At 46.6% G+C, this 115,343-nt stretch carries 110 protein-coding genes and 2 pseudogenes (2 of these 112 running past the window's edge); 27 read left to right on the top strand and 85 right to left on the bottom strand.

Features of this window, described 5'->3' with window-relative positions; genetic code table 11:
* Positions 1–190, top strand: partial view of a Maf family protein gene (locus tag QWZ05_RS17575; RefSeq protein ID WP_290299744.1) — the final stretch only. 398 nt of this gene lie to the left of the window's left edge; only the last 190 of its 588 coding nucleotides appear in the window; its start codon lies off the left edge, out of view; the stop codon is at positions 188–190.
* Here QWZ05_RS17575 and rluC read toward each other — a convergent pair.
* Positions 187–1,134 carry a 23S rRNA pseudouridine(955/2504/2580) synthase RluC gene (rluC, locus tag QWZ05_RS17570; protein ID WP_290299742.1) on the bottom strand — a complete coding sequence of 316 codons (948 nt, stop codon included), beginning with the start codon at positions 1,132–1,134 and terminating at the stop codon, positions 187–189. The two genes, QWZ05_RS17575 and rluC, sit on opposite strands and share 4 nt — an antisense overlap.
* A 727-nt stretch (positions 1,135–1,861) precedes the next feature.
* Here rluC and rne point away from each other — a divergent pair.
* The 3 genes from rne (at position 1,862) to QWZ05_RS17555 (ending at position 8,277) form a co-directional block, all read left to right on the top strand.
* Positions 1,862–4,870: a ribonuclease E gene (rne, locus tag QWZ05_RS17565; RefSeq protein WP_290299740.1), complete on the top strand. Its 3,009-nt coding sequence runs from the start codon at positions 1,862–1,864 to the stop codon at positions 4,868–4,870.
* Between the two features lie 252 nt (positions 4,871–5,122).
* Positions 5,123–6,682 carry a SulP family inorganic anion transporter gene (locus QWZ05_RS17560; RefSeq protein WP_290299738.1) on the top strand — a complete coding sequence of 520 codons (1,560 nt, stop codon included), beginning with the start codon at positions 5,123–5,125 and terminating at the stop codon, positions 6,680–6,682.
* A 302-nt stretch (positions 6,683–6,984) separates the two neighbouring features.
* Positions 6,985–8,277: an outer membrane protein transport protein gene (locus QWZ05_RS17555; RefSeq protein WP_290299735.1), complete on the top strand. Its 1,293-nt coding sequence runs from the start codon at positions 6,985–6,987 to the stop codon at positions 8,275–8,277.
* Between the two features lie 87 nt (positions 8,278–8,364).
* On the opposite strand, the gene QWZ05_RS17550 is transcribed toward QWZ05_RS17555, so the two are convergent.
* From QWZ05_RS17550 to sixA, 23 genes are all read right to left on the bottom strand, one after another.
* Positions 8,365–9,111, bottom strand: a complete 747-nt coding sequence (locus tag QWZ05_RS17550; protein WP_290299733.1) for an MlaA family lipoprotein — start codon at positions 9,109–9,111, stop codon at positions 8,365–8,367.
* 90 nt (positions 9,112–9,201) lie between these two features.
* Positions 9,202–10,419: a c-type cytochrome biogenesis protein CcmI gene (gene ccmI, locus QWZ05_RS17545; RefSeq protein WP_264877052.1), complete on the bottom strand. Its 1,218-nt coding sequence runs from the start codon at positions 10,417–10,419 to the stop codon at positions 9,202–9,204.
* Positions 10,416–10,895, bottom strand: a complete 480-nt coding sequence (locus QWZ05_RS17540; protein ID WP_390216861.1) for a cytochrome c-type biogenesis protein — start codon at positions 10,893–10,895, stop codon at positions 10,416–10,418. Before QWZ05_RS17540 ends, ccmI begins: the two co-directional genes overlap by 4 nt.
* Before the next feature lie 2 nt (positions 10,896–10,897).
* Complete coding sequence (locus QWZ05_RS17535) at positions 10,898–11,449, bottom strand: DsbE family thiol:disulfide interchange protein (protein WP_264877050.1); 552 nt, start codon at positions 11,447–11,449, stop codon at positions 10,898–10,900.
* A gap of 2 nt (positions 11,450–11,451) precedes the next feature.
* On the bottom strand, positions 11,452–13,410 hold the full coding sequence (locus QWZ05_RS17530; protein ID WP_264877049.1) for a heme lyase CcmF/NrfE family subunit: 1,959 nt from the start codon (positions 13,408–13,410) through the stop codon (positions 11,452–11,454).
* Positions 13,410–13,889 (bottom strand): cytochrome c maturation protein CcmE, encoded by a 480-nt coding sequence (gene ccmE / locus QWZ05_RS17525; RefSeq protein WP_264877048.1) that lies wholly within the window; start codon positions 13,887–13,889, stop codon positions 13,410–13,412. The genes QWZ05_RS17530 and ccmE overlap by 1 nt, the downstream gene beginning before the upstream one ends.
* Before the next feature lie 16 nt (positions 13,890–13,905).
* Positions 13,906–14,112, bottom strand: coding sequence for a heme exporter protein CcmD (gene ccmD / locus QWZ05_RS17520; RefSeq protein ID WP_290299727.1), 207 nt, complete (start codon positions 14,110–14,112; stop codon positions 13,906–13,908).
* A gap of 9 nt (positions 14,113–14,121) precedes the next feature.
* Entirely contained in the window at positions 14,122–14,859 is a 738-nt protein-coding gene (locus QWZ05_RS17515) for a heme ABC transporter permease (protein ID WP_264877046.1), read from the bottom strand.
* 102 nt (positions 14,860–14,961) lie between these two features.
* Positions 14,962–15,630, bottom strand: a complete 669-nt coding sequence (gene ccmB / locus QWZ05_RS17510; protein WP_264877045.1) for a heme exporter protein CcmB — start codon at positions 15,628–15,630, stop codon at positions 14,962–14,964.
* Positions 15,627–16,253, bottom strand: coding sequence for a cytochrome c biogenesis heme-transporting ATPase CcmA (ccmA, locus tag QWZ05_RS17505; protein WP_290299723.1), 627 nt, complete (start codon positions 16,251–16,253; stop codon positions 15,627–15,629). The genes ccmB and ccmA overlap by 4 nt, the downstream gene beginning before the upstream one ends.
* A 180-nt stretch (positions 16,254–16,433) precedes the next feature.
* Complete coding sequence (locus tag QWZ05_RS17500; protein WP_290299722.1) at positions 16,434–16,925, bottom strand: DUF2802 domain-containing protein; 492 nt, start codon at positions 16,923–16,925, stop codon at positions 16,434–16,436.
* 2 nt (positions 16,926–16,927) lie between these two features.
* Entirely contained in the window at positions 16,928–17,422 is a 495-nt protein-coding gene (locus QWZ05_RS17495; protein WP_289960867.1) for a chemotaxis protein CheW, read from the bottom strand.
* Between the two features lie 34 nt (positions 17,423–17,456).
* Complete coding sequence (locus QWZ05_RS17490; RefSeq protein WP_290299721.1) at positions 17,457–18,518, bottom strand: chemotaxis protein CheW; 1,062 nt, start codon at positions 18,516–18,518, stop codon at positions 17,457–17,459.
* Positions 18,511–19,287, bottom strand: a complete 777-nt coding sequence (locus tag QWZ05_RS17485) for a ParA family protein (protein WP_264877040.1) — start codon at positions 19,285–19,287, stop codon at positions 18,511–18,513. Before QWZ05_RS17485 ends, QWZ05_RS17490 begins: the two co-directional genes overlap by 8 nt.
* 7 nt (positions 19,288–19,294) lie before the next feature.
* Complete coding sequence (locus QWZ05_RS17480) at positions 19,295–20,410, bottom strand: protein-glutamate methylesterase/protein-glutamine glutaminase (RefSeq protein WP_290299720.1); 1,116 nt, start codon at positions 20,408–20,410, stop codon at positions 19,295–19,297.
* Positions 20,411–20,431: 21 nt separating this feature from the next.
* The gene (locus QWZ05_RS17475) at positions 20,432–22,627 is read right to left on the bottom strand and encodes a chemotaxis protein CheA (RefSeq protein WP_290299718.1); all 2,196 of its coding nucleotides are present in this window, start codon (positions 22,625–22,627) and stop codon (positions 20,432–20,434) included.
* 9 nt (positions 22,628–22,636) lie between these two features.
* On the bottom strand, positions 22,637–23,353 hold the full coding sequence (locus tag QWZ05_RS17470) for a protein phosphatase CheZ (protein ID WP_290299716.1): 717 nt from the start codon (positions 23,351–23,353) through the stop codon (positions 22,637–22,639).
* 62 nt (positions 23,354–23,415) lie between these two features.
* Positions 23,416–23,784 carry a chemotaxis response regulator CheY gene (gene cheY / locus QWZ05_RS17465; protein ID WP_264877634.1) on the bottom strand — a complete coding sequence of 123 codons (369 nt, stop codon included), beginning with the start codon at positions 23,782–23,784 and terminating at the stop codon, positions 23,416–23,418.
* Between the two features lie 42 nt (positions 23,785–23,826).
* Positions 23,827–24,561, bottom strand: coding sequence for an RNA polymerase sigma factor FliA (locus tag QWZ05_RS17460; protein WP_264877036.1), 735 nt, complete (start codon positions 24,559–24,561; stop codon positions 23,827–23,829).
* Entirely contained in the window at positions 24,554–25,441 is an 888-nt protein-coding gene (locus tag QWZ05_RS17455; protein WP_264877035.1) for a MinD/ParA family protein, read from the bottom strand. The genes QWZ05_RS17460 and QWZ05_RS17455 overlap by 8 nt, the downstream gene beginning before the upstream one ends.
* A gap of 12 nt (positions 25,442–25,453) precedes the next feature.
* Positions 25,454–26,959 carry a flagellar biosynthesis GTPase FlhF gene (flhF, locus tag QWZ05_RS17450; RefSeq protein WP_264877034.1) on the bottom strand — a complete coding sequence of 502 codons (1,506 nt, stop codon included), beginning with the start codon at positions 26,957–26,959 and terminating at the stop codon, positions 25,454–25,456.
* 105 nt (positions 26,960–27,064) lie between these two features.
* On the bottom strand, positions 27,065–29,158 hold the full coding sequence (gene flhA, locus QWZ05_RS17445) for a flagellar biosynthesis protein FlhA (RefSeq protein ID WP_290299711.1): 2,094 nt from the start codon (positions 29,156–29,158) through the stop codon (positions 27,065–27,067).
* Positions 29,159–29,323: 165 nt separating this feature from the next.
* Complete coding sequence (gene sixA, locus QWZ05_RS17440) at positions 29,324–29,782, bottom strand: phosphohistidine phosphatase SixA (RefSeq protein WP_264877032.1); 459 nt, start codon at positions 29,780–29,782, stop codon at positions 29,324–29,326.
* Positions 29,783–30,282: 500 nt separating this feature from the next.
* Between sixA and QWZ05_RS17435 the strand changes: the two genes are divergently transcribed.
* Positions 30,283–33,060 carry an insulinase family protein gene (locus QWZ05_RS17435; protein WP_290299708.1) on the top strand — a complete coding sequence of 926 codons (2,778 nt, stop codon included), beginning with the start codon at positions 30,283–30,285 and terminating at the stop codon, positions 33,058–33,060.
* A gap of 18 nt (positions 33,061–33,078) precedes the next feature.
* Here the strand turns inward: QWZ05_RS17435 and QWZ05_RS17430 are convergent, their stop codons facing one another.
* Complete coding sequence (locus QWZ05_RS17430) at positions 33,079–33,675, bottom strand: VOC family protein (protein ID WP_390216862.1); 597 nt, start codon at positions 33,673–33,675, stop codon at positions 33,079–33,081.
* A gap of 177 nt (positions 33,676–33,852) precedes the next feature.
* On the opposite strand from QWZ05_RS17430, the gene argS reads away from it, so the two are divergent.
* Both argS and QWZ05_RS17420 read left to right on the top strand, forming a co-directional pair.
* A complete protein-coding gene (gene argS / locus QWZ05_RS17425) occupies positions 33,853–35,586 on the top strand; it encodes an arginine--tRNA ligase (RefSeq protein WP_264877029.1) in 1,734 nt (577 codons plus the stop codon).
* A 105-nt stretch (positions 35,587–35,691) separates the two neighbouring features.
* On the top strand, positions 35,692–36,120 hold the full coding sequence (locus QWZ05_RS17420) for an HIT family protein (protein ID WP_264877028.1): 429 nt from the start codon (positions 35,692–35,694) through the stop codon (positions 36,118–36,120).
* A 103-nt stretch (positions 36,121–36,223) separates the two neighbouring features.
* On the opposite strand, the gene QWZ05_RS17415 is transcribed toward QWZ05_RS17420, so the two are convergent.
* From QWZ05_RS17415 to znuA, 5 genes are all read right to left on the bottom strand, one after another.
* The gene (locus QWZ05_RS17415) at positions 36,224–36,454 is read right to left on the bottom strand and encodes a FeoC-like transcriptional regulator (protein ID WP_264877027.1); all 231 of its coding nucleotides are present in this window, start codon (positions 36,452–36,454) and stop codon (positions 36,224–36,226) included.
* Entirely contained in the window at positions 36,451–38,721 is a 2,271-nt protein-coding gene (gene feoB, locus QWZ05_RS17410) for a Fe(2+) transporter permease subunit FeoB (RefSeq protein WP_290299702.1), read from the bottom strand. The genes QWZ05_RS17415 and feoB overlap by 4 nt, the downstream gene beginning before the upstream one ends.
* The gene (locus tag QWZ05_RS17405; protein WP_264877025.1) at positions 38,718–38,942 is read right to left on the bottom strand and encodes a FeoA family protein; all 225 of its coding nucleotides are present in this window, start codon (positions 38,940–38,942) and stop codon (positions 38,718–38,720) included. The genes feoB and QWZ05_RS17405 overlap by 4 nt, the downstream gene beginning before the upstream one ends.
* A 611-nt stretch (positions 38,943–39,553) precedes the next feature.
* Positions 39,554–42,949: a helix-turn-helix domain-containing protein gene (locus QWZ05_RS17400; protein ID WP_290299699.1), complete on the bottom strand. Its 3,396-nt coding sequence runs from the start codon at positions 42,947–42,949 to the stop codon at positions 39,554–39,556.
* A gap of 210 nt (positions 42,950–43,159) precedes the next feature.
* Positions 43,160–44,041, bottom strand: coding sequence for a zinc ABC transporter substrate-binding protein ZnuA (znuA, locus tag QWZ05_RS17395; RefSeq protein WP_373875565.1), 882 nt, complete (start codon positions 44,039–44,041; stop codon positions 43,160–43,162).
* Positions 44,042–44,138: 97 nt separating this feature from the next.
* On the opposite strand from znuA, the gene znuC reads away from it, so the two are divergent.
* The gene (gene znuC / locus QWZ05_RS17390; protein WP_290299697.1) at positions 44,139–44,921 is read left to right on the top strand and encodes a zinc ABC transporter ATP-binding protein ZnuC; all 783 of its coding nucleotides are present in this window, start codon (positions 44,139–44,141) and stop codon (positions 44,919–44,921) included.
* Entirely contained in the window at positions 44,914–45,699 is a 786-nt protein-coding gene (gene znuB, locus QWZ05_RS17385; RefSeq protein ID WP_290299695.1) for a zinc ABC transporter permease subunit ZnuB, read from the top strand. The genes znuC and znuB overlap by 8 nt, the downstream gene beginning before the upstream one ends.
* A gap of 94 nt (positions 45,700–45,793) precedes the next feature.
* On the opposite strand, the gene purF is transcribed toward znuB, so the two are convergent.
* The 11 genes and pseudogenes from purF to fabB form a co-directional block, all read right to left on the bottom strand.
* A complete protein-coding gene (purF, locus tag QWZ05_RS17380; protein WP_264877020.1) occupies positions 45,794–47,308 on the bottom strand; it encodes an amidophosphoribosyltransferase in 1,515 nt (504 codons plus the stop codon).
* Positions 47,309–47,339: 31 nt separating this feature from the next.
* Positions 47,340–47,831 carry a CvpA family protein gene (locus QWZ05_RS17375; protein WP_264877019.1) on the bottom strand — a complete coding sequence of 164 codons (492 nt, stop codon included), beginning with the start codon at positions 47,829–47,831 and terminating at the stop codon, positions 47,340–47,342.
* Positions 47,832–47,892: 61 nt separating this feature from the next.
* Positions 47,893–48,174 (bottom strand): annotated as a pseudogene (locus tag QWZ05_RS22395) (SPOR domain-containing protein); the annotation flags it as partial.
* A gap of 77 nt (positions 48,175–48,251) precedes the next feature.
* Positions 48,252–48,471 (bottom strand): annotated as a pseudogene (locus tag QWZ05_RS22390) (cell division protein DedD); the annotation flags it as partial.
* Positions 48,472–49,740, bottom strand: a complete 1,269-nt coding sequence (folC, locus tag QWZ05_RS17365) for a bifunctional tetrahydrofolate synthase/dihydrofolate synthase (RefSeq protein WP_264877017.1) — start codon at positions 49,738–49,740, stop codon at positions 48,472–48,474.
* Between the two features lie 39 nt (positions 49,741–49,779).
* A complete protein-coding gene (gene accD, locus QWZ05_RS17360) occupies positions 49,780–50,706 on the bottom strand; it encodes an acetyl-CoA carboxylase, carboxyltransferase subunit beta (RefSeq protein ID WP_264877016.1) in 927 nt (308 codons plus the stop codon).
* A 326-nt stretch (positions 50,707–51,032) separates the two neighbouring features.
* Positions 51,033–51,827 carry a tRNA pseudouridine(38-40) synthase TruA gene (truA, locus tag QWZ05_RS17355; RefSeq protein WP_264877015.1) on the bottom strand — a complete coding sequence of 265 codons (795 nt, stop codon included), beginning with the start codon at positions 51,825–51,827 and terminating at the stop codon, positions 51,033–51,035.
* A gap of 122 nt (positions 51,828–51,949) precedes the next feature.
* Positions 51,950–55,990 carry a FimV/HubP family polar landmark protein gene (locus tag QWZ05_RS17350; RefSeq protein ID WP_290299690.1) on the bottom strand — a complete coding sequence of 1,347 codons (4,041 nt, stop codon included), beginning with the start codon at positions 55,988–55,990 and terminating at the stop codon, positions 51,950–51,952.
* A 206-nt stretch (positions 55,991–56,196) separates the two neighbouring features.
* On the bottom strand, positions 56,197–57,210 hold the full coding sequence (locus tag QWZ05_RS17345; RefSeq protein WP_264877013.1) for an aspartate-semialdehyde dehydrogenase: 1,014 nt from the start codon (positions 57,208–57,210) through the stop codon (positions 56,197–56,199).
* Complete coding sequence (locus QWZ05_RS17340) at positions 57,207–58,340, bottom strand: 4-phosphoerythronate dehydrogenase (RefSeq protein WP_264877012.1); 1,134 nt, start codon at positions 58,338–58,340, stop codon at positions 57,207–57,209. Before QWZ05_RS17340 ends, QWZ05_RS17345 begins: the two co-directional genes overlap by 4 nt.
* Positions 58,341–58,521: 181 nt before the next feature.
* The gene (gene fabB, locus QWZ05_RS17335) at positions 58,522–59,733 is read right to left on the bottom strand and encodes a beta-ketoacyl-ACP synthase I (protein WP_264877011.1); all 1,212 of its coding nucleotides are present in this window, start codon (positions 59,731–59,733) and stop codon (positions 58,522–58,524) included.
* 186 nt (positions 59,734–59,919) lie between these two features.
* Between fabB and mnmC the strand changes: the two genes are divergently transcribed.
* Entirely contained in the window at positions 59,920–61,938 is a 2,019-nt protein-coding gene (gene mnmC / locus QWZ05_RS17330) for a bifunctional tRNA (5-methylaminomethyl-2-thiouridine)(34)-methyltransferase MnmC2/FAD-dependent 5-carboxymethylaminomethyl-2-thiouridine(34) oxidoreductase MnmC1 (RefSeq protein WP_290299687.1), read from the top strand.
* Between the two features lie 86 nt (positions 61,939–62,024).
* Here the strand turns inward: mnmC and QWZ05_RS17325 are convergent, their stop codons facing one another.
* From QWZ05_RS17325 to QWZ05_RS17315, 3 genes are all read right to left on the bottom strand, one after another.
* Positions 62,025–62,552, bottom strand: a complete 528-nt coding sequence (locus tag QWZ05_RS17325; RefSeq protein ID WP_290299685.1) for an NADPH-dependent FMN reductase — start codon at positions 62,550–62,552, stop codon at positions 62,025–62,027.
* Positions 62,553–62,649: 97 nt separating this feature from the next.
* Positions 62,650–62,913, bottom strand: a complete 264-nt coding sequence (locus QWZ05_RS17320) for a YfcL family protein (RefSeq protein ID WP_264877008.1) — start codon at positions 62,911–62,913, stop codon at positions 62,650–62,652.
* Positions 62,914–62,965: 52 nt separating this feature from the next.
* Positions 62,966–63,496, bottom strand: a complete 531-nt coding sequence (locus QWZ05_RS17315) for an elongation factor P hydroxylase (protein WP_264877007.1) — start codon at positions 63,494–63,496, stop codon at positions 62,966–62,968.
* A gap of 298 nt (positions 63,497–63,794) precedes the next feature.
* On the opposite strand from QWZ05_RS17315, the gene QWZ05_RS17310 reads away from it, so the two are divergent.
* From QWZ05_RS17310 to QWZ05_RS17295, 4 genes are all read left to right on the top strand, one after another.
* Positions 63,795–64,361, top strand: a complete 567-nt coding sequence (locus QWZ05_RS17310) for a hypothetical protein (protein ID WP_264877006.1) — start codon at positions 63,795–63,797, stop codon at positions 64,359–64,361.
* 9 nt (positions 64,362–64,370) lie between these two features.
* Positions 64,371–65,057, top strand: a complete 687-nt coding sequence (locus QWZ05_RS17305) for a winged helix-turn-helix domain-containing protein (RefSeq protein ID WP_290299683.1) — start codon at positions 64,371–64,373, stop codon at positions 65,055–65,057.
* Positions 65,054–66,457, top strand: a complete 1,404-nt coding sequence (locus QWZ05_RS17300) for a sensor histidine kinase (RefSeq protein ID WP_290299681.1) — start codon at positions 65,054–65,056, stop codon at positions 66,455–66,457. Before QWZ05_RS17305 ends, QWZ05_RS17300 begins: the two co-directional genes overlap by 4 nt.
* A gap of 143 nt (positions 66,458–66,600) precedes the next feature.
* Positions 66,601–67,224, top strand: coding sequence for a trimeric intracellular cation channel family protein (locus QWZ05_RS17295; RefSeq protein ID WP_264877003.1), 624 nt, complete (start codon positions 66,601–66,603; stop codon positions 67,222–67,224).
* A gap of 81 nt (positions 67,225–67,305) precedes the next feature.
* On the opposite strand, the gene aroC is transcribed toward QWZ05_RS17295, so the two are convergent.
* On the bottom strand, positions 67,306–68,391 hold the full coding sequence (aroC, locus tag QWZ05_RS17290) for a chorismate synthase (protein WP_290299679.1): 1,086 nt from the start codon (positions 68,389–68,391) through the stop codon (positions 67,306–67,308).
* Between the two features lie 228 nt (positions 68,392–68,619).
* Positions 68,620–69,552: a 50S ribosomal protein L3 N(5)-glutamine methyltransferase gene (prmB, locus tag QWZ05_RS17285; RefSeq protein ID WP_264877001.1), complete on the bottom strand. Its 933-nt coding sequence runs from the start codon at positions 69,550–69,552 to the stop codon at positions 68,620–68,622.
* A gap of 62 nt (positions 69,553–69,614) precedes the next feature.
* Between prmB and smrB the strand changes: the two genes are divergently transcribed.
* Entirely contained in the window at positions 69,615–70,145 is a 531-nt protein-coding gene (gene smrB, locus QWZ05_RS17280; protein ID WP_289960834.1) for an endonuclease SmrB, read from the top strand.
* Between the two features lie 15 nt (positions 70,146–70,160).
* Here smrB and flhB read toward each other — a convergent pair whose 3' ends face one another.
* The 27 genes from flhB to QWZ05_RS17145 all read right to left on the bottom strand — a co-directional run bounded on the left by flhB (position 70,161) and on the right by QWZ05_RS17145 (position 96,940).
* Positions 70,161–71,291, bottom strand: coding sequence for a flagellar biosynthesis protein FlhB (flhB, locus tag QWZ05_RS17275; RefSeq protein ID WP_264876999.1), 1,131 nt, complete (start codon positions 71,289–71,291; stop codon positions 70,161–70,163).
* Positions 71,292–71,309: 18 nt separating this feature from the next.
* Complete coding sequence (gene fliR / locus QWZ05_RS17270) at positions 71,310–72,092, bottom strand: flagellar biosynthetic protein FliR (RefSeq protein ID WP_290299673.1); 783 nt, start codon at positions 72,090–72,092, stop codon at positions 71,310–71,312.
* A gap of 8 nt (positions 72,093–72,100) precedes the next feature.
* Positions 72,101–72,370 (bottom strand): flagellar biosynthesis protein FliQ, encoded by a 270-nt coding sequence (gene fliQ / locus QWZ05_RS17265; protein WP_264876997.1) that lies wholly within the window; start codon positions 72,368–72,370, stop codon positions 72,101–72,103.
* Positions 72,371–72,385: 15 nt separating this feature from the next.
* Positions 72,386–73,255: a flagellar type III secretion system pore protein FliP gene (fliP, locus tag QWZ05_RS17260; RefSeq protein WP_264876996.1), complete on the bottom strand. Its 870-nt coding sequence runs from the start codon at positions 73,253–73,255 to the stop codon at positions 72,386–72,388.
* Positions 73,248–73,661 carry a flagellar biosynthetic protein FliO gene (gene fliO, locus QWZ05_RS17255; RefSeq protein WP_290299670.1) on the bottom strand — a complete coding sequence of 138 codons (414 nt, stop codon included), beginning with the start codon at positions 73,659–73,661 and terminating at the stop codon, positions 73,248–73,250. Before fliO ends, fliP begins: the two co-directional genes overlap by 8 nt.
* A complete protein-coding gene (fliN, locus tag QWZ05_RS17250) occupies positions 73,661–74,071 on the bottom strand; it encodes a flagellar motor switch protein FliN (RefSeq protein WP_264876994.1) in 411 nt (136 codons plus the stop codon). The genes fliO and fliN overlap by 1 nt, the downstream gene beginning before the upstream one ends.
* An 11-nt stretch (positions 74,072–74,082) precedes the next feature.
* Positions 74,083–75,132 carry a flagellar motor switch protein FliM gene (gene fliM, locus QWZ05_RS17245; RefSeq protein WP_264876993.1) on the bottom strand — a complete coding sequence of 350 codons (1,050 nt, stop codon included), beginning with the start codon at positions 75,130–75,132 and terminating at the stop codon, positions 74,083–74,085.
* Between the two features lie 7 nt (positions 75,133–75,139).
* A complete protein-coding gene (fliL, locus tag QWZ05_RS17240) occupies positions 75,140–75,640 on the bottom strand; it encodes a flagellar basal body-associated protein FliL (RefSeq protein WP_264876992.1) in 501 nt (166 codons plus the stop codon).
* A 21-nt stretch (positions 75,641–75,661) separates the two neighbouring features.
* Positions 75,662–77,671: a flagellar hook-length control protein FliK gene (locus QWZ05_RS17235; protein ID WP_290299665.1), complete on the bottom strand. Its 2,010-nt coding sequence runs from the start codon at positions 77,669–77,671 to the stop codon at positions 75,662–75,664.
* Between the two features lie 124 nt (positions 77,672–77,795).
* Positions 77,796–78,233: a flagellar export protein FliJ gene (gene fliJ, locus QWZ05_RS17230; RefSeq protein ID WP_264876990.1), complete on the bottom strand. Its 438-nt coding sequence runs from the start codon at positions 78,231–78,233 to the stop codon at positions 77,796–77,798.
* A 25-nt stretch (positions 78,234–78,258) separates the two neighbouring features.
* A complete protein-coding gene (gene fliI / locus QWZ05_RS17225) occupies positions 78,259–79,584 on the bottom strand; it encodes a flagellar protein export ATPase FliI (protein WP_264876989.1) in 1,326 nt (441 codons plus the stop codon).
* The gene (gene fliH, locus QWZ05_RS17220; protein ID WP_289960826.1) at positions 79,584–80,387 is read right to left on the bottom strand and encodes a flagellar assembly protein FliH; all 804 of its coding nucleotides are present in this window, start codon (positions 80,385–80,387) and stop codon (positions 79,584–79,586) included. Before fliH ends, fliI begins: the two co-directional genes overlap by 1 nt.
* A gap of 13 nt (positions 80,388–80,400) precedes the next feature.
* Positions 80,401–81,462, bottom strand: a complete 1,062-nt coding sequence (fliG, locus tag QWZ05_RS17215) for a flagellar motor switch protein FliG (protein ID WP_264876987.1) — start codon at positions 81,460–81,462, stop codon at positions 80,401–80,403.
* Positions 81,455–83,197 carry a flagellar basal-body MS-ring/collar protein FliF gene (gene fliF / locus QWZ05_RS17210; RefSeq protein WP_290299659.1) on the bottom strand — a complete coding sequence of 581 codons (1,743 nt, stop codon included), beginning with the start codon at positions 83,195–83,197 and terminating at the stop codon, positions 81,455–81,457. The genes fliG and fliF overlap by 8 nt, the downstream gene beginning before the upstream one ends.
* A gap of 17 nt (positions 83,198–83,214) precedes the next feature.
* Positions 83,215–83,526 carry a flagellar hook-basal body complex protein FliE gene (gene fliE, locus QWZ05_RS17205; protein ID WP_264876985.1) on the bottom strand — a complete coding sequence of 104 codons (312 nt, stop codon included), beginning with the start codon at positions 83,524–83,526 and terminating at the stop codon, positions 83,215–83,217.
* 75 nt (positions 83,527–83,601) lie between these two features.
* A complete protein-coding gene (locus tag QWZ05_RS17200) occupies positions 83,602–85,008 on the bottom strand; it encodes a sigma-54-dependent transcriptional regulator (RefSeq protein ID WP_290299657.1) in 1,407 nt (468 codons plus the stop codon).
* Positions 85,008–86,069 (bottom strand): sensor histidine kinase, encoded by a 1,062-nt coding sequence (locus QWZ05_RS17195; RefSeq protein ID WP_264876983.1) that lies wholly within the window; start codon positions 86,067–86,069, stop codon positions 85,008–85,010. Before QWZ05_RS17195 ends, QWZ05_RS17200 begins: the two co-directional genes overlap by 1 nt.
* A gap of 109 nt (positions 86,070–86,178) precedes the next feature.
* Entirely contained in the window at positions 86,179–87,645 is a 1,467-nt protein-coding gene (locus QWZ05_RS17190) for a sigma-54 dependent transcriptional regulator (RefSeq protein ID WP_290299653.1), read from the bottom strand.
* A gap of 383 nt (positions 87,646–88,028) precedes the next feature.
* A complete protein-coding gene (gene fliS, locus QWZ05_RS17185; RefSeq protein ID WP_264876981.1) occupies positions 88,029–88,439 on the bottom strand; it encodes a flagellar export chaperone FliS in 411 nt (136 codons plus the stop codon).
* A 12-nt stretch (positions 88,440–88,451) separates the two neighbouring features.
* A complete protein-coding gene (locus QWZ05_RS17180; RefSeq protein WP_264876980.1) occupies positions 88,452–88,754 on the bottom strand; it encodes a flagellar protein FliT in 303 nt (100 codons plus the stop codon).
* Positions 88,755–88,760: 6 nt separating this feature from the next.
* The gene (gene fliD, locus QWZ05_RS17175; RefSeq protein WP_290299650.1) at positions 88,761–90,749 is read right to left on the bottom strand and encodes a flagellar filament capping protein FliD; all 1,989 of its coding nucleotides are present in this window, start codon (positions 90,747–90,749) and stop codon (positions 88,761–88,763) included.
* Between the two features lie 18 nt (positions 90,750–90,767).
* On the bottom strand, positions 90,768–91,196 hold the full coding sequence (locus QWZ05_RS17170) for a flagellar protein FlaG (protein WP_290299648.1): 429 nt from the start codon (positions 91,194–91,196) through the stop codon (positions 90,768–90,770).
* Positions 91,197–91,283: 87 nt separating this feature from the next.
* A complete protein-coding gene (locus QWZ05_RS17165; protein WP_290299646.1) occupies positions 91,284–92,414 on the bottom strand; it encodes a flagellin in 1,131 nt (376 codons plus the stop codon).
* A 382-nt stretch (positions 92,415–92,796) separates the two neighbouring features.
* Positions 92,797–93,933 carry a flagellin gene (locus QWZ05_RS17160; protein WP_290299643.1) on the bottom strand — a complete coding sequence of 379 codons (1,137 nt, stop codon included), beginning with the start codon at positions 93,931–93,933 and terminating at the stop codon, positions 92,797–92,799.
* Between the two features lie 251 nt (positions 93,934–94,184).
* Complete coding sequence (locus QWZ05_RS17155; RefSeq protein WP_290299641.1) at positions 94,185–95,321, bottom strand: flagellin; 1,137 nt, start codon at positions 95,319–95,321, stop codon at positions 94,185–94,187.
* Positions 95,322–95,452: 131 nt separating this feature from the next.
* Complete coding sequence (locus QWZ05_RS17150; RefSeq protein WP_264876974.1) at positions 95,453–96,355, bottom strand: Dyp-type peroxidase; 903 nt, start codon at positions 96,353–96,355, stop codon at positions 95,453–95,455.
* Between the two features lie 105 nt (positions 96,356–96,460).
* Positions 96,461–96,940, bottom strand: a complete 480-nt coding sequence (locus tag QWZ05_RS17145) for a DUF2919 domain-containing protein (protein ID WP_264876973.1) — start codon at positions 96,938–96,940, stop codon at positions 96,461–96,463.
* Positions 96,941–97,037: 97 nt separating this feature from the next.
* Between QWZ05_RS17145 and QWZ05_RS17140 the strand changes: the two genes are divergently transcribed.
* Together QWZ05_RS17140 and QWZ05_RS17135 are read left to right on the top strand one after the other, a co-directional pair.
* Entirely contained in the window at positions 97,038–97,379 is a 342-nt protein-coding gene (locus QWZ05_RS17140) for a DUF2956 family protein (protein ID WP_264876972.1), read from the top strand.
* Positions 97,379–97,732: a DUF4156 domain-containing protein gene (locus QWZ05_RS17135; protein WP_390216858.1), complete on the top strand. Its 354-nt coding sequence runs from the start codon at positions 97,379–97,381 to the stop codon at positions 97,730–97,732. The genes QWZ05_RS17140 and QWZ05_RS17135 overlap by 1 nt, the downstream gene beginning before the upstream one ends.
* Before the next feature lie 97 nt (positions 97,733–97,829).
* On the opposite strand, the gene QWZ05_RS17130 is transcribed toward QWZ05_RS17135, so the two are convergent.
* Both QWZ05_RS17130 and QWZ05_RS17125 read right to left on the bottom strand, forming a co-directional pair.
* Complete coding sequence (locus tag QWZ05_RS17130) at positions 97,830–98,111, bottom strand: winged helix-turn-helix domain-containing protein (protein ID WP_264876971.1); 282 nt, start codon at positions 98,109–98,111, stop codon at positions 97,830–97,832.
* A gap of 173 nt (positions 98,112–98,284) precedes the next feature.
* Positions 98,285–99,052, bottom strand: a complete 768-nt coding sequence (locus QWZ05_RS17125; protein WP_264876970.1) for an ion transporter — start codon at positions 99,050–99,052, stop codon at positions 98,285–98,287.
* 321 nt (positions 99,053–99,373) lie between these two features.
* On the opposite strand from QWZ05_RS17125, the gene QWZ05_RS17120 reads away from it, so the two are divergent.
* The 4 genes from QWZ05_RS17120 to QWZ05_RS17105 are packed head-to-tail and all read left to right on the top strand — an operon-like array spanning position 99,374 to position 101,838.
* On the top strand, positions 99,374–99,718 hold the full coding sequence (locus tag QWZ05_RS17120) for an ArsC family reductase (protein ID WP_264876969.1): 345 nt from the start codon (positions 99,374–99,376) through the stop codon (positions 99,716–99,718).
* Positions 99,719–99,777: 59 nt separating this feature from the next.
* Entirely contained in the window at positions 99,778–100,914 is a 1,137-nt protein-coding gene (dapE, locus tag QWZ05_RS17115; protein ID WP_264876968.1) for a succinyl-diaminopimelate desuccinylase, read from the top strand.
* A gap of 2 nt (positions 100,915–100,916) precedes the next feature.
* Positions 100,917–101,615 (top strand): M15 family metallopeptidase, encoded by a 699-nt coding sequence (locus QWZ05_RS17110; protein ID WP_290299635.1) that lies wholly within the window; start codon positions 100,917–100,919, stop codon positions 101,613–101,615.
* Entirely contained in the window at positions 101,599–101,838 is a 240-nt protein-coding gene (locus tag QWZ05_RS17105) for a DUF2897 family protein (RefSeq protein ID WP_290299634.1), read from the top strand. The genes QWZ05_RS17110 and QWZ05_RS17105 overlap by 17 nt, the downstream gene beginning before the upstream one ends.
* 85 nt (positions 101,839–101,923) lie before the next feature.
* Here the strand turns inward: QWZ05_RS17105 and bamC are convergent, their stop codons facing one another.
* Positions 101,924–102,940 (bottom strand): outer membrane protein assembly factor BamC, encoded by a 1,017-nt coding sequence (bamC, locus tag QWZ05_RS17100; RefSeq protein WP_289960807.1) that lies wholly within the window; start codon positions 102,938–102,940, stop codon positions 101,924–101,926.
* A gap of 81 nt (positions 102,941–103,021) precedes the next feature.
* Positions 103,022–103,900, bottom strand: a complete 879-nt coding sequence (gene dapA / locus QWZ05_RS17095; protein WP_264876964.1) for a 4-hydroxy-tetrahydrodipicolinate synthase — start codon at positions 103,898–103,900, stop codon at positions 103,022–103,024.
* A gap of 239 nt (positions 103,901–104,139) precedes the next feature.
* Between dapA and QWZ05_RS17090 the strand changes: the two genes are divergently transcribed.
* The gene (locus QWZ05_RS17090; RefSeq protein WP_290299630.1) at positions 104,140–104,682 is read left to right on the top strand and encodes a glycine cleavage system transcriptional repressor; all 543 of its coding nucleotides are present in this window, start codon (positions 104,140–104,142) and stop codon (positions 104,680–104,682) included.
* Between the two features lie 12 nt (positions 104,683–104,694).
* Positions 104,695–105,162, top strand: a complete 468-nt coding sequence (bcp, locus tag QWZ05_RS17085; RefSeq protein ID WP_290299627.1) for a thioredoxin-dependent thiol peroxidase — start codon at positions 104,695–104,697, stop codon at positions 105,160–105,162.
* A gap of 73 nt (positions 105,163–105,235) precedes the next feature.
* On the opposite strand, the gene QWZ05_RS17080 is transcribed toward bcp, so the two are convergent.
* The 4 genes from QWZ05_RS17080 to QWZ05_RS17065 all read right to left on the bottom strand — a co-directional run bounded on the left by QWZ05_RS17080 (position 105,236) and on the right by QWZ05_RS17065 (position 109,251).
* Positions 105,236–105,616, bottom strand: a complete 381-nt coding sequence (locus QWZ05_RS17080; RefSeq protein ID WP_290299625.1) for a hypothetical protein — start codon at positions 105,614–105,616, stop codon at positions 105,236–105,238.
* Positions 105,617–105,813: 197 nt separating this feature from the next.
* A complete protein-coding gene (locus tag QWZ05_RS17075; protein WP_290299621.1) occupies positions 105,814–107,688 on the bottom strand; it encodes a methyl-accepting chemotaxis protein in 1,875 nt (624 codons plus the stop codon).
* A 270-nt stretch (positions 107,689–107,958) separates the two neighbouring features.
* Positions 107,959–109,023 (bottom strand): AI-2E family transporter, encoded by a 1,065-nt coding sequence (locus QWZ05_RS17070; protein ID WP_264878209.1) that lies wholly within the window; start codon positions 109,021–109,023, stop codon positions 107,959–107,961.
* Between the two features lie 3 nt (positions 109,024–109,026).
* Positions 109,027–109,251 (bottom strand): sulfurtransferase TusA family protein, encoded by a 225-nt coding sequence (locus QWZ05_RS17065; RefSeq protein ID WP_264878208.1) that lies wholly within the window; start codon positions 109,249–109,251, stop codon positions 109,027–109,029.
* 202 nt (positions 109,252–109,453) lie between these two features.
* Here QWZ05_RS17065 and bepA point away from each other — a divergent pair, with 202 nt between their 5' ends.
* The 4 genes from bepA to QWZ05_RS17045 are packed head-to-tail and all read left to right on the top strand — an operon-like array spanning position 109,454 to position 112,354.
* Positions 109,454–110,950 carry a beta-barrel assembly-enhancing protease gene (bepA, locus tag QWZ05_RS17060; protein ID WP_264878207.1) on the top strand — a complete coding sequence of 499 codons (1,497 nt, stop codon included), beginning with the start codon at positions 109,454–109,456 and terminating at the stop codon, positions 110,948–110,950.
* 38 nt (positions 110,951–110,988) lie between these two features.
* Complete coding sequence (arsC, locus tag QWZ05_RS17055) at positions 110,989–111,333, top strand: arsenate reductase (glutaredoxin) (protein WP_264878206.1); 345 nt, start codon at positions 110,989–110,991, stop codon at positions 111,331–111,333.
* Complete coding sequence (gene wrbA / locus QWZ05_RS17050) at positions 111,333–111,890, top strand: NAD(P)H:quinone oxidoreductase (RefSeq protein ID WP_390216859.1); 558 nt, start codon at positions 111,333–111,335, stop codon at positions 111,888–111,890. Before arsC ends, wrbA begins: the two co-directional genes overlap by 1 nt.
* Positions 111,891–111,928: 38 nt before the next feature.
* Positions 111,929–112,354 carry a DUF2069 domain-containing protein gene (locus QWZ05_RS17045; RefSeq protein ID WP_290299617.1) on the top strand — a complete coding sequence of 142 codons (426 nt, stop codon included), beginning with the start codon at positions 111,929–111,931 and terminating at the stop codon, positions 112,352–112,354.
* 177 nt (positions 112,355–112,531) lie between these two features.
* Here QWZ05_RS17045 and QWZ05_RS17040 read toward each other — a convergent pair whose 3' ends face one another.
* The 4 genes from QWZ05_RS17040 to ushA form a co-directional block, all read right to left on the bottom strand.
* Positions 112,532–112,870: a cytosolic protein gene (locus QWZ05_RS17040; RefSeq protein ID WP_290299616.1), complete on the bottom strand. Its 339-nt coding sequence runs from the start codon at positions 112,868–112,870 to the stop codon at positions 112,532–112,534.
* Positions 112,871–113,159: 289 nt separating this feature from the next.
* Positions 113,160–114,317 (bottom strand): DUF2066 domain-containing protein, encoded by a 1,158-nt coding sequence (locus QWZ05_RS17035; protein WP_290299614.1) that lies wholly within the window; start codon positions 114,315–114,317, stop codon positions 113,160–113,162.
* A 102-nt stretch (positions 114,318–114,419) separates the two neighbouring features.
* Positions 114,420–114,896 carry a Cys-tRNA(Pro) deacylase gene (gene ybaK / locus QWZ05_RS17030; protein WP_290299612.1) on the bottom strand — a complete coding sequence of 159 codons (477 nt, stop codon included), beginning with the start codon at positions 114,894–114,896 and terminating at the stop codon, positions 114,420–114,422.
* Between the two features lie 76 nt (positions 114,897–114,972).
* A protein-coding gene (gene ushA, locus QWZ05_RS17025) for a bifunctional UDP-sugar hydrolase/5'-nucleotidase UshA (protein WP_264878201.1) crosses the window boundary here: on the bottom strand, positions 114,973–115,343 show its final stretch. Its footprint extends 1,291 nt past the window's final position; only the last 371 of its 1,662 coding nucleotides appear in the window; its start codon lies off the right edge, out of view; the stop codon is at positions 114,973–114,975.

The raw sequence follows: 115,343 nt of genomic DNA, 5'->3' as shown, positions 1-115,343 counted from the left end.
AAGTCAGAAGCAGATCGAGTATTACGTCGACAAAGAACAACCGTTTTACTGTGCAGGTAGTTTTAAGAGTGAAGGTTTGGGCATTGCCCTGTTTGAAAAGCTAGAGGGAAAAGACCCCAACACTCTCGTAGGCCTACCGCTCATTACCCTGATTGACTTACTTGCCAAGCAGGGACTCAACACACTCTAGCGCTTTCTCAATCCAGAAAGTGCTTTTTCTAGACGTTTCTCCATCGGTGCATTGATTTCCATCCACTCTTCTGTTTTAGGGTGGATGAAACGAATATTAGCCGCGTGTAAGAACAATCTATCCAAGCCCACTTGTGCTGTATAAGCATCGAAGCGGCGATCGCCATATCGATCATCCCACGCTATTGGGTGGCCAGTATATTGCGTATGCACACGGATCTGGTGTGTACGCCCTGTGATCGGACTTGCTTGAACCAGTGTCGCTTGCTCAAACTGCTCTATAATTTTAAAGCGCGTCTCTGATGGTTTCCCTTTCGGGTTCACACGCACAATACTGTTCACTTCGTTTTTTAGCAGCGGAGCATTCACTACCTTGCAACTTGGCTTCCACTGCCCCATCACCAAAGCAAAATAGAACTTTTTAACGGTTTTTTCTCTAAACTGCGCTTGCAGGTGACGCAACGCAGAACGCTTCTTAGCGACCAACAGTATCCCTGAGGTATCTCGGTCAATTCGATGCACTAATTCCAAAAAGCGAGCGTCTGGTCTGAGCGCGCGCAAGGCTTCTATTGCACCGAACTTCAATCCGCTCCCCCCGTGGACTGCAGTACCGGAAGGCTTGTTAAGAATCAGCATATGATCATCTTCATAAATGATCTTACTTTCTAACTCAGCAACTTTGTTCAGCTTGGTGCTTGGCGCTTGAGCTTCTTCAGTCGATGCTGGAATCGTGACAGGTGGGATACGAACCACGTCCCCTGCTTGTAGCTTATATTCCGCTTTAATACGTTTTTTGTTTACTCGCACTTCACCCTTGCGCACGATGCGATAGACCATACTCTTAGGTATGCTCTTTAATTGGTTGCGAAGAAAGTTGTCTATTCGTTGTCCTGCCATATCTTCATCGATATCGATAAGCTGGACTTGGGTTCTAATTTCATTCATTGAGATTTGCTCAAGGGGGTTATCTGAAACGTATTTTGTGACAGTTTACCACTCAAAAGCGCACTAATTCACATTTTTATCGACTCCATAGCCCCCTAAGCGCAGAAAAAAGCGCATTTTTTACGCAGCGAGATAACTGTGGATAAACCTTGTGCATTGTCTGCTACAAAAATAGCCAAAAGCCCAATAAACGGGGCTTTACGTCACAGTGAACAAATTATTTTTGCTTTTTTTACCTTGTTTATAACAAAGCAGATTGCTGACTTTTCACGTCACTGCTATAGTTCACTGCTGCAAATAGTGGCTAGGTCATTTATTTAACATACCTTTCCACTATCTCATCAATACTTTAGTCAGGAAAATCTGACCTTCATGTCTTGAGACCAGACCCGATTACTCAATAATTCGATGGAAACGTCTTAGTTTGATGACAGATAAGTGATATGAGAAAAAGCAAAACAGAGTAGACACTTTGTTGTGGATTGCTGCACAGGGCGTAAGACAATTCCAAGCAAAGACAAGCTTGCTGTTCTACTCGAACTCATTCGTGTTGAGTATCTCCACGATATAGTGGGTCACGAGCCTATCTAAAAGAAGCGCGTGACAACTGAAGCGTCCAAGAGCATCCCTCCAGCCGGGAGGCTGCAACTATGTAACCACGGGATCTGGCGCCGCGAATGGAATCAAGCAGCAAGCGAAAAATGAAAAAGATAACGAGATTATTTAAATGAAAAGAATGTTAATCAACGCAACTCAAAAAGAAGAGTTGCGCGTTGCGCTGGTCGACGGCCAAAAGCTGTTCGACCTTGATATTGAAAGTCCTGGTCATGAATCCAAGAAAGCCAATATCTATAAAGGCCGCATCACCCGAATCGAACCAAGTCTAGAAGCCGCATTCGTCGACTACGGCGCAGAAAGACACGGTTTCCTCCCTCTTAAAGAGATTGCCCGCGAATACTTTCCTCAAGGCTATAGCTACCAAGGTCGTCCAAGCATTAAAGAAGTGCTAACTGAAGGCCAAGAAGTTATTGTTCAAGTAGAAAAAGAAGAGCGCGGCAACAAAGGTGCGGCACTAACGACCTTTATTTCTCTTGCTGGTAGCTACCTAGTATTGATGCCAAACAACCCTCGCGCTGGCGGTATTTCTCGCCGTATCGAAGGTGATGAGCGCACTCAATTAAAAGCAGCACTCAGCACGCTAGAACTACCTCAAGGTATGGGCCTAATCGTTCGTACTGCGGGCGTTGGCAAAAGCGCTGAAGAGCTTGAGTGGGACTTGAACGTACTGCTAAATCATTGGGGTGCCATCAAGCAAGCCTCTGACTCTAACGAAGCACCTTTCCTAATTCACCAGGAAAGTAACGTGATTGTTCGAGCGATTCGTGACTACTTGCGTCGCGACATCGGCGAAATCCTTATCGATAGCAACACTATCTATGAGCGTGCGGTCGAGCATATCCGACTAGTTCGTCCTGACTTCATAAACCGTGTGAAGAAGTACGATGGCGAAGTACCGCTGTTTAGTCATTACCAAATCGAAAGCCAAATTGAATCTGCGTTCCAGCGCGAAGTTCGTCTTCCTTCTGGCGGCTCAATTGTTATTGACCCGACAGAAGCACTGACTTCAATCGATATCAACTCTGCTCGTGCAACGAAGGGCGGCGATATTGAAGAGACTGCACTGAACACAAACTTAGAAGCGGCTGATGAGATTGCTCGTCAATTGCGTCTACGTGACCTTGGTGGTCTTGTTGTTATCGACTTTATCGATATGACACCAGTTCGCCACCAGCGTGAAGTTGAAAACCGCCTGCGTGATGCTGTTCGTTTAGACCGCGCTCGCGTACAGATTGGTCGTATTTCTCGTTTTGGCCTACTCGAAATGTCACGTCAACGCTTAAGCCCTTCATTGGCTGAAGCAAGCCACCACATCTGTCCTCGTTGTACAGGTACTGGTGTTGTTCGTGATAACGAATCTCTAGCGCTTTCTGTTCTGCGTCTCATTGAAGAAGAAGCTCTGAAAGACAACACATCGCAAGTTCTTGCGGTTGTACCTGTGTCTATTGCTTCTTACTTGCTGAACGAAAAACGCCGCTCGGTAAATCACATTGAGCGCAATCAGGAAGTGAAAATCACTATCGTGCCAAACTCAGACATGGAGACGCCACATTTTGAGGTGATCCGTGTTCGTGACGGCGAAGAGCAAAACATTCTGTCTTACCTTGTTCCAAAGAAACTTGAAGCAATGAAAGAAGCAGAAGCTCGCGATGTTGCAGAGACAGATACGAAAGTTAAGAAAGTTGAAGAGCCGGTACTTAAAGGCTTTGCTGCTCCAGAAAAAGTGGCTCCTGCGCCTGTAGCGAAAGCTAAGCCAGAAACGCCTGCTAAGCCAGAGAGCAAAGAATCGACACAAGGCTCTGGTCTATCTCGATTCTTTAAAGCTATTGCTAGCTTCTTGTTCGGCTCTTCAGAAAAAGAAGAAGAGAAGAAAGAAGAAACGCAAGAGAAGCCGCGCAACAACAATCGTCAACGCCGTAATAATAACCGCAATGATCAACGTCGCCGTAATAACAACCGCGATAAGAACAAGCGTAAGCCGGCGCGCGAAGAAGTTAAATCTGAGTCTGAGCAGCAAGAAAATACATCAAAACCAACAGAGAAGAAGCAAACTCGCAAACCTCGTCAAGATCGCCGCAACAAGCGTGATCGTGATGAAGCAAGCAAACCTTCAAAAGTTGAAGAGCAAGGTCTGAAGATTGCTGCTGAAGCTCAGAATGATAAACCTGAGCAAGCGCGCAAAGAAGAGAAAACCACTCGCGTTAAAGAACGTCGTCAGCGTCGTAAACTGAACAAGAGTGTGCGTGTTAAGGACCAAGCAGAGCAAAAAGCAACACAAGAAACAGCCGTTCAACCAGTTGAAGCACAAAAAGCACCAACTGAGCGTAAAGCTGACAAGCAAAAGGCAAAAACTGCAAACAACGGCGTTCAGAACAGTAATGCACAAAACATTAACGCTCAGAACAACGGTGAAGACGCTCAAAGCGATGAGAAAGCGCCTAAGGGTCGTCGTAACCGTCGCTCACCTCGTCATTTGCGTGCTAGTGGTCAACGTCGCCGTCGTGGCCGCGATCGCCGCCCTAACCCATTCCGCCTACGTGCTGGTGGTGTAGCGTCTCCTGAGATGTCTATGGGTAAAGTGATACCGAAATATGACCTGCCGAAGCCTGGTTCAAGAAAACCTCGTAAGTCACAAGCTAAACATACGCAGATCATCAGTGGTGTAGCTCGCCCAGAAGCGTCAATGGGCAAAGTAATCATCATGCGCCCAGTTGAAGCGAAAGCGACTGCACAAGCGCCTAAGCAAGTTGTAGATAAAGCACCTGTGACTCAAGCGCCTCGTTTGATTGTTCCTGCTGTAGTGAATCCTGTGATTCCTAAACTGGCACAAGCAAAAGTTGAAGCACCTAAGGCTGTAGTGGAAGCACCGAAAGTTGTAGCAAAAGTGGCACAAGCACCTGTTAAAACTGCACCAATTGCTGTGAAAGCAACGGCACCTGCAGCGCAACTGAAAGGTCACGCATCAGCAGGCATGGCGAAAGCTGCTGGCCCACAAGAGCTGAAAACGATTGAAGTAAACGCTGCACCTTTCCGTGCTGAACGCTTCGTCGGTAAAGGCGCAGGTAGCCAAGTTGCAAGTAATCAAGCAACTGCAGGCATGACTAAGCCAGCCTACTAATCGGCTTCAGCTTCAAGTAATGCCAATTCAATGCCCGCTTTATAGCGGGCATTTTGTTATCTGTAGATTAAACACTAATGTCAATTATTGGTTAGCAATTGAACTTCATCACACTTTCCGTTAGCATTCGCATCACTTTCTATTTGTCACATTATCTTACACTTTCTCAGCGCACACTGATTTGTGACTAAGTTGCGCTGCTCATCACCTCTTTATCGAGGCGATATTTATAATTAGGGATTAATTATCACTATGTTTGAGTTCCCAAAGTTTTCTCAGCATTCCGTTAAAAACGATGTGCTCTCTGGTTTGACTGTGGCGCTCGCCCTCGTCCCAGAAGCGGTTGCGTTTGCTTTTGTCGCTGGTGTAGACCCTATGGTTGGCCTATATGCTGCCTTTGTTGTTGGTCTCGTCACTTCAGTGTTCGGTGGACGCCCTGGTATGATTTCAGGTGCTACTGGTGCTATGGCCGTCGTTATGGTTAGCCTCGTTGCGACACATGGCGTTCAATACCTTTTCGCTGCGGTGCTATTTGCTGGTTTAATTCAGATCCTTGCCGGAATATTCAAGCTTGGAAAGTTCATCCGAATGGTGCCACACCCAGTGATGATTGGCTTTGTAAACGGTCTTGCTATCGTTATCTTCTTAGCCCAGTTAGGTCAGTTTAAAACACCCGATGTTAATGGCGTTCTTACTTGGCTACCACAAGGTGAAATGATGTTGATGCTTGGTCTCGTCGCTCTGACCATGGCAATCATTCACTTTCTGCCTAAGCTAACGACCGCTGTACCGTCTTCACTGGTGGCAATCTTAACCGTGACACTGATTGTGGTGGGTTTAGACCTAGAGACAAACACTGTGGTTGATTTCCTGCGTACCATGTCTGGTAATCCAGACGCGACGCTCGAAGGCACACTACCAACATTCTCTATCCCTGCGGTTCCATTTAACCTTGAGACACTACAGATCATCCTGCCTTATGCAATCATTCTTGCAGCGATTGGTCTCATTGAATCTCTACTGACGCTGACTGTATTGGATGAAATGACCAATACTCGCGGTCAATCTAACCGCGAGTGTGTCGGTCAAGGTCTTGCTAACGTAACCTGCTCAGTCTTCGGTGCCATGGGTGGTTGTGCCATGATTGGTCAGTCAATGATCAACGTAAACTCAGGAGGCCGCGGCCGTCTGTCGGGTATCGTTGCCGCTGTCATGCTATTGGTCTTCATTCTGTTCGCCTCTTCACTTATTGAGATGATTCCACTAGCCGCACTGGTTGGTGTGATGTTTATGGTTGTTATCGGCACCTTCGAGTGGGCCACGTTTAAACTGGCTCGCCGCGTACCCAAGCAGGACTTCTTTGTGATTGTTCTCGTGACTGTCGTGACTGTACTAACAGACCTTGCAGTTGCAGTTGCTGTCGGTGTTGTGGTTTCTGCTCTAATGTTCGCTTGGGAGCACGCAAAGCACATTTACGCGAGCAGCGAGATCAATGAAGAAGGCTCAAAGGTTTACAAAGTAAACGGCCCAATCTTCTTCGGTTCTGCCGCTAACTTCTTAGAGTTGTTTGATTCACAAAATGATCCGCAAGATGTGATTGTCGATTTTGCTAATTCACGCGTAGCGGACCACTCTGCTATCGAAGCTATTGAGACGATTGCAGAGCGTTACTCTAATGTCGGTAAGACACTTCACCTTCGTCATCTAAGTCCTGATTGTCGCAAGCTATTGGATAAAGCAGGTAGCCTGGTTGAGATTAACGTAAAAGAAGATCCAAGCTACAAAGTTGCTACCGATGTATTAGCTGGATAATTAGATAAAAACATCAAACAATTAATGGCTTACTTGATAAAGTAAGCCATTTTTTTATCTATCCTACTCGATATTTGGAAATATTCAGCGTACACATGTAATGGAATCAATACCATTCACCCTACACCTGTTCACCTAAATCAGCAAAAACCCAGCCACATATCAGCATTAATCACTACCAATCACAACCCTGGCGGTCATAAGCACTAAAAGATGACATTTGGTTACATTTCCTTATTAAAGCAAAAGCTCTAGCTATATGATCCCCGTCACAAACAAACGGAATTTCAGCGAACAATTCAATGAATCTAAAACGCACTCTATTAGCAACTTCTCTGCTTTCAACTCTTGGTCTTTTCTCTACAGCAACCACTGCCGCTGGTTTTCAGCTAGCTGAATATTCAGCGACAGGCCTTGGCCGTGCGTACGCTGGTGAAGCAGCGATGGCCGACAATGCCAGCGCACAATGGCGTAACCCTGCAATGTTGACCTACTTGAAGGGCACACAAGTCTCTGTAGGTGCGATTTATGTTGATCCCAATATAGATATCAATGGTGAAGTAAAACAATACTGGAATGGTGAGTCTGAGCAGGCAAACGCACATGATTTTGCAGATAGTGCTGTAATACCTAATTTTTACATTAGCCATCAAATCAATGAGCAGTTATTTGCTGGCTTTGCTGCTGGTACCAACTACGGTATGGAAACAAACCTTGGGAAGGATTTTACAGCTTCTCATTTTGGCAATGAAGCAGCAGTAACAACAATGGAGCTAAATGCTAACTTGGGCTATCAGATTAACGAACGTCTAAGTATTGGTGGTGGCTTACGTTATATTATCGCCGAAGGGCACTTTGGTGCTACAGCGCCCACAGAGAATGTAATAGGTATCCCAGCAGGCACGCCTTTAAAATACATGGAAGGTGATACTACAGACTGGGGTTGGCAGCTTGGTGCTGCATGGCAAATTAACGATAGCAACCGTCTTGGCATCGCCTATAAGTCAGAAGTAAATCTAAAACTCGAGGGTGATGCAAAGATATTCGACCCCGAATCCAAGAGTGTGCTAACCGACACTGGTTCAATGGAATTGCCGCTTCCTGCAACTTTAGAAATTGCGAGTTTTCACCAGCTCAGTAATGACTGGGCAATCCACGCAAGCTTCAACTGGACTAATTGGAGCTCGTTTGAAAAGCTTGAAGCAAACTTAGATACTTACGGTACTACAACCGTTAAAGATGAAAACTGGAAGGATAACTACCGCTTTGCAGTCGGCGCGACTTACCAACTTAATGAAAAGCTAGTGTTACGCACTGGCGCTGCCTATGATACTTCTGCTGTTAGTGATGACTACCGTACAATCACTATTCCGGAAACTGATCGTACATGGTTAAGTTTTGGTGCGAGCTATGACTTTACTTCTCAATTTACTCTTGATGGTGGTTTCACTTATATTTTTGCCAAGGATGCTGATGTTAATGAACCTCGCGAAGGTACGTCTGATTGGGAATCTGCGTTAATTGGTGGGTCATTTTCAGGCACAACAACAGGTAACGTATGGCTACTTGGCGTTCAAGCCAACTACACCTTCTAAGCCATAAAATCGACAGGGGAGCCAAAGGCTCCTCTTCTTCCCCCTTCAACCTCTACCCTTCTTCCTTCTTTTCACCCTTCCCCACTCTCAAAACTCATCCAAATACCCATCCAATTCGTCTTCATCCAACTCACCCACCTGTGTGCGCTCAATTTCCGCAGTATAATCTCTGCGCTGCAGGTAAACATCGCGAGTGAGTGAATAAGGGTCAGGAGAGCGCTCTAGCGTCGCTTCCTGCGATACTAACGCTGCACGAGTTTCCATGCCTTCAAGTGCCCACTTTCCGAGCCCCGCCCAGAAGTTTAGATATGACAAAGGTACATAAAATCCATCGGCAAAATCGAAGGTTTCACGCAATGTCCATGGGCCATAAGCGGGTACCATCACATAGGGACCATTACCAACGCCATAGTGACCGACTGCATCACCCAAAGTCTTCTCTTCATATTTTGTGATATCGGCCTCTGAGGCGATATCAAATAGCCCACCAATACCTAGCGTTGTGTTAATAAAAAAGCGTGTAAAGTGCGTCACCGCCTTTTCGCCGTTTCCCATTAACAAGTTGTTGATCATGCTGTGTGGCTCATCCAGATTGGCGAGAAAGTTGGCGATACCGCTACGCACAGGTGTGGGTACATAATTTACATAGCCTAGTGAGACTGGACGAACAAAATAGGGATCGAGGTAGTCATAATTAATCTCCCACATCACTCGGTTGAACCCCTCTAGCGGGTCGTTCACATCCGCAGAGTCAGATTGTGGTGTTGAGCTACATGCGGTGAGTAGAAAGGATAAAAGCAGAGTCGATATTACTGCAGATGTCTTTAATTCCATATCGGCTTCCTAGCGTGGTTATGGAATAAGTATAGGTGGTATAAGATAAAGGAAATAAAAAAACGCGCTCAATTGAGCGCGTTCCTAACTTTAATATTGTTGGCTGATTTCGACTTCAACCGGCTCGCCAAAGTCGACGACTTGGCTTTCACCAAACCAATCTCCATCTCGAGTTCCGACATTGCCATCAGCGTCAATACGTACACGTACCATCAGTTGTTCAAGGTCAGTGAGCTTGCGCGCTTCCATCATGCTGTTGCCATCGTCTAACACGACGGTGCGAGGAAACGCCCCGAGCGGATAGCGAGCAGCCGCAACGGGCATTGCAGAGCCGTCGGCTGGATGCACCGAAACAATGATTTGTGCATTCGGGTCAATTTGTACATTTTCGGCCACGGAAATCGTAACGGCGACGGTTCTACCCGGTGCAACATTGTCACCCATCTGAATCGCTGCGCTTTCGATACTACGCTCAAGCATTTCGTAGCGATGATCATCAGGGCCAATCATCTGCTGCATAATGCGCCAATACTTAATCGCTGATGGGAAATCTTGACGCTCAAAAGCATCAAAAGCCATCAGAGACACAACACGCAAATCAACATACTCTTGCTGCATCAATTCAGCGAGTAGAACACGCGCTGTCTCTTGGTCCATGTCGTCTTGAGATAACATCAGTGCTTGAGCATAACCGAGTTTAACGTCATCGTTATCTGGCTCTAAACGAAACGCTTTCTTCATTGCCCCGATTGAGGTTTCTACATCACGATTTGCTAGGCCGATTCGACCAAGCAGTAACCATCCCGTCGAGTCATCTGGCTGATAGTGTAAGCGAGTGCGCAAAGCTAACGTAAGATCGCGCATTTCGTCATCAGTGAGCTGCACACCTTCTGGCGCCATCAACTTTCTCGATAGTTCTGGCAGGTTCGCTGTCACCTCTTGCCACTCTTTCACCTGTTGTGCAGCGCCAAACTTGTAGTAGACACCAAAGCTGATGACAAGCAGGACAATCACTGAAGGAACAAACACGGCCCAAGGGTTAATGTCTTGACTCTTTTGCTCTTGAGCATCACCAGGAATATCATCAAGTAGAGACTGTTTCAGGTCGGCGATTAACTCATTTTGGTTGTCAACAAGACCCTCATCGGTTTCCTCTTCAAGCTCGGCTAAGCGGTCTTTATAAAACGCCTTATTAAGCTCATCTCGTAATGCTTCGTCTTGGTTTTTCTTGCGGTTAATCGCAGGCAAAATGACCAGCAATGTGGAAAAGACGAGTAGAACAACCGAAGCTACCCAAAATAACGTCATGATTTATCTCCGTTGTTCTCTTCTTCAAGTAACGCTTTTAAACGTGCTTCTTTGTCTTCGTCCCAGTCTGACTTGTTTGTTGCTTTTGCTGGCTTCTTACGACTTCTCATCACCATCAAAAACAGCCCTAAAGCAATAACAGCAAACGGGCCAACCCACAAAATAGCCGTCGCTGGAGTGAGAGGCGGATTGTAAGTCACAAAATTCCCGTAACGGGCAATCATATAATCAACAATCTCTTGCTTCGATTTGCCCTCTTTTGTCATTTCATACACTTTATGGCGAAGATCTTGCGCCAACTCAGCGTTTGAATCGCTGATCGTATTGTTCTGACACTTTGGGCAGCGTAAGGTGTGGCCAAGTTCTTTAAACTGAGCCTCTTGCTTTGGGTCTTCAAATTCATACACCTGAATCGCCGCAAGGGCAGAGAATGACACCATCAGCGTGGCTACAACACCAAATAACCATTTGCGGATCATTATTGAGCCTCCTCGAGCATCTGTTGGTACATTGGCTCCAACTTCTCTTGCCAGTTGCGTGCGTTAACATCACCAACATGGCGATAGCGAATCACACCATCAGCATCAATAAGGAAGGTTTCTGGCGCACCATACACGCCAAGGTCAAGGCCTAGCATGCCACGGCCATCAAACAGGCTGATCATGTAAGGGTTGCCCAAATCACGTAACCAACCAATCGCTTTGTTTCGGTCATCTTTGTAGTTAAGACCAATGATCTTAACCCCTTTTTCCGACAGCTCATTCAAAAATGTATGCTCGGCGTAACAGGTAGGACACCAGGTTGCCCACACGTTGAGTAGCAGTGGTTCACCAACAAAAATAGATTGGTCGTACTGCTTACCCTCTTGGACAAGGTCTTCGAGGTGAAATTCAGGTACGACTTTACCCACTAGCACTGATTCGAGCTTTGTCGGATCGTCACCACCAGCGTTCTTTACTAGCTGAACGAAGAACACCGCGACAAGCGCCATAAAGGCCGCAAGAGGGATAAATAGAATTTTCTTGTTCATAATTACGCCTCCTGCGTGCTGCCCTTTTTACGGAAGCGATAGCGTTTATCGCTGATCGATACCGCACCACCAATCGCCATCAAAAGAGAGCCAGCCCAAATCCAGCGAACGAATGGCTTGTAATACAGACGAACGGCCCAAGACACGTTATCATCCAGACGTTCACCCATCGCAACATACAAGTCACGGGTAATGCCGCGATCAATCGCTGCCTCGGTCATCATTGAACGAGCAGTTTTGTAGAAACGTTTTTCAGCATGCAGCGTATTTAACACTTTGCCATCGCGAATGATCTCAAAATCAGCAATATAGCCATCGTAGTTCGGGCCATCGTTATCACGTAACTGCTTAAAGTAGAAATCGTATCCCTTAATTTCATAGTGCTCACCCGGAGCAAGACGCACATCGCGTTCGATACTGTAATTCTGCACCATTGCAATACCAATCACACTCACTGCTAGGCCGATATGACCTAACATCATCGCCCAATGACTGCGTTGCAGTTTCATCACGCCTTCTAAGAATGGGTGACGATGCGTTGCACGCTGATAGAGTTCATAGCTATGCATGAAGATGATCCACAACGCCATGATCCAACCGATGTAGGCCATGGTGTCAAAGAAATCAGCAAACAGCACAACAAATACCGCACCGAGTACGATAGAGGCGACACCAGAACCAACCATAGGTTTAAGCAATTTACCTAGATTGTCACGCTTCCAACGCAGCAATGGACCGATACCTAAAACAAAGGCAAACGGCATCATTAACCAGGCAAACAGCATATCAAAGAAAGGCGCACCAATTGACACAGAACCCAAGCCGATCTGTTTATGCACAAGCGGCAGCAGTGTACCAACCAACACAACGACCAGTGCCGCCATCAAGATAATATTGTTGGCCAAGAGCGCATTTTCACGAGAAACAAGGTCGAAGCTGCCACGTACCCTTACCGACGCGCCTTTCAAAGCGAACAGCAGCAGCGAGCCACCGATAACCACAACCAAGAAGCCCAGAATAAACATGCCGCGAGATGGGTCGGATGCGAAAGCATGAACCGATACCAAGATACCTGAGCGCACAAGGAACGTACCCAACAGACTTAATGAAAATGCCAAAATAGCTAGGAGTACGGTCCACGCTTTAAACGTCCCACGTTTTTCTGTAACAGCTAACGAGTGCATTAACGCAGTACCTGCTAGCCATGGCATGAATGACGCGTTTTCTACTGGATCCCAGAACCACCAGCCACCCCAGCCAAGCTCATAGTAAGCCCACCACGAACCTAGTGCGATACCAAGTGTTAGGAATAACCAAGCTGCCGTTGTCCATGGACGTGACCAACGCGCCCAGGCTGTATCCAAGCGGCCAGTCATTAAAGATGCAATAGCAAAAGAGAACGCCACCGAGAAGCCCACATAGCCCATGTAAAGCATCGGAGGGTGTACGATCAATCCTGGGTCTTGCAACAGTGGGTTCAAGTCTCGCCCGTCAACAGGGAAGAAGGGTAGAGTTCGATCAAATGGGTTCGAGGTTAAGATGATGAACAGTAGGAAACCTACCGTGATCAATCCCATGATCGCTAATACCCGTGCTACTGACTCTTGCGGCATACCTCGGCTAAATGAGGCAACGGCGACAGTCCAAGCAGCTTGAATTAACACCCATAACAGCAGTGAACCTTCGTGCGCTCCCCAAACCGCTGTAATACGGTAATACCACGGTAATTTGGTATTTGAGTTGTTCGCCACATATTGAACAGTGAAGTCATTGGTATAGAACGCCCAACATAGGATTACGAAAGAGATCAGGAGCATGATAAACATGCCCCACGACAATGGACGTGCACTATTCATTAGCATTGTGCTGTTGCGTGATGCGCCAATCAAAGGCAAAACGCTCAACAACACAGCAAAAGCTAATGAAATGACGAGGGCAAAATGCCCAACTTCAACAATCATTACAAGCTTCCTTGTTTTTGATCTTTGGTGTACTGCAATGGCTCATGAGTTTTCTGCATTGCCTCTGCTACTTCAGGTGGCATGTATTCTTCATCATGCTTCGCAAGTACTTCGAATGCTTCAATCGTGGTGGCATCAAGTAATACGCCCTGAGCAACAATACCCTGACCTTCACGGAATAAGTCAGGCAAAATACCGTCGTAAACGATGGTCACTTTCGGGCCAATATCATGCAGATCGAAGCTTACTCGCAATGAGTTAGGATCGCGTGATACTGAACCTTCTACAACCATACCCCCGATGCGCAGGCGCTGACCTACCTCAGGTTTTACACCACCCTTGCCGTTCACCAGTTCCGTTGGTGTATAAAACAGGTCCATGTTCTGATTCAGGGCGTAAATAACCAGACCAACAGTCAATGCCATACCAACAAATATTGCTGAGATAACACCAAGCCTTTTTTTACGTCTTGGGTTCACTTTTCCGTCTCCTAACTTAAAGCGTATTTTCTAAATCTTTTGCAGCATCAATACGGGCTTGACGCTCAACCTTGGCACTGACATTACCGAGCAATGCATTGCCTTGACGAATACTCATGATTAACAAAATAATCATGGACGCAAACGTAATACCGAACGCGCTCCATACATAACTGGCGTAGCCGCCCATTGCGAAAAAATCACTCATAGATTCAAAGTGCATGATGGGCTCCTATTTCTTGGTTGCTAAAGCCACAACCCAAGGGCGGTGGCTCTCTTTATCAATAATTTCGTTGCGCAAGCGAATCATGGTCACCGTTGCAAAGAAGAACGCAAAACCCAAAATATTGAGCAATAGAGGCCACAACATATCATTGGAGATTGATGGCTTTGCAAATTTGGTAATCGTTGCGCCTTGGTGCAAGGTGTTCCACCACTCTACTGAAAAGTGAATAATTGGCAGGTTGATCACACCAACAATAGCCAAAATACCTGCCGCTTTCGATGCCGTTTTTTGATCATCAAATGCATGGTATAGGGCTATTACACCCAAATATAAAAACAGCAGGATCAGTTCTGACGTCAAACGAGCATCCCATACCCACCAGGCACCCCACATCGGTTTACCCCAAACAGCACCAGTAAGCAGCGCGATAAAGGTATAGACAGCGCCGATAGGTGCCATAGCCGCAGCGGCCATGTTAGACAGTTTCAGTTGCCAAACCAGCCCAATAAAGGCTGCGATTGCCATCGACATATAAACACCCATCGACCAAATTGCCGACGGAACGTGAATGTAAATAATTCTGAAGCTATCCCCTTGCTGATAATCTGCTGGCGCGAACGCAAGTCCCCACACTGTCCCTATAGACAGGGTTAACACAGATAAAATTGCAAACCAAGGCAGCAATTTTCCGCATAATTGATAGGTGGTTTCAGCTTTGGCATAGGGATGGAGCCATTTCCACATTTGTTATTCTCACTCTTTACAGGCTTAATACACTGATTTTAGGATAAAAAGCACAAACAACGTGCTCAAAATAACCTATCAGTGAAATAGTTAAATAAACTGTTAGTTAACACTGACTCTTAATGAGGCACTGATCGCAAAAGGCGTCAAAGTGACCGTGCCCACCAGCATCGCAAGCAAAATCGCTAACTGACCGTTATACGCAACTCCGAGGGATGCCGCATCAATTGCCGATGTCGCAAAAATCAAAACAGGGATATACAAAGGTAAAACCAACAGGCTGAGCAACACGCCGCCCTTTTGCAATCCAACCGTTAATGCTACACCAATTGCCCCTATGAAACTCAAGGTCGGGGTACCAACAATTAGGGTTAACGCCACTGCTAGCCATGTATCAAAATCCAGCGACAACAGGATGCCAAGTAACGGACTGATTAAAAGCAACGGCAACCCGGTAAGCAGCCAGTGTGCAACCACTTTGGCTATAACCAAAACAGGCAACGGTGTAGGCATCAACATCATCTGCTCAAGTGCACCATCTTGGAAATCATCACGGAATAAGCGCTCTAGTGACAACAGTGCCGCTAGCAGTGCTGCCACCCAAATAATACCGGCAGATATTCTTGCAAGAAGGTTGGGCTCTGGGCCGATACTGAGTGGGAACAGTGTAATCACGATAATAAAAAACCAAAGCGGATTGAAAATATCCGCTTGGCGTCGAAATGCGATCAATAGCTCTCGTTTAATGATAGCGAGAAAGGCAGCGGTCATGAGCGCTCTCCAAGTTTAATTTTTCTCAGCTTATCGCTATCTTTGAACATATCCTGATGGGTCGTGAGTATGACAATACCCCCGGCTTCCACATGCTGCAAAAACAGCTGTTCGAGTACTTTCACACCTTGTTTATCAATCGCAGTGAGTGGCTCGTCAAGGATCCAAAGTGGTTTATCCGTCAGCCACAAGCGCGCGAGTGCAACACGACGTTGTTGGCCTGCCGAAAGCTGCGCAACTGGCACGTCTTCACGCCCGGCCAAGCCCACTTGGGTTAATGCTTGGTAGAGAGATTGTTTGTTGACGTTACGTTCACCATGAACGGCCTGATAAAACGATAAGTTTTCGTACGGGGTCAACTCACGCTTAACTCCTGTCTGATGACCAAGAAACAGGAGATCTCGATGAAAAGCTTCGCGATCGGATTCAACGGCAAATTGATTCCAACTCACCATCCCTTCCTCTCTATCGCCTAGCCCGGCAATAATTCGCAAAAGCGTCGTCTTCCCGGTTCCGTTACGACCTTCTATTTGCACCAGCTCTCCTGGTGAAACCTTAAACGTAAGGCCGGCAAACAGCACGCGTTCATCGCGAATTGCAGTCAGTTGGTTTACTTCTAGCATGAGTTTTCTATACAACGATTAAGAGCGGTTATAGTAGCACAGGCGAACCTGATCTCGATGGACGGACTTCTTAGAAATGTTAAAAAACAAAAAGGAAGCCGAAGCTTCCTTAAGTATCTGATATTTTGGTAATTGCTCAAAGAGTTATACAGACAAAAACCAAAACTCGTTACAAATATACTACTTTCGGGTAGGTCTAATCCGCCCTTGACGCAATCGCTCTTCAGGACTACTTTCAAGCGGTGGTACCGACTCTCTTCCCGCCAGTTTCTTTTGTAAAGACATCATCAATTCGGCTTCCGCTTTTGGTAGCTCACATTCATGAATCAGTTCATCAAGCTCTGCGCCCAACTGAACCATTTTCGTAGCTCTAGTATAGAGACGGCTGTCAGTGTCTGCTTGCTCAAGCTCTAACACACGTTCATGAAGATGTTGAATAATGTCTTGCTGCTCTGTCACTTTCTGTCCAAGACCGATAACAACCGAACGCACTTCAAGAAGTTGCTTAGAAGTAGCTTCTAGCTCCTTCTCCAGTTTACGACTCTTTTGCCGTTGATAGTCTGACTGTAAGCGAATAGCCTTGCTCACTCGCGCCGTCATTGCGATAGCACAGAGAAAAACAACAATAATCGCGCCTGCAATAACAGGGAAAGAAAATAACGAATCAGTCATGATTACAGATGAGCCATCTCATCCCACTCTTCTTCAGAAAGCAGTTTGTTTAGATCAACTAAGATCAATAGGTTGCCTTCACGGTTGCTTACACCCTGAATGAACTTGGCACTTTCATCGGTACCCACACTTGGTGTTGTATCAATTTCAGACGAACGTAAGTAAACCACTTCAGCCACGCTATCAACCAAAATACCGATCACTTGGCGCTCAGATTCAATGACGATAATACGTGTATTATCCGTCACTTCACCTTCCATTAGACCAAAGCGAGAGCGCGTGTCGATTACCGTTACCACGTTGCCACGTAGGTTAATAATACCTAGCACATAGTTTGGCGCGCCCGGCACTGGGGCAATTTCAGTGTAGCGCAATACTTCACGAACTTGCATTACATTGATGCCGTAAGTCTCTTCCTCTAGCTGAAAAGTGACCCACTGAAGCACTTCGTCATTGGCTTGATCTTTTCTCACTTCAATTTCATTCGCTTGAGACATACCTTATCCTCTATTTACAGCGTTGAGTGCAATTCTATAGATTAACAGCTTGAACATCGAGACCAGCTTCAAGCATTTTTATCAGCTCAGCCACATGAACAAGTGCACACATTTTTTCTTTAACCATACCCGCTAGCCAAGGGCGCTTGCCCGCTGTCTCGCGCCAATTTACCATGCTAGGAGCTAAGGCTTCCGTTCCTTTTAACGAAGAGCTTGCAAGCCCCCAAGCGCTTTGTCCTAACATGACTATATATTCATAAGCAGATTTGTAGCTGTCATCAACAAGCTTATCTGCCATTACCCATCGAGCAGTATCGACCACATCGTACTGACTATCTCGATTGGTATTTAGCCCAAGATACCAATCTGGGCGCCCTATCAAATGAGAGAGCTCACCCATCTTGTGTATACCACCTAACTCATCCAGTGGCACTGCAAACGTCATACTGTTGACTTCAAAATAGAGAACTTGGAACTCTTCATGCCTTTGCGTAGACTGCCACAAATCAATTGGAGACGCTTCTACTTCAGGCTCTGGATTCCATTCAGTGCTAGCTTCAACATCGTCAACCGTTGCTTCAGCCACTTCTTCTATTTCGATAGGCTCGGTTTGTAGCTCGGGTGCTGATGTAGGCAGCTCCCAATCTTGAACTTCTAACTCTTTATCGACTGATTCCAGGGTATCTTTAACCGTAAGCTGTTCAGTATCTTCAATTTGTGGTGTTTCTTCGATTACCGCATCAATATCAAGTTGCGTATTGTGCTGATTAAGTTGCTGTAAGAGACGCTCAACATCTGATAGGTCTGCCTCATCAAACTCAACCTCTTGCAACTCTGGCTCTGCATATCGAGACGACGCTAAACTGAAAGAAGCACGCTCTGGCTCTGGCTCTGGCTCTGGCTCTGGCTCTGGCTCTGGCTCTGGCTCTGGCTCTGGCTCTGGCAAAATAGTATCCACTTCCGCTTCGTTAGCAAGGTTTTCTTCAGGCTCATCGACTGAATCCAACATCACCTCATCGAGCTCCGTTTCATCCAGCAGAGCGGTAAAGTAATCATCTAGGGCTTGTTCACCGGAAAGAATGTGTTCCTCAGTCATCGATACTTAACCTTTCAAGGTGAAGCAATAGCTGCTTATAGGCGAACACGCCACGACTTCCCGGCGCGAAATGGGAAACAGGTAAATGTTTCAAACTGGCGTCTCGGAATTTAGTGTCGATAGGGATAGCGGAACTCCATACTTGCGATGGATAGTCACGTTTGAGCTGAGTTAGTGTTTGCAGCGAAGCGTTGGTGCGCTTGTCATACATGGTTGGAACAATCGTCACCTTGAACGGTTTAGTCCGTGACTTCTGCATGATTTTCAGTGTACGGACCATTCGCTCAAGGCCTTTCATTGCCAAGAATTCGGTCTGAACCGGAATCAAGATACGATCACTGGCTGCGAGCGCGTTGACCATCATCACCCCTAAAATAGGCGGGCAATCAATGATGACATGATCATAATGACCACGCAGTGCCATAAGACCTTTTTTTAAGATAAGCCCCATTCCGCTGCGATTGCCCATTACTCGATCAAGCGTTGCCAAGGACATGTGCGCAGGAACGATATCGATACCTTCAATCGGTGTAGAATGCACGAGAGGCTTAACGCTTTCCTCACTCAAAGATTTGAGTTGGAATAGGTCAAATAAGCTGCTCGTAACCGCATCTGAATCAATACCTAAATAAGAACTCAATGATGCATGAGGGTCCGTATCTACCAGCAATACCCGCTTACCTTGCTTGGCCAATAAGCCAGCAAGCGTAATTGTCGTTGTGGTTTTACCTACCCCACCTTTTTGGTTTGCAACACTCCAAACTTTCATGTCTGCTCTACGCTATTCCTATTTCGACCAGCATGCGTTCTGCGATACGGTCTAGGGGTAAATCTTCACTCGAGATGCCCGCTTTAGCCACGGCTTGTGGCATGCCATACACCACGCAGCTCTCTTCGTCTTGCGCCCAAATGGTTGAACCCGCCGCTTTGAGCATGCGGCCGCCTTCTCGGCCATCCGCTCCCATTCCGGTCAATACCATTGACAGCACTTTATCAGCGTAAATCTTTGAAGCACTGCCGAATGTCACGTCAACACACGGCTTGTAGTTCATGCGCTCACCGCCATCCAGAATACGAATTCGTGCTGCGCCCGGACGACCATCGATCATCATCTGTTTACCACCTGGGGCAAGGTATGCAACACCCGGCTTAAGAACATCGCCATCTTGCGCTTCTTTGACCGTAATTTTGCACAAAGTATTCAAACGCGCTGCAAAGGCGTTAGTAAACGTTGCAGGCATATGTTGGATCAGCAAAATCGGATGCGGATAATTCATCGGCAACTTGGTCAGAATATTCTGCAGTGCAACAGGCCCTCCCGTTGAACAACCAATTGCTGTTAACTGATACTTCTTACCTGAGGCTTTGAATCTCTGTGCAACAGGTGTGCGCTGCGCCGGCGCAGTTGACGTGGAAGAACGTGTCAGCGTCGTCGGCCTTGCTGACTGAGGTGCAGTAGCAGGCTTCGGTACAACAGGTTGACGCATGAATGCGCGACGCGACGCAATTTGCATCACACGTTGCTGCAATAAAGAGACAGCCTCATCACGATTACGTGCAATATCCTCAAACTTCTTTGGAAGGAAGTCGACTGCACCCGCATCCAACGCATCCAGTGTTGCTTTCGCGCCATCGTGCGTTAATGATGAGAACATCAAAATTGGCGTTGGTGCGGCTGCCATAATCTGTTTCACGGCAGTAATGCCATCCATCACCGGCATTTCGATGTCCATCGTGATGACATCTGGCTTAAGTTGTTTGGCTTTGTCAACGGCCTCACGACCGTTGACTGCCACATCAATGACTTCTAATCGTGGATCAGAGTTGATGATCTCGCTCACACGTCGACGAAAGAAGCTCGAATCATCAACGACAAGTACTTTAATTGCCATGCTTTTCCTTAGGCTTTTCGATTAGATGCGTGATGCTGCTGCATATTGCTTGAGCAAATCTGGCACATCTAGAATCAGTGCAATATGACCATCACTGGTGATTGTCGCACCTGCCATACCTGGCGTTCCTTGTAACAAGTTATCAAGCGGCTTGATAACGACTTCTTCTTGACCAATAAGAGTATCAACTACAAAACCAACGCGCTGGCTACCAATCTGTACGATAACCACATGACCATGACCCGTGCGTAATTCTACTTCCCCGGCATGCGGAGCAAGCCAGTTTTGTAAGTAGAACAGTGGAATAGACTTCTCACGTACGATGATCGTCAGCTGTCCGTCAACCACGTTTGTGCGGCTCAAGTCTAAATGGAAGATCTCGTTCACGCTTGCTAGTGGTAGTGCAAATGGATGCCCTGCGACCCCTACCATCAGTGTTGGCAAGATAGCCAGCGTCAATGGCACTTTAATCGTAATCTTGGTGCCTTTACCCATTTCTGAATCAATATCGATTGAGCCGTTGAGCGTATTGATCGCGGTTTTAACCACGTCCATACCTACGCCGCGGCCTGAAATATCAGAAATTTTCTCTTTACTTGAGAAGCCAGGCATAAAGATAAGGTTGAAACACTCTTTGTCAGTTAGACGCGACGCCGCATCTTCGTCCATCATTCCACGTTTTACCGCGATACCACGCAGCTTGTCAGGGTCCATACCACCGCCATCATCAACGATAGCCAATTGGATATGATCGCCCTCTTGCGCAGCTGAAAGAATAACCTTGCCGTTACGTGACTTGCCATTCGCTTCGCGTACATCCGGCATTTCAATACCGTGATCGACCGAATTGCGCACCAAGTGGATGAGTGGATCAGCAAGTGCTTCCACCAGATTCTTGTCTAGATCGGTATCTTCACCACGCATCTCTAACGTGATGTCTTTTTGTAGGCTGCGAGCCAAATCTCGAACAACGCGAGGGAAGCGACCAAAGACTTTTTTGATTGGCTGCATGCGGGTTTTCATCACCGCGCCCTGCAAGTCAGCGGTAACCACATCTAAGTTTGACACCGCTTTTGACATCTCTTCGTCGTTGCTATTAAGACCCAGACTCAATAGGCGGTTGCGCACTAATACCAGCTCACCCACCATGTTCATAATAGTGTCTAGCGTTGAGGTATCAACGCGCACAGTGGCTTCAGCTTGAGGCTTCTTGACCGCAGCGACTTCTGTTTTCGCCGGCGATTTTTCCACGGGTGCTGGCGGTTTCGCTGCTGCCTGAGGCGAAGCTTGTGGTGCTGCTTGAGGTGCAGCAGACACTGGCGTTGGTTCAGGCGCTACTACAGCGGCATTTGCCGATGCAGGTTTGGTGGCCATATCCAGTTCTTCTAAAGAAGGTCCTTTGCCATTGCCGTGCAACTCATCCAACAACTTCTCGAATTCTTCATCAGTCATCAAATCATCATCACTTGGTGATGCTGATTTCGGTGCAGATGCTACAGGAGCCGCTGGCGTTGGCGCCGGGACAGAATCTACAGACGGACCCTTGCCCGCACCATGCAGTTCGTCCAGCAAACGCTCAAACTCATCATCAGTGATATCACCACTCATATCAGAGACCGGCGCTGCAGGTGCTGGCGGCGGTGTTGGCGCACTAGTGCCTGGTGCAGACCCTTTACCATGCAGCTCATCAAGCAATTTTTCAAACTCGTCTTGAGTGATATCGTCAACAGAACCCACGCTGTCAACCGGACTTGCAACAGCCTCTGGTGCCACCATAACAGGCTCAACAATTGGCGTAGGGGCAGCGGGCGCAACCTCATCTTCAGACTCTGGTTTGCACAAGCGATGAAGTTCATCAAGTAGTGCTTGATCAGCGGGTTGCAGAGGATCACGAGTTTGCACAGCAGCAAACTGTTCGTTTACTGTATCCAATGCACGCAGCATAGTATCCATAAGGCTAGCAGTTACGCTACGTTGACCATTTCGCAGAATATCAAAAACGTTTTCCGCACCGTGACAGGTGTCAACAAGCTCAGTCAGTGACAGAAATCCTGCACCACCTTTTACCGTATGGAAGCCACGGAAGATTGCGTTAAGCAAGTCTTTATCATCTGGGTTGTTTTCCAACTCAACCAGTTGCTCTGAGAGCAGCTCTAGAATTTCTCCGGCTTCAACCAAGAAATCCTGCAAAATGTCTTCGTCTAATTCGTAACTCATAAAATACCCCTAAAACCCAAGACTTGAGAGGAGGTCATCGACTTCGTCTTGAGATGAAACGGCATCTTCTCGTTCTTCAGGGTTAATAATTGGCCCCTCAGCAACAAGAGATGATTTTTGTTCATTGTTGGATGTGTTTAAGTTGGAAGCACTAAATACCGTTAAAATCTCAATTAAACGTCCTTCGACTTCGTTGACTAACGTGATCACTCTGCGAATGATCTGTCCTGTTAAATCTTGGAAGTCTTGTGCCATCAAAATTTCAGTCAACTGACTACGCACTTCTGTGCTGTCACCCTCAACGCGAGTCAACAAGTCATCGATACTGTGACAAAGGCTCTTAAATTCGTTGAGTTGAATACGACCGTGCATCAATTGATTCCACTGCGGGCGAACTTCGGTCAAGTGCCCGTTCAGTGAATCGGCGAGAGGCATACAACGCTCAACAGCATCCATTGTGGTGTTTGCTGCAAGCTCTGTTTTTTGGATGACATATTGTAAGCGGTCCTTTGCATCGGGTATTTCGTCCTTTGCAATTTGAGTCATTCGCTGGTCTAAGCTGAATTGCTTCAGAGAATCGTGCAGCTCACGAGTCAACAAACCAATCTCATTTAGAATGGCATTCTCACTGTTTTGATAGATATCAAGAAGCAGCGAATTCGCATCTTGCTGTTGCTCGTTTTCTAGTAAATTGACGAGCTCTTTCGCTTGTTGTAACGAAATCATCCTAAATCGACCTAGCCTAGGTTATTAAATACAAATACGTTGTGATTTTATTGTTTGAGTGCTTATAAACGCTCAAAGATTTTGTCTAGCTTCTCTTTTAGCGTTGCAGCTGTGAATGGCTTCACGATGTAGCCGTTAACACCAGCTTGTGCCGCTTCGATGATTTGCTCACGCTTTGCTTCTGCCGTGATCATCAACACTGGAAGGTGTTTTAGCTCAGCGTCCGCACGGATGTGCTTCAACAGGTCAATACCTTGCATGCCAGGCATGTTCCAATCGGTAACGACAAAATCAAAATCGCCTTTCTTGAGCATAGGCAATGCCGTTAGACCATCATCCGCTTCTTGAGTATTGCTGAAACCCAAGTCACGAAGTAGGTTTTTAACGATACGGCGCATTGTTGAAAAGTCATCAACAATAAGGATCTTCATGTTTTTATTCAAAATTGCCTCCACTGATTCAAGCGTCAGTGATTATTTTTCATTGTCAGTCCACACTCGAAGCTTCGAGCGCAAACGCTGCATAGATTGACTAAGGATTTGGCTCACACGTGATTCACTCACGCCGATCACCTCGCCAATTTCTTTTAGGTTCAGTTCTTCGTCGTAATACAAAGAAAGAACCAGAGCCTCTCGCTCAGGCAGGGATTTTATCGAATCTATTAGCGCTTGGCGAAAAGATTCGTCTGCAACACCTTGAAAAGGTGCATTATCACCATCCTCTGCTGAGTGAATGACATCATCAGACACACCGAGATCATCAATACCCACTATTTTTGAACAATTGATATCGGTCAGAGCCGAATGGTACTGCTCCAATGACATCTCTAAAAACTGGGCGACTTCACTGTCAGACGGATCTCTGTTGAGCTGCCCTTCTAACGTCGCGATTGCTTGGGTTATTTCTCGATTGTTTCTATGAACCGAGCGTGGCACCCAATCGCCACGTCTAATGTCGTCCAGCATTGCTCCACGAATACGAATACCGGCGTAAGTTTCAAAACTTGCCCCTTTGCTTCCGTCGTAGTTTTTCTGCGCTTCGAGTAAGCCAATCATGCCTGCCTGAATCAGGTCGTCTACCTGCACACTCGGCGGTAGACGGCCTATCAAGTGATGGGCGATTCGTTTGACCAGCGCAGAATACTTCTCCAAAAACGCCTTTTGGCTATTTTGGTGAGCAATATGACCGTATGTAAGCGCTTTATTCAAGGAACGGTTCCCCTACTATGTCTGAGCGATTGAGTAAGCGTTCCACAAAAAACTCTAAATGCCCGGTAGGCGACTTTGGCAATGGCCAAGTCAGCGCTTTATTTGCCAATGAGCTCATCGCTAGAGCGGCTGGCGAACGTGGGAAGGCATCAACCACGATTTTTTGCTTCTTCACTGCTTGACGCACTTTATCATCTAACGGTATACATGCCACTAGCTCTAAACTCACATTGAGGAATCTCTCTGTGACGAGCGTCAACTTTGCAAATAATTCTCGGCCTTCGCGGTAGCTGCGAACCATATTTGCAACCACTTTAAAACGTTGTACTTGGTGGTCTTTACTCAGTAGCTTAATCAGTGCATAGGCATCGGTGATCGAAGTCGGCTCATCACACACGACCACTACAACATCTTGTGCGGCTCTTGAAAAGCTCACCACCATGTCAGAAATACCCGCAGCGGTATCGATGATCAGCACATCCATTTCATCTTCTAGGCTGCCAAACGCACGGATCAGACCCACATGTTGTGAGTGTGAAAGCTCGGCCATTTTTTGCGTGCCGGATGTTGCTGGGATAATCCTAATGCCGTGAGGACCTTCAACAATCGCATCTTTGAGCTCACACTCACCTGCTAACACATGGCCCAAATTTCTCTTTGGACGAATACCCAGCATCACATCAACATTGGCAAGTCCTAGATCCGCATCTAGAACCATGACTTTTTTACCCTGACGAGCCATACAGATCGCCATACCTAGACTGACGTTAGATTTACCCACACCACCTTTACCGCCAGTAACAGAGATAACTTTAGTCAGTGAAGGCTGGGTTAAGCGGCGCAGACCGCTTGCTTGGTCTTGTATCATATTTTCTACCATAACATTTGCCCCTTAAGGTGCCTCCACATCACTGTTCCAGTAGTGTGGTTCATTCTCTCGCGATTTCTCTAGTAACTCATTCGCCTTGGCAACCATGTATTTTGGTTGCGCAAGAACTATATCTTCTGGGACACGTTGGCCGTTGGCGATATACGCCACAGGTAACGCATTTTGTACAATCACACCTAAAAACTCACCCAAGCTAAGTGATTCGTCTAGCTTAGTTAAAATACAACCCGACAACGGGATGCGCTTAAAGTGGTCAATAGTTTCTTGTAACACTTTGCGCTGAGCTGTCGCCGGTAACACAAGGTAGCTATGAATCACTTCGCCACTTTCTTGCATCAATGTATCAAGTTGTTCAGAGAGACGGACGTCACGCTGCCCCATACCCGCAGTGTCTACTAATATAAGACGACGGTTTCTTAGCTGATATATAACATCGGCCAGTTCATCTGAATCTTTAGCAACTCTTACAGGACACCCCATAATTCTGCCGTAAATGGCCAATTGCTCATGTGCGCCAATACGATAAGTATCAGTGGTCACGAGCGCGACGTTATCCGAACCGTACTCCATCGCAGCGCGTGCTGCCAGTTTTGCAATAGTGGTTGTCTTACCGACGCCCGTTGGCCCAAGCAGAGCGACCACGCCACCTTTGCGTAAAATATCACTATTAGAGACTGGGATTTGATCAGCGACTAACCCAAGCAGAGCCTTCCACGCTTTTGGTGGCGGTGTGTCTTCAGGAATGTAACAAGCTAATTGGTCAGATAGCTCTTCCGACAAACCCATTCGTGTCAGTCGTTTGATCAACATGGCACGCAGTGGCTCTCGACGTTCGACTTCTTGCCACATCAAACCAGACACTTGATGCTCCAACAGACGGCGAATCGATGCCATCTCTTCGCGCATATTTTCCAGCTCTTCGGCAGAAACATCCTTTTCAGGCTGGCGGCGCTCAAAACGTGACGGGTCAAGCTTAGCCGCGATACGACTGGCCTGACTGTTTGGTCTAGAGTCGGCTAGCAGCTTTGATAACGGAGAGTCTGACTCTCGTGACTCATCAGAACCAAACCTTGAAATTGGTGCATTGTCATCGTGTCCGTCACGCGAGTTCGATTGACGCTTCAACAAAGCAGTCAATGAGTCTTCGTTCTCTGAAGGCGGTAACTCGCCCTCGTTCTCAGACGACTTATAGTGCTTGAGCATATTGGCAAAGCGCTGAGTCATCGATGAGTTACCTTTTTCGCTGCTGCGTTGGAGGCTCACTCGGTCTTCATCTAACTGACGTTCAGGTTTACGTGCAGGGACTGGTGCGCTGTATTGTTGCTGTCGAAGCGCAGGAACAGGCTTGGATGAAGCTCGGCTCGCTGGCTCGGCGTCAATCGCCGCAACAATTTCTACACCACCAGCAACTCGCTTGTTGGACATGATGACAGCATCATCACCCAGTTCTTCTTTTACTTGAAGAAGTGCGGTTCTCATGTCTTTAGCGAAAAATCGTTTGATTTTCACGATGGATATCCGTCTAACGTTGAGTACTTTAAGTGCTGAGTAACTCAACGACCAAAATACGCTTATAGTGTTTACTTTATGCGCCTAAAACAGGCGCCAAAATTCTTAGTTTCCTACCGCTTGAACAATTCTTATCTGTTTTTCGTCAGGAATTTCTTGATACGACAATACCCTTAAGGTTGGTATCGTATTTTTAACAAACTTGGCCAACGTACCTCGCAGTACGCCCGAGGTAAGCAACACAGCCGGCTCACCTTTGAGCTCTTGATCTTGAGTTGCTTGACTCAGCGACGCTTGTAATCGCTCCGCTAGGCCCGGCTCGATTCCGGCAGATTCTCCGCCAGAAGCCTGCATGGTTTGATGCAATATTTGTTCCAATTCAGGTATCAAGGTAATCACCGGCAACTCCGGCTCTATACCATTGATTTCTTGTACAATTAAGCGTTTTAGAGCGATTCGAACTGCGGCTGTTAAGATGTCAGGTTCTTGACTCTTCGCGGAGTACTCTGACAAGGTTTGCACAATCGTTCGAATATCGCGGATCGGAATTGCCTCATTGAGCAAGTTCTGTAGCACTTTCACTACCACACCAAGCGGCAATTGATCAGGCACGAAGCTCTCTACCAGTTTCGGTGCACTGCGACCCAACATCTCCAATAAGTTTTGAACCTCTTCATGACCGATAAGCTGAGAAGCGTTATTGACCAACAACTGACTCAAATGCGTAGCGAGTACCGTCGATGAATCTACGACAGTGTAGCCCAGTGCTTGAGCATGCTCTTGTTGGTCTGGACGAATCCAAGTGGCTTCTAAGCCGAAAGCGGGATCAATCGTTGGCTCGCCCTCGATCATTCCATAGACTTGTCCAGGGTTTATCGCTAACTCTTGATCAGGACGAATCTCAGCTTCACCAACCGCAACCCCCATTAAGGTGATACGGTAACTGTTAGGCGTCAGCTCTAGATTGTCACGAATATGCACCGCCGGGATGAGAAAACCAAAATCTTGAGAGAGCTTTTTACGTACCCCTTTGACTCGCTCCAACAACTCACCGCCTTGGTCACGGTCCACCAATGGGATCAAACGATAACCCACCTCAAGACCAATAATATCGACCGGTTGGACATCATCCCAAGATAACTCTTTGAGTGATGCCGGCTCTGAGTCTTTGGTTGCGGGTAAGTTCGGCTCTTCTTTTCGCTGTTTATGTTTCTTGTTAATCCAATAGGCCCAACCACCAGAAAGCGCCGCTAGCAGCAAAAACGCAAAGTGAGGCATACCCGGAACGATACCCATGACAAACAGGATTCCAGAGGTAATCGCGAGCGCCTTTGGGTTATCAAACATTTGGAACACCAACTGCTCACCCATGTCTTCATCGGTATTTTGGCGCGTTACCATGATCGCAGCACCGATAGACAGCAAGAGAGAAGGTATTTGCGCCACCAAGCCGTCACCAATTGTTAGCAAGGTATAGATCTCTATCGCTTCACCAAATCCAAGGTCATATTGCATCATGCCGATGATCAAACCACCAACGATGTTCAGCATCAGAATCAAAATACCAGCAATCGCATCCCCTTTGACGAACTTAGAAGCACCATCCATTGAACCGTAAAAGTCCGCTTCTTTGGTCACCTCTGAACGGCGAGTACGCGCTTGTTCTTGGTCGATGAGCCCCGCATTCAAGTCAGCATCTATCGCCATCTGCTTACCAGGCAAGGCATCCAAGGTAAAGCGAGCACTCACCTCTGATATACGCCCTGCACCCTTGGTCACAACCATAAAGTTAATGATCATCAAGATAAGGAACACCACTAAACCGACGGCGTAGTTACCCCCGATCACCACGTTACCAAAAGCTTCAATCACATTACCTGCTGCCCCCGGCCCTTCATGGCCGCGCAACAAAACCACACGTGTTGATGCAACGTTCAATGCCAAACGCAATAGCGTGGCAATCAGAAGTACAGTAGGAAATGCGGCAAAATCGAGCGGTCGACGAGTGTAGACCGTCACCAACAGCACCACCATCGCCAACGCAATGTTGAAGGTAAAAAATAGGTCGAGCAAGAATGCAGGTATTGGCAATACGATCATTGCCAATGTGGTTAACACCATAATCGGTGCGCCAACAGCAGGTAATGCTTGGGTTGGTATGCGCGGTAACTTCTCCGCAAATGGCAGGCTAAATTTCATACAAGCGTGACGGACTCTAAACTAGCTATTGACGTAAATTAAAATCATTATGAACGTCGAGTGGATGCAATATTCGTTCCGCTTAAAAACGTCAAAAAGCTGTCTTACCCCCATGGCAAAGACAGCTTTTTGTTATTTAAACAAAAACTGAAATGATCGAAACCATCAAAGCTGATATTCGATTTCACCCGTTCGTTTCACTGGATCAAAATCGACCACCGCAACCCCAGAAGTCACGAACATCGGTGGCGTTGCATTTGAGGCAAACACCGAGGTCATGTAACTCACCAATGGTAGATGTGAAACCAACATAATGCTGTCAAGGTTTTCCATCTCAGCAATGGCGCATACATATTGCAGAACGTCATCTGCGTCACCATAGGGGGTGATATCTTCAAACACTTCGACATTTTGTGTGTCAAATTTGTGACCAATATTATCCCACGTTTGCTGGGCTCTCACATAAGGACTCACGAGAACCTTATCCAGTTGAGTGACGCCTTGTGCGTTCAACTTATCCGCGGCAGCCAAGTTGCCATCAACACCTTTCGCTGTTAATTGACGCTCAGAGTCCGATGAAGCAAACATTTCCGCTTCACCGTGACGCATAATAATCACTTTCATTGCTCTAACCTTAATCTGTCACGGGACAACAGAGACCTACATCAACTTAAGATATAAGCTTCCCGAGTCGTAGCCGAGTATTTTCTTGCTATTTTGTACGACATACAAGTATCACTAGTGCAAACCTGTGAGCTGTCTATACTAATCGAGCTATCTTCATGCAACTGTTGCGCAACTATTTTCATTAAACATAGCATCATTTGCGTCGGTATAAGGCGAAGTTTTGCTTTGCAAAGCCCTTTTTTCATTAACAATTTTACCTACAAACCATTTCACCTCATACTATATTCAATGTATCTAGATACGTTTGCCTAGCTTTTTGACGCACCGATGGATCGCATTGTACTCAACGATAACGATGAGCAAAGTCGACTTCATGCCTTTTGGCGTCCTTGGGCAATCTCCTTATTCATGACGTTGCTCCGCTCTCCAGTGGCCTCGCTATAGTGGGCCTCAATTTATCCATGGAGTTCGAGTAACCTACTTTTCGGAGCTTTTTCGTGCATATTAGTCCCAATGATAAATGCCAATACCGAGCCCTTACTCTCGACAATGCGTTGCGGGTGTTACTGGTTCAAGATGCCCAAGCGCAAAAATCTGCCGCTGCACTCGCGGTCAATGTCGGCCATTTTGATGATCCTCAAGATCGCGAAGGACTCGCTCACTACCTTGAACATATGCTATTTCTCGGTACCGAGAAATTTCCCAACGTCGGGGAGTTTCAACGTTTCATTAGCCAGCACGGTGGAAGCAATAATGCCTGGACTGGCACGGAACATACCTGCTTTTTCTTTGATATCAGCAACGACACCTTCGAGCAAGGGCTAGACCGATTCAGTCAATTTTTCATAGCGCCGCTGTTTAACCCAGACGCAGCAGATAAAGAGCGCCATGCCGTCGATTCTGAATACAAAATGAAACTCAATGATGACAGTCGACGACTCTATCAAGTGCACAAAGAGCTTGTGAGTGCCCAGCACCCCTTCAGTCAATTTTCAGTGGGAAATATAGAAACCCTAGAAGACAGGGAGAATGAATCTATTCGTGATGTGGTCATGCAATTTCATCAGCAGCAGTACTCCGCTGATATTATGACACTCGTGCTGATTTCACCCGACTCTCTCGACACTCTAGAGCAGCATGCAACCAAATACTTTGCCTCAATCGAAAACAACAGTAAGCAAGGCAAGACAGTCTCTGTCGCTCTCGTTGATGAAAAAAGTGTCGGTCTGCGGGTTCACGTTGAACCACTAAAAGAGATGCGCAAGCTCTCCATTGCTTTTATTTTGCCAGCGATGGACGATTACTACCAAACTAAGCCACTCTCTTATATCGCTCACCTGATTGGATATGAAGGGCCTGATAGTCTGATGCTCAAGCTCAAGGAAGCGGGCTGGATATTAGGTTTATCCGCAGGCGGAGGCGTTAGCGGCAGCAATTATCGCGAATTTACTGTGAGCTGCTCTTTGACTGAAGTGGGACTTCAACACATTGACGATATTGTACAAGCTATCATGCAAGCTATTCGTCAAATCGAGTCACATGGGTTGCAAGAGTGGCGTTATTGGGAGAAACAAGCCGTTCTTGAAGCAGCATTCCGTTTTCAAGAGCCGACTCGTACGATGGACAAGGCCAGCCACCTTGTGGTGAATATGCAGCATTATGAGCCTGATGATTACATCTATGGTGACTATATGATGGCCGCCTATGACGAAGTTGCAATCAAACAATGTCTTGGCTTTTTTACCACACAAAACGCGCGTATTACTGTGGTTGCCCAAGGGCTTGAATACGACCGTGAGGCGAAATGGTATTTCACTCCCTATTCATGCCGATCTATCACACCACAAGAACACGCATACTATTCCGAGCAAAAGCCGACCTTTGATTCGGCACTGCCAGAGAAAAACCCATTCATCTGCTACGACCTTGAACCCAAAGCCATCGAAGGACAACAAGATAACCCGACGATCATAGAGGAAGCAGAAGGGTTCACTCTTTGGCACTTGCAAGACACCGAGTACCGGGTACCAAAAGGGATGACTTACATCGCCATTGATAGTCCTCATGCGGTGGCAAGTCCAAGCAATATCGTCAAAACGCGCCTGTGTGTTGAGATGTTACTTGATGCGTTAGCACAAGATACTTATCAAGCTGAAATTGCTGGCATGGGTTACAACCTCTACACCCACCAAGGGGGAGTTACACTCACGGTATCAGGCTTTTCACAAAAGCAACCAGAGTTACTCAAGATGATCTTGAAGAAGTTTACTGAACGTAGCTTCAACCCAGAGCGTTTTACTACCATAAAAACCCTGTTGGCGAGGGCGTGGAATAATTCTGCAAAAGATAGACCTATCTCGCAGCTATTTAATGCGATGACGGGCCTATTGCAACCCAACAACCCGCCCGCATCGGTTTTGGCGCAGGCGCTAGAGAGCATAGAGCTTGATGAACTGCCACCCTTTGTCGAGCAACTGCTGGCGACCTTACATGTCGAAATGTTCGTTTATGGTGACTGGACACAAAGTGAAGCGTTTGAGTTAGGTGAGACCATCAAAAACGCGCTGCGCGTAAAAAACCAGACCTATGAAGAGTCACTGCGCCCCCTCATCATGTTAGGTAACCAAGGAACTTATCAACGAGAGCATCAATGTGGTCAAGATGACTCTGCCGTCGTGGTTTATTACCAATGCGATAATTCTGACACTCGCTCCATCGCACTCTATTCGCTGGCCAATCACCTAATGTCTGCGGCCTTCTTCAATGAAATTAGAACCAAGCAACAACTGGGGTATATGGTGGGAACAGGCAATATGCCACTGAACCGCCACCCAGGTATCGTAGCTTATGTTCAATCGCCTAAAGTGGGCCCCAATGAGTTGATCCAATCTATCGATGAGTTTCTCAATGCGTTCTATATGGTGCTGTTAGAGCTCGACGACTATCAATGGCATAGCAGCAAGCGTGGCCTTTGGAACCAAATTGCGACACCCGATCAAACCATGCGAAACCGTGCTCAACGGCTATGGGTTGCCATCGGTAACAAAGACCATGAGTTCAATCAAAAAGAGGTGGTTTTGGATGAGCTTAAATCCCTCACTCGAGCGGATATGATTCGCTTTGTCGTGAATGAGCTTAAACCTAGAACCTCAAACCGTTTGGTGATGCATACGAAAGGGAATGCCCACAACGATTGTGAGCCACTTTCGCTAGGTCAAGAAATTGGCTCAATTAAAGAGTTTCAGCTTAAACCGAAAGACTGTGAACTGGGTTAGATAAACCCGTGAGTAAACTCACTCTTGCTCGGATGCCACAATCGCTCTCAGGCTATGAGGGTGGAGTTTGATACAAATACCCTGGTGCTTAAATGCCACCGTTGGATTGTTTAAACGCTCCCCCTCTCCCTTCGGGCTTGATAGTTTCATTTTCACTTTAAGGGCATCAAGGTCGCTTAAGGTTTGTGACAAACGCGGAAAAATTATCTGCAAATCCTCTAAGTAAGCTTGGGCAGTTTGAGCTTCAGACGGCACAACAAATTCCACGTGCTCCCACCCTTCCTGCGGGTAGATTTTACCCTCTACCGGAAATGGAAGTTCTAGACACTCAATTGTCCATTTTTCTGTATTTAAAGGCTGGTTAAATAAGCTAACGATAATCGGTCGACCGTTGATCTGTGCCTGAGAGATTTCAACACCCGATAGCCCCCAAGCATCTCGTGCTTGTTGCGCCAGTTTTGTGTCATTAATTCGCAGTGCAATATGATCAGCTTGATAACTTGAAAGATCTAAGCCTAGCAACCGAGCAAGCTGGTCAATTTTGTCCATGAACAGCGGCAGATCTTCTTGCATTTGTGACGGAGTTAAGCGCTTCAATGATAATGAAGTCATGATTTTTCTCTTGTTGAGCGAATTTGACAGGCAATATACCCCGTTTGTGACAAAATTTCCCCAAATCCTCTCTGTATGACAGCAAATAAAATTGTTATCATTAGCGCCATTTTTGTGAACTCAAACAAAACTCGGCGATGTTAAGCCGAGCTTTTCGTCCTTGAAATGAAGGAAACGCGTGTGAATATCCAAGCACTAATTAATGACAAAGTATCTCAGGCTCTAGAAGCCGCTGGCGCACCGGCAGGCAGCCCTGCAGCCGTTCGTCAATCAGCAAAGCCACAATTTGGTGATTACCAAGCAAACGGTGTAATGGGCGTTGCGAAAAAACTCGGCACAAACCCACGAGAATTTGCTCAAAAAGTGCTAGACGTTCTTGATCTACAAGGTATCGCGAGCAAGGTTGAGATTGCGGGCCCTGGTTTTATCAACATCTTCCTAGATGAAGCTTTTCTGGCTCAGCAAGCAGATGCAGCGCTGGCGGATGCTCGCCTTGGTGTTAACGCTGAACAAGCACAAACAATCGTAGCAGACTACTCTGCACCAAACGTGGCAAAAGAGATGCACGTTGGTCACTTGCGCTCAACCATCATCGGTGACGCCGTTGTTCGTACACTTGAGTTCCTAGGACATAATGTTATCCGCGCTAACCACATTGGCGACTGGGGTACACAGTTCGGTATGCTTATCGCTAACCTTGAGCGCGTACAACAAGAGTCAGGCGAAGTGTCAATGGAACTGTCTGACCTAGAAGCATTCTACCGTGAATCGAAAAAGCTCTACGATGAAGATGAAGAGTTCGCAGTAAAAGCACGCAACTACGTTGTTAAGCTACAAAGCGGTGATGAGTTCTGCGGTGAAATGTGGAAGAAGCTGGTTGATATCACCATGATCCAGAACCAGCGTAACTACGACCGTCTTAATGTGTCGCTTACCCGTGATGACGTAATGGGTGAGAGCCAATACAACAGCATGCTACCAGGTATCGTTGCTGACCTTAAAGCACAAGGTCTTGCAGTTGAAGATGACGGTGCACAGGTTGTATTCCTTGATGAGTACAAAAATAAAGATGGCGACCCAATGGGCGTTATCATTCAAAAACGCGATGGCGGATTCCTATACACGACAACAGATATCGCGTGTGCAAAATACCGTTATGAAGAGCTGGGCGCAGACCGCGTTCTGTACTTTATCGACTCACGCCAGCACCAACACCTAATGCAGGCTTGGACTATCGTTCGCAAAGCGGGCTACATTCCTGAGTCTGTATCACTTGAGCACCATGCCTTTGGTATGATGCTGGGTAAAGACGGTAAACCATTCAAAACTCGCGCGGGCGGTACAGTTCGTCTAGCGGATCTTCTTGACGAAGCTGAAGAACGTGCAGCCAAGCTGATCGAGTCTAAGAACCCTGATCTTGATGCTGACGAAAAAGCAAACATTGCGACTACTGTTGCGATGGCGGCAGTGAAATACGCCGATCTCTCTAAGCACCGTACTACAGACTACGTGTTTGACTGGGACAATATGCTGGCATTTGAAGGCAACACAGCGCCTTACATGCAATATGCTTACACGCGTGTCTCTTCTGTATTCGCAAAAGCTGGCGTTTCAATGGACTCGCTAGAAGGTGAAATCAAAGTCACTGACGAAAAAGAGAAGACCCTGATCGCGAAGCTGATGCAGTTTGAAGAAGCGGTTCAATCTGTCGCTCGTGAAGGTCAGCCACACATCATGTGTAGCTACCTATTTGAGCTAGCGGGTCTATTCTCAAGCTTCTACGAAGCGTGTCCAATCTTGTCTACTGAAGATGAGAGCATCAAGCAAAGTCGCTTGAAGTTAGCAGCGCTAACGGCGAAAACCATCAAGCAGGGCCTATCGCTACTAGGTATCGATACTCTAGATCGCATGTAATCTCTTAACGAGAACAGTGAAACTTCAAAAGGTTGACGTGAGAGCGTCAACCTTTTGTTTTATATGGCGTATAATTTCATTACTCAGCCGACAGGGAACAACATTATGAGCTTTGAACTTCATCCACAATTAAGCAAAGACACCACGGTTATTGGGCACTTCCCTTTATGTGTCGCCCTACTGCACAAAGACAATGCGGTGCCTTGGGTTATTCTCGTTCCTAAAAGAGCAGACTTGAAAGAGCTTCACCATCTGCCAATGAAAGAGCAGCAACAGTTCTTGCTAGAATCACAAGCGGTTAGCCAAGCACTGGAAGCAACCTTTCGTCCAGACAAACTCAACCTGGGCGCGCTTGGGAATATGGTGCCTCAGCTTCACATTCATCACATTGCTCGCTTTAAAGATGATATCGCTTGGCCCGGACCTATCTGGGGCAACACCGAAGGCCAACTTCGCGCCGATGAAGAACAACTTCAATTAATGACACGTATCCAGAATGTATTATCGCTAAGCTCACTCTTTCAGAAGGCTTAATGTGCAAAGACCTGCCATTTTGTGCTGAGCCATAGGTTATCTTATTACCAAGTTGAAAATCTAGATTATAAAAAAGGCTGAGTCGCTAAACTCAGCCTATTCATCACATTTCGACGGTCAGTGATAGCCCACCCCGTTGAGTTATCGCATAGCGTACTCGTTGCTCTTGCGTAACAGGAGAGGTATCCACCAGCCGGGTTAATTTACCCTTACTTATCCAAATTGCCAGCATTGCATCGACACCATCGGCACTGATTCCAAAGTGTTGAGCAAGTTGCGCTTGCCCAACTGTGCCATTTTGCTTGATGTACTCAAACAACCGAGAGACGATCATACTGGCGAAGCCTCAAGTGCTGAGCGCTTAGCTCCTGCTTTTTTCATTAATCCGTAAGTCGTGACGTAAGCCCCTACAATGACGATCATCCAAACCGCGCTTGACAGCGGGTGGTCAGCAAAGTGTGCTGCTTGATAGTAGAACGTCGCACCAAAGTAGGCGAGAGCCATTGTCCACACCGCTATAAAGCGAGCAAATAGAGCACCAAACTCTTTAACATAAGCCCCCATCGCCGCCACACATGGGGTATATAGCAAGATGAAGATTAGGTACGCAAATGCCGCATGACCAGTCGCAAACTGTTGCTTTATATTGGCGAAGATTGAGGTATCCACCTCCTGCTCTTCTGCCACTGCGCTTGTGTCTGTCAAGTCCCCTACCTCAATGCCGAGAGGATCAGAGTAGCTCAACCCGGCCAAGTTTTCTGGAATTGACATTACCGCTTCTTCAAGGCTTGCGATAAGATCAAACGCTTCGTCTTCACCTTCGGCAGAGGTATAAAGGTTGTTCAAAGTACCAACAACAGCCTCTTTAGCAAAAATACCAGTAATAATACCCACGGTCGCTGGCCAGTTATCTTGCTGAATACCGATTGGTGAAAACACCGGTGTCACCACTTGCGCAGCTTGAGACAATACCGATTTGTCACTGTCTTCGTTGCCAAATGAACCATCTGTACCCATTGAGTTGAAAAAGCTCAGAAGCGCGACCACTACCACAATCGTTTTACCCGCTCCAAGAACAAAACGTTTGAGCTTCTGCCACGTTTTAATCATAACATTTTGTATCGTAGGCAGTTCGTAGTCAGGCATTTCCATCACCAAACTATCGCTGCTACCTGGGTAGAGGGTTTTCTTTAGAAATAGTCCCGTAAAGACAGCAGCAACAATACCAAGTAGATATAAGGCGAAGACGACATTCTGACCAGAGCCTGGGAAGAAAGCAGCTGCAAATAACGCGTAAACTGGCAGACGTGCTCCGCAAGACATAAACGGCGCCATGGAAGCTGCGAGTTTACGCTCGCGCTCTTGGTCAAGAGTACGCGTTGCCATAATAGAGGGTACATTACAGCCAAAACCCAATACTAATGGAACAAACGCTTTGCCCGGCAAACCTATTTTCTGCATCACTTTATCAAGGACAAACGCCGCTCGCGCCATATAACCTGAGCTTTCGAGTACCGCTAAGAACAGGTACAAGCAGGCGATCACCGGAATGAAGGTGGCAACCGTTTGAATGCCACCACCAATACCATCAGCCAATACCGTCACTAACCACACCGGCAAATGATCATCCAGCAGATAATGTCCGCCATCGACGAGTAGCGCACCGACACCAATATCAAAGAAGTCAATAAATGCACTACCGATGTTAATTGAGAACATAAACATCAGATACATGACAACAAAAAAGAAGGGAATCCCCGTCCATTTATTAAGGGTAAATTGGTCGATTTTCTCTGATACGCTGCGACTCAACCCGCCTTCTTTACGGCGTACGCGCTTACAAAGCTCATGCAAATAGCCATAACGTACGTTGGCCACTTGCAGATCGACATCTATCTCTATATTCACCAGAGCATGATTGACTCTCTGCCGTGTATCATCGGAAACACTATTTAAGATCAGCGTATCTTGTTCTAGTGCTCGCACTGCTAACGCCGATGAAACCACTTCGCGGCCTTCAAATAGAGGCGACAACGCCATTATTTGTTGGGTAAGTTCAATTCCGTAGTCAAGAGAAAAAGCATGAGTAGCAATGCTTTGAACCAGCATTTTATGCAGTTTTTCTTTGAAGCTTGCGACTTGCTCTTTATCCGTTGCCGACATAAGCAACACCGGACAGCCCAGTGCTTTCTCTAACCCTTTGACATCAATACGCTGGCGCTCACGTTTAAGCGCATCAAGCTTGTTAAGTACCACGATCATCGGGCGACCCAACTCTCGTAGCTGTGTTGTCATATAAAGGCTGCGCTCTAGGCTAGTTGCGTCTACCACATTGATGATCACATCGGCAGGGTGCGTAAGAATAGCGCGTGAAGCAATAGATTCATCAATACTATTACTGTCGTTGCCGCTATCTAAAGAGTAAATGCCGGGGAGGTCAGTGAGCTCAAACTGTTCGCCTGCGTGCTCAAATTGGCCTGTTTTCTTTTCAACGGTCACACCAGCCCAGTTGCCCACCTGCTGTTTGGCACCGGTTAGTGCATTGAAGAGTGTGGTCTTACCGCTATTTGGGTTACCCACTGTTAGAATCGTGTAGCTCATAACGTCACCTCAATACTCTCTGCAATCGCGTTACGCAGCGCAATCGATACGCCACGCACCTCAACCTGCAACGGGTCGCCCATCGGTGCTCGACGAATTAAACGTATTTCAGTATTGGGTAGAATCCCCATTACCATAAGTTTTTTGCGGACAATGCTGTCGAGTTGCTTAAACCCACTGACAGTCGCCCTTTGACCTGGGGTGAGCTGAGATAATTTCATTGAGATAAAATCGCTATTGATAACTATTATTATTTGCAATAGTACCCTTCATTAGTATTTTCGTCCTCGATTGAAATCATATTTTCCACTTTTAATGTGAGGTTTTTACATTTGCAGCAAATACTCAACGCTAAACTCTCGTTAAAAACGTCAAATATTGATTTTAACGAGAGTACTTTTTCAGTCGAATAAGGGATTCACCAGCGCAAATTAAATAAAAAAGCAAATAAATTCAATCGACTAACCTTGACTAGGCTAAATGTCGCTTTTATTACACTAACTTGTCGTTAATTTAATACGTGAAATAAGTTCAATTTCGTATAGTTAACCCATCCACGGGAGAGAGCAACCGCTCTTAACCAATATTGAATTCCAGAGGTGTTACATCATCTGATGTGACACTCCGGCAGCAAGCGAAGGTGTCATTGACACCCGTGGTATAGTCCCCCCGGCTATACCACGTTATTTTTTTTCTAATTACCTCCCCAGCACTTTTTCCCCTTTGTTTAGGCAGATAACTCCTTTTATTCAGATCAAAAAAACGGCACTCATACAAAGCACCGCTCTTAATTACTTACTCATTTTTCTCTTTCACGCTAGCTCGAAGTCAACTAAACCAATTCAGTTACACCACTTTGCGTATCGACAAATCGTGACGGTGACAAACCATAGTGAAGTTTAAATCGCTGGCTAAAGTACGAGTGGTCGTTAAATCCACAATCAAATGCGACATCAGAAATACGCTGGCCACTGAGTAGCTTTTCACACGCTTTTTCTAACCTCAATTCAATCAATGCCTCAGTAAAGGTCTTATTGGTCATCGACTTAAACTTTCGCTGTAAGCTGCGCTCCGAAGTAAACAGTAATTTGGCCGCTTGAGCCGTACCAAATTGTGCATCACTGTAATGCTCTTCAAGCAGCGCCTCAACTCGGTGTAGCCAACGAGTTTGCGCGTCTAACGCTGTACTGCGATTGTGCGGTGTATTACTGTGCTTTTGATTCGCGGTGTTATCTGCCTTTCGGGACTCATTGTCCTGCGATACATCTGTTGATCGCTCTATCCGCTCACTTGCCGCTTGATTGGTACAAGAGGCAATATCCCACGCCAAAATAAGACAGTTTTTCTGTGAGCTAACCTCTCGCGTGAGTACTCCACCTGAGAGTGAGGCGTGATAAGGAAGCGATTCATAGGCGACAGAACCCTGATGTTTGTCTCGCTCGTCTAAAAACATTGGTAGCTGCCTGCCCTGATCGGTAATCAGCAACGATACTTGGCTATCATCAACCTTCCACTCAAGTAACAGTGAACCCCCAGACATTATTCGCCTTAGGCTATTTGCAAGGATCACATTCAGCATGTTGTCTAAGTTCATTTGCTGAATCATGGCACAAGCTCGAGGTTCTTGATGCTTGAACTCAACGGCAACACCCTTCAAATCAAATTCATTTTGCCAGCAATTAATCGCCAGTTTAGAAATAGGCAACAGATCGTAAGCTATCGGCTCTAAAATATGACCCTCTCCCGACATACGTAGCATAAGCTCAGCCTGATTGAGCTCCCCCTCTGCCACACTGTTGCCATCGTGACATTGACTGAGGGACACATTCCCGAGCAACGCTTGTCGAATCTCAATCTGCTTTCTTAACAGCTTGTTACTATTGAGTACCGCTTTACTTTGATGCTTTAGCTGATTCGTTTTCAGAGCAACTTGAGCGCGCAATCGTCGGTTTGCTAGCATCACCCTGTGTGATCGCCAGATAATCAAGCCTAATATGAGACACACCGACGCTACGGTAAACAGTGCTAAAGCCATTGGCTTCATGAACCAAGGTTTTTGTACCTCAAAGGTGAGAGCGTCTGTCGCCACGATTTTGCCAAACGGCGAAATTAACTGTACTTCAATTTTATGCTGACCGGGATGCAGGCGATCAATTGTGACCTGTCGACCTTCAAGTGGCGTCCATTCCTTCTCACTCCCGAGACGATAGTATTTTCTATTGCCCGTGTTACTCGGCAACGTTCCGATAAGAAAACTGATTGAATCACCAAACTCAATGCTGATTGGGTTACGGTTTACCATACCAGTTTGAATTGGGTGAAAGTTAACATCCACCTGACTAAATACAATCTGCGTTTCTGGTTGAGATGCCTCCAACAGCTCGGTGGCATTGAAACTTAACAAACCTGAACGTGTTCCGAAACTAACCTGATTGACATCGAACTGCTCGTTAACACAAATGTTAGCGAGAAATTCATTGTTGATTGTCCCCTGTGGGGGCGAATAGTGGCGTGTCAATGTGCCGTTATGCTGATAAAGCGATAAGCCCATAGAAGAGGCAAGCCAGACGCCGTGATCAGTAGCGGCTAAACATCTTGGACCAATACCTGCACTCACGGTTTCAAGTCTAGTAAGAGCCAACGAGTCCAAATCCAACTCATAGAGACCATAAGTCGCAGCAACCCAAACCTTATCCTGGGTGACTTTAATATCGATTACTTCACCCAATTCATAGGATTGACGAACAAAACGCACTCTATTTTGCTTGAGTATATAAAGCCCATGGTCAGTACCAATAAACACACTTTCATCCGTATGGGCGACTAGCTCTGTCACTTTTGCTGGCAAGTACTGGCTAATCCACCAATCTTGCCCGAGAGAACGAAACTCTTTGCTCTTAAGGTCTAGCTGCCATAGGCTTTGATCTGAAACGCCCCAAAGCGTTCCATCTTTTGTTAATTCAATCGATTGAGGCGCTTTAACACCAGGGGGCAAATACTCCAACTCACTACTATTGGTTATTAGATCAAAACTCACTATACCTTCAGGTGTCGCCAGCCATAAAGCTTGCTGATACTGGGCCACATCAAGCACTTTCCCGCGATAAACCAGTTTTGGAGATTCTCTTTTCTCAGGGTTAAGCTTGTACAGTCCTTCATTGGTCGCTAACCAATAACCTTCACTCTGCTCACTTGCCGTTAGATAAAGGGCTTTCTCGCCCCGAGACATTTTTGTCACTTCATTCGCTGACAGACGGGAATAATGACGACTAAACAAAGAGTGATAACGCACCCCGCGATCACTTCCGACCCAAAGCCCGCCATATTGGTCATTGACTAGCGCGTAGACTTTATCGCCAACAAGATTGTAGTCACTTAATTGACTCGACTGTAACTGTGTTATCGCCCCTGTTTCTGAGGTGTAGACGAACAGGCCATTTTCCGTCCCAACCCAATAACCTTCGTCTGTTTCAGCAATCGATAAGACATGTGAATTGCCAATGTAACGTGGCATCTTGGTCTGCTTATGAATGCCGAACACCAGTGCGCCATTAAGTGTCCCCACCACCATTTCCTGTCGATTTGATGAGTAGTGAAGCTTTTCAATATAGCGCTTTCCAGACGCTGGAACGTGTTGAAACTCACGCTCATTCGAGACATAAACACCAGAATTCGTTGCCAATACCCATTTACTACCTACCCTCTCTGCATCCGTCACATAAATTTGGCTTGATTGATTTTGCCGATACACCGACAGCAACGGAAAAAGATCAAGAGTCTGGCTTTCTATATGGTAGGTATAAAAGTGATTGTCATCGGTAAACCACACCCAATCATCACGCGAGCCTATAGCCTGAATCTGTTGGCCTGGCGTAATATTGATTACAACTGAAGCGGGTTGATTTGGCACGAGTTTAAGCAGCTTGTGATCTTCAAACGTCCAAAATATCCCATGATTGTAGGTGAGATGATCATAGGATTGACTAAAGATACTGCCACGACTAGGCAACACCGTGTCGCCATCAAAGAAGTAAACGTCACCGTGAACATCGTGTATCCAAATGCCGCCAGTATCAGAGGCAAAGAGCTGCTTCGAGGAGAATACCTTCCCTTGAGAGAGGGTTGGAAGGGGATAAAATACAGAAGTACGCGTCCCTGCCGCGTAAATCGGTTGAATAGCGAATAGCCACCCGATCAGGATGACTGCAATAAATATGAGTCTGCGCAATGGTTTCTGTCCGACAACAAGTCAAATCTAATCGCAACGCTTATGGTTAGTACCTCTATAAAAAAAGGGTTTCTTATTTTGCGATGCTAAATAATGATATTAACTTATTGTCGAACAAATTTGGACTCACTACGAGTAGCAATCAGTAAAGCGCAAAAACGGTCACATGTAAGGGAAAACATACACTCCCTTTACACACACTTTTGCGAGTTACCCTTCTTTTGCCAAGCAGCTTACAAAGCTGTCTGCTAATTGATTCATAAATTCGATATAGCTACCTTGTTGAACCTTAATCGTAGAGGCGACAGGGTCCAAAGTCCCTACTTCGACATTTGAGCCACGAGTCACAGAGTTAATCACAGCAGGCGTAAACTGAGGTTCTGAAAAAACACATTTAGCCTCACCTTTGGCAAGAGTTTTACGAATTGAAATCAAGGTTTTTGCACCTGGTTTGCGCTCTGGGCTCACTGTGAAGTGTCCAAGATTATTTAGTTCAAATTCATCTTCAAAGTACCCATAAGCGTCATGAAAAACGAAATACCCATGACTTTTTACTGATGAGAGTTTTTGTGTAATCGCTCTCTTCTCATCGTCTATTAACTGCTCAAAAGCCAAGTAATTTTCCTGATACCGCTGTTTGTTCGCCGGGTCTCGCTGAGACAACTCTTGTGAAATAACTTTAGCGATATCTCGCGTCGTGTTCATACCAAGCCAGAAATGTGGGTCCGTCGAACCATGGTCGTGACCATCATGACTGTGCCCATCTTCAAACTCACGCAGTTCAACACCATCAAAATCGCTAATCGTGATAACTCGCTTGTCGCCGTCTACTAAGCGCGACATAAAGGTTTCAAGATCGTGGCCAAACCAAATAATGATATCTGCATTTTGTATCTTCATCGCATCTGACGGACGAAGTGCATAATCATGGGGTGATGCACTAGACTCCATTAGAACATCTGGCTCGGTCACACCTTTGGTGAGTTCAAGCGTAATCATTTGGATTGGCTTGAAAGACGTCAAAACTTCTAACGCCTTAACTGGAGTAGAAAAAATTGCTAGGCTCACAATAAGTGGCATTATCCTTTGCATGGCTGTGTTCATCTTCTTGGTTAGATTTAAAGAAAGGTAAATGTTACATTATAACATTACATTTTTGCAAATGAGTCTTATTTATGGAGTTCTATTAATGGCTGCCCTACTCTCTCTGACCAATGTCAGCGTCAACTTTGACGGGCGTTCTGTATTAAACAGGGTTTCACTCAACATTGAGCGTGGAAAAATAACCACCATTATCGGCCCAAACGGCGCCGGAAAATCAACGTTAGTGAAAGTTGTCCTTGGGCTCGTCAAACCAACGGATGGCCATGTCTCGTTGAGTAATAACATTAAGATTGGTTATGTACCGCAGAAGCTATCTCTCAACGAAACACTACCACTCGATGTTTCACGCTTTCTAAGGCTGTCGGGTAAATATAGTCAGCAAGAGCTCAATAGTGCAATGAAACTCGTTGGGGCAGAACATCTAGCAAAAAGTACCATGAACACTCTGTCGGGTGGTGAAACCCAGCGCGTTCTTCTTGCAAGAGCCTTATTACGTAGGCCGGATATACTGGTGTTAGATGAGCCTGCACAAGGTGTCGATGTGCAGGGTCAAATTGACCTCTATGAACTGATTGAGAGTCTACGACATCGCTTCGATTGTGGCATCTTTATGGTGTCGCACGATCTGCACTTAGTCATGGCTAAAACAGACGAGGTCATCTGCTTACAACATCACATATGCTGCTCTGGCGCTCCTGAAGACATCTCCACACACCCTGAGTATCTTGCTCTATTTGGTCATCGAGGCAGAGAGGCGTTCGCGGTTTACACCCACCAACATCAACATCATCACGACTTGTCAGGCAATCCAGTATCCGGTGATGCCGAAGCATGCTGTAATCCACTTCACGGGCATCACCATGATTGAGTTTCTATTACCATCACTACTAGCCGGTCTTGGCATCGCATTAATTTCTGGTCCGTTAGGCTCATTTGTCGTGTGGCGTCGCATGGCCTATTTTGGCGATACACTGGCGCATGCCTCTCTAATGGGCTTAGCGCTAGGCTTACTGCTCGACATCAATCTCTATCTGGCACTAACGGTTTGCTGTTTAGCCCTAGCAATGATTCTTGTGACGCTGCAAAAACAGAAGATGATAGCCACCGACACGCTATTAGGTATATTGGCACACAGTGCACTCTCTTTCGGCCTTGTTGCCGTTAGTTTTCTTGATAACGTGCGTATTGATTTGATGAGTTACCTTTTTGGTGACTTGCTTGCCATCAGCCCTCAAGACTTATGGTTCATTTACGGTGGTGTTGCCGTTGTGCTAACCATAGTCGCCAGCGTTTGGCGACCTTTGCTCAACTCAACAGTGAGCGAAGATATTGCACAAGTCGAAGGGGTCAATGTCGACTTGATGCGACTGATCCTAATGTTGCTTGTTGGTTTAGTGATCGCGGTAGGAATGAAATTTGTCGGGGCTTTAATCATCACATCGCTACTAATTATTCCAGCCGCGACAGCAAGGCGATTGTCTTCTTCACCCGAAATGATGGCATTAACCGCTTCATTGATAGGGTGTGTGTCTGTGATCGCTGGGTTGTCTATGTCATGGCATTGGGATACACCTGCTGGCCCATCCGTCGTGCTCGCATCAACCTTTATGTTTATGCTTTCTCACACAATCCCTAAACGCAGTTGATTCACCGACGCCATCGCTAATTCAGCACCTACAAAAATGCCAGAGTCGAATGACTCTGGCATTTTTGTTGATCAACAAAAGGGAATCTTAGCGATTACGCGCCTTCGTTGTGTAGTTCTAGATTGGCAAGATCTTGTTGAATTTCACGCTGAACCTTAGAATCATCATTACGCAGTTCATCAAGGAAATCTAGGTAAGCTTGGTCAATATCACCTGTCACATATTCACCGTTAAATACTGACGTTTCGAACAGTGCAATATCAGGGTTACCAAGGCCCACTGCATCAACCAAATCTTCCAAAGTTTGGAAAATCAGTTCATCAGCACCAATACGCTCACAAATCGCTTGGTTATCGCGGCCGTGTGCAATCAGCTCGTTTGCACTTGGCATATCGATACCGTACACGTTCGGGAAGCGAATCTCTGGCGCAGCAGACACCATGTAAACTTTGTTTGCACCTGAATCACGCGCCATCTCAATGATCTGCTCAGACGTAGTACCGCGCACGATAGAGTCATCAACCAGAAGAACGTTTTTACCCTTGAACTCAGAGCGAATAGCATTCAGTTTACGACGTACCGATTTCTTACGTTGCTGCTGACCCGGCATGATGAATGTACGTCCAACATAGCGGTTTTTAACAAAACCTTGACGGTATGGTTTGTCAATCGCTTGAGCGATTTGTAGTGCGATATCACACGATGTTTCAGGGATTGGGATCACGACATCGATGTCGAGATCAGCGTACTCTTTCTGAATGCGCTCACCCAGTTTTTTACCCATTTCAACGCGAGCGCTGTAAACAGAAATTTTATCGATGAATGAATCAGGACGAGCAAAGTAAACGAACTCAAAGATACACGGGTTAAGCGTTGGGTTGTCTGCACACTGTTGCGTGTGAAGTTGACCGTCAAACGTGATGTACACCGCTTCGCCAGGAGCAACGTCACGCATAAAGTCGAAACCCACTGCATCAAGTGCAACTGACTCAGACGCTACCATGTATTCAGTGCGACCTTCAACTTCGCGCTTACCAAGGCATAAAGGACGAATACCATTTGGATCACGGAAGGCAATCAAACCGTGGCCAATGATCATCGCAACAACAGCGTAAGCACCGCGAATAGTACGGTGAACATTGGTTACTGCACGGAATACATCTTCCGTTGTCACGTTACCCTTCACCATGTCAATTTCATGTGCAAGCACGTTCAACAACACTTCAGAGTCAGATGTCGTATTAACGTGACGACGGTCTTTCTCAAACAACTTTTCACGCACTTTGTGCGCGTTCGTTAGGTTACCGTTGTGTGCCAGCGAGATGCCGAACGGAGAGTTAACGTAAAATGGTTGTGCTTCAGAAGCGCTAGAGCTACCCGCTGTTGGATAACGAACGTGACCAATCCCCACTGTTCCTTGTAAGCGCTGCATGTGTTTTGCTTCAAACACATCCTTCACCAATCCATTGGCTTTGCGTAGACGAAAACGATTGCTATCGATGGTACAAATACCCGCTGCATCTTGGCCACGGTGTTGTAAAACAGTCAATGCATCATAAATTGACTGGTTTACAAGGGAATTACCAACGATTCCTACGATACCACACATGTGTTTACCCTCGGTTTTAACAGTGACGGCGCTATAAAGCGCCGGATAAAAAGCTAGAAGTTTCTGTTAAGTGCTCGAAGAAAGGTGCAATGATTCGACTGAACTCAGGAACCAATTGCGAACTCTTCCACCACTCTGATTCTGGGAATGCAGTAAATGCATCCATAAAAAACAGAGCTGCCGATACAATTAGTACGCCTCGCAGGCCACCAAAAACGATGCCCAGCACTCGATCGGTTCCAGACAAACCGGTTTTCTGCACCAACTGGCCAATGACGTAGTTTACGACTGCGCCAACCACCAAGGTTGCAACAAACAAAGCCGCTATCGCAGCTCCATTTCTAACCAGATCGTCCTGTATATTTGAAAAATAGACGGCTAACTTAGCATAGTAGGTACTGGCGATAAAAAATGCGCCAAACCAAATAACGAGGGACAACGCCTCTTTGGTAAAACCTCTAACTAAACTGATCAAAGCCGACAGACCGATCACACTTAAAATGACAATATCTAATGTATTCATGGCAACTACAAATCAAGTTGGCGCGCATTTTAACAGAAAAAACGCTGACGCAAACGTTTTCTTATGGGTTTAGTGGTTTAAATTTAAGCAATTGACCTTTTGAGCCGGTAATTTTCTCCAACTCTGTCACTTGCTTCTCTAGCTTACTTTTTGAAACATCTGGACCGATGATCACACGAGTAAATCCATTTTCTTCTTTGGTGTGAGCTTGATAGCCACGATTTTGTAGGTCTTTGACCAAGTTAATCGCATTATCTTTGTTCTTCAGTGCCACCAATTGAATGATCCATGCAGAGTCTTGGTATTGATTGCGCTCAGGCACTTCATTCACGATAACATCCACCACTTCAGGTTCTGGAGTCACTTCGATTGGCTCAGCGTCAGTGACTATTGCTTGCTGTGGTTCATTCTCATCGATCGTCGCTTCAACAGGGGCATCTGGCAATGATACTTCATCGACAACAGGCTCAAGAATCTCGAAGACCTCTGGGTTTTCATCAACCAGCGGCTTGAGAGGAATGCTCGCTACCTCTTCCTTGTAATGCAACTTCTTACCATCAAACAAGTCAGGTAAGACAATAATACCCACCGCGACAAGTATGATGGTTCCCACTAAGCGGCTTTGAAACTTACTAACCATTTAGGCTCCTTGTGATTCGATATGCTGTAACACTTCTCCCACCGTATGGAAGGAGCCAACAACCAAGACTAAATCATCCTGTTGCGCTTGCTCGAGGGCGGCTTGATAAGCTTCTACAGGCGTCGAGTAGTCTTTAAACACATCTGGTAAATGCTGGCTAAGTTCACTCGCCTGTGCCGCTCTCGGGCCGGTTAAGGAAGCCGGATACCAATGTGTTGGCAATTGCCCTAACACTTCAAGAGTGGCCGCAATATCTTTGTCGTGTAGCATCGCGACCACAGTATGAATGGTTTGATTCGGATAGTGTTGCTTGAGTTGTTCAACTAAATACTCTGCTGAATGCGGATTGTGCGCCACATCTAACAGCACTTTGGGCTTATTACCCTTGAGCTGCATACGCCCCGGCAATGTTGCCTGCTCTAATCCTTTCACAATATTGACATCGCTAATGTCCAGCTCGGCACATCCTAATGCCATAATCGCTGTTGCTGCGTTCGCCAATGGCAGTGTTGGAATAGGTAGAGTATCTAGGCTAAATGATCCGCTATTCCAGCGCCATGTTTGACCACTGCCCTCTAGCGAGTAGTCGTATTGGATACCCACTTGGTGCAGTTTGGCGCCAATGTCATCGGCATGACCTGCCACCGTCGCGGGTGCTTTCGGTTGGCCGCACACCGCCGGCTTATCAGAACGGAAAATACCCGCCTTTTCAAAGCCAATGACATTAATGTCATCCCCCAACCAATCAACGTGGTCAACGGCTAAACTCGTAATCACCGAGACATCATGCTCGACAACGTTGGTGGCATCTAAGCGTCCACCGAGGCCAACCTCTAGAAGCACAACATCAACTTGGTGTTGCTTAAATAGGTAAAGAGAGGCCAGTGTACCGAACTCAAAAAAGCTTAAACTCGTGTCGCCACGCTGCTGGTCGATATGTGCAAAGGCACGACTGTGCTCGGCATCTGGCAGGTCTTGTCCATTAATGCGCACACGTTCGTTGTATCGAATCAGGTGGGGAGAGCTATAAACACCGACAGAGTAACCAGCATCAAGCAGAATCGCTTCCATCAGCGCACAAGTAGAACCTTTGCCGTTGGTACCAGCGACAGTAATGACTTTTGGGGCAGGTTTAGTAAGATTTGCTGTTTGGCAAACAGCTGACACTCGGTCGAGGCCAAGGTCTATCGCAGAGGTATGAATATTGGTTAAATAATCAAGCCACACCGAAAGAGGCGATGTGGCTTGAGGAATCGTTTGTTGGGTCATCTAATGTCAACCAAGATAGTGGTTTGAATTAGCTCTACTTTACCCTTTTTCTTCGGCTTCTGGTACTTCATAAGGTGCTTCTGCTGGAGATTCATCCACAGAAACAACAAGAGGCGATGTTGTGTTGGTTAATTTGGCAATCAAACCACCAACTCGTTGACGCATCTCGCGACGATCAACAATCATATCGATAGCGCCGTGCTCCAACAGGAACTCACTACGCTGGAAGCCTTCTGGTAGGTCTTCACGTACGGTCTGTTCAATAACACGACGACCAGCAAAGCCAATCAGTGCGTTTGGCTCACCGATGTTTACATCACCTAGCATTGCTAGACTTGCAGAAACGCCACCCATGGTTGGGTCCGTCATTACAGAAATATACGGTAAGCCTTTTGCAGACAGACGCTCAAGTGCGGCACTGGTTTTTGCCATTTGCATCAGCGACATTAACGCCTCTTGCATACGTGCACCACCACTTGCTGAGAAGCAGACTAGGCCACACTCGTTTTCAATCGCAGCTTCTACCGCTTTAACGAAGCGCGCGCCAACAACTGAACCCATAGAGCCACCCATGAAAGAGAACTCAAAAGCACACGCCACAAGCGGCATGCCTAATAGTTCACCTTTCATCACCACCAGCGCATCTTTCTCACCACTGGCTTTTTGCGCTGCTGAGATACGATCTTTATAGCGTTTTGAATCTTTGAACTTCAGCTTATCGGTCGGCTCTAGATCTGTCGCCAGCTCCTCACGATTACCTTCGTCTAGGAATGTCTCTAAACGCTTGCGAGCGTTCATACGCATGTGGTGGTCACACTTAGGACACACCTCAAGGTTACGCTCTAACTCTGCGTGATACAGGACTTGTTCGCACGACGTACACTTGGTCCATACCCCTTCTGGGATAGACGCTTTACGTGAGCTAACAATATTGGTTTTGTCTAAAATCTTTTCGAGCCAACTCATGGAGGACCTTTTCTCTTTTATTTCCGCAACCTTGCAGAAATAGTCAATTCTTAAAATATGCCGAGGGATTAAAGCACATTAAGTGCCAGCTGTGGACAAAAAACTGGTTGTACCTATTTTCCCACTTACCTGCTTGCTTACAATCTAATCGCTTTCTCGACGAAGTTACGACCCATCACCGAACAGTTGGTTCCATAACATCACAACTTACGGGACATTCGCCACATAAACGCCCTAACGACAATTGCGACACGTGACTTAACTGTCCACATTAATCATCGTCTAAAATCGGTGATTTTTCCGATAAATGTCGTGATTTTGTTGGTTTAGTTCAAATTCTCTGGCAAAAATAGTGGCCCTAATGGCAGTCTTGGCAACTCAAACTCTTGCGGGTAATCAACGTCGACCAAATATAAGCCTTCGGCTTTAGCAGTGGCAGAGGCTAATTTGCGATCTTTCGCCTCTAAAAGCCACTTGATCCACTCTGGTTTCTGTTCACCACGCCCAACCGTGATCAATGACCCTGTAATATTACGTACCATATGATGGACAAAGGCGTTCGCTTTAATATCAATCACCACATATTGACCATGACGTGTGACATTAAGATGCATCATGTTGCGCCACGGGCTATTCGACTGGCAGTGAACCGCACGAAACGAAGTGAAATCATTTTCGCCTAGTAGGTATTGTCCAGCTTCCTGCATTTTGGCAACATCGAGCTCACCGTGGTAATGACTCACACCGTGAGACAAAATTCCGCCACGATAAGGCGAGTTAAAAATTACATAGCGGTAACGTCGCGCCGTTGCGGTGAAACGCGCATGGAAGGTATCCGGCACTTCTTTAGCCCAGCGCACAGCGATGTCTTTCGGCATGTTCGTATTCACACCCATAGTCCAAGCGGCCATCTTACGCACTGAAGTCGTATCAAAGTGAACAACTTGGCCAGTGCCGTGAACACCAGCATCAGTTCGACCAGCGCATTGGACTTCAACAGGATGATTGGCAATTTTGCTCAGTGCTTTTTCCAAACACTCTTGGACACTTTTTACATCACGTTGGCGCTGCCATCCGTAATACTTGGCACCATCGTATTCAATACCTAACGCTATTCTCATGATCTTCTCGTTTTGTGCTTTGGGTCGGGAATTATACCCAAGTCAATTTAAGTTGCCAGAATAACAAAAGCCACCCAACAGCTTACGTCATTGGATGGCTTTTCACGCGATTCTGGTCAGTGCTAGCCGCGAATTCTATCGATTAGGTTTTTTGCTTCACGGCGAACTTCGTCATTGCCATCCACTATCGCCTCTTCCAATAGTTTAATCGCACCTTGTGAATCGTTCATCTCTAAATAGATTTTAGCGAGGTCAATTTTCCCAGAGGCTTCTGAGTTCACATCCACATCTTCGAAATCAACGTTGCCAATCACATCAGGAAACTCATCAAGACCCACGTTGAGGTTCAGCTCCTCCTCTTCAGGATCGAGTTGCGCCTCTCCATCCACTTCCGCCATCAACTCCTCAATGGTTTTATACTGGGCATCTTTGGGGTTAAAATCTTGTTGCTGTGACCAATCATCATCAGCCAATTGTGCCTGTGCAGGTTTGTTGTCTTCACTCCAAACCTGCTGCTCATCCTCTGGGATCTCTTGTAGGCTGTCATCACTGCGTTGGAAACCATCCCAGTCTTCCCCGCCCATTTCGAGCATTGAATCAATATCCATCCCAGCACTGTCAGCTTTATCGGGAGAGAACATGGATTGATCAAAACTAACAGAATCATTCGATTCATCTAACCAGTCATTAAGTACGTCTTCATCAAGACTTTGCGCTTTCTCACTAGAGACCTCTCCAGTTTGGAAAAGGTCAAACAGTGCATCTTGTTCATCCGCTTGCTCTGGGTCTATCGCCATCGAAGGGTCGATAAAATCAGACGGCTTCGATACCGGCTCCTGATTATTCTCTGGCTCAGGCGATGCACTCGATTTATCTTCGGTAAACTCAAGAGGCTGTTCATCTTGTGCAGCAACCGATTCATCTCGCGGTTGTAGATCTGACGCTTTTTCTGGCTCCGATGACTCATCAAATGAGGCTGCGGCATCTTCTTCCGTAAACTCTGGGAACAGGTCTGCATCAAGCTCGACAGGCTCATCTTGACCTTGCGGCTCTGAAGTTGGCTCTGGCTCAGACGGCCCATCAAACGGGGCTACCGCATCTTCTTCCGTAAACTCTGGGAACAGATCTGCATCAAGCTCGACAGACTCGTCTTGACCTTGCTGCTCTATAACTGGCTCTGGCTCAGATGGCGCATCAAACGAGGCTGCCGCATCTTCTTCGGTAAACTCTGGGAACAGGTCTGCATCAAGCTCGACAGGCTCATCTTGACCTTGCGGCTCTGAAACAGGCTCTGGCTCAACTGGCGCATCAAACGAGGCAGCTGCGTCTTCTTCCGTAAACTCTGGAAACAGGTCTGCGTCAAGCTCGACAGGCTCATCTTGACCTTGCGGCTCTATAACTGGCTCTGGCTCAGCTGGCGCATCAAACGAGGCAGCTGCGTCTTCTTCCGTAAACTCTGGGAACAGATCTGCATCAAGCTCAACAGGCTCATCTTGACCTTGCGGCTCTGAAACTGGCTCTGGCTCAGACGGCTCATCAAACGAGGCTGCGGCATCTTCTTCGGTAAACTCTGGGAACAGATCTGCATCAAGCTCGACAGGCTCTTCTTGGGCTTGCGGCTCTGAAGCTGGCTCTGGCTCAGACGACTCATCAAACGAGGCTGCGGCATCTTCTTCCGTAAACTCTGGGAATAGGTCTGCATCAAGCTCGACAGGCTCTTCTTGGGCTTGCGGCTCTGAAGCTGGCTCTGGCTCAGACGACTCATCAAACGAGGCTGCCGCGTCTTCTTCAGTAAACTCTGGGAACAGGTCTGCATCAAGCTCAACAGGATCATCTTGCGCTTGTGGCTCTGAAACTAAGGTTTCCGTATTGTCTTCAGGCTCAACTAACCAATCCTCATCTTGAGGAATACCAAACTCATTACCTTCAACCGATGCTGATTCAGTAGGCTCATCTGTCGCAACCTCTTCTTGTTCCGACAAGCTATGCCAGTCGCCACCGTTTAACAGTGGATCGTCATCCAATGAAATTGAATCGATGTCATCGACAAAAGTTTCTCGATTGAAAGGTTGCTCTGGCTCTGGCTCTGGCTCTGGCTCTGGCTCTGGCTCTGGCTCTGGCTCTGGCTCTGGCTCTGGCTCTGGCTCTGGCTCTGGCATGAGCGTATCAAGGTCGAATAATTCGTCTAGTGCCGAGTTGAGTTCATCTTGTGCTGGCTTCTGCTCTGGAATATCGTTGTCCAAACCAAGTTCTGCTAACAGGTCATCTGGGTCGACAGACAAATCAGCGTCATCTTGTTCTGAACTCAACGAAGACTGCTCAATCTCTAATAGCTCATCAAAAAGCTCAGTACCATCAGACAAGTCATCACTTGATTCAGCTGACGGTTGTTCATCGTCATCCGTTAGCAGCTCATCTAGCATCTGCTCAGAGTCGGAAAGATCGAAATCATCATGGGAAGAATCCATTAACTCATCTAGCAGGTCGACACTATCCTCAGTTAAAGCGGCACTGGTTGGGCTCTTTTCATCAAGGTCTAGATAGTCTTCCAGAAGGTCTGTACTGTCATTGAGGTCGAAGTCTTCTTGATCATCATCTAAGGCGAAATCCGACACACTGCTTTCTTGCTCTGCTTGCGGCGGGTTAACGTCTAATCCAAGCTCGTCTTCTAATGATGGCGTAGCCTCTTGTTCATCGGCACTGTCCATGTCAAATAGCAGTTCATCAAGCATGCTTTGATCAAGGCTTTCACCTTCAAGCGCATCATCACCAGATAGCAACTCATTAAGATCATCGTCATCCGAAAGATCAAAACTGTCTTCACTATCCTCGTCGAGACTTGCCTGATCCAGAGCACGCTCCATCTCTTCAAGACCCAGCGCTTTGTCATCCGCACTGACACTGATGCCGTTACTGCTCATTGCAATGTCATCGAGCTCAGCATCAATATCACTGTCATCTAAGGCATCAAATAGACCTTCATCATCGTCTAAGTTGAGGTCTAGATTATCGTCATCCGAAAGGTCGGCGAAGACATCCTCTTGCTGTGACTCTTGTTCGTTATCATCCTCATCAGACAACAAACTATCATCATCAAACAGGTCATCACCCAACAGCAGATCATCGTCTAATTCATCACTTTCAAGACTCGGTAGCTCATCTGTTGCTGCGAGTAACTGTGGCTCTGCCTCGGTTTCTTCTTGTTTCGCCTCTTCTTTGTCTGCTCCACGACGGTTAAACAGTGCAACAACAATCAATACGATCAGCAACCCTGGAATACTCGCGAGTAGAGCCAGAAACCAAGGTGATGCTGCCAATTGGTCAACTAGGGATGGTTTAAGGCGCTGTTCGTCTGCCAGTCGCTCACGCTCCGCCTGAAGCATCTTTTCAACTTCATTGCGAATACGTTGCTCATCCGTCACTTCTTCACGCAGTGAGCCAAGTTCATTTTGAACATCAGAGAGCATCAAACGTAGCTGATGATTTCGCTCCTCTAAAGCCAGCAGCTCCGACTCCGAGACTTCAAGCTCTTGTTTGAGACGAGAGACCTCTTGTGGCTCTTGTTTGATTTCAGACTCAGATGGCGTAGGTGTTGAAGGAGAAGTTGCCTCTGTTGTCACTCCTGAGCTTAGCTTAGGTAACTCTGGTTGAGTGGTCACTTCAACTGGCGCTGATACAACCGGTTGAGGCTTTGGTTCTGGCTCTGGCTGAGGGCTTGGTGTAACAGGCACAGGCGTTGGCTGTAGGCGAGCTTGGTGCGTTGCCATGACTCTTACCGCTTGCTCAGTCGTGACACTCTGAACTTGCGCTGAAGAAGGAATTCTCAGGTTACTACCAGGAATAAGACTATGAATATTCTGATCTTCAAATGCGCTTGGGTTAACTTGATAGATAGCCAACAGCATCTGCTGAGTCGTCACCCGATTATTAGGGCGAAAACGTGATGCGATCTGCCAAAGTGTCTCTTCTTCGCCAACTGGACCGTAAAAACGAGACGGCTCTGAAATTGGGGTATTGCGAGAGATCGGTTGAGAATACTGAGGCGCATTCAACACCTCACCATTAGGACCTTTGACACGAATTGTGTCTGCACTGACGTATGAAGCCCCTGTGGCAATCACCAGCAATAGTGGTAAACAGAGACGTTGAAAATAAAGGCGCATAAAAAGCTCAGTAAAAGGCATTATCAGAATTTTAACTTCTAAATATATCGGATAATGGGGGCAAAACTATAGTGGAAATGACAAAAAATGCCGCTTAAGAGGGATTATCGCATGAAACTCACAAAAAAGGGCCCACATCCGTGAGCCCTCTTGCTTAAAACCGCATCAATATTGATTAAAGTTATATTTCATTCAAGTTTATAACACTAGTAGTAATCGCGAATTAGAACTTCAGCAATTTGCACCGCATTCGTCGCTGCGCCCTTGCGTACGTTGTCAGCAACAACCCACAAGTTGATGCCACTGTGATGACTGATGTCGTTACGAATACGACCAACCATGACGTGATCTTTACCACCCGAGTCACGAACTTGAGTTGGGAAGTCTTCGCCATAGAATACTTCGATACCCTCGGTTTGCTCTAATAACTGCGCCACTTCTTGTGCATCAATCGGTGCGCGTGTCTCTAAATGAACCGCTTCAGCATGACCATAAAATACCGGTACACGAACACAGGTTGGGTTCACCGTAATTGATGGATCATTAAAGATTTTTTGCGTCTCCCACACCATTTTCATCTCTTCTTTGGTGTAGCCGTTTTCCATAAACTTGTCGATTTGTGGAATGCAGTTAAACGCAATTTGCTGAGCAAATTGCTCTGGCTCTGCTGGACGGCCATTAAGAAGGTGCGCCGTTTGACCCGCTAGCTCATCAATACCCGCTTTACCTGCACCAGACACAGACTGGTAGGTCGAAACGTTAATGCGCTCGATGCCAACCGCATCATGAATCGGTTTTAGAGCCACAAGCATCTGAATCGTCGAGCAATTTGGGTTTGCAATGATATTGCGGTTACGAAACTCTGCGATCGCTTCAGGGTTAACTTCTGGTACAACAAGCGGCACATCATATTCATAACGGAAGTGTGAGGTGTTATCAATGACAACAACGCCTGCATCAGCGGCGATAGGTGCCCATTTCTCTGATAGATCACCACCCGCAGAGAACAGGCCAATATGTGCCTGAGACCAATCGAACTCTTCCACATTTTGCACAATCACAGACTTACCGTTAAAGCGATAAGATTTGCCTGCACTGCGCTCACTCGCTAAAAGAAAAATGTCACCAACAGGAAACTTGCGCTCTTGCAGCACTTCTAGAATGGTTTCACCCACTGCGCCCGTTGCGCCTAGAACAGCTACGTTGAATTGTTGACTCATTTTCTTACCTCGATTTGAAAGCCTAATTTACTTAACGGTGCTAAATTGCACGTTTCATCCCCGCTAAGGGTAATAGCACTGTACTCTCGTCGATCCCAATACTGCTTACGCATCTGGTCAAAAGCGCCCGGTTTGGCAATCTCTCGACGGAACAAGCTATCGTCTTTGCGCACATCATAGATGATTTGAGTCAAATTGTGCAGCGTTGCTTCATCCCATGCACGATCAAGCTGTACCTTCGGCGTCGGTGCAATCGGCAATAAGTCTGCTGCATAGGCACGATTTTCGCGTTGAAGAAACTCGCAATAGGCGTTAAATATCATCGTGGTGCCACGTGCTTTACCCTCTAAACCGTAGCCTGCAACATGAGGTGTGGCAAAAGCCAGGTAAGGTAGCAGTTCCATATCGACCTGCGGTTCAAACTCAAATACATCCAATGCAGCAGTAAAGCCATCCTGTTTCGCCAATCTTGCTTTGAGCGCCTGATTATCAACAATTGGGCCGCGAGCCGCGTTAATCAATATCTGATCACTGCGCAGTTGTTTCAACACGCTGTCATCAATCAGGTGATGCGTCGAATGCTCACCTTCGCGCGTAATTGGCGTGTGCAACGTAATAATGTCTGCCTGCTCTAATAGTTCTGGTAGCGGTGTAAACTTACGCGTGTCACCAGCTTGTTGCTTCGGTGGATCGTTAATTAATACGTTAATGCCGATACCTTGCAAGCATTGCGCTAAATAGCTGCCGACTTGTCCTGCGCCAACAATACCTACCGTCTTATCAAACACGGAAAAGCCTTGCTGCTGCGCTAAAACCATCATCACACTGAACACATATTCAGCCACGCCTACCTTGTTACAGCCTGGCGCTGCCGTGAAGAATATACCTCGCTCTTGCAATAGAGCTTGATCAACATGATCCATGCCTGCGGTCGCAGTACCGACAAACTTCAACTTGTCTGCTTTAGCGACTAACTCTGCGTTGACTTTAGTGACAGAGCGGATCATCAAAGCATCCGCATCGACTAAATCGTCCGCACAAAGGTCACGGCCGGGCATTAACACCACGTCACCGATTTGACTAAACAACGCCTCTGCATAAGGCATGTTCTCATCGACAATAATTTTCATAATATTTTTTATTTCTATATTGGCAGTAGAGAGATTGTGCAAAATTCATTGCAAGCTGTCTATAAAAAAGCCCGGCATATAGCCGGGCAATCATCCAGAACAAAAGGATTCTGTCCCGCTCTCCTTGGGACAGAGTCTGCGTCTGTTCGACCAGCGAGGCTGGTCCGCTCTGGAAACAGGTTTAGCCTTGGTATTTCTTAATAACCAATGTGGCGTTTGTACCACCAAAACCAAAGCTATTTGACATCACTGTCGTCAGTTCTGCTTCACGCGCTTGCGTTACAATATCAAGACCTTCAGCCGCTTCATCCAGTTGCTCTACATTGATGCTTGGAGCAATAAAACCATGCTCAAGCATTAACGTTGAATAAATCGCTTCATGTACACCCGCAGCACCGAGCGCATGACCAGTCATCGCTTTGGTTGCTGAAATTGCAGGGCTATTGCCACCGAAGACTTCTTGAATAGCGCCTAGCTCTTTCACATCACCAACAGGAGTCGATGTGCCGTGTGTATTGACGTAATCCACACCATCCACTTCTTGCATTGCCATCTTCATACAACGGATCGCACCCTCACCCGATGGAGCCACCATGTCATAGCCATCAGAGGTTGCACCATAACCGACGATCTCACCGTAGATCTTCGCGCCACGCGCCAATGCATGTTCAAGTTCTTCAACCACCAGCATGCCGCCACCGCCAGAGATAACGAAACCGTCTCGGTTCGCATCATAAGTACGTGATGCTTGCTCTGGGTTATCGTTGTATTTTGTAGACAGTGCACCCATTGCGTCAAACATCATGGTTAGTGACCAATCTAGCTCTTCACCACCTCCGGCAAACACAACATCTTGCTTGCCAAGTTGAATCAGTTCCATCGCATGGCCAATACAGTGCGCTGAAGTCGCACATGCAGAGCTCATTGAGTAGTTCACACCACGAATCTTAAATGGTGTCGCCAAACACGCAGAGACCGTTGAAGCCATTGTACGAGGTACCATGTAAGGACCAACACGCTTCACGCCTTTCTCACGCAAAATATCTACCGCTGCCACTTGGTTCAGCGAAGAAGCACCACCAGAGCCAGCGACAATACCAGTGCGTTCGTTAGAAACTTGCTCATCTGTTAGGCCAGAGTCAGCAATCGCCTGCTCCATTGAAAGGTACGCATACGCTGCCGCATCACCCATAAAGCGCATTTTCTTACGATCGATATGCTCAGCTGGGTTCATCTTTAGATTACCCCACACCTGAGAACGTAGACCTTGCTCTTTAAACTGCTCAGAAGCTGTGATACCTGACTTCCCTGCTTTCAACGACGCAAGCACTTCTTCAACGTTGTTACCGATACTCGATACAATACCCATACCGGTGATGACGACTCGTTTCATGAACATTTCCTAAAAATTCTAAAATCCGCTAGATAATAACGAAGTTAACAAAGCAAAGTGGTCAGCTTTCCGTCCCCTTTGCCGCCTGTCATAAGGTTTTTACTCTAACAACTTGGTTTTGTGGATCTAGCTCACACGTTAAGTTGCGAGTACAATTAGGCCATTGCTTGCCTAAACACCTACATTATGACATCTATCACCAACGCACAACTGGGCTGGAATGAAGCCGGCACACCTGTTTCTGACCATTTTGACGATGTGTACTTTTCTAACGTTAATGGCTTAGAAGAGACGCGCTATGTTTTTATTGAACAGAATCATCTCCCAACAAGATGGCAATCGTGTGAACAACGCCGCTTTGTCGTCGCTGAAACAGGGTTCGGTACTGGGCTTAACTTTCTTGCCACTTGGCAAGCGTTTGAACAGTTTAGAGCCAAGCACCCAGAGTCTGCGGTGAAAGAGCTGCACTTCATTAGCTTTGAAAAATTCCCAGTCAAGCTTGATGACCTCATCAAAGCGCACCAAGCATGGCCTGAACTTGCACAATATGCTGCGCAGCTACAAGCTCACTATCCGATAGCCGTACCTGAATGCCACCGAATCGTGTTGGCGGATGGTGCCATCACGCTCGACTTATGGTTTGGTGATATTAAAGACTGTATGCCACTTGTACCAACCACTCAGCACGGTATTGTTGACGCTTGGTTTTTAGACGGTTTTGCCCCAAGCAAAAACCCTGAAATGTGGAACCAAACCCTATTTAATGGCATGGCAAACCTCGCTAAAGCGCATGCAACTTGTGCGACCTTCACAGCCGCAGGTTTTGTTCGTCGCGGCTTAATCGAAGCCGGATTCAGCATGAAAAAAGTCAAAGGCTTTGGCACCAAGCGTGAAATGCTGGCGGGCTCGTTTGAAGCACGAAATCAACCGGGAAATACCCAACCTTGGTTCCACTATCAAGGTGCCTCCACAACTGATGCTGGTTTAGATATTGCGCTGATTGGCGGCGGTATTGCTTCTGCGACATTGGCTAAGTCTCTGACTCGTCGCGGCGCAAAAGTGACCCTGTACTGCAAAGATGAGTGCCCTGCTCAAGCCGCTTCTGGCAATCGTCAAGGGGCGGTTTACCCTCTTCTTAATGGAACACACGAAGGTGTTTCTCGTGTTTTTGCTCCGGCGTTTCTCTACGCTAGACAATTTGCACAGCAAATGGCGAACGAGTTTCACTTTGATCACGATTGGTGTGGTGTCACGCAGTTGATTTGGGATGAAACAGCAAAGCAAAAGCTTGAAAAAACAGTGCAAGGTCAATTTGATTCGCAATTGATAAGGGCGCTAGACCCACAACAAACTAATCAGCAAGTGGGCGCAAATGTCGATATGGAGAGTGTCTTCTACCCTCTCGGGGGTTGGCTGTCTCCGGCGCAATTAACACAAGGAATCATTCACCAACTTGAAGCTCAAGGGAAGCTGTCGGTGAAGTTCAACACTCACATTACCGACATTGAAAAAAGTGACGCAGGGTGGGAACTCCACTCTCAGCAACAGCGTTTTTCTCATAAAGTGGTCATCATTGCCAATGGAAATGAGTTTGACCAACTCAATGTCACACAAGAATTACCCCTCGGTCAGGTAAAAGGGCAAGTAAGTCATGTTCCTACCACCACTGAGCTAAGTAAGATCAAAACGGTTCTCTGCTACGACGGCTACATGACGCCAGTTAACCCGAATAATCAACACCATTGTATCGGTGCCAGCTACGATCGTACGCACCTCGATACCGAGTATGATGAAAACGCGCAACAAGATAACCGACAAAAGCTCATAAACTGTATCCCTGATCAAGACTGGCCAAACCTTGTCGATGTGAGCCAAGGTGATTCTCGTCAAGGTATACGATGCGTGAGCCGCGATCATTTACCGTTTGTTGGCAACATCGCCCAGCTAGAGAGTGTAAAAGCCCAGTATCAAAACTTGCATTTGGTTTCAGAGCAAGATGCTCAAGAGCTTGAAGTACCTCAAGACCTCTTCTGCATGCTCGGCCTTGGGTCGCGTGGGCTCTGCTCAGCGCCACTGATGGCTGAAGTACTGGCCTCGCAAATCTATCATGACCCAATCCCACTGCCTGTTGACCTTCTTCAAGCTATTCATCCTGCAAGGATGTGGGTGAGAAAACTGCGTAAAGGCAAAGCACTCAATCAATAGTATCAATTGAATTAAAAAAGGAGTGGCCAAGCCACTCCTTTGTGTTTCATTCAAACAACTATCTTCAAAACTGGTCGTCAAGGCTACTAGTTGCCGAGTAACTGAACCGCTTGACGGATCTGCTGTGCAATCTCTGCGTTGGTCACGACATCTGCTTCAACATCGAAATTGTCGTAAAAGCTTGGTACCGATACCGATGCTTTCACATTGCCACCGAAGTATCCAGCAGAGCCAGTAGCGGCAGCGAGTACATTTTGTGCGCCGCCCGGGCCAGGGGAGGTTGCCAAATAGACAGCAGGCTTGCCCTGAAAGACTTCACGCTCAATACGTGTTGCCCAATCAAATAAATTTTTGTAGGCGGCAGGGTGATGTCCGTTATGTTCAGCAAATGAGATAACCAGTGCGTCAGCCTCTGCAAGATCTTGCAAAAAAGCTTGCGCTCCTGGCGCTTGACCAATCTCTTTCTCCTTGTCTTCGCTAAACATTGGAACCGAATAGTCGTTGATGTCCAATACCTTCACCTGAGCGTCATCCACCAAGCCTGCTGCATATGTTGCAAGCGCTTTGTTGATAGATGTTGAGCTAGTAGAGGCTCCAAACGCGATAATTTTCATGGTAATTTCCTTGCCCTGTAAAGTATGAACTTAGAATAGAAGCTAGGCGTTAACCAAACAAGATGAATTCATGCAACAAGATGGTCAAGAAAATCAATCAAGATTGAGCGACTAACTCTTTCCAAAGATCATGCACAATAACGCGATCTGCGGGGCTTAACTCCGACTTCGCTTGCTCGAGACTTGCTTCGATTTGCTGCTTAAGCACTTCAATGTCATTGATACCCTGCTCTTCGCACTCCGCCGCTGACAAGGAGATATGTCCGCGTAAATAGCCGCCCGCAAATAGCTCATCATCAGAGGCCGTTTCGATGCGTTGGTCAATTAATGCCAGTAAGTTTTCTTCAAATTCGATGATCATGGGCTTCCTTTAGGGTCTTTATTCTAGGTCTAGACTAATTGTTGATTTAGGTTTATTGAACCATAAATTGCTCGGGAGTGAGCTCTGGTATGTTGTAAAAGTCGCGCAACGCATTAGAAAGTGCAGCAACGCGTGGTGGGAGACCCGATGCAAGTATCGACATCACTTCACCATGCACTTTACGCATAAACGCAATACGGTCTGGTTCAAAATTGCCGTGTAGATTGTCACAGCTAACATTAAATGGAAAGCCTGCGCTGAGTGATAAAATCCACTCATAGGCTTGAGGACGAATTTCAACTTGTTCAAATTCTGCCTGTACTTGTGCAGTACGACCGTCTGGCTCATACCAATAGCCAAAGTCTTCCAGCAAGCGACGCTCTGGCCCTGCAACGCACCAATGTGCAATTTCATGTAATGCCGAGGCATAGAATCCGCGAGCAAAAACAATACGATGGTGCGTGACACTCTTATCTGCCGGCAAATAGATGGGTTCATCGCCACCAAGCTCTAAACGAGTGTTAAATGTTTCATAAAAGGTCTGATCGAATAAGCGAATTAAGTCTTGATATTGGTGTGTCATGAGGACTTTATCTTTGTATAACTGTCTCTCGTATTTTGCGTGTTTTTCTCGGTAGGGTAAAGAAAACAAGCTCGCTTACATCAACGCTTTCGCAACATTAACTATATTTAATCTTCACGCCATTTTGAGTTTATGTCACTAAGGTAGAGTTATCCCATCGAAACAAGACAGGAAGAAGCACTATGAATATGAGACAAAAGAGAGCACTCGCCGTGTGTGGCACAGGGTTCTTTTCACTGTTTGCCGCAATCAATGTATTAGCCGCTTCTTTCTGCTCACTTTAAATTGGGAAAATATTATGAAACTCATCAAGCTTGGCCTACTCGCAACCGCGATCTCGTTCTCTGGTATCACAATGGCAGACGATGATATGAGCATCAACCTAATGGCCCTTAATTCATCTAACACGACAGTAGCAACATTGGCTCCTGCTGTGCGCAAAGATTACAGCGGTGTGGTTACAGAAGTTGAATTGGATGATTACAAAGATCAGCAAGTTGTCTATGAATTCAAAATGGTTGACCTTGACGCTGACAGCAAATATAAGTTGAGTTATTCCGTCAGTGACCAGTCACTTGTCAAAGAGAAGTCTGACAGTTTAAGCACCTTTGGTTTTAGTGACTTAGACACAGACGACCGTGTGGCAATAGAGCGTGTAATAGAATCTGGATTCGACATTCTCAGCGTCATACCTGAGCTTGAAAGTAAATATTCAGCAAAGCTAATTGAAGCGGAATTAGAAGAGAAAAACGGCATTGTCTACTATGAAGTAAAACTCGCTTCAACTGAGCTTGGTAAACAAAAGCTATTGATTAATGTCGATAACGGTGAAGAGATCCCCGTTCTCAAGCGTCATAAAAAATAAGGATTACTAATGAAAGTACTGGTCATTGAAGATGACAAAGAGACCAATCAATACCTTGTTCAGTCTTTGAAACAACAAGGCTGGGCGGTCGACAGCGCTAGCAATGGACAAGATGGACTATTCTTGGGTCTCGAAGGACAGCATGACGTGATTATTCTTGACCGCATGTTGCCGGGGATTGATGGCCTGACCGTACTTTCTACTTTAAGAGCAGCGAATGTCGCTGCTCGTGTTCTTATCCTTAGTGCGCTTGATAGCGTCGATGAACGCGTCAAGGGGCTCAAACAAGGGGGCGATGACTACCTCACCAAACCTTTTGCCTTGTCGGAACTCATTGCCCGTGTGGAGATCCTTAGCAGTCGCGTGGCTTCAATGACGGCCTCGTTGCAGAGCAACAAGCTGCATAATGGACCGTTAGAGCTCGACTTACTTGCCCACCACGCTGTTTTATCCGGGCGTAAGATAGAACTGCAGGCGAAAGAGTTTCAGCTACTCAAGTATCTTCTAGAGCATGTTGATCAAGTCGTCACTCGCTCACTGCTGTTTGAAGCGGTATGGGATTACAACTTTGACCCTCAAACCAATGTGATCGACGTACACATTGCCCGCCTTAGAAAAAAAATTGACCTAGAGGGCCAACCCAATCTCATCGAAACAGTAAGAGGCGCTGGTTATAGAATGAGAAAAGCACTGTGATTAAGTCTTCACTTTCAACTCTGGGCCACACTATTCAACAACTATGGCAGCGCCACTCATTATGGCGCTTGTCTATATTGGTCGCCGTCATGCTTTGGCTTACGGTTGCTCTTGCCCTGTTTGCAGTTTACCAATTGAGTATCCAACCTTTAGTACGCTCAAAGCATCAGCTAATCTCACAGCATGTCGAGCAACTGAATTCTGCTGCCGAGTTAAACAACGGCTCTAATATCGAGCGGTGGCTGGACGACACCCTATACGAAAACCAAAATATCTTAACGGTCATCAAGTCGCCGAATGGCCATGTTTCTGGTGCACTAAGCCATATTCCCAACGCCCTACCTACCTGCCCTAGTATCGCCCCTTTCCCCATCATTCGTGAAGGAAACGATGCCATATCTATACTAGAAGGTTGCTCGTTCAAGATTCACGATCATCAAGTGCTGATTGCCACGAACAATGAGTACATTCGTGAAATTCAAGAGAATTTTGTCAATGCGGCACTCACAATCATGGCATTGAGTTTCTTTATTGCGCTGATACCTGGGTGGATTATACGCCGCAAAATATCTCACCAACTCAATGCCATTAATCACGTTGTGGGTAAAATCGAACAGGGACATTTTGATAGCCGTATTCCCCTAGCCGCTTCTAAACCCGAGTTTGCGCAAGATGAGTGGGAGCGTATTGGCCTGTTTATTAACCGAATGCTCAACGAGGTGGAATTATCCGTCAATCAAATTCAAGGTGTTACGGATGCAATCGCACACGATCTTCGCACGCCTTTGACCAGAATAAAGAATCGCCTTACTGCCGCTGAACAAGAGACAGATCCCACTAAGAAAGCCTTAGCGTTAAATGAGCTTCACCACCATTTTGACGAGATTTTAGTCACCTTTAATGCGATGCTCGAACTAAGCAAACTAGAAGCATTGAGAGAAACCGATCAGTTTGGTCAAGTCGACTTTGAGGCCATCGCTAAGGATGCCATTGAGTTGATTGAACCTATGCTCGATGACAAGCAGCAGACCATTAGCTTAACGAGTACTCCCTGCCATCTAAATGGCGACCGTTCTCTGCTATTTCGTATGCTCTACAATCTAATCGACAATGCCCACAAATACTCTCCCAAAGGCGCTTCCATAACATTAGAGATCACTCCTAAACAGATGACGCTTACTGATACTGGGCCGGGGATAGCACCGAACCTTCGTCACAAAGTGTTTCAGCGCTTATACCGCGTGGATACAAGTCGGAACACACCAGGTCATGGTCTTGGGCTTGCACTTGTGGCTGCGGTGGTAAAATTGCATGGGGCAAGCATTAGCCTTGATTATGCTAACCAAGATGAAAAAACAGGCTTATGTACAACCATAGTGTTCTCTGAAAGAGATTATTAGCATTACATTAACTAATGCAACAAACGTTTACTTAACTAATTTTTCTCATTCGTCTAAATCAAGAAAGTCGATTAGACTCGCGCTCAAATTATGTTGCTTTCAACGAAAAGTGACACGGCATAACAACAATATAGAGTAGAAACATGCTGTTGAGTATTTTATATGTTGTCGGTATTACGGCAGAAGCGATGACTGGCGCACTCAGTGCGGGTCGTCAAAAAATGGATTGGTTTGGCGTCATGCTGGTGGCAAGTGCGACTGCAATTGGTGGCGGCACAGTGCGCGATATCTTACTCGGCCATTACCCGCTAACTTGGGTTGCTAATCCACAATATCTCGCCATCACTTGTCTGGCTGGCTTACTGACAACGGGAATTGCCCACTGGGTGATTAAGTTCAAAGGGGTCTTTATTCGCCTTGATGCCATAGGCCTAGTTGCCTTTAGCATCATCGGCACAAAAGTGGCGATGAATATGGGGCTGCATCCCAGTATCTGTATGGTGTCTGCTCTGGTAACAGGTGTCTTTGGCGGCTTACTTAGAGATTTAATCTGTCGACAAACACCCTTGGTTTTACATAAAGAGCTTTATGCCTCTGTCGCATTTAGCGCATCCGGACTCTATTTGGCCTTGCTTGAAATGAACATCAGTGAGCTGACGGCGACCATCATCACATTAATTGCCGGTTATCTGCTTCGCATGTCCGCCGTTCGTTTTGGTTGGCGATTGCCAGCGTTTCAGCTTGAAACAGAAGGACCGCTACATTAATCACATCCAATAAAAAAGAGGTTGCACGATGCAACCTCTTTCACTCTAACACTGTCGTTAATTTCGAGCTTTGGCCTCGAACTAGATCTTTGGCGTTTCAGTCATCACACCGTGATTTTGCCCACGATGGCGCAGCAGATGATCCATCACTACGATAGCAAGCATCGCTTCTGCAATAGGCACAGCACGAATACCGACACATGGGTCATGGCGACCTTTTGTAATCAGTTGCGTTGGCTCACCTTGGCGTGTAATGGTGTCACCTGGCACTGTAATGCTTGATGTTGGTTTTAGTGCAATGTTCGCTACGATATCTTGCCCTGTAGAGATACCACCTAAGATACCACCGGCGTGGTTGCTACCAAACCCTTGAGGAGAAAGCGTATCGCGGTGCTCACTGCCTTTTTGCGCAACAACATCAAAGCCGTCACCTATTTCAACACCCTTCACCGCGTTGATGCTCATCAGTGCATGGGCAATATCGGCATCTAGACGGTCAAACACTGGCTCACCTAAACCAACAGGTACGTTGGTCGCAACCACCTGCAATTTAGCACCAATCGAGTCACCCTCTTTCTTCAAATCACGTATCAACTGGTCAAATGCGTCAACTTTGTCGACATCAGGACAGAAAAACGCGTTATTTTCAATTTCGTCCCAATCTACTTTATCAATCGCCACATCACCCATTTGTGAAAGATAGGCACGGATCTCTACGCCAAACTCTTGTTTGAGGTATTTTTTTGCAACCGCACCTGCCGCAACGCGCATTGCTGTTTCGCGAGCCGATGAACGGCCACCACCACGATAGTCACGGTTGCCGTATTTTTGATGGTAAGTGTAGTCAGCATGACCTGGGCGGAACTTATCTTTAATTTCAGAATAGTCTTTTGAACGCTGGTCAGTATTTTCAATCAGCAGACCAATAGATGTACCCGTTGTGCACCCTTCAAAAACACCGGAAAGGATCTTCACTTCATCAGGTTCACGGCGCTGAGTGGTATAACGAGATGTTCCCGGGCGACGGCGGTCCAAGTCTGTTTGAAGGTCCGCTTCCGTTAACTCAAGTCCCGGAGGACAGCCATCAATTACACATCCAAGTGCAATACCATGACTCTCACCGAAAGTGGTGACGCGAAAGTGCTGTCCAATGCTGTTACCTGCCATTATTTCCTCTAAATTCATTGCCAGTGGGGATAAAACACCAGCAAGCTTCCTATTCTTCGTGGATTCATAGTGGCTTTATTGGTTTGGGATGTAAAGGGTAAATTGATGGCAAACTCAGCAGATAGCGCCTCGCCAATAGAGATCAGACCTGAAAAACAAAGCGCCGCCCGAAGGCAGCGCTAATGAGTCATATTTTACTGAAGGAGTTATTCCGTCATTAAGAGGGAGTTAATCCTTATACAGCGCAAAGTGCTGTGAGTGTTCAACAATCTGTTCACGGGTCAGTAGGAATACGCCGTGGCCGCCGTTTTCAAACTCTAGCCAAGTGAATGGGATGTCTGGGTACTGTTCCATCATGTGTACCATTGAGTTGCCCACTTCACAGACCAAAATACCTTTTTCAGTCAAGTAATCCGGTGCGTTAGCCAAAATGCGGCGAACCAGTTTCAGGCCATCTGTACCCGCAGCTAGACCAAGCTCTGGCTCATGTGTGAACTCGTCAGGTAGGCTGTTCATGTCTTCTTCATCCACATAAGGTGGATTCGTCACAATCAGGTTGTACTGCTCTTTTGGTAAGTCACGGAACAAGTCAGAGCGGATTGGGAACACTTGCTGCTCCATGCCGTGATCTTGAACGTTTTGCTCTGCAACTTGCAATGCATCCGAAGAGATGTCGATCGCATCAACTTCTGCCTCTGGGAACGCGTGCGCACATGCAATTGCAATACAGCCACTACCCGTACACATATCCATAATGCGTGTTGGCTCTTCCACCAACCACGGTTCAAAGTTGGCTTGAATCAGCTCACCGATTGGAGAGCGTGGCACAAGCACTCGCTCATCAACAAAGAACTCCAAGCCACAGAACCACGCTCGGTTGGTTAAGTATGCAGTTGGTGTACGCTCATTAATGCGCTTCACCACGCGCTCAACAATGCGTAAACGCTCGCTGCTTGTAAGGCGCGAGTTCAATACGTGCGGAGGCACATCGATTGGCAAATACAGTGTTGGAAGGATCAATTGAACCGCTTCATCCCACGCATTATCGGTGCCGTGACCATAAAATAAATTCGCTGCGTTGAAACGACTGACTGTCCAACGAATCATATCTTGAAGCGTATGAAGCTCTGATACTGCTTCTTCTACAAAAATCTTATCCAAAGTTGCCTCCAAAAAGCGCTACAATACTCTTCATATAGTTGTATTAGAGTAATGATTTACCCATGAGCCGCAAAGACACCGATTTTGATGATGACTTCTCGCTCTTCTATGAAGAAGTAAAGGGCGTAAAAAAGTTTGCACAGGATACCATAGTCCAGCCCCCAAAAAGAAACGTTAAGCAGAAAGAAGTCACTCGCTCTGCTCGCGAGGCTTCAGATACTGAATTTTACTTCTCCGATGAGTTCGTACCACTCTTAAGCGATGATGGTCCTACACGCTATGCACGTGATGATGTTTCTAAATACGAAGTGAAGCGTCTGCGTCGCGGGGTATATGTACCTGACGTGTTTTTGGATATGCATGGCATGACACAACAGGAAGCAAAAAGAGAGCTTGGATCTATGATTGCTTACTGTGTGAAACAGAAGGTCAGTTGTGCGTGTGTTCAACACGGGATCGGAAAGCACATTTTGAAACAGAAAGTGCCTCTATGGCTTGCACAACACCCTGATGTAATGGCCTTTCACCAAGCACCGCTCGAATTTGGCGGTGATGGTGCACTGCTGATTTTACTCTCTATCCCAGATAAGTAATCAGCGACCTAAAGCTTAGTGACGCAAATCAGGGGGTATTGGCATGTTCTCATTTTTCAGAACTGGACGCTGACCACCTTTTTTGCGGTACTGTTTCAACTGGAACACGTACGCAAGCACTTGAGCAACCGCAGTAAATAGCCCGTCAGGGATCTCTTGCTCAAGCTCAGTAGTATGGTACAAGGCGCGCGCGAGTGGTGGCGCTGGAATCACGTAGATATCATGTTCACGAGCTACCTCTCGAATCTTAAGTGCCATATGGTCGACACCTTTTGCCACCACGACTGGCGCTTTATCAGTATTCTGTTTATAACGCAGTGCTACAGAGAAATGCTCTGGGTTGGTAACAATCACATCAGCCTGAGGAACATCTGCCATCATACGCCGCTGAGCCGCTTCGCGTTGGAGCATACGAATACGCCCCTTGACCTCAGGTTTACCCTCGGTGTCTTTAAACTCGTCTTTGATTTCCTGCTTGGTCATCTTGAGCTGTTCATTGTGCTGCCAAACCTGAAATGGAATATCAATTGCTACTACAACGAGTAACGAGCAGCTGATAAGCAAAACAAAGTTTAAAAGGATATCGAGTGAGTGAAAGATATTTTGCGGATAAACATCGGTGCTTAGCTGCAACAAATCGGCGCGAGAGCTATCTATCAATAAGAACGCGACACCCGCAACCAGGCCTACCTTAAGAATCGACTTGATCAGTTCAACCGCACTCTGCTTGCCCACCATACGTTTCAAGCCGCTAAGAGGGTTGAGTTTAGAGAGTTTTGGTCGTGCCGCTTCAGCGGAGAAGCGAATCCCACCAAGACCAGCCGCCCCTGCCAGCGCTGCGAAAAACAGTACAATCAATATCAGCAGTAGAGGGAATATCAGACTGCCAAGTGCACCAAAGGCGATATCCCCCAGCTTACCGACGTCGAAAATCTCCTCACGACTTAAGGTGAAGATACGTGACATCATCTGATAAAGCGCAGTCGCAAGCATGCCACCAAACCACATCAAAGATACCGAACCAATAATGAGTACAGAAACAGATGCAAGCTCCTTCGAGCGGGCGACTTGGCCTTTCTCTTGGGCTTGCTGTCTCCTTCGGGGCGTGGCCTCTTCGGTGCGTTCTTGGCCGTCAGATTCTGCCAATCCAACCTCCTACGCCAATCAGCAGTTGATGTTGATCAAGCGGCATATCTGCTCCTCCCTTTGTGACCAATACAACTCATAGTGGCTCAGTAGCCCACTTAGAAGGTACCAACAAATAAACAGACCGACCATTAAGGCAAAAGCAAAGCCCAACGAGAAGATATTCAGCTGCGGAGCTGCACGCGTCATCACGCCAAACGAAAGGTTGATGGTTAACAGCGCTATAATGCCCGACAGCGCCATACTTAATGCGACTTTAAACATGATTCCCAGCCAAGAGGCGATCTCTTGAAAGCCTAACTGGCTTATTCCGCCACTGCCAATCGGGAGACTTTGAAAACTCATCACAACTAATTGGATCATTTTCAAATGGCCGTCAGTACCTAAAAAAAACAGGGTCGCTATCATCATAAACAGCTGGCCAAGTACTGGCGTATTTTGACCATTGGCAGGGTCAACCATTGAGGCAAAGCCCAAACTCGATTGCATACCTAAAATTTGACCAAGCAAGACAAAGGTCTGCAAGATAAAAACAGTAATAGTACCCATCGCGACACCAATGATGATCTGTTCTGCGAGCACCATGAACCCGGCAAAAGACATCAACTCTATCTCTTGAGGGACGGCAGGGATCACGGGCATGACAGCAAAGGTAATCGCAAGGCTAAGGTAGAGACGGACACGCGCTGGAACAAAGCGTGCGCCCGTTACCGTCATCACCATCAGCATGGAGGAGATGCGGGTCAAAGGCCAAAAATAGTTGGCCATCCACTCTAATACAACAACCGTTGGATACTCCATAAAGTGCCCTAGTAGAGTATCGTTGGTACGCGCTCGACGAGACTAAAGAAATACTCCATCATCACTTGAGTCCCCCAATGCGCAAACGCCATAAGGGCGAGAAGAGTCACGATCAAACGCGGTAAAAATGACAGGGTTTGTTCGTTGATCGATGTCGCGGCCTGAAATATCGCCACAATTAGGCCCACCAGCAAACTTGGAATGATGATGGCACACACCAACATCAACACCAACCAAAGTGCATCTCGGAACAACTCAACAAATAACTCAGGTGTCATCGTTTTATTACTCCGCTACAAGGCAAAACTGCCAGCCAAAGTGGACAAGATTAAGTTCCAACCATCAACTAAAACAAACAGCATCAACTTAAAAGGTAGAGAAACGATCATCGGCGATAGCATCATCATACCCATTGCCATCAATACTGAAGCGACAACTAGGTCAATAATCAAGAACGGCAAAAACAGCATAAAACCGATCTGGAACGCGGTCTTCAGCTCCGATGTAATAAACGCTGGGATCAGAATTGCCATCGACACCTCTTCTGGGCTTTGCACCTCCGCACCCGCAATATTGACAAAAGTTTCGAGATCTTTAACCCGCGTTTGCTTGAGCATAAACGCACGAAGCGGCTGCTGCGCCTCATCAAATGCTTCTCGGGCACTGACCTGCTCGTTAATGTACGGCTGAATAGCCCTATCGTTAATTTGATTGAGTACCGGAGACATCACAAAGAAGGTTAAGAACAGGGAGATACCGATGATGACCTGATTCGAAGGTGTCTGCTGCAAACCCATCGCTTGACGCAATATCGACATCACAACCACGATACGAGTAAATGAGGTCATCAAGATAACCATTGCTGGCAAAAAGCCGAGCATGGTCATCAGCGCTAAAATCTGTAAATTGATCGAGTAATCTTCGCTACCATCTGGGTTTGCTGTCATGGTAAAGGCTGGAATACCACCACCGCCACCACTACGAGTGCTTGAAGCCGTCATCGTGGATGCGCCTTGTTCACTTTCCATGGCCGAGACCGTAACCTGACCCGCTGGCGAGGTGTTAGCGCCAATAGGTGTATCGAGTTCTTGTTGCGCCATCGACAATGGCGCACAAATTAGCAGCAAAACGAGCCAACACAGAGAGGAGAGTTTTCTATGCATGATTACTCTTTTTCAACATTTTACTCAGTTGAGAGCCAAAAGCGCTATCTTCAACAACCTCATCCGCAATCGGAGTCTCAAGCTTAGACACTAGGCTGATATTGTTTGGCGTTATGCCCACCAAAAAATGCTCTTCACCGGCTTTGACAACCGCGATACGCTCCTTTGTCCCAACCGGAATTTGACGAACAATCGCCAAGTCTTTGTGATTGAGCAGTGAAGGTACACGCATTTTTTTCAACAGCAGCATCAACACGACAATGACCAAAATAACGAGAAAAAGCGACCCTATGGTGGTCGCTACATCAAAATGCTCTTTTGGCTCTACGGCGGCAAGTGCCGTCCCGGAGAATACGCTGGCCGACACACTCAATAACATGCGCATAGAGGATCTAAGTAAGTTCATTAGCGCAGCTTCTTGATACGCTCGGTCTGGCTGATCACGTCCGTTAAACGGATACCAAACTTATCGTTTACGACAACCACTTCGCCGTGAGCAATCAAGGTGCCGTTAACCAATACATCTAATGACTCACCGGCAACACGCTCCAGCTCAACAACCGAGCCTTGGTTCAGTTGCAGTAGGTTACGGATACTGATTTGTGAGCGGCCTACTTCCATAGAGATCGTCACTGGAATATCGAGAATGGTATCCAGTTTACGACGTTCGTCTTCAGAGATTGGCGAAGAGGTGTCTTTCAGCTCATCCAACGGTGCTGCGAGAATATCATCTACGTCCACATCCGGTGCCATCGGGTCTTCACCCAGCGCAGCTGCCCATTCGTCAGCCAGTTTCTGATCGTCAGATGGTTCCATCTTCAATACCCTTATTCATCATCGTCTTCGAGCGCACTATCGAGCTCAGACATAATATCTTTACCAAGAAACGCCAAATCGGTCTTAACCACATCTGGTCGTCTAATTTTTTCTGAAATTTGTACCGCCATTTTTTCACCAGAGCGCCCCATCTTGACACGATAGGTCGGCAGTTCTTCCACAAACATTGTGGCATGCTCAGGCATAGAAATTGGGATGATGTCGCCCGCTTGAAGCTCCATCAAGTCACGTAATGAGATATCTTGTTCAAGTAGGTTAACTCGGAAATTCACCGGTACATCCATGATTTCGTCACGCAGTGCCGAGCTCCAACGAATATCCGTCTCCATTTTGTCCGACTGAACACCTGCATCGAGCAACTCTCTGATCGGTTCAACCATCGAGTATGGCATAACGACATGAAAGTCGCCGCCTCCGCCATCCACCTCTATATGGAATGAACTGACTACAATCACCTCTGTCGGGCTAACGATGTTCGCCATGCTCGGGTTCACTTCCGAGTCCAGGTACTCAAACTCGACCCCCATCACCGGAGACCAAGCTTCTTTATAGTCTTCAAACACAATTTTAAGAAGCAACTGAACAATTCGACGCTCTGTTGGCGTAAACTCGCGACCTTCAATGCGCGCGTGATAACGACCATCTCCGCCAAAGAAGTTTTCTACCAAAATGAAGACCAGACGCGCTTCCATGGTGATAAGTGCTGTACCTTTTAGCGGACGAAAACGCACCATGTTCAAACTGGTGGGTACATAGAGTGTGTTTTGGTATTCTCCAAACTTCATCATCTGTACGCCGTTGATCGACACCTCTGCCGTTTTTCGCAGCATATTAAACAAGCTAATGCGTAAATGACGAGCAAAACGCTCATTGATAAGTTCGAGGGTCGGCATTCGCCCACGAACAATGCGATCTTGTGAAGAGAAATCAAAGCTGACGGCATCACCGTCAACATCATTCAACTCTTCTTCAACGTCATCGACATCATCAACACCATGCAGTAGCGCATCAATTTCGTCTTGGCTTAATAAATCGGTCACGTCTTACCTACTGAATTACAAAGTCAGTGAACAGCACGCGCTCAATAACGGGCTGCCCTACTGCTTGAGATAAACTGGCTTTCACATCATCTGAAGCCTTATCACGCAGCTCAACACGCCCATTCGGCGTGCGAAGTTGCTCAACGGTACTGGAGGCAAACGTATTGATCAACGAACTCTCGATCAATGGAGAGTGGTAGCGTGCTAACTCTTCATTAGCGCGACCACGCACCATGAGTTGTGCTTTTATTTGCACCATACGATTGCGACTGTCGCCCGTCACATTAAAGACAAAAGGCTGAGGAATATTCACATAGGAGATCGGTTCCACAACTGGCTGAGCACTTTGGCTCACAGAGCTGTTTGAAGCACCCGCTGTGTCATCATCCGATCCCGTCATAAAGAAAGCTGCTGCTGCGACGCCAATCAATAATACGGCGACGACAGCGATAATAATCAGTAATTTACCTTTGCCTTTTGGGGCTTCGATTTGTTGTTCTTCTGCCATCTGTGTCTCTGCAATTATAGTTTAGGCATAAAAACTAATGCCATCTTGTTCTGTTTTTACATTGAGGTTAACGCTCGAATCTGCTGAGTGTTCATCGCCATCCCAGCCTTCTCCATTACCAGAGCCTTGAGCGCCTGACTGCCCTTGACCGGCAAATTGTCCCTGCTGCTGACCCGCACTTTGCTGCTGAACCGAGGTATCACCGAGTTGCAAACCCTGCTGGGCAAGCATTTCACGCAGTCTAGGCATTGCCTGTTCAATCACATCGCGAGCCTGGCTATTCGCCACCGTAAAATGCACGGTTGCATTGTCACCGTTCATGTTCATACGGATCTGCATGCGACCCAATTCAGGTGGATCTAGCCGTATATCAATATTTTTTAAATTCTTTGACAACATGACCTGAACTCGCTCGTTCGCCTTTTCTGCCATCTGTTCCGCTGACATAGCCTGCGATATTACCACACTCCCTTGTGGCGTGTTTACCTCCGAGCGTGTGACTTGAGCGGTTGCTGCTGCGGAAGTCACACTGTTCGGTGACACCCCATCGTGAGTTTGAACTGTGGATGATTCTTGCTTATCCGCTTTTGCGGCCACAAGACCGGTTGCAGCCAAACTATTTCTCAACGCAGCATCACTCGCGGCTTTGCTTGTCATCGGGGTGGCTGATGCGCTCATTGCACCCATTAAGGCTGGGTCAAGCGCGGCTTTATTGTCTATGCTGCTAGCTGTCACTGAAGAGGTCGGTACACTGACTGCCGCTTGGGGTGATGATGCGTTCGCTGCCGCGCCCACAACGGCCGCTCGAGCAGCAAGCACTGCTGGATCTACTTTCTCTCGGCTATCGACACCTGCTTTACCGTCTGCAACCGGTGTTAACGCTTGTGCATCTTCTTTCGGCGACTGTCCCCATGGAATCGCAACGATAGGCGCCTCCGCGCCCTCTTCCACCTGCTCATGATTCACTTCACCCTTTACAGACTGCTTTGCCTGTGTAGGTTCAAAACCATCTTGTTGAGCTGGTGACACGCCCGGGTTTTCGCTATCGGTCATTGCGGCAACCTGCACTGAAACGCTTTCCTCGCTTGTTTCTTGGGCTTGAGCTGCTGCTTGTTTTAATGCTAATTCATCCGAAGTTTGGGAAAGCTCGCCCTCCGCCACCGTTTGTGCATCAGAGTTGGTTAGTTTGTTACTTAACTCAGAGTCTTGAGCGGCAGATTCATTTGTTGATCCTGTGCTGACCGCTTTAGCACCTTCCTGTGAGGGGGTTCCCGAAGAGTTCACTTGTTTTGTTTCAAGCTCAATACCACTAGATACTGCACTTTGCGCGCGTGAAGGTGTCTCAGCCAGTTCACTAGTCTTTACTTGATTCGATATTGAAGCGACAGCAGCGGCTTCTTTTACCGCTGGCTGCTTTTGATCTTCTTCCGGTGGCAACGCTTTGCCGCCCGAGGCTTGACTTACGTTGTGAGGTCCTGCGTGTTCTGCAACGACGGTATCAGGCTTCGCTTGTTTACCTTGCAGTGCATTATTCGAGTCATTAAGGCGCTCTAAAAGCTCATCACTTTCCGATACGGTTTTCTTCGCTTGTTGTGACTTAGCGTCAGCCAGCACCACACCCTCGTTGCCGCGTTCTTTAGGGGATGTTGACTGATACCCTTCAGAAGTAACCTCTGAATCAGCGGATGCCGTCCGTTGAGTTGATGTCGTTTTTACTGGTGTAACTTCATCATCTTGAAGTTCATCCGTTGACGCTGAGCCAGTGCTGCTAGCCGCCTTACTAGTCTTGACCGCATCAGAACTCGCATCCTGTTCTCCGTCAGCTTTTGATGTGACAGGTTTTGACTCGCTGGCTTTTGCGCTGTTTTTTTTTGCCACACCATCCGTTGAATCACTTGAGTTGCCAAGCATGGCACTCAACTTACTCATAAATCCATTTTCTTGCGACGGGTTATCAGGGGTCGAAACTTTTCCAGCCTCTGGCGCGGTCAATTTTACGCTGTCGGTGGATGTCGATAAATCTAGCTTCATCTGTTATGAGTACTCAAGTAATAAAGAAAAGCAGCCACTATGCGTGGGGATCCATACTCTACTGGCTGCACCAGCAAAGCATATCAATTAATAGTATTCTTGAGATGCAAAAATCACACCAGCATTAACGAGTTTTTCGTGCATACATAAGCGTCGAAAATTCATCCATCATACGTTGCTCTTTTTTCGCTTCGAGCCGTTGCTTTTCTTCGACTTTTTTATCTCGCATCCATTCATACGAACGCCTTTGCTTGCGTACTTCAAGCCAATGCTCTTCACAAGCATTGACTTGCTCTTTGAAGTGAGATTCCGCCTGTTTTTGCTTGGCCAGTGTCTCATCCAACTGGGTAAGAAAACGGTTCAGATGGCCATATTGACTAGCAGTCAGCCCACCTTTGCCGCGGTCAATTAACTGTTGGCAATAATCTCTACGATATTTTTCTATCTGTTCGACCTGACGGTAATACCCCTCAAGCTCAGAGCGCGCTTTATTAAGAGACAACACCGCTTGCTGCTCTTTGTCTGACGCTTGCTCCAAAAGAAAATCAAGTGCGTTCTCCATAACCTAGCTCCTCACCATTCGCTCGCTACTCGCCAGCATTAAGCATCGAGCCAAGCATGTTGACACACATCTGATAAGGCACACTGTCTTTCATACCCTGCTGTAGGTACTGATCAATCTTTGGTTTGATAGTGAAGGCACTGTCGATAGCCTGGTCGGTTCCCGGCTTATATGCGCCAATCGACACCAAGTCTTGGTTTTTACGGCATATTGCTAATACTTGGCGTACCGCTTTTGACATCAGCATATGTTGATCCGTCGTGATCTGTGGCATGACACGACTAACGGATTTCTCAACATCAATCGCCGGGTAATGCCCTGCATCCGCCATCTCTCGTGACAACACAATGTGACCATCAAGAATGGCGCGTGAAGCATCAGCTATCGGGTCTTGCAGATCGTCGCCTTCCGTCAAGACCGTAAAGAATGCGGTAATCGAGCCTTGGTTTTCATCACCATTACCCGCACGCTCAACCAGTGCGGGCAGTTTGGCAAACACTGATGGTGGATAACCCTTAGTCGCTGGTGGTTCACCGACGGACAGAGCAATTTCACGCTGCGCTTGTGCAAAACGAGTCAATGAATCCATCAACAGGAGAACATCAAGGCCTTGATCACGGAAATACTCGGCAATGGTCAGTGCGGTTTGACAACCTTTTAGACGCATTAGCGGTGACGCGTCAGCTGGCGCTGCCACGACCACAGCACGCTGTCGTCCCTCTGTGCCAAGGATCTCTTCAATAAACTCTTTTACTTCTCGGCCGCGCTCACCAATCAGGCCGACAACAACAACTTGAGCCGTCGTACCGCGTGTCATCATGCCAAGCGTGACAGACTTACCGACACCAGAACCAGCGAAAAGGCCAATACGTTGACCTTTACCTACCGTCAACAAGCCGTTAATCGCTTTGATGCCGACATCAAGCGGTTCAGAAATCGGTTTACGCGCCAGCGGGTTAATCGGCTCGGCATTGAACGAGGCACGTTTTTCCGTATAGATAGCACCTAAGCCATCAAGCGGATTTCCGACCCCGTCGATCACTCGCCCGAGTAGCTCCATGCCGACAGGAAGCCCTCCCTCAACCGTTAAGGGGGTGACTTTCGCACCAGGTAAGATACCTGTAATTTGCTCACTGGGCATCAGAAAGAGGCGATCGCCAGAAAAACCGACGACTTCCGCTTCCATCTCACCTTGCATCGTTTCAACGCTACACAAACTGCCAATAGGAGCGCGACATCCTGTGGCTTCAAGGGTTAAACCCACCACTCGAACCAACTTACCTGAGGCGACTGGGCGACTAGAAACGCCAGTGGTTTGATATTGTTGTAAACGGTCGTGAAGGGGTAACACTACTCACCACCCTGATGACGATTTACTGCACAAAATTTCTGCATGACACTTCGAACGCGCTCTTCCATACGGTAGTTAACACTCGACTCGCCAGCCGCAATTTGTACATCACCACGGTTTAAGGCCGGTTCCGCTACCAAGGTCCAATTGCGAAACTCTAACTCTTGTTGGCCATAAGCTGCTTGAATAATCGCCACATCTTCAGGGTTTAGCTGAAGTGTGATGGCATGACCAGAAATAGGTAAAACTTCGACAGACTCTTTGATCGTATCTAGGACCACTTGAGGGTTGGTTTGGACTTCAACATGGACTACTTCACGCGCAATCGCCAACACCATATCAACCAACTGCTTCTCGACCTGGCTGTTCATCAACTCAAGTGGCTGAGCAAATTGATTGGCGAGCGTCACAAAGTGCTGCACATTTTGCTGGATATACTCTTGTCCAGCAGCAACACCTTCAGCTTGACCGGTTTGCAGCCCCTCAGCATGGCCATCTGTCAAACCTTGCTCTTTGCCTTTGTCGTAGCCTTGCTTAAAGCCGGCTTCTTGGCCTTGTAGCAACCCTTCTTGATAGGCTGCCTGACGGATCGCTTCGATCTCTTCTTCTGTTAGTGCGACAGGCTCTTCTTCCTGTGGCTCTTCAAAATCAGGCATCCACCCAGGATCATAATTAAGGGCTGTCTCTTTGGCTTGCTTGTTCAGATGTGAACCATAATCAGGCAAACCCCACTTGGTCGGCTGGGCTTGCTGCTGCTCGTCTTCATCTAAGCGTAAAAAGCCACGCTTGCGTTCACCTGCCATGAAAAACCTCTAATTATAAGAACTCGTCAGCACCACCAGAAAGCATCAGCTCTCCGTTGTCTGCCATACGACGAGCAATTGCCAAGATCTCTTTTTGCGATGCTTCAACATCAGACACTTTCACCGGAGCCATTGCTTCTAGGTCATCACGCATCATATCCGCTGCACGCTTAGACATATTCTTGAAGATCTTCTCTTTCAGGCCATCATCAGCACCTTTAAGCGCACGCTGCAAGATGTCTTGTGGTACATCGCGAAGGAGTTTTTGGATACCCTGATCGTCGACTTCGATCAAGTTCTCGAACACAAACATCAAGTCTTGGATCTGAGTCGCCATGTCTTCGTCTTGATCGCGGATCTGATCCATCAAGATGCCTTCGACGTTGTTGTCCATGTAGTTCATGATTTCTGCCGCTGCCTTCAGGCCGCCAATCTTGGCAGCTTGTGCACCTGCTTGGCCAGCAAACTGTTTCTCCATGATTTCGTTAAGCTCGGCCAGTGCAGAAGGCTGCACCTCTTCGAGGTTGGCAATACGCATCATAAGATCTAATCGGTCGCGCTCTGCAAACTGAGATAATATCTCTGCCGATTGATCCGGCTCTAAATAAGACAAGACGATCGTTTGAATCTGCGGGTGCTCGTTGACGATGATACTCGCCACTTGGCGTGGATCCATCCATTTCAATGAGTCCAAACCTTTAGAGCCTGCACCAAGAAGAATCTGATCCACCAGGTTGTTGGCTTTGTCTTCACCTAACGCAGCCACCAAGGCATTACGCATGAACTCTTCACTGCCCATACCAATGTTGGTGTATTTCTGAATGTCTTCTAGAAACTGACGATGCACGGCGCTCACTTTTGCTTGGCTTAGCTCTGTGGCGCGCGCCATCGCGCTACTGACATGTTGAACTTGCTTAGGCTCTAGGTGACGAATGATACCCGCTGCGTCTTCTTCATTCAGGCTTAGCAGCAAAATCGCCGCCTTTTCTTCACCTGTCATTGTCGAAATATCAAACGTTGCGTTTGGGTCGGTGACTTCACCACCCTCTTGCTGTACTACCAGTTCGTTAGCCATTTTGCATCCAGTTCTTCACTACTTGCGCTGCAAGTTCAGGTTCATTCGCCACGAGTGCGCGAACCGCTTTCAACACATCTTCGTCTTTATGTAAGTTTGGCAGTTCAATCGACGAACCAAACTCAAACAATTCATTACTATCTATATCGCTGCTGATAAGGCTCGTTTCGCCATCGGCACCAATAGGTAGGCCATCTGGGCCATACAATTTGTCATCGTCTTCAGCGGTTGGATTAAGCAGTTTCTTCATCGCTGGGCGAACCAGCACCAAAACCACCACAATAATCACTAGCGCACTCGCAAACCAACGCACCCACTCATTGAAGTTAGGGTGATCCCAAATCGCGACATCGCCCATTGGTTCAAGCTCTTGAGCAGCAAACTGCATACTTAACACGTTGAGTAAGTCACCACGCATCTCGCTATAACCGATCGCTCCGACAAGAACCTGACGAATCGATTGCAGCTCGCTCTCCGTCAGCGGCATTTGAGTCATTTCACCTGTGTTCGGGTCTAGCGCAGCGCGATGATTGATGGCTACCGCGACCGTCTGACGATTGACAACACCAGTTTGGCGACGCTCATGGCTGATCGTTGTATCAAGCTCAAAATTACGTGTTGCTTCACGGTGAACTGATCCTTGGCCCAATACCGAGCCATCTTTCATCTGTGCTACGTCTTGAGGAATCGAGGCATCTGCCGGTGGTTGGTTGCTCAATGCACCCGGTACGCCTGCAACGACATTACCATTATTGTAATCTTCAAGTGTGTACTCGCTTCGCGTTGACGGCGTGTTCGGATCAAAGCGCTTACGCGTCTGCTCAATCGCGCTAAAGTCCAACTCAACATCAACCTGAGCGGTATAGTTACCTAAGCCCAAAATCGGAATAAGGACGGAGTCAATCTTCTCGCGAAGGGCTTGTTCTTGTTTACGCTCAAGCTCATGTTCTTTACGGCGTGCTGCTGATGCTGGATCTTGCGAACCCGAACTGAGCAGACGACCATGTTGATCCGTCACTGTAATGCGCGTTGGACGCATTCCTGGTACCGCACTCGAGACCATATCAACAATCGAGTCAACTTCTTCTTGCTTGAGGTTAGCGCCCGTTCTCAAGGTCAAAAATACCGAGGCAGACGCTTCTTGGTTATGACGAACAAACACGCTCTGTTTAGGCAACGCCAACAGTACTCGTGCCTTACGCACTTGTGTCATCGCCTCAATCGCAAGCGCAAGTTGGCGCTCACGGCTGAGCTTTAAGCGCTCTTGCTCAAGACGTTGAGAAACACCAAAACCCATGTCTTGCATCAGAATATCGTCGCCAGCGTGGCTTTGATTGTTCAGCCCTGCACGAACCATGTTCAGCTTAAGGCTGTTGTAATCTGAGGTCGGCACCAAGATGGTGTTGCCTTCGAGCTTATAATTCTGTTTTTGCTGGTCGAGGTAATCCAGAACAGGAATCAGTTCGTCGGTTTCATATGACGCCAATGGACGCATTTCTGGCTCTTTAACCCAGAAAAAAAGCATCACGATCAGTGCGACACAGATAGAGATAGAAAGCACAAGGACGACTTGCCTTAACAGGTCTAAGTCACCAATAGCCATATCAAATTTGGAGGACGCCTTCTCTTCTACATCTGGGTTTTGTGCATCAACGTCAAGGTCAGATGCACTGATTACCCCAGTAGAACCAGGCTCGGACACGGTAAGGTCCGTAGATTGATTTGGGTCTGCCACGCTTATTTCCTACTACATTAAACAGGCATGTTCATCAATTCTTTGTACGACTCAACGAGCTTGTTACGTACTTGAATCGTCGCATCAAAAGCTACGCTCGATTTATTACGAGCGATCATAACGTCAGACAATGACACATTTTCGTCACCGCGATCGAAACGCGTCTGCAAATCGCTGGATGCGCCTTGCAACTGATTTACGTTGTTGATTGCTTTGGTCAGCATATCACCAAAATCGGCACCGACTTGCTGCCCTGTTTTTGTTGGAGAAACACCTGTCGCCTCAGCGCGCATGATGCTCATTTCGCTATGAAAGCTATCAACTTGCATTTAAACCTCGAATGCCAATTGTTTGACGTTATTAATTCTATTATCGGTTAATTAAGCAACAAGCGTGCCATTAACTTAGTTTGGTATATCGATACCTGCATCGCGCATTTTAGCCAGTTTATAGCGCAGTGTGCGTGGGCTAATACCTAACTTCTCTGCCATCTCTTTGCGGCGACCATCACACTCCTGCATGGTTTGCAAAATGATAGCAAATTCCTGATCACGTAGCTCTCCACCTAAACTAGTGCCAGCTGCAGCCTCAGCCAGGGGACTTTGTGGCTCTGCAACCGGAGATACCGTTGGCGCGACCTGCCCTGATTCAACCACACTCTGCAAACTATTCGCGTCTTGCCAGTCAATGCCTTCGAGTAATATATGGTCGTCACTAATTGCGCCATTATCACTCAAAATCAGCGCGCGTTGGACAACGTTATCCAGCTCACGCACATTACCAGGCCATGTGTAGGCCACCAATTTGTCCAGCGCAGAGGATGAAATCGTCGGAACCGCCATGCCCAGTTTTTGACAGTGGCGCTCAACCAAGTGTTTCGTCAGGGGAGCAATATCACCCGCACGCTCAGCCAATGGAGGCCAAGCAATTGGAAAGACGTTCAAGCGGTAATATAAGTCTTCACGGAAGTTGCCTTCTTGAACATACTGCTTTAAATCGCGATTACTGGTCGCTAAAACACGTACATCTAACTTGATGCTCTTGCGGCTACCCAAGCGCTCCACTTCACGCTCTTGTAATACACGCAATAGCTTGGCTTGTAGGTTTAAATCCATCTCACTGATTTCATCCAGCAAAATAGTCCCACCTTGTGCCTGCTCAAACTTACCCGGACATGCCTGAACAGCACCCGTAAACGCACCTTTTTCATAACCGAATAAGGTCGCCTCTAGCATATTGTCTGGTATCGCCGCACAGTTAATCGCGACGAACGGGCCCGACTTGCGATTTGAAGCATTGTGAATGTACCGCGACATTACCTCTTTACCAGAACCACTCGGGCCAAGCACCATCACGTTTGCATCGGTTTTCGCGACCTTATCAGCCAAGGCAAGGAGCTTGAGACTTTTGGCATCAGCAACAACGGCATCACCGTTGTCATCAGATTTGACCGGGGCATAACGACTCACCATGTTCAATAGCACTTCAGGGGCAAACGGCTTAGCCATATAATCAATTGCGCCGTCTTTCATGGCTGAAACCGCATCCTCGATATTGGCGTATGCCGTCATCAACAATACCGGTAAGTTTGGCCAATGGGTCTTAATATTTCTTAGCAGCGCTAAACCGCCCATACCCGCCATTTGCACATCAGAAACAACAATATCAACTTGGTTTGCTTTAAGCTTCACCAACGCCTCTTCTGCGCTGTCAGCCTCTAACCACTCATAGCCAGCAAGCGCAAGAGTGTCGACCAGTGCTTCTCTTAAACCCTCGTCATCCTCTACGATCAGGACTTTACTCTGTGCCATTAGTTCTCTCCATTGTTGATATTTTGCTGCTCAACCTGAGCGGCTTGGCTTGGTAAACACACCGTAAAGCATGCCCCATCACCTAATTCTGAAATAAGTTCCAAACGCCCTTTGTGGGCACGGCATACCATCTGTACGACAGCTAAGCCAAGCCCTGTTCCTTGTGAGCGGGTGGTAAAGAAAGGTTCCATGATTTTACCTTGTAACTCTTTCTCAATACCCGGTCCATTATCTTGTACGGAAATGCGTACTTCATCATTAACCGCACGCAAGTAAACATCGATTTGGCTCTGTTTGCCCGCATTTTGTATCGCATTCATCACCAGGTTACTTAGTGCTGAAGCTACTGCGTTAACATTACCAAGTAAGACAACGTTTTCGTCCTCTATCTCTACATGGTAGTCAATCTGATTGCCTTTTATTGCAGCTTCCACCATTGGGTTAAGCTCATTTGCTAAGTTTTCAACCGTGAAAGGCTTAATCACTTTATTGTCGCCACCTTTGGCAAACAACAGCATATCGTTAACCTGCTTCTCGAGGTCATGCAGACGATCCATCAGTTTCGTTTGAAAACGTTCTTTGGTGGCCGGAGCTAGGTTAGGCGCCGATAAATTGGACGCATAAAGCATTGCACTCGACAGAGGCGTGCGCACTTGATGCGCTAGAGACGCAACCATGCGGCCAAGGGACGACAAACGCTGCAAATCACTCACGCGAGACTGCAGTAGTCGTGTTTCTGTCAAATCGGTAATCAGGATAAGTTGGCCTGTGTTTGAAGCGGAGATGGCTAGGCGCACCTTGCGGCCATTGCGCAAAGAGATCTCATGCCCGTCATCTTCCTGGGGGGCGAAAGCGGTCTGAATAACATTAAACCAACGCTCACCGACCAAAGGGACAGCAAGCAGTCGGATCGCTTCTGGGTTGGCTTCACGTACCACGCCATGTGTATCCAGCAGGATCACTCCTGCAGGCATAACATCGAGCACCTGTTTGTATCGCTCAACTTGTGACTCTAAAGTATCAAGGTGAGATTGATGTTGTGATGAGTCGGACGATTGCATGTCAATTTGTTGCCATAAAATAGAACAAAAGCCTGAAGTGCTTGGCGCATTTCAGGCATTTGTATGTGATTACAATGTGTTACCTTGATGACGTTTTTCTGACATGTGCCTAGCGCTGCATGTTGTACTTACGCATCTTCTCTACCAAGGTCGTTCGACGCATACCGAGCATATCCGCTGCTCTCGCCACTACCCCACCTTGTGCATCCAGTGCTTGGCTGATCATATTGACTTCTAAATCTGCCAGCATCTCTTTTAGGTTTATCCCCTCTTCAGGCAGCGACTGCGGCCCTTGAGAGTTCGTCGATAATGGCTCAGGCTCTTCAAAACTGAACTCTTCAGAGAAAATATTCGCCAACGCATCACGCTCTTGCTCTTCTAGTGTCGCGTCTTCTTGCATCTCTGGTTGGAACTCAGGAATGTCAGAGTAACGATACTTCGTCGGCAAGTGATTCACATCAACCAAGCTGTTTGGATACAAAATCACCATACGTTCGATCAAATTGGCGAGCTCGCGCACGTTACCCGGCCAATGGTGCTCCATCAAGGAGTTAATTGCACGTGGGGTGAAACAGATAGGCTGTCCACCTTCGGCTTCCATACGAGTCATCAGCTCTTGCAGTAACAAAGGAATGTCAGGGCGGCGCTCACGCAGTGCAGGCATCTCGATTGGGAAGACGTTTAAGCGATAGTATAAGACTTCGCGGAAGTCACCTTTCTCAATCATCTGCTCAAGGTTACGGTGTGTAGCGGCAATAACACGGACATTGGCTTGAATCGTCGTATTACCACCCACTCGCTCAAAGCAACGCTCTTGCAAAACACGTAGCAGTTTTACTTGCATAGACATTGGCATATCGCCAATCTCATCAAGGAAAATAGTTCCGCCTTCCGCCAGCTCAAATCGACCTTTGCGCGCGGTGAGTGCGCCAGTAAATGCACCTTTCTCATGACCAAACAACTCACTCTCAAGCAGTTCAGCCGGAATCGCACCACAGTTAATCGGTACAAATGGGCCTGAACGACGAGGCGAATGATAATGAACATTACGTGCCACGACTTCTTTACCGGTACCGGATTCACCGAGGATCATCACACTGGCTTCAGTACCAGAGACTTGCTCAATCATATGGCGAACTTGTTGGATGCCAGAACTCTGCCCCACCAAGCTACGAAATAAAGTGTTTTTTCTCGACGATGAAGGAATTTGTACACCTTTACGACCCAAAAACTCTTTACAGTGGCGCAATGCTTCACTGAGTTGAGGGTAATTTAGTGGATACTCAAGCTCACCGACAAATTGGGTAAAGTTTTCTACCGCGTACGGGTGCTTGCCGGCCACCAATAGTGGGACATGATTTGCATTAACTAAGCGCTCTCGAAGCACCGCTTGCAGTTGATTACCTGCAAGCGTGCCTAAGACGCACGCAGTCCAAGATTCAGACCAGTCAATAGATTCGATCTGTGCAGAACCAATGGTATGACAGGATTCGCCAACAAACTCAAAAATGTTACTCAGATTGCTACGCAATTGCGCATCGTCCTCAATCACGAGTATTTTTAATAAACCTTGCATAGGTAAATTGATTGCCTTCAAAACAGTTGGACTGACTTTATATAATAGTATTGAGCTTTAAAACGTCGTTAGACAATGAGGTTCATATCCAACGAAACTGAAATTACGCTCTGATTTTTGTTTAAGTCAGCTTGGGACTCATCAATAAATTCAATTCTTAGAATTGCTTACATCAATGTGTCGATGTTGTGTCTTTACATTTTTTTAGACACTGAAACCACCATTTTATTTGAATTAAAAAATAAGGCAACTAAGGGAGCGCGGGATGTGACCTTTATAGGAGAATTTGTAAAGAAGGGATGGTTATTAAAGCAGCAGATAAAGGCATTGCATAAGCAGGCATTGGTATAAAAACCAACGCCAACTCATAGAGATAGGTAAAGTTAAATACCAATGTCTGCTGCGGTAAGGTTGTGGTACTCAGCAGGGATCTGATCCCATGCCGATTTAATTTCACGTAGGATTTCGACTACATCATCAATCGGTTGAGGGTCGTTACTAATATTTGCCGATGAAATTTGGTTAATCATAAAATCATACAATTGGTCCAAATTCTGGGCAATATCGCCACCGTCGTTCATCGATAAGCAAGAACGTAAGCTAATAATAATATCCAGCGCTTTACCAAAACGTTCGCCTTTTACCGAAACGTTGCCCTGTAGCATTGCCGCCTTTCCTTGAATAAGACGCTCGACAGCACCAGCCATCAACATTTGCACAATTTTGTGTGGTGATGCTGCACTTAACTGACTGTCTACTGATACTTTTTTGTATGCCTGTAACGAACCGCGCATGGTTAACCTCTTTTATAAAAACCTTTTATACTGCTGAACTGATTTGACACCTTTACGGTATTTGCTCAACGCTTGGCCTGCGGCAAGGGTTTCGCTTTGCATCTTTTCAACCAGTCTTTTTGTCTGGGCAACTAAAGCTAACCACTGTGGGTCTTGGGCTAGGCTAGGCTGCTGTTTTATGTCAGACAATGCGTTATCAATCTTTCTTTTTCTTGTATCGACCAAAGAGTGAAATTCTTCAGTATTTAATTGGTCACTTTGCAGTAGAACCGAAATTTTATGATCAAGCTCATGAATATCTTGGTATCGACTCATTTATTGCTACCCCAACACATTCATCATGCCAGAGAGTTGCGCTTGCATATTGCTCGTCGCATCTTGCATCGCTGCAAAGCGATCGTGAGTACGCTTCTCTAAACTCTCCATGCGGCGATCAAGTGCCGCTTGGTCATCTCGCAGACGATAGTTACGCTCGACAATCCCCTGCTCTCGGGTTCGAATTGAACCTGTAGGGCCGGTAAAGTTGCCAATGGCGTCTTCTACACGTCGCGCAAAACCATCATTACCGCCAAAGAAGTCTTCCAGATTATGGAAGTTTTCATCTAGCTGACGGTTCAAGGTTTGATAGTTTATCTCTAAATTACCCTGCCTTGTTGTGGTCACACCAAACGAGCTCAATGTGTTCATATTGGAAGGCGCACCTTCGACCGGTGTCGTGAATACACTCTTTAAACGACTTTCCGCGCTACGAACTAAACTGTCGCCCGCCAATGGACCGGCACGCCCAGTCAAAGGGTCTACCCCTGAAAGGTCTTTACTCACCACATAAAAGTGATTGTAAGCCTGAACAAATTGCTCTATCTGATCACGAACTCGCGCTCGGTCATACTCGACGCTTACTTCTGCTGGGCGCTCATTCGGGTCTGAGGTGTTAAGCAACGTGAGATCAACACCTTGAATCGCGTTTTCAATCACATTGTTATCACTACTCACCTGAGCAATACCATCAAGTAGCACTTTTGAGTCTTGAGCGACTTCTACTTGTGTCATACCGTTATACGCATCAAACGACGACTGTGCGGCAGCAAGATCGGCATTGACCTGATCGATTTTCTCAAGTTGTGCGCGCTCTTCATCTGTCAGCTTTGCCCGCTCAGCTTGTTTCGCCTCCTCCTGTGTCATCTCTCCGCTAGAGACTGCTTTAGCAATGGCTGCATGTTCCGCTGCAAGCTTTTTATCTAGCTTCTCCTGCGCTTCCGCAGGTGTGACGTAAGAGTCTGTCAATGTGCCCGATGCCGTGTTACTCCAGCCTGGGACTTCTCCCGATTTCGCGCGCGCTTTTTCGTCTAATTCAGGCTCGGGTTCATAGTACGAATCCAATAAGGTCCCTGACGCGGTTTCAGACCATCCCGGTATTCTATCCTGTGGACGCTGATAAGACGCGGCTTGCTCGGTTGCATTGACTGCGGCGACGGCTGCACTATCGTCAGCACCATTGTTTTTAACAACATTTTGTTCAGACTGGGCCGCTGCTTGAGCTTCTTCAACAATTTTCTCATCGACGGTTTTAGCTGCATCAATTAAGGTGTCTGCCACCTTTTGTGCGGCTAGCTTTTGTGCGGGATCCAAAGGGCTGATAAGCTCTTGAGCCGCGGCACGTGCCTGTTCAAGATCTTTAACCCGTTGCTCTAAGGATTTGTATTCCAGCTGTTTGAGACTGCTTGCAGGCTCATCCGACTGAACTATGATCGATATGGCGTTCTTCTCTCCCGTTTGTTCGGAAGCGAGAATTAAACGAGGCCCTTCGACATCGTTAATGACAGAGGCACGAACCCCAGGGTTCGCTTTTTCCTCATTAATGCCACGAACGATGTCGTTGAGCTTACTGTTTTGTTTAACGTCTAACGTAAAACTGCGGCTACCCAGCTTGATTTGCAGCTTGCCCGCGTCAAATTTCTCATCTTCAGCGAGAACGCCTGAAGCGAGCTTATGACTCTGAGCAAGCTGCAACACATCAACAGAGTATCGTCCTGCGATGGCTTCCGTCGTAGCGGTTGCCGACACTGTGCTGTCGTCTGTTGTATCAACAGCGCGAGCAGCAAACGCTTTTTCGTGACGAAAGTCAGCCATGAGATACTTCATCGTATCCAGCGACTCTTTGAGTCGACCATAAGAACTGATACTGGTTTCGTTGTCAGCGCGTTCGTTGTCGATACGTTGCTGTTTAGGCACACGCTCGGCATCAACCATCTTGCTGACCATGGAGTTAATATCCATGCCAGTATTCATCCCCATTGGGCCTAAACTCATTTCACCACCTCAAAAAACCTAGACTTTATCAATCAACAACCCGGTGCTTTGTCCACTGGACTGCTGACGTAGACGTCTTAGAACCTCTAACAGCTCTTCATCGGGTATCTGACGGATCAGCTCACCTGTATCCACATCGAAAATCGAAACCACTTCACGTCCAGCATCTTCGTCTTTTTTAAACACGATGCTTTTGTTCATGGATGAGATAAACTCATTCAACTGTTCGACGACTTTCTCGCGTTCTTGCTCATCGAGCTGCTTACGTTCAAAAGCGATTTGATACGCTTTATTGGTAGCTTGAACGCTTCGTTCATTTACCGCGACGCTATTATCGCTCACTTTGTGAGCGGCAACCTGTGTCGGACCTTGGTCTTTTAAAGCAATTTTAATGCCACATTGAGAGCCGTAAGGATGGGTTGCTGATGTGTTGGAAGAATATTCCATATCACCTACCCCCGTCCTGTACATTAGCCTCCAACGCGTCCTACGTCAGAGCTCTCAATAAGCTTCAAACGAAACCTATCGATAACCTTACAGCAGGCTTAGTGCCGCAGATGGTGTCTGCTTAGCTTGTGCCAAAATAGAGGTACTCGCTTGTTGCAGGATCTGAGCCTTAGTCATTGCTGTTGTTTCCTTCGCGTAATCCGTGTCTTGGATACGGCTACGTGAAGCATTAACGTTCTCGTTAATGTTGTCTAGGTTATTGATTGTGTGGTTAAAACGGTTTTGAACTGCACCTAGCTCTGCACGTTGGCTATCCACTGCTTTCAAAGCGCCATCAATAACGTTCACTGCTTGCTGAGAGCCTGCAACTGAAGTGATATCAATGTCGTTTACCGTTTTGTCAACGCCTGCACCAATCGTCAGGTCAGTTGCCAAACCACCAGCGATAGTCACTGTACCTTGGTCTACAGCCGTATTCGCAGCAAATAGTTGAAGCGTATTATCTTCACCTACCGATGCTTTTACGTCATTACTTTGGCCGTTGATGTACGTCGCTACCTGCTCGATATCATCACCTTCTTTAACATCAATCGATAGTGATTGAACTACGCCAGAGCTATCGGTGTAGTCTAAAGTCAGGTCTGTGTTACCCGCAGTTGCCACCCAATCATCCGCTTGCGCTGCTGCTGTATAAGCTTTACCGCCCATTTCAGCCGTATCAGAACGCATGTTACCCATGCTCATGATTACCGCTTCACCAGAAGCCGCACCGATTTGGAATGATTGCTGACCGTAAGTGCCATTCAATAGTTTATTACCACCGAACGAAGTCGTTTCTGCGATACGGTTAAGCTCATTGTTAAGAGCCGTTACTTCCTCTTGCATCGCTACACGCTCTGCTTTTGAGTTAGAACCGTTCGCTGATTGAAGTGAAAGGTCACGCATACGTTGAAGGATGTTTGTAGACTCTTGCATTGCACCTTCTGCTGTCTGTGCAATAGAAATACCATCATTCGCGTTACGCACTGCCACGTCCAAACCACGACTTTGCGAAGTTAAGCGATTCGAAATCTGTAGACCCGCTGCGTCATCTTTTGCGCTATTGATTTTGTAGCCAGATGACAAACGTTCCATTGATTTATTAACATCGCTTGCCGCATTGTTCAGGTTACGCTGTGCCGTCATAGCAGCAACGTTAGTATTTACGTTAATTGCCATAGTCGATCTCCTTAAGGCATTTAGGTTTATGCGCCGTCGTGTCTCTCACCTCACTAAGACGCATATCATTTCTCTCAATCTTTTAACGGCGGCTATAAGGAGAGCTTTAGGGTAATTTTCGACTTTTTATCAAATATTTGGGGTTACGGGGGTGGATGGCGGAATGTTGAGCGGATTTGGAAGGGAGGTAAGGAAAAATGGAGGAGGAAGGAGAATACAGAGGGTTTACTTTAACTTGGGTAAAGAGTTTAAAATAGTTGTGCGCATGTTCAGAGGGTCTGGATAGCTCAACATGGTGATCCTTCAACCTTCTACCTCCTTCCTGCTCTCCAAAAACAAAAAATCCAGCCGAGGCTGGATTTTTCAGTCAAACCGAGTGCGATTAACCTAGTAGGCTTAGCGCTGAGTTTGGTGCTTGCTTCGCTTGAGCAAGGATAGAACTTGAAGCTTGAGACAGAATCTGAGACTTAGTCATCGCTGTTGTTTCTTTAGCGAAGTCAGTGTCTTTGATTCGGCTCTTCGACGCGTTCACGTTCTCGTTAATGTTGTCTAGGTTGTTGATTGTGTGGTTAAAACGGTTTTGAATCGCACCTAGCTCAGCACGGTGGCTGTCTACGTATTTTAGTGCTGAATCGATGATAGCAACCGCTTCTTGTGAACCACCAACAGACGTTACGTCGATATCGTTAACTGTCACTGCAGCGCCCGCACCCATTGCTAGGTCAGTTTGTAGTGAACCACCAAAAGTCAGTGCTGTACCTGTATCGACTTTGTTCTCACCTGCGTAAATCTGTAGAGCACCATCTTCGTCAACGTTCGCTTGAACCACGTCAGTCTGACCATTGATGTAAGTCGCTAGCTGCTCGATATCATCGCCTTCTTTCGCGTTGATAGTAATTGTTTGAGCATTACCATCTAGGTCATTATAACCAATCGTCAAGTCAGCACCGGCGCCTACCGCCCAGTCACCATTTTGAGCGTTAGCCGCTACGTGCGCTAAACCACCCATGTTACCGTTGTCAGAGCGAAGGTCTTTCAGCTCCATGATTACTGCTTCACCAGAGTCCGCACCGATTTGGAAAGACTGCTCACCGTATGTACCGTTAATCAGTTTTTGGCCACCGAAAGAAGTTGTTTCTGCGATACGGTTTAGTTCGTTGTTTAGTGCCGTCACTTCTTCTTGGATTGCAACACGGTCAGCTTTAGAGTTTGAACCGTTTGAAGATTGTAGAGACAAGTCACGCATACGTTGTAGGATGTTTGTTGTCTCGTTCATTGCACCTTCAGCAGTCTGTGCAATAGAGATACCGTCGTTTGCGTTACGTACTGCAACATCTAGACCGCGGCTTTGTACGTTCAAGCGGTTAGAGATTTGTAGACCCGCTGCGTCATCTTTAGCGCTATTGATTTTGTTGCCAGAAGATAGGCGTTCCATCGATGTTTGTTGCGCTGAGTTTGCATTGTTAAGGTGACGCTGAGCTGTCATTGCTGCTACGTTAGTATTTACATTCACTGCCATGGTGATTTCTCCAATTGATTTTCCGATAGTTCCGGTTTCCGACGTCTCGGAAAACCAAGTAGTTCTCTCAAAGTTAATTTCTTAACGGCGCACTCTGAGAATCCTTTAGAAAAAAAATCACTTTTTTTTGAAAAACTTTCCTTTCGAGTAGAAAAGCATCACTTAGCGTTAATATCGCGTTTTTTCTCGAATTTTCGCTAAAGTATCAATTTGACTGGTCGATATATTGCGCCGCTTGTATATAGGCGCAATTATCCATTAAGAAGTGTTAGGGCAATATCTGGTTGACGCTTGGCCTGAGCTAAAATACTCGCGCTGACTTGTTGAAGAATTTGCTGCTTCACCATTTGCGCACTCTCTTTAGCAAAGTCGGTATCTTTTATTCGACTCTTGGAGGCGGCTAAGTTCTCATGAACATTATCAAGATTATTGATCGCGTGGCCAAAGCGGTTCTGCAGCGCGCCAAGTTCAGCGCGGTGACTATCGACATATTGTAAGGCGGTATCCAGCACCGAAATTGCCTGCTGCGCCCCTCCAACGGTTCCGACATCAAGATCATTAACCGACTGATAGCCCGTTGTTGCCATATTCAGTTCATTCGCAAGGCCGCCAGAGAAGGTTATTGTCCCGGACGTCTCCTTACCGGCCATAAAGAGCTGCAGCTGGCCGTTTTCGTCCACCGATGCCGATATCTTGTCAGTTTGGCCATTGATATAAGTGGCGACCTGCTCTATGTCATCACCGACTTTAGCGTCTATATTGACGGACTGAGCATTTCCCTCTGCATCAAGATACAGCATGACCAATTGTTCATTACCTGCACTCACCGACCAATTGCTGTCTTTCGGAGTTTGGGCAGAATAGGCAAAGCCTCCCATACTCAGCGAGTCAGTACGCATCGACAGAATCGAAACTCCCACCGCTTCGCCGCTCGCCGCACCAATTTGAAATGCGGAGTGACCAAACGAGCCGTTCAGTAGCTTTCGCCCACCAAAAGACGTGGTTTCTGCGATGCGATTTAACTCATCATTGAGCTGTGTGACTTCTTCTTGGATGGCTTGGCGATCTGCTGCCGAGTTAGCGCCGTTCGCCGCCTGCAGAGACAAGTCACGCATTCTTTGCATAATGCTCGTACTCTCCTGCATTGCGCCTTCGGCGGTTTGCATGATGGAAATACCGTCATTCGCGTTGCGTACGGCGACATCTAAACCACGCATTTGTGACTCGATGCGATTGGATATCTGCAGACCGGCTGCGTCATCTTTAGCACTATTAATACGACTCCCTGAAGCCAATCGCTCCATAGATTGATTGAGCTGGTGCGTCGCATTGGCCATATGCCTTTGCGCCGTCATTGCTGCAATGTTCGTATTCACTGTGATGGCCATACTACCCAACTGATGCTGTCGTAATAAATAAAGATTCCCAATTTGTTATCGGCGTGATTATTGAAGACTTTAATAAAAAAACCGAGCACTTGGCTCGGTTCGTCGATCTGGACTGCGTTACAACAAACGGGTTATTTTATGTTGATGGCTTGCAGCATCTCTTGGCTTGGTGCAAAGAAGTAAGCACCGGTTACTGCGTGAGTAAAGCGCAGCAGTTGATCGGTCTTGCCATCAGTCACGCCATACATACTCTCAAGCATTGCTTTGAAGTTATGCAGCGTGTGACAGTATGCGATAAACAGTAACCCATGGTCGCCACTTACTGTACCGTAAGGTAGGCTATGACGAACAATTTTCAGGCCTTTGCCTTCTTCTTTGATATCTACACGACCAACGTGAGAAGCCGCAGGCACATCATCAAGCTCAATAGAGTCAGGTTTAGTGCGGCCAACGACCTTCTCTTGCGCAGACACATTCAGACGGTTCCAAGCTGGAAGGTTATGTATAAACCGTTGCAGCATGACATAGCTACCACCAGCAAACTCACCATCCGCAATCACAGCAACCTCACGACGCTGTTCACCCTCTGGGTTTTCAGTACCATCAACGAAGTCTGTCATATCGCGAGAATCTAGGTAACGAAAACCGACGGTCTCATCCACAATCGTCACCGACGCTTCTACAGCAGACATGAACTTACGCAGCACATAGAAGTGCAAATCAGGGCGCTGAGAATGACAGTGAATCAATACATCAACATCTGATGCGGGCGCCGTTACTTCGCCTTCGCCAAGCGGCGCAAATGGCTCAAGCTCTGATGGCATCGCCACATCGAGTTTTGACCAAAACTGGTGCGTGAATGATATCGAGAGTGTCAAGTTAGCACCTGGCTGATTTGAGTTAATCTCTTCAACCAACGCAGGTAGCGCTTTTAGTTCTGCAAGCACATGTGCCTCATCGGCATTTACTTTTAGTAGTGTGTATTGAGCAAATGGTTCCGCTTCTGGAAGAATTGCAGTTTGAACAACAGACATGTTTATTCCTTAATTTTCAAGCTAGGCTGATTCTCTCAACCCATAATCTATCTATACCCCAAGACTCTGCTTGAGAGTGTTCGGCTATAGAGTCATTCCATTTTTTTAGTGCTTACTTGACTGTGCATTAACTCGATCACTTTCGTAACCGTTACGCTTTAAGCAGTCGACGACCGTTTTACTTTTCATGACATAGAGCCCGAACCAGAGCATGATAACGAGCGTCACCCCATGAGACCAGCTGAAGACACCACGCTCTAAAACGATATGGTAGCCCGTCTGTGCTGACTGTATCAAAATCATCAAAAAGGTAACAGGCTTTGCCACACTAACAATACGGTTTATTGTCTTGCGTTCTTGATTACGCAGCGCAATAAGCCACATAAACACTAACGAGGGCAACCCAAGTAACATACCCACTTTCAGCATATGGCTGTCAGGATAAACCCACTCCAAAATCTTAGCCCCGTCTTCACGACTCGCTCCAGCGACAATAAAAACCAACCAAGCTCTTGCTAGAAAAAGCCAACCAAGCATCAAAAGGATTGGTGCTTTTAGAAAACCGTGGTCAGTATATTGGTCCATGGGATATCGCAAATTCGTGTCCTTTCTCATTGGTTTCATACAGAGGCGGCGGTATTATGTCATCAAATACCCTAGCCCGTTACTGCAAAAGACTGAAATGAATAAAAATACTTCACCATCCGAACAAGCACAGACAGAAGCCATGTCGATTGCACGCGCGACACAAAAAGCGGGGCAAACCAAAGAGCAAACCAAACTGATAGCTCAAGGCATCGCTAAAGGTATCGCACAGTATAAAAAGCAGCAAAAAGAGAGAAATCGCAAAGCAGACAAGGCAAAAAAACAGGCCAAGAGAGAAAAAGCGAAAACTTCCAGTGACTTGGTAATGCAACAACCAAGCCCTACACTCAATGAAGACTCGAATAAACTCGCTCTGCTGCCATGGGCATTACTGGCCATTAGCTGGGTTGGATTTATTGCTTTTTGGATGAGTAGATAATGAACACAACAAAAATCACGCAAGCCATATTATCTTGCTTTACTGTCGTGATGCTACTGGCTGGCTGCAGCACACCCATGGCTACATTAAACGGCGATGCTGATCAGATTGAAGTGCGTATCGACGGTAACTTTGACCCACAAAAATGCCAATGGCTAGGCGATGTCACTGGCAGTGAGGGGCATTGGTATAGCTATCTGTTCTTTACCAACGATGTTATGGTCCGTGGCGCGGTGAATGACCTACGCAACAATGCACAGCAGTTAGGGGCTGACACGGTATATATGATTAACCCGCAAGACTTCGTCACGTCATTTACAGTGTTCGGCACTGCTTATCAGTGTCAGCGTTAACCCGTCGCTTTTTACCAGAAATAAACTCATCAACACATAATATGAAAAAGACCTGCACATGGCAGGTCTTGAATATGACACATTGATGATGGAGTCATTAAGCATTAATGCTTGTGACAATATCCGTCTTCTTCGAGACAACCCAGTGACTATCAAAAGGTCCCCAATCAGAAAGACGATAGTAACCATCATTATGACGGCGGCCATCCTGAACAAAATTTAATGAAATGCCAATGCCAGGAAGCGCCTTAAGTACGTCTTGAATAGTACGTCGTGGCCAACCAGTTAATTCAATTAGCTTAGGAACGTTTGGGCGCTCCTCGCTATCCACTAATAAAGCAATATACAAACGTCTTGCGAAAACAGGACTCAGTTCCATTGATACCTCCTAAATATCTCTAGAACATTATTCGCGTTCTTGATTGTAATTGTTTGTTTTTGATCAAATATCTTCTCAACTTACATAAAATAAATGCAATCAATTGAAGTGAATCAAGTTAAATGATTGAAAATTAACAAAATCGACCAATATTGAATTAATATTTGATAACTTTATTTACATTTCTGTTGCTCAATTACGGCTTTAAGCTCATTCATTTGGTGGCTCAATTTAGTAATCTGTTGTTTTAGCTCATCTAATTGTTGGTCATCTTTACTTGATTCTTCTTCAACAAACCAAGAAGCGACAAAGCCAGTAAACGTACCAAATAGCCCAACGCCAGATATCATCAACATCGTCGCTATCACTCGACCACCACTGGTGACTGGATAATAGTCGCCGTAACCAACTGTTGTCATCGTGACGAACGACCACCACAGCGCATCTATCGCATTATTAATATTTGAGCCTTCAGCACCACGCTCAAACTCCAATATCCCCACCGCACCAAAGATCATCAAAATAATCGACATCGCAGCAACCAAGGAAAACGTCCCTTGCATGCGCGAGCGCAGCACAAACGTCAATAACACTTTCACCGAGCGGATGGCGCGCAATATTCTTAGAACTCGAATTACGCGAACTAAACGACCATAACGGAAGGCATCTAGCATTGGAATACTCGATAATAAGTCTATCCACCCCCATTTCATAAATGCCCATTTGCTCTTGGCACGATAAAAACGAATAGAGAAATCGAGTAAAAAGAAGAAGCAAACAAAGTGATCGGCCATCCTCAAAATTTGTTTCACATCCTCTTGTGGCAAAAACAGATGTTCAAATAGTAGAGCTAGCAACACATACACTGAAAGAATCAGCGTAAATATCTGAAAGGGGCCAATCTCTTCAATATCATCTCGGGTGGCTTTTATTACCATCATGATCCTTATTGAGCGCAATGTGTCTTTATTGTCGCTCTCTGTATTCAAAATATAGTGTCAGCTTTTTACCAAAAATCGGAGTGTGACTTGGTATATATAGATGATGCACAACACATCACGCAACCGTTATTATCAATATTGTCATTCACTTAACTCGCAAATCAAACCTGCAGTAACGAGGTTGTCCACAAGTTACTGGCTGCCATATAGGAACGTAGAAATTTGCACAACGATAACAGGCGAAGTGCCTATAAACGCTAGACACAGCAAGGGCTCCGTTGTTACATTCACTGCTTCAGTTTTCAATAAGTAGGATGCACTATGACGATTACCATGTACGGTATCCCTAACTGTGACACGATAAAAAAAGCAAAGCGCTGGCTCAGCGACAATGATGTCACATTCGATTTCCACGATTACCGCAAGCAGGGTATCGACCAAGCGTTAGTCACACGTTTTTGCCAAGAGTTAGGCTGGGAAACCGTGGTAAACAAACGCGGTACTACCTATCGCCAATTGAGTGACGAGCAGAAGCAAACGCTCAATGAAAGCAGTGCCATTGAACTGCTTGTCGCCTCTCCGGCTATGATCAAGCGCCCCATTCTTGAGGTGGAAGGTAAACTGCATATCGGTTTTAAAGCCGACCAATATCAAGCTCTATTTTAACTCTCAGACACATAGATTTGGAGGCTGAATAACTCACCTCCAGCGTTAAGGAAAACAGAATGACAGATAGCCCTGTATTATCCCTGGCTAAAGACCTAATCAGCCGCCGCTCAGTCACCCCTGAAGACGCAGGCTGCCAAGAGGTCATGATCAACCGCTTAAAAGCGCTTGGTTTTGAAATTGAAGTAATGGTGTTTGAAGACACCACGAACTTTTGGGCGAGACGCGGCAAAGCGGCACCACTATTTGCTTTTGCAGGCCACACCGATGTGGTTCCATCGGGCCCTGAAGAACAATGGCACACCCCTCCTTTTACTCCCACTGTTATCGAAGACCATCTGCATGGTCGCGGTGCTGCCGATATGAAAGGGTCTTTGGCCTGTATGATTGTCGCGGTTGAACGCTTCATTGAACAAAACCCGAATCACACTGGTTCAATTGGCTTTTTGATCACTTCTGATGAAGAGGGTCCATTCATCAATGGCACAACACGTGTTGTCGATACCCTAATGGAACGCAATGAACTGATTGATATGTGTATTGTGGGTGAACCCTCAAGCACTCATCATGTTGGTGATGTGATAAAGAACGGTCGTCGAGGTTCAATCACCGGAGACCTGACAGTAAAAGGCACACAAGGTCACGTAGCCTACCCTCACCTAGCAAATAACCCAGTACATCAAGCGCTGCCGGCGCTAGCAGAGTTAGCTGCGACAACATGGGACAATGGCAATGACTACTTCCCACCAACGAGCTTTCAAATCCCAAATCTCGCGGCGGGTACGGGTGCATCAAATGTGATTCCTGGTGAGTTTGAAGTCCAGTTCAACTTCCGCTTCAGCACCGAGTTGACAGACGAAGACATTAAGCGTCGTGTCCACTCAACACTGGATGCACACGGTCTCGATTACGATCTGAAATGGACATTGAGCGGTCATCCTTTCCTTACAGACAAAGGCGAACTACTCACTGCCGTGGTTGATGCGGTAGAAGAAGTAAACCACAAACAGCCTGAGTTGCTCACCACAGGTGGTACCTCAGACGGTCGCTTTATTGCACGTATGGGCACTCAAGTTGTCGAACTTGGTCCAGTCAACGCGACGATTCACAAGGTCAACGAGTGCGTGAGTGTGCCTGATCTTGAAAAGCTCACCGATATGTACGAGAAAACACTCTTTAACCTGTTGGTGAAATAAGTATGACACCCAGCGAACTGATTGGCGCATCTCAGCAACATCTCGTTGAATGCCTTGTGGGTAAGAAGCTTTTTCTTGTCCACCCGAGCGCGATGCAAGACTTACTGAGATTAAAACGTGCGGCTAATGACGCTGGGTTTGATTTTTGTATCGCCTCGGGCTTTCGCGACTTTGAGCGACAGAAAGCGATTTGGAACGCTAAGATGCAAGGCGCACGTCCAGTGTTCGACCAAGATGACCAACGCGTTGATATCAGCACTTTGTCTGAAGACGAAAGGGTCAGTTTAGTTTTATTGTGGTCAGCCCTGCCCGGAACCAGTCGACACCACTGGGGATGTGATTTTGATGTCTATGATGCTAACTTCACCTCTGCCGCGCAGCCTCTTCAATTGAATCAGCAAGAGTATCTTGTTGGCCCCCAAGCCTCTTTCTATCAGTGGCTCAAAGAAAATGCCCCCGCTTATGGTTTCTTTTTTCCCTATGATGGTCAACAAAGCGGTTATCAATTTGAACCTTGGCACCTTAGCCATCGCGCAACTTGGCAAAGTATCAAGCAAACGCTCAACAAATCGCAGATGCTCGATGCACTAACTGGACAGGGTATACTGGGTGAACAGAGCATCGTGAAGCGCTTTGATAGCATCTATACTCACTATGTGATGTCTGTAAATGAAGGAGACCACGATGAGCTTTTTGACTAACCCTTGGGTCATCAGTATTTTGGCAATGGGTTTTATTCTCGGCAATATTCTAGCTCTGAGAAAGGTCTCTCAAGTGCAGATGCGTAAAACCAAAACCATGACAGACTTAGACAAACTGAGTGAGCTTGAGAAAAAAAACCAGCAGCGTATTGATGCGATACAACAGAATCAATCTAAATCTGCTGAGAAAGAGGCGACTAAAGAGAGCACTAACAACCAATAATGTTCCTTAGCCTGTTTGATCTAATAGCTATAAAAAAAAGTCCCTGCAGGGACTTTTTTTTTACTGTAAGCACATGCTGAAGTTATTACTCACTCACTAGTGCTGCGATGACCGGCGCCATATCTTGCAGCAACTCTTCTGCCACAGGCTTGCCTTTTGAGTCGGTAATATTGATTGAGGTACGGTTGCCTAGATCACCAAACAAGAAGGTGTAGACACCCGCTTCAAGGTTAACTGGCTTGACGCCAATCTCTTGCCAGAACTCATCATCCTGAGCCGCAAAACGCGCTTTCATTTGACCTTGAGACTGGTTACGTTCTTCAATCGTAAAGCCCATGTTAGGCATCAAGCTAGGTAGACGCTGCCACAAAACATTATATTGAGTTCGTGCAATAATAACCGGAAGACCGCTTCGGTCAGTACCCATGGTGATAGGGATCTGCTTCACCAACTCTTGCGCTTTGCGCTCGGCTTCTTCACGAAGTTGCTGGTCATAACGAGCCGTCACTTGATTGGTCATCAAGGCGTTGTAGCGCTCTTTATTAGTCGCTGACACTGGCTTGACTGTGCCGGCTTCTTTCCAATCAATCAATGAAATCTTAAAGCCATAACGGTTGTTCGCTTCAAAACGAGTGATCTCATAACGACTGCCAAGCTCTACGTCTTCGTCTTCAGAGTTCCATGTTACCCAACCAGTTTCTACTCGATCGTTGGTTTGGTTCACAATGTCCGTATTAGTATTCGCCAGCATACCTAACATGGTCTGCCAAACGCGCTCTTGCTCTTCACCACGCAGCAACCACAACGTCGCTTCGCCATTATCGCGCTCAACTCGCGCACCTGGGATCAGCTCTAAAATTTGCTGTGGCGGTCGAATATCGACACTACGGCCAATCTCGCCTTGATACTCACCTTGTGGAATGCGGTAATTCGGGTAAACCTCAACCTGTGAGCCTTCAGCAGCCTTCCACTCCGTCAGTTCAGGTGTGTTTAGGTATTCAAAATCATCCTTGGCTTGGCGGCGCTGAGACGCACTACCAGAACAAGCTGACAAAACAAAAACAGCTAGAGATCCAACAACTAGCTGATGAGAAAATTTCATTTTCGCTCCTAATTGTGTCGGCTCGCAGCCGACACTTTTGAAGATAGATAACTTAATGGCTCAGCATTCGCCACTAAGAAACTAGTAAATACAAGCTTCTGTCATCGCCTGTGCCACTGTTGGCTGCGAAGCTTCAGAAAGTTGGGTCAATGGTAGGCGTAGATCACCATTCGCTATCAAGCCAAGTTTATGTGCAGCCCATTTTACTGGGATTGGGCTTGATTCAATAAATAGGTTTTTGTGTAGCGTCATCAAGCGTTGATTGATCACTTCCGCTTCGTCGAACAACCCATCTTTCGCTAGATCAAACATTTTTGCCATATCTGCAGCAGCAATGTTGTTTGTTACCGAAATTACACCTTGGCCACCTTGACGCACAAAATCGAGCCCTGTCGCATCATCACCACTTAGTAAGATAAAATCTTCGCCACAAAGTTCACGATGAATAGCAATTCTTGATAAATCACCTGTCGCATCTTTCAATGCCACGATGCTATCGATTTCAGCAAGGCGTGCGACCGTTTCTGGTTTTAGGTCTACTGCGGTGCGACCCGGTACATTGTACAGGATTTGCGGTACATCGCTCTCTTCAGCAATCGCTTTGTAGTGTAGGTACAGACCTTCTTGGGTCGGTTTGTTGTAGTACGGTGTCACACTGAGGCAAGCGGCAATACCTGAATTGTTCAGCAATCGGCTAAATGTCACTGACTCATGAGTCGCATTGGCACCCGTGCCCGCGATCACGGGAATACGCCCTTCAGCGAACTCCACCGTTTTTAGAACGACTTTGACATGCTCTTCGACAGTCAGGGTAGCAGATTCGCCCGTGGTCCCTACTGCAACAATGCCTTTTGTGCCCGCTGCCACATGGTACTCAACCAGCTTCTTCAAGCTAACGTAGTCCACTTCACCATCGTGATTGAAAGGGGTAATTAACGCGACGATACTTCCTGAAAACATGACTATCTCCCTAATTAGTTTCTTCTGGCATGTTACTGTAGCTTCCAGAGGAAAAACAAGCGCAGATAAGTCAATATATTCACAAAAGCTGTGATGTTTTGCGCCAAACAGCAAATTGCTTGTCGTTTTACCCATTTTCCGCACTCAAAATAACCAACCTGAGCCGAATGGGATGGCTGTGTAAAGTGAATGTGCTACCATTCGATCCATAAAGGAATTATCTAACATGGCATTGAACTATGAACCAACATCTTGTTATTACAGCGGTCGGTAGCGACCGACCAGGTGTATGTAATCAACTTGTTCATCACGTCACCTCTGCTGGATGCAATATTATCGATAGCCGCATCGCGCTTTTTGGTAGCGAATTTACTCTGATTATGTTGATTTCTGGTAGTGCGCCTTCGGTCACTCGCGTGGAAACAACGCTGCCCATACTCGGGCAAGAGCTCGACTTGATTACAATCATGAAGCGCACATCTGAACACACAAAAACCAGCAATGATTATAAACTCGATGTAGTAATCGAATCTGATGACCGTATTGGCCTAACCGAACATGTGACACAATTTTTCGCTCAACGAGACATCGGCCTTGATGCCCTCAGCGCACAAACCCTTTCAAAACACAAACTCGGCGCAGACCAAGACCAGTTCCATATCTCAATCACGGCCTCTGTAGGCGGCAGCTATAACCTTATGGAACTGCAAGAACAGTTTGATCAATTTTGCTCAGAGCTTGGTATAAAAGGCTCACTGAATTTTATAAAAAGCAGTCAATAAAAAGGAATACACATGAACACGCTTCAAGCTGGTGATAAAGCACCAGATTTCACTCTTCAAGATCAAAACGGTGAATCTGTTTCTCTCAGCGACTTTGCTGGAAAAAAGGTTTTAGTTTACTTCTACCCTAAAGCCATGACTCCTGGCTGTACCGTTCAAGCTCAAGGCCTTCGTGACACTAAAGCGGAGCTTGATGCGCTAAACGTCGTTGTGCTTGGTATCAGTATCGATGCCGTTAAACGTCTAACAAAATTTGTCGAGCGTGATGAGTTAAACTTCACACTACTTTCTGATGAAGATCATGCAGTTGCAGACCTTTTTGGTGTGTGGGGTGAAAAAAAATTCATGGGAAAAATCTATGACGGTTTACACCGTTTGAGCTTCCTCGTGGATGAAAGTGGCACAATTGAACACGTATTTAATAAGTTCAAGACCAAAGATCACCATGAGGTGGTATTGAACTATTTGAAAGGCGAATAACGCGTTTCAAACACAAAAAAGACGAGGCTGTTCGTGATTTCTCACAAGCTCTCGTCTTTTTAATTTCTGCTTTCTACTGGTTGTCGGCATCACAGCTATGGCATATTTGTAGCGCGATTTCGTGCTCAAACACCGCTTTATCATTGCCTTGTGCTAACTGCTCTGCGATCTCGTCCGCGACTTCTTTTTCATCTTCCGCTTCAACTTGTTCTGCAAGCTCATCTTCACCGTAGCCAAAAAAGTTAAGCAATAAGTAATCGCGAGCTTCTTCTTTGCTGCACGTAACGTTCACTGCAATATCTGGTTCAATATTACCCTGTGCAACAATGGCAGCTACTTGCGCTAATACATCTTCTTTCATGGCCGCTGTCAGCCAGCCTAGATCAGTATCAACTTTCGTTTTCTGGCAGTTAAAACAAGGCAGTGAGTGAAAGTAATATTGAAAATCGTTCATGGGTAAGCTCATCTATAAATGTGACATAGCGCGATTATGCGCTTTTTGTCGCAAAATACTATCGAAATAGACCGAAGACCCGTTAGTAGCACATTTTTCATTGTATAAAAAACGAAAAAAAGTCAGCGCAAGATACGCTGACTTCTCAATTTAACGATGTATGGCACTATGTTTCGAACAAGCAACTCATACGAACATTAAACAACAAACTTGTTCAGCAGTTGCTCCTGTTGATGAACGCTATCGATTTGTGACTGCATCGCATCATTAGCATTCGCCGCTGAATCAACGACTTGTGTTGATAGGTCTTTAATCTTCACCGTGTTGTTATTGATCTCTTCTGCAACCAAACTCTGCTCCTCTGCCGCCGACGCAATTTGCAGGTTCATGTCAGAGATGTGCTGAATCGACTGGCGGATACGCTCAAGTGCACTGTTTGCCCCTTGTGCTTTTTCTACCGCTTGATTCGCTGTAGTGCGGCTTTCCGCCATTGCCGCAGACACTGAGCTTGCGCCAGCTTGCAGCTGTTCGATCATCGTACGGATCTCAGTCGTCGACTGTTGTGTGCGCTGTGCCAGTGTTCGAACCTCATCGGCGACAACAGCGAAACCTCGACCCGACTCTCCCGCACGCGCCGCCTCTATTGCCGCGTTCAATGCAAGTAAGTTAGTTTGGTCAGCAATATCATTGATAACTTTCAAAATTGTCTCAATATTGGCCGTTGCCGTTTCTAAACCCTGAACTTCCTCTACCGCTTGCTCGATTCGTGCAGATAAAGCGTCAATCGATGTGGTGGTTTGCTCAACAATACCAGAGCCGTCTGACGTGGCAGTATCCGCTTCTTGGGCTGCTGCTGCTGCACCTTGTGCGTTGTTTGCTACCTCTGTCGCCGTCACAGACATCTCGTTCATTGCCGTTGCGAGTTGCTCTAACTCTTGAAGCTGTGACTGCATAGCCGAAGAAGACTGCTGTGAGTTGTGTACCGTTTTTTCAGTACCCATCAGAATATCAGACGAGATCGCTTTAGAAGCGATAATCTGCTGCTGAAGGCTCTCAGTAAAGGTATTGAAATTATGTGCAAGCTCAGCAAACTCTTGATCGGTATTAGTGTCTAGTCGCTTGGTGAGATCGCCCTGTCCCGATGCGACATCTTTCAGTGCTTCGTTGACTTCCTTAAGAGGCTTGAGCAGGGTTTTAATCAATAGACTTAGCGCAACGATGCTCAGCAACACACCAACAAACGAATAGAAAATGGCACTGTTACGTAAACTATCAACCGCAGCAAAAGCAATGCCTTCGTCAACAATTGCCCCGACATACCAGTTTTCATTTGGCATATGTGCAAAGTTAACCAGGTAGCTCTCACCATTAATTTCATATTCAGACAGGCCTTCGCGAATCGATACGTTGGGAAGGAAGGTGTTCATCGGTTCGCCATTAAACTCACTGTTTGGGTGAGCAATCGTCGTACCTGTATTGGTGACAATAAACAGGTAGCCCGCATCCATTAGGTTAATGTTGTTGGTAATATCAGCTAGTCCTGAAAGATCGACGTCAAAAAACATCGCTCCAATAAACTGGTTGCGCTTCTTTATTGAACTCGCAATTGAGATGATAACTGCATCAATAGAGTCATCATAATAAGGTTCAGTAATAACCTGTTCAGTACCTGCACGCTTTGCATCGGTGTACCAAGGACGCTGCCTAGGGTCATAACTTGCGTCTACTTCCCAGTCATCATCGTTTTCCACCATTGAGCCATCATTTTCATAGCCAAGCCCTGCGGCAATGAAATTGGTTTTGATTTCTCTACGTTCAATTAGTGCGCTCACATATTCTTTATCTATTGGATCATAGTCTGATGCTTCAACCGCTATTTGAGCTAATGAGCGTTTATTATCAATCTCTCCCTGAACCGTATTCTTAGCACTTGAAAGCATTTCATTTAGGCTACTGCTTACTAGGGCTTCAACCTCTCCACGCACCGTTCTTACTTGCTGAAAAGATAAAAGTGATACGGTTATCAGCATCAACACCGATGATGCAGCCACAATCTTTTGGCTAAATTTCATTACTCTTCCTCAATAATAATATAAGCACACTTTGTTATTAGTTTTATATGCCAATCTCGCATAGTTTAAGCACACGTAAACAATGTAAAGTAAACGACTTATAAATGTTATCGGCATGCCGTTCGATTAATTGAGGAAAATTTTAAATTATCAATAATAAATTTAAAATATATATGAAACAGAAAGTTACGGAATAGGCAAATAAAAAAGGTGACCACTTGGGCCACCTTTCAATCATTTGCAGACTTAGAGATTTCGTTTATGAACCCACTACTCTTCTAACAGCTCTTCGTTACTTGGTAACGCATTCCATACTGCTTTCACTAGTGTCGCAAGAGGGATCGCAAAGAATACACCCCAGAATCCCCACATGCCGCCAAACACGAGAACAGCAACGATGATAGACACAGGGTGCAGGTTAACCGCCTCAGAGAACAAGATAGGCACTAACACATTGCCATCGAGTGCTTGAATGATCCCGTAAGCAATCAGTAACCAATAGAACTCACTACTCAAACCGAATTGAAACAAACCGACAACGGCAACCGGCACGGTTACCGCAGCAGCACCGATATAAGGAATCAGTACAGAGAGGCCAACAGCGACTGCGAGCAATATTGAGTAACGTAAATCGAGAAGGGCAAACGTAATATAACTCACACCACCGACGATAAGGATTTCTAATACCTTACCGCGAATGTAGTTTGAGATTTGCTCATTCATTTCGACCCAAACTTTGGTCGCAAGACGACGATTATTTGGTAACACACCACTCAACATTTCGATCATTTCGCCTTTGTCTTTCAATAAGAAAAACACCAAGAGTGGAACCAACACTAAATAAACCGCTAACGTCGCCAAACTCACTAGCGAAGCCAACGAGCCTTTCACTACCGTCTCACCAAAACCAAGCACTTGGTTTTTAGTATTGTCTGCAATCGTCTCAACAATTTGTAAGTTGGCAAGCTCTGGGTAACGTTTTGGCAGTGTGCTAATGAACTCCTGCAAATCGGTGTACATTTTCGGTACATCATTGACTAGGTTAGAGATCTGCTGCCATACAGTTGGTATCAGACCAAACACCGCCAGCAGCATCAAACCACAAAAGGTCACCACAACCAATATGACTGAGGGCGTTCGCGGAAGGCCGATACGACAGAGTTGATTTACCGGCCATTCAAGTAAGTAGGCAAGAACAATCGCCACCAGCAATGGGGCAATTAGACCACCAAAAAAATAGATCGTGATAAAGCCAAATATCAGAATAGCCGCCAGACTAACAGCATCTGGATCAGAAAATCGCCTTTTATACCAACGACGCACCATATCAAGCATTGATTAATTATCCTTGTTGAGCGAGATAACGCTCTCGCTATCGTTATGTTCTATCGAATAACAGAAGTTGTGTTTCACCAAATAACGCTCAATGTCTTGGCACGAGCTTCTATCTTGAACTTCAATACGAAGGGAAACCTTGGCAGGTGCTTGAGCAACAAACCGCTTAGCAAGCAGCAGCGCTAGAGGACAACGCTGCTGGCGCAAGTCAAGAACCGTATCTGGCATCAAAACAAAACCTTGGTGAACATCAAGTCATTGTATCTTGTTTTTATATAAGCAAAAAGATTTATGCCAAAGTAAACACTTGATACACGTTCCATGCTACTAATCCCACAATGAAGTGATACACTGCATTTTGTTGAAACTCATTGTCATTAAAACTGTCAATGATATGTACCCTACTCGTAAAGTAGGGACAGAAATGTAGATGGATAGATATCCAAGCTGTTATGGAGTAACCGTTATCAACACGTTTTTTCGTCCACGTTCATTGCTCGCACTCACATTAAGTGCCGCATTAACCCTTCCCACGAACGTGAACGCAGATTCTATCGAACTGCCAAGTATAGGGACAACTGCCGGTGGCACACTGACCATAGACCAGGAGTCTATCTACGGTGAGGCGTATATGCGCATGCTGCGTAATAGCTACCCTATTGTGAATGACCCGGTGCTCAACGAGTACATCGATTCTCTCGGGCATCGCTTGGTCGCCAATGCCAATGACGTGAAAACGCCATTCACCTTCTTTATGATCCGTGACCGCAATATAAACGCTTTTGCGTTTTTTGGTGGCTATGTGGCGTTGCACACAGGTCTGTTCCTGCATGCACAGTCAGAAAGTGAACTCGCATCGGTAGTTGCGCACGAAATTGCTCACGTCACGCAACGACACCTTGCTCGATCGATGGAAGACCAAGCTCGCCGAACTCCGGCGACTATCGCTGCACTTGCTGGCTCATTACTGCTGGCGATTGCTGCTCCTGAAGCGGGCATTGCGGCGATTACCGCAACCACGGCAGGCAGCATGCAAAGCCAAATTAACTATACGCGAAGTAATGAAAAAGAAGCAGATCGCTTCGGTATTGCAACTCTGGCAAAAGCGGGGTTTGAACCCGACGCGATGCCACGATTCTTCAGTCGACTGGCGGATGAATACCGCTATGCTAGCAAGCCGCCGCCCATGCTTTTGACACACCCACTGCCTGAAGACCGTATTACCGATACACGTGAGCGAGCACAGCAATATCCTCCGATGCGAATTATCCCATCGATAGACTATCATTTAGCTCGCGCACGCATTGTGGCTCGTTACGCGGGAATCAACAGTGAAGCCGCGCTCGACTGGCTAGACCGAACTCAACGCCGCGCATCGTCAGACATCAAGCCTGCCTTTGATTATGGCCGCGCACTCGTGTATCTCGACACACGCAAGCTCGATCAAGCAGAAGAGTTGCTGACCAAACTGCTGCGCAGTGACCCCACTAATAACTTTTATCTCGATGCCATTTCTGATCTGTATATAGAGAAAGGTGAGCCTGAGGTTGCACGTCAAAAACTTGAAGCGGCACTCAAAAATAAACCGCGAAACAGTGTATTGAGTATTAACCACGCCAATGTGCTGATGAAACAAGAGCAGTATCAAGAAGCGGCACGAGCTCTGCAGCGCTACACCCATGACAATCCTGAAGATGTCAACGGCTGGCACCTGCTCTCTGAGGCCAGTGATGCTTTAGGACGCAACGATGAGGACTTAGCTGCTCGCGCTGAGATCCTTGCGCTCAAGGCGAACTGGAATAAAGCAATACAGTTTTATTCTCAGGCCAGTCAAATTGCCGAGCTGGGTAGCCTAAAACAAGCACGCTATGACGCAAGAATTGATCAACTCATGGAGCAACGTGACCGTTTCCTTAACTTAAGATAACGCCACTGCTTCAAAATAATAAATAGAAAGGAATTCGTATGTCAGTCACCATTTATCATAACCCTCGCTGTTCTAAAAGCCGCCAAACACTGGCGCTAATTGAAGAGCAAGGCATTGAACCTGAAGTGATTAAATACCTAGAAACACCACCAACGGAAGCCGAGCTTCGCACTCTATTCGAACAGCTCAAACTCGACACTGTGCGCGATATGATGCGCGTTAAAGAAGATGTCTATAAAGAGCAAGATCTTAAACAAGCTAACGACGACGCTCTGTTTGCTGCGATGGCCCGCCATCCGAAACTGATTGAGCGACCAATTGTGGTTAACAAGGGTCAAGCGAAATTAGGCCGACCACCAGAGCAAGTGCTAGAGATCCTATAATGGCTCAACTGCTGGTACTGTATTACAGCCGCCACGGCAAGACGCGCCTATTGGCGCGTCAAATTGCACGCGGCATAGAAACGGTAGCTGGATGCGAAGCAAAACTCGCTACCGTTGCTGAATTTGACGTTTCAAATCAAGCAACTGATCCTATCGTGACTAAGCAAGATCTCCGTGAATGTGCAGGGCTCGCGATGGGCAGTCCGGTCTGGTTTGGCAACATGGCTGCGCCTCTAAAACATTTTTGGGATCAAACCAGTGATATCTGGGTCAAAGGTGAGTTGATAGATAAACCGGCCTGTGTTTTTACCTCTTCATCCAGCCTGCATGGTGGTCAAGAGACAAATTTGCAAAGCATGATGCTGCCGCTGTTTCATCACGGCATGCTAGTGATGGGGATTCCCTACAGTGAACCCGCCTTGCATGAAACCCAATCAGGGGGCACACCCTACGGCGCATCGGCAGTCGGTGATAGCGCTCAACTGACGGCACATGAGTCAGAGCTGGCACAGCGTCTTGGTGCACGGTTAGCCCATGCAGCCGTACGTCTTAAATAGCTTTTAGTCGCATTAGACCCCTTCAAGGAAGATAAATCATGGAACCGATGAGTGAGAAAACCGCCCGTTTTCGTCTCGGCGCTCTCGCGTCAAATTTGGGATTACTCGCCTTAATCGTCTTATGGCAACTGACTCTATCACCCCACCCTCACCTCAATGCGTACACGTTAGCAATCGCTTGGTCTATTCCGTTACTGTTCCCTCTTCCGGGCATCTTAGCTGGCAAGCCGTATACGCACGCCTGGGCAAATTTTGTCTTAATGCTCTACTTCCTACATAGCTTAACCATTATCTATATCGATGAAGGTGAACGTTGGCTGGGTGTTACAGAGTTGGTGCTAACAACACTGGCGTTTGTATGCAATATTCTATTTGCACGCATGCGTGGTAAAGAGTTGGGGTTGAAACTCAAAAAGCTCTCTGAGGTCGAGAAGTCAGAGCGTAGCCGTTATGGTTCTGAATGAGTGGGGAAACAAGCTTTAAAGGCAGTACAACGGGACAGTTAGTCTTGCAACGCGTCATGCTGAGGTCACTCAGGATCTAACTCATTGGCCCCTTAATTTGCCTACGCGTGAGAAGTAGATTCCGCATCGAGTGCGGAATGACATTTTAGGCTGTGATTCTTAATCTATTCGGGTTATTTAGTCTATTCGAGTAATAAAGGTCTGCTCGTCGTTCACAAAAGCTACAAAGCCACCATGGTAGATAAACACCCGACCTCGGCCTTCAACGAGGCAAGCAAGCTGCGGGTTCAAATCTTCTTGGTTGTCCGGGCTTTGAAAAGTGCCAGTATCCGTGATGACACCTCTAAGCGGGGGCAAATAGCCATAAGTGCGCTTGGCTTGATCAATCAGGCTCAATTCGCTGGCGCTAGAAAAGCAGCGAGGAATCACACCCGCATCTTCGATAAATAGAGTTTTTAGTTCTTCAAAAGCGGTAATCACCAGCCAGTCGATGTCGTTTACACGATGGATAAACATTAGATATCTCAATAATTGCGATGCGGGGATTTTAACACTATCAGGAAAGAACAGTGTAGAGGTTTAGGCATTTTGCTAGTGGTGTTCTTTCTAGGCAAGGCCTGAAGTTACAGCGTGAGTCCCCACAGTACAATACCTAGCCTTCCTGATTTAACTAGTGAGTTAAACAAATCATAGATTGATTTGATTAAGAGAAATAATCGAATCATAGTTTGAGTAGATAAACGCCCAAAACCAAAAAGGGACTCCACCGGAGTCCCTCTTACATCAAATCAACACAAAGCTCGCATTACAAACTAAACACTATCTCACCGGAGCTTTGCTCGTTTGTCACTTCTGGCAACTGTGTTGGCACTGGAGCTTGTTCGTCTTGTACTACTTCAGCTCCGTTTTCAAGCTCTGGAAGCTGCTCTGGTTGTGGTGCGAACTCATCTTGTGTCGCATCAACTGTAGCGGTCTCTTCGCTTACGCTTGCTTCTTTATGGGCTTGGATAGCACGTAGCACTGACTGTTCAAAGTCAGCACGAGAGGCGAGCAGTTCGACCTCAAATGTCACAGTATCTGAATGTACCTCAAGTAAATTTGCTGTCGCGACCGTGCTGAGATCTTCTAAGCCTTTTTCGAGTTTGAAAAACTGCTCTGCTGACGAGACATTTTCAAACGTGACCACGGTTTTACCTGAGGTTTCTTGACTCACAACCACGGCATCTTTGTTCGAGTAAAACGCAGCAATATCATCAACGATGCGTTGCGCTGATGTATTCGCGGGGTAAGAGTTGTTCATTGTTGCTCGAAGGCCTTGTGCCGGAGCTTGATCGTAGAGTGTCCAGCGCACATTGTTACCATCATTGCGAAGCACTAATACGGCATCGGCTGGGTAGCGTTGACTGGTTTGCTCAATGACATCTTCGAAACCGCCCCAAATATCAGACACTTCGATATTGGTCATGTCTTCAAAATCACCGAGTGGGAACGTCAGCGGTAAACCGCGTTGTTGAGCACTGTCACGTAGTGTCGACATATAATTGGTGTTGGCATAATCCCAGCTGATGGCACGCTGGCCTGCTTCCTCTTCCGCTAGCCAAACCAAGACGGTTTTTCTTTGTGCCGGCCAATAAGGAAGCTGTGCTTGTGTTAGCAACGCTTTGATGCGTGGCTCACTGAACACCAAACGCACTTCTTGATCGTCACCACGCGATGCATAGCTAATTTGAGTAATGTATTGAGAAGTCTTACCCATTGCCTTTCTAATGACAGGGTTGCTTGCTGCATTAGCGTCACCAGACGCTCTGATAATGACTTGCTCTAAGCCCTTGGCACGAGCTTGCTGATCACCATTTTCTGCCTCTTGGTCAATCACAATAGATGATTGATAAAGATTCACCTGAGTCATTGCCAACACAGGAAGGCTGACCAAGCTCATTAATAACAAAGCAATATTTCGCATACTTGTCCTAATTTTGCTAAAGCAAAGGTCTTATGACCTTATAAACATCTGATTTTAGTATCGCTAAGTCGATGATAAGCAAGTCTTAGCCTATCAGCAAGTTTACTCGGCAGTTATTGACGCAAACTTAGCACCGATAACATTGGCTAACTGCTCTGGGGCGAGTTGGATCTCTAAGCCTCGTTTGCCAGCGCTGACCCCAATCTCAGATTGAGGCTTTGCAGTCGCATCAATAACCGTTGGCAATCTCTTCTTTTGTCCGAGTGGGCTGATGCCACCCACTACATATCCTGTGACCGACTGAGCGATGGCAGGATCTGCCATTATCGCTTTTTTCGCCGATAATGCTTTTGCTACCAGTTTAAGGCTCAGCTTGCACGCAACTGGCACAATCGCAACGCCAAGTTTTTTTGGATTGCCATCGAGGGAGACCAGCAGTGTTTTAAACACACTGTCAGCCGATAGACCAAGCGCCTGAACTGCCTCTAGTCCGTAGCTTTCGGCTCTTGGATCGTGATGGTATTGCAGTACCTTATGAGGGATTTTCTTTTTTTCTAGTAGTTTGATGGCCGGAGTCATGAGGGTATTCAATAAAAAAGTGGTGTCATGAAGACACCACTTTGCAAGTAAATCACTCTAAGGTCAATACGGTAGGTTATTTGTAAACCATCTGACCTGTTGGCGCATATTGGTTCACATCTATTGGGCTATTAGATTCTAGATACTCTTTCAACACTTCAGCATCAACAAACCCGGTATTTACGTGACCAGGGTGCCCTGTCAGCACAGGATAACCATCACCACCAGCAGCGTTAAAGCTTGGGATAGTAAATCGGTACGTCTCATCCATACGAAGCTGCTCGTCACCGATAAACACGTTAGAAACTTTACCTTCTGAGACCGTCATGCTGATACCTGCAAACTGCGCATACGCACCAGAATCGACGGGTTTGGTTGCGACCACATTAAGGTAATCCAGCACTTCCTGACCTGTCATATCGGTATAGGTGACAATATTGCCAAATG

This window comes from Vibrio agarivorans, assembly GCF_030409635.1.
Classification (GTDB): Bacteria; Pseudomonadota; Gammaproteobacteria; order Enterobacterales; family Vibrionaceae; genus Vibrio; species Vibrio agarivorans.
The sequence above is the reverse complement of the archived record's forward strand: the minus strand, read 5'-3'. Positions and strand labels throughout refer to the sequence as shown.

Excerpts from the sequence above, each read along its gene's own strand:
- QWZ05_RS17550 (WP_290299733.1), bottom strand. The coding sequence starts at position 9,111 with ATGGAATTAAAGACATCTGCAGTAATATCGACTCTGCTTTTATCCTTT.
- folC (WP_264877017.1), bottom strand. The coding sequence starts at position 49,740 with ATGACCCAACAAACGATTCCTCAAGCCACATCGCCTCTTTCGGTGTGG.
- QWZ05_RS17475 (WP_290299718.1), bottom strand. The coding sequence starts at position 22,627 with ATGAGTTACGAATTAGACGAAGACATTTTGCAGGATTTCTTGGTTGAA.
- QWZ05_RS17310 (WP_264877006.1), top strand. The coding sequence starts at position 63,795 with ATGAAACTCATCAAGCTTGGCCTACTCGCAACCGCGATCTCGTTCTCT.
- QWZ05_RS17105 (WP_290299634.1), top strand. The coding sequence starts at position 101,599 with ATGAGCTTTTTGACTAACCCTTGGGTCATCAGTATTTTGGCAATGGGT.
- QWZ05_RS17040 (WP_290299616.1), bottom strand. The coding sequence starts at position 112,870 with ATGTTTATCCATCGTGTAAACGACATCGACTGGCTGGTGATTACCGCT.
- QWZ05_RS17480 (WP_290299720.1), bottom strand. The coding sequence starts at position 20,410 with ATGGCAATTAAAGTACTTGTCGTTGATGATTCGAGCTTCTTTCGTCGA.
- QWZ05_RS17045 (WP_290299617.1), top strand. The coding sequence starts at position 111,929 with ATGGAACCGATGAGTGAGAAAACCGCCCGTTTTCGTCTCGGCGCTCTC.
- fliS (WP_264876981.1), bottom strand. The coding sequence starts at position 88,439 with ATGCGCGGTTCGTTACAGGCATACAAAAAAGTATCAGTAGACAGTCAG.
- feoB (WP_290299702.1), bottom strand. The coding sequence starts at position 38,721 with ATGAGCTACACGATTCTAACAGTGGGTAACCCAAATAGCGGTAAGACC.
- QWZ05_RS17190 (WP_290299653.1), bottom strand. The coding sequence starts at position 87,645 with ATGCAAGGTTTATTAAAAATACTCGTGATTGAGGACGATGCGCAATTG.
- QWZ05_RS17145 (WP_264876973.1), bottom strand. The coding sequence starts at position 96,940 with ATGGACCAATATACTGACCACGGTTTTCTAAAAGCACCAATCCTTTTG.
- fliE (WP_264876985.1), bottom strand. The coding sequence starts at position 83,526 with ATGCAAGTTGATAGCTTTCATAGCGAAATGAGCATCATGCGCGCTGAG.
- arsC (WP_264878206.1), top strand. The coding sequence starts at position 110,989 with ATGTCAGTCACCATTTATCATAACCCTCGCTGTTCTAAAAGCCGCCAA.
- wrbA (WP_390216859.1), top strand. The coding sequence starts at position 111,333 with ATGGCTCAACTGCTGGTACTGTATTACAGCCGCCACGGCAAGACGCGC.
- QWZ05_RS17130 (WP_264876971.1), bottom strand. The coding sequence starts at position 98,111 with ATGGAACTGAGTCCTGTTTTCGCAAGACGTTTGTATATTGCTTTATTA.
- smrB (WP_289960834.1), top strand. The coding sequence starts at position 69,615 with ATGAGCCGCAAAGACACCGATTTTGATGATGACTTCTCGCTCTTCTAT.
- QWZ05_RS17340 (WP_264877012.1), bottom strand. The coding sequence starts at position 58,340 with ATGAAAATTATTGTCGATGAGAACATGCCTTATGCAGAGGCGTTGTTT.
- QWZ05_RS17120 (WP_264876969.1), top strand. The coding sequence starts at position 99,374 with ATGACGATTACCATGTACGGTATCCCTAACTGTGACACGATAAAAAAA.
- QWZ05_RS17165 (WP_290299646.1), bottom strand. The coding sequence starts at position 92,414 with ATGGCAATTAACGTAAATACTAACGTTGCTGCTATGACGGCACAGCGT.
- fliN (WP_264876994.1), bottom strand. The coding sequence starts at position 74,071 with ATGGAACCATCTGACGATCAGAAACTGGCTGACGAATGGGCAGCTGCG.
- QWZ05_RS17415 (WP_264877027.1), bottom strand. The coding sequence starts at position 36,454 with ATGATCGTCTCTCGGTTGTTTGAGTACATCAAGCAAAATGGCACAGTT.
- QWZ05_RS17180 (WP_264876980.1), bottom strand. The coding sequence starts at position 88,754 with ATGAGTCGATACCAAGATATTCATGAGCTTGATCATAAAATTTCGGTT.
- znuA (WP_373875565.1), bottom strand. The coding sequence starts at position 44,041 with ATGCAAAGGATAATGCCACTTATTGTGAGCCTAGCAATTTTTTCTACT.
- QWZ05_RS17500 (WP_290299722.1), bottom strand. The coding sequence starts at position 16,925 with ATGACTGATTCGTTATTTTCTTTCCCTGTTATTGCAGGCGCGATTATT.
- QWZ05_RS17305 (WP_290299683.1), top strand. The coding sequence starts at position 64,371 with ATGAAAGTACTGGTCATTGAAGATGACAAAGAGACCAATCAATACCTT.
- QWZ05_RS17325 (WP_290299685.1), bottom strand. The coding sequence starts at position 62,552 with ATGAAAATTATCGCGTTTGGAGCCTCTACTAGCTCAACATCTATCAAC.
- QWZ05_RS17080 (WP_290299625.1), bottom strand. The coding sequence starts at position 105,616 with ATGAACGATTTTCAATATTACTTTCACTCACTGCCTTGTTTTAACTGC.
- mnmC (WP_290299687.1), top strand. The coding sequence starts at position 59,920 with ATGACATCTATCACCAACGCACAACTGGGCTGGAATGAAGCCGGCACA.
- bamC (WP_289960807.1), bottom strand. The coding sequence starts at position 102,940 with ATGAAATTTTCTCATCAGCTAGTTGTTGGATCTCTAGCTGTTTTTGTT.
- QWZ05_RS17470 (WP_290299716.1), bottom strand. The coding sequence starts at position 23,353 with ATGATTTCGTTACAACAAGCGAAAGAGCTCGTCAATTTACTAGAAAAC.
- truA (WP_264877015.1), bottom strand. The coding sequence starts at position 51,827 with ATGAGAATAGCGTTAGGTATTGAATACGATGGTGCCAAGTATTACGGA.
- fliD (WP_290299650.1), bottom strand. The coding sequence starts at position 90,749 with ATGAGTTTAGGCCCAATGGGGATGAATACTGGCATGGATATTAACTCC.
- QWZ05_RS17035 (WP_290299614.1), bottom strand. The coding sequence starts at position 114,317 with ATGCGAAATATTGCTTTGTTATTAATGAGCTTGGTCAGCCTTCCTGTG.
- QWZ05_RS17375 (WP_264877019.1), bottom strand. The coding sequence starts at position 47,831 with ATGAATACATTAGATATTGTCATTTTAAGTGTGATCGGTCTGTCGGCT.
- purF (WP_264877020.1), bottom strand. The coding sequence starts at position 47,308 with ATGTGTGGTATCGTAGGAATCGTTGGTAATTCCCTTGTAAACCAGTCA.
- QWZ05_RS17170 (WP_290299648.1), bottom strand. The coding sequence starts at position 91,196 with ATGGAATATTCTTCCAACACATCAGCAACCCATCCTTACGGCTCTCAA.
- fliG (WP_264876987.1), bottom strand. The coding sequence starts at position 81,462 with ATGGCTAACGAACTGGTAGTACAGCAAGAGGGTGGTGAAGTCACCGAC.
- QWZ05_RS17140 (WP_264876972.1), top strand. The coding sequence starts at position 97,038 with ATGAATAAAAATACTTCACCATCCGAACAAGCACAGACAGAAGCCATG.
- bepA (WP_264878207.1), top strand. The coding sequence starts at position 109,454 with ATGGATAGATATCCAAGCTGTTATGGAGTAACCGTTATCAACACGTTT.
- QWZ05_RS17420 (WP_264877028.1), top strand. The coding sequence starts at position 35,692 with ATGAGCTTTGAACTTCATCCACAATTAAGCAAAGACACCACGGTTATT.
- ccmA (WP_290299723.1), bottom strand. The coding sequence starts at position 16,253 with ATGCTAGAAGTAAACCAACTGACTGCAATTCGCGATGAACGCGTGCTG.
- fliP (WP_264876996.1), bottom strand. The coding sequence starts at position 73,255 with ATGCATAGAAAACTCTCCTCTCTGTGTTGGCTCGTTTTGCTGCTAATT.
- dapE (WP_264876968.1), top strand. The coding sequence starts at position 99,778 with ATGACAGATAGCCCTGTATTATCCCTGGCTAAAGACCTAATCAGCCGC.
- ccmB (WP_264877045.1), bottom strand. The coding sequence starts at position 15,630 with ATGACCGCTGCCTTTCTCGCTATCATTAAACGAGAGCTATTGATCGCA.
- QWZ05_RS17535 (WP_264877050.1), bottom strand. The coding sequence starts at position 11,449 with ATGAACAAGAAAATTCTATTTATCCCTCTTGCGGCCTTTATGGCGCTT.
- QWZ05_RS17555 (WP_290299735.1), top strand. The coding sequence starts at position 6,985 with ATGAATCTAAAACGCACTCTATTAGCAACTTCTCTGCTTTCAACTCTT.
- bcp (WP_290299627.1), top strand. The coding sequence starts at position 104,695 with ATGAACACGCTTCAAGCTGGTGATAAAGCACCAGATTTCACTCTTCAA.
- QWZ05_RS17110 (WP_290299635.1), top strand. The coding sequence starts at position 100,917 with ATGACACCCAGCGAACTGATTGGCGCATCTCAGCAACATCTCGTTGAA.
- ccmD (WP_290299727.1), bottom strand. The coding sequence starts at position 14,112 with ATGCACTTTGAATCTATGAGTGATTTTTTCGCAATGGGCGGCTACGCC.
- QWZ05_RS17195 (WP_264876983.1), bottom strand. The coding sequence starts at position 86,069 with ATGCAATCGTCCGACTCATCACAACATCAATCTCACCTTGATACTTTA.
- QWZ05_RS17320 (WP_264877008.1), bottom strand. The coding sequence starts at position 62,913 with ATGATCATCGAATTTGAAGAAAACTTACTGGCATTAATTGACCAACGC.
- rluC (WP_290299742.1), bottom strand. The coding sequence starts at position 1,134 with ATGAATGAAATTAGAACCCAAGTCCAGCTTATCGATATCGATGAAGAT.
- QWZ05_RS17155 (WP_290299641.1), bottom strand. The coding sequence starts at position 95,321 with ATGGCCATCACAGTGAATACGAACATTGCAGCAATGACGGCGCAAAGG.
- ccmI (WP_264877052.1), bottom strand. The coding sequence starts at position 10,419 with ATGACGTTATTTTGGGTAGCTTCGGTTGTTCTACTCGTCTTTTCCACA.
- QWZ05_RS17150 (WP_264876974.1), bottom strand. The coding sequence starts at position 96,355 with ATGTCTGTTGTTCAAACTGCAATTCTTCCAGAAGCGGAACCATTTGCT.
- QWZ05_RS17345 (WP_264877013.1), bottom strand. The coding sequence starts at position 57,210 with ATGAGTCAACAATTCAACGTAGCTGTTCTAGGCGCAACGGGCGCAGTG.
- dapA (WP_264876964.1), bottom strand. The coding sequence starts at position 103,900 with ATGTTTTCAGGAAGTATCGTCGCGTTAATTACCCCTTTCAATCACGAT.
- znuB (WP_290299695.1), top strand. The coding sequence starts at position 44,914 with ATGATTGAGTTTCTATTACCATCACTACTAGCCGGTCTTGGCATCGCA.
- QWZ05_RS17350 (WP_290299690.1), bottom strand. The coding sequence starts at position 55,990 with ATGCGCCTTTATTTTCAACGTCTCTGTTTACCACTATTGCTGGTGATT.
- QWZ05_RS17070 (WP_264878209.1), bottom strand. The coding sequence starts at position 109,023 with ATGCTTGATATGGTGCGTCGTTGGTATAAAAGGCGATTTTCTGATCCA.
- QWZ05_RS17075 (WP_290299621.1), bottom strand. The coding sequence starts at position 107,688 with ATGAAATTTAGCCAAAAGATTGTGGCTGCATCATCGGTGTTGATGCTG.
- fliJ (WP_264876990.1), bottom strand. The coding sequence starts at position 78,233 with ATGGAGAACGCACTTGATTTTCTTTTGGAGCAAGCGTCAGACAAAGAG.
- QWZ05_RS17090 (WP_290299630.1), top strand. The coding sequence starts at position 104,140 with ATGAACCAACATCTTGTTATTACAGCGGTCGGTAGCGACCGACCAGGT.
- flhA (WP_290299711.1), bottom strand. The coding sequence starts at position 29,158 with ATGAAATTTAGCCTGCCATTTGCGGAGAAGTTACCGCGCATACCAACC.
- QWZ05_RS17515 (WP_264877046.1), bottom strand. The coding sequence starts at position 14,859 with ATGTGGAAATGGCTCCATCCCTATGCCAAAGCTGAAACCACCTATCAA.
- QWZ05_RS17200 (WP_290299657.1), bottom strand. The coding sequence starts at position 85,008 with ATGGCACAGAGTAAAGTCCTGATCGTAGAGGATGACGAGGGTTTAAGA.
- QWZ05_RS17560 (WP_290299738.1), top strand. The coding sequence starts at position 5,123 with ATGTTTGAGTTCCCAAAGTTTTCTCAGCATTCCGTTAAAAACGATGTG.
- QWZ05_RS17530 (WP_264877049.1), bottom strand. The coding sequence starts at position 13,410 with ATGATTGTTGAAGTTGGGCATTTTGCCCTCGTCATTTCATTAGCTTTT.
- QWZ05_RS17405 (WP_264877025.1), bottom strand. The coding sequence starts at position 38,942 with ATGAAATTATCTCAGCTCACCCCAGGTCAAAGGGCGACTGTCAGTGGG.
- QWZ05_RS17235 (WP_290299665.1), bottom strand. The coding sequence starts at position 77,671 with ATGAAGCTAGATTTATCGACATCCACCGACAGCGTAAAATTGACCGCG.
- QWZ05_RS17485 (WP_264877040.1), bottom strand. The coding sequence starts at position 19,287 with ATGAAAGTTTGGAGTGTTGCAAACCAAAAAGGTGGGGTAGGTAAAACC.
- znuC (WP_290299697.1), top strand. The coding sequence starts at position 44,139 with ATGGCTGCCCTACTCTCTCTGACCAATGTCAGCGTCAACTTTGACGGG.
- fliQ (WP_264876997.1), bottom strand. The coding sequence starts at position 72,370 with ATGACACCTGAGTTATTTGTTGAGTTGTTCCGAGATGCACTTTGGTTG.
- QWZ05_RS17495 (WP_289960867.1), bottom strand. The coding sequence starts at position 17,422 with ATGTCTCAAGCGAATGAAATTGAAGTGAGAAAAGATCAAGCCAATGAC.
- ybaK (WP_290299612.1), bottom strand. The coding sequence starts at position 114,896 with ATGACTCCGGCCATCAAACTACTAGAAAAAAAGAAAATCCCTCATAAG.
- fliR (WP_290299673.1), bottom strand. The coding sequence starts at position 72,092 with ATGGAGTATCCAACGGTTGTTGTATTAGAGTGGATGGCCAACTATTTT.
- cheY (WP_264877634.1), bottom strand. The coding sequence starts at position 23,784 with ATGAAGATCCTTATTGTTGATGACTTTTCAACAATGCGCCGTATCGTT.
- QWZ05_RS17125 (WP_264876970.1), bottom strand. The coding sequence starts at position 99,052 with ATGATGGTAATAAAAGCCACCCGAGATGATATTGAAGAGATTGGCCCC.
- QWZ05_RS17065 (WP_264878208.1), bottom strand. The coding sequence starts at position 109,251 with ATGCCAGATACGGTTCTTGACTTGCGCCAGCAGCGTTGTCCTCTAGCG.
- QWZ05_RS17455 (WP_264877035.1), bottom strand. The coding sequence starts at position 25,441 with ATGGTAGAAAATATGATACAAGACCAAGCAAGCGGTCTGCGCCGCTTA.
- fliL (WP_264876992.1), bottom strand. The coding sequence starts at position 75,640 with ATGGCAGAAGAACAACAAATCGAAGCCCCAAAAGGCAAAGGTAAATTA.
- fabB (WP_264877011.1), bottom strand. The coding sequence starts at position 59,733 with ATGAAACGAGTCGTCATCACCGGTATGGGTATTGTATCGAGTATCGGT.
- QWZ05_RS17160 (WP_290299643.1), bottom strand. The coding sequence starts at position 93,933 with ATGGCAGTGAATGTAAATACTAACGTAGCAGCAATGACAGCTCAGCGT.
- fliO (WP_290299670.1), bottom strand. The coding sequence starts at position 73,661 with ATGAACTTACTTAGATCCTCTATGCGCATGTTATTGAGTGTGTCGGCC.
- QWZ05_RS17315 (WP_264877007.1), bottom strand. The coding sequence starts at position 63,496 with ATGACACACCAATATCAAGACTTAATTCGCTTATTCGATCAGACCTTT.
- aroC (WP_290299679.1), bottom strand. The coding sequence starts at position 68,391 with ATGGCAGGTAACAGCATTGGACAGCACTTTCGCGTCACCACTTTCGGT.
- sixA (WP_264877032.1), bottom strand. The coding sequence starts at position 29,782 with ATGAAAGTGATTATTATGCGTCACGGTGAAGCGGAAATGTTTGCTTCA.
- QWZ05_RS17295 (WP_264877003.1), top strand. The coding sequence starts at position 66,601 with ATGCTGTTGAGTATTTTATATGTTGTCGGTATTACGGCAGAAGCGATG.
- QWZ05_RS17135 (WP_390216858.1), top strand. The coding sequence starts at position 97,379 with ATGAACACAACAAAAATCACGCAAGCCATATTATCTTGCTTTACTGTC.
- QWZ05_RS17490 (WP_290299721.1), bottom strand. The coding sequence starts at position 18,518 with ATGACTGAGGAACACATTCTTTCCGGTGAACAAGCCCTAGATGATTAC.
- fliH (WP_289960826.1), bottom strand. The coding sequence starts at position 80,387 with ATGGCAGGTGAACGCAAGCGTGGCTTTTTACGCTTAGATGAAGACGAG.
- rne (WP_290299740.1), top strand. The coding sequence starts at position 1,862 with ATGAAAAGAATGTTAATCAACGCAACTCAAAAAGAAGAGTTGCGCGTT.
- accD (WP_264877016.1), bottom strand. The coding sequence starts at position 50,706 with ATGAGTTGGCTCGAAAAGATTTTAGACAAAACCAATATTGTTAGCTCA.